Annotated in this window: 99 protein-coding genes (1 of these 99 running past the window's edge); 49 read left to right on the plus strand and 50 right to left on the minus strand. The window is 71.0% G+C overall.

The window, feature by feature from the left end:
• On the plus strand, nt 1–1,660 hold the 3' portion of the coding sequence (locus AC0IY0_RS14615) for an SDR family NAD(P)-dependent oxidoreductase (protein WP_147910759.1). Its footprint begins 341 nt before the window's first position; only the last 1,660 of its 2,001 coding nucleotides appear in the window; its start codon lies off the left edge, out of view; the stop codon is at nt 1,658–1,660.
• Nucleotides 1,661–1,711: 51 nt separating this feature from the next.
• Here the strand turns inward: AC0IY0_RS14615 and blaOXA are convergent, their stop codons facing one another.
• The 5 genes from blaOXA to AC0IY0_RS14640 all read right to left on the minus strand — a co-directional run bounded on the left by blaOXA (nt 1,712) and on the right by AC0IY0_RS14640 (nt 7,944).
• The gene (blaOXA, locus tag AC0IY0_RS14620) at nt 1,712–2,518 is read right to left on the minus strand and encodes a class D beta-lactamase (protein WP_471764326.1); all 807 of its coding nucleotides are present in this window, start codon (nt 2,516–2,518) and stop codon (nt 1,712–1,714) included.
• A 59-nt stretch (nt 2,519–2,577) separates the two neighbouring features.
• Complete coding sequence (locus AC0IY0_RS14625; protein WP_147939420.1) at nt 2,578–3,513, minus strand: NAD-dependent epimerase/dehydratase family protein; 936 nt, start codon at nt 3,511–3,513, stop codon at nt 2,578–2,580.
• A complete protein-coding gene (locus tag AC0IY0_RS14630; protein WP_471764259.1) occupies nt 3,510–4,547 on the minus strand; it encodes an MraY family glycosyltransferase in 1,038 nt (345 codons plus the stop codon). The genes AC0IY0_RS14625 and AC0IY0_RS14630 overlap by 4 nt, the downstream gene beginning before the upstream one ends.
• Before the next feature lie 70 nt (nt 4,548–4,617).
• On the minus strand, nt 4,618–6,660 hold the full coding sequence (locus AC0IY0_RS14635) for a protein meaA (RefSeq protein ID WP_147910612.1): 2,043 nt from the start codon (nt 6,658–6,660) through the stop codon (nt 4,618–4,620).
• A gap of 177 nt (nt 6,661–6,837) precedes the next feature.
• Nucleotides 6,838–7,944, minus strand: coding sequence for a DUF3616 domain-containing protein (locus AC0IY0_RS14640; protein ID WP_471764261.1), 1,107 nt, complete (start codon nt 7,942–7,944; stop codon nt 6,838–6,840).
• A 390-nt stretch (nt 7,945–8,334) separates the two neighbouring features.
• On the opposite strand from AC0IY0_RS14640, the gene ccrA reads away from it, so the two are divergent.
• Nucleotides 8,335–9,621, plus strand: a complete 1,287-nt coding sequence (gene ccrA, locus AC0IY0_RS14645; RefSeq protein WP_147857214.1) for a crotonyl-CoA carboxylase/reductase — start codon at nt 8,335–8,337, stop codon at nt 9,619–9,621.
• Nucleotides 9,622–9,841: 220 nt separating this feature from the next.
• The gene (locus tag AC0IY0_RS14650; RefSeq protein ID WP_471764262.1) at nt 9,842–10,141 is read left to right on the plus strand and encodes an alkylphosphonate utilization protein; all 300 of its coding nucleotides are present in this window, start codon (nt 9,842–9,844) and stop codon (nt 10,139–10,141) included.
• Nucleotides 10,142–10,173: 32 nt separating this feature from the next.
• On the opposite strand, the gene AC0IY0_RS14655 is transcribed toward AC0IY0_RS14650, so the two are convergent.
• The gene (locus AC0IY0_RS14655) at nt 10,174–10,350 is read right to left on the minus strand and encodes a hypothetical protein (protein ID WP_187193595.1); all 177 of its coding nucleotides are present in this window, start codon (nt 10,348–10,350) and stop codon (nt 10,174–10,176) included.
• 241 nt (nt 10,351–10,591) lie between these two features.
• Here AC0IY0_RS14655 and AC0IY0_RS14660 point away from each other — a divergent pair, with 241 nt between their 5' ends.
• On the plus strand, nt 10,592–12,034 hold the full coding sequence (locus AC0IY0_RS14660; protein ID WP_471764263.1) for a serine protease: 1,443 nt from the start codon (nt 10,592–10,594) through the stop codon (nt 12,032–12,034).
• 110 nt (nt 12,035–12,144) lie between these two features.
• On the opposite strand, the gene AC0IY0_RS14665 is transcribed toward AC0IY0_RS14660, so the two are convergent.
• The 7 genes from AC0IY0_RS14665 to AC0IY0_RS14695 form a co-directional block, all read right to left on the minus strand.
• On the minus strand, nt 12,145–12,300 hold the full coding sequence (locus tag AC0IY0_RS14665; RefSeq protein WP_007563230.1) for a hypothetical protein: 156 nt from the start codon (nt 12,298–12,300) through the stop codon (nt 12,145–12,147).
• A gap of 123 nt (nt 12,301–12,423) precedes the next feature.
• Nucleotides 12,424–13,473, minus strand: coding sequence for a cysteine synthase A (locus AC0IY0_RS14670; RefSeq protein WP_471764265.1), 1,050 nt, complete (start codon nt 13,471–13,473; stop codon nt 12,424–12,426).
• A 39-nt stretch (nt 13,474–13,512) separates the two neighbouring features.
• The gene (locus AC0IY0_RS14675; protein WP_246692708.1) at nt 13,513–14,577 is read right to left on the minus strand and encodes a sulfate/molybdate ABC transporter ATP-binding protein; all 1,065 of its coding nucleotides are present in this window, start codon (nt 14,575–14,577) and stop codon (nt 13,513–13,515) included.
• Nucleotides 14,555–15,436 carry a sulfate ABC transporter permease subunit CysW gene (gene cysW / locus AC0IY0_RS14680; RefSeq protein ID WP_419829724.1) on the minus strand — a complete coding sequence of 294 codons (882 nt, stop codon included), beginning with the start codon at nt 15,434–15,436 and terminating at the stop codon, nt 14,555–14,557. The genes AC0IY0_RS14675 and cysW overlap by 23 nt, the downstream gene beginning before the upstream one ends.
• Complete coding sequence (cysT, locus tag AC0IY0_RS14685; RefSeq protein WP_147939412.1) at nt 15,429–16,283, minus strand: sulfate ABC transporter permease subunit CysT; 855 nt, start codon at nt 16,281–16,283, stop codon at nt 15,429–15,431. The genes cysW and cysT overlap by 8 nt, the downstream gene beginning before the upstream one ends.
• A gap of 10 nt (nt 16,284–16,293) precedes the next feature.
• The gene (locus AC0IY0_RS14690; RefSeq protein ID WP_147908886.1) at nt 16,294–17,280 is read right to left on the minus strand and encodes a sulfate ABC transporter substrate-binding protein; all 987 of its coding nucleotides are present in this window, start codon (nt 17,278–17,280) and stop codon (nt 16,294–16,296) included.
• A 385-nt stretch (nt 17,281–17,665) separates the two neighbouring features.
• Nucleotides 17,666–17,851, minus strand: a complete 186-nt coding sequence (locus tag AC0IY0_RS14695) for a hypothetical protein (RefSeq protein ID WP_147939411.1) — start codon at nt 17,849–17,851, stop codon at nt 17,666–17,668.
• 146 nt (nt 17,852–17,997) lie between these two features.
• Here AC0IY0_RS14695 and AC0IY0_RS14700 point away from each other — a divergent pair, with 146 nt between their 5' ends.
• From AC0IY0_RS14700 to fdhE, 5 genes are all read left to right on the plus strand, one after another.
• Entirely contained in the window at nt 17,998–18,339 is a 342-nt protein-coding gene (locus AC0IY0_RS14700; protein ID WP_147908862.1) for a hypothetical protein, read from the plus strand.
• A 153-nt stretch (nt 18,340–18,492) separates the two neighbouring features.
• Nucleotides 18,493–21,573: a formate dehydrogenase-N subunit alpha gene (gene fdnG, locus AC0IY0_RS14705; protein ID WP_471764268.1), complete on the plus strand. Its 3,081-nt coding sequence runs from the start codon at nt 18,493–18,495 to the stop codon at nt 21,571–21,573.
• Nucleotides 21,574–21,587: 14 nt separating this feature from the next.
• Nucleotides 21,588–22,526, plus strand: a complete 939-nt coding sequence (gene fdxH / locus AC0IY0_RS14710; RefSeq protein WP_147856119.1) for a formate dehydrogenase subunit beta — start codon at nt 21,588–21,590, stop codon at nt 22,524–22,526.
• A gap of 300 nt (nt 22,527–22,826) precedes the next feature.
• Entirely contained in the window at nt 22,827–23,549 is a 723-nt protein-coding gene (locus tag AC0IY0_RS14715; protein ID WP_147939409.1) for a formate dehydrogenase subunit gamma, read from the plus strand.
• A gap of 3 nt (nt 23,550–23,552) precedes the next feature.
• On the plus strand, nt 23,553–24,542 hold the full coding sequence (fdhE, locus tag AC0IY0_RS14720; protein WP_471764270.1) for a formate dehydrogenase accessory protein FdhE: 990 nt from the start codon (nt 23,553–23,555) through the stop codon (nt 24,540–24,542).
• Nucleotides 24,543–24,609: 67 nt separating this feature from the next.
• Here fdhE and AC0IY0_RS14725 read toward each other — a convergent pair whose 3' ends face one another.
• From AC0IY0_RS14725 to AC0IY0_RS14735, 3 genes are all read right to left on the minus strand, one after another.
• Nucleotides 24,610–24,957 carry a hypothetical protein gene (locus tag AC0IY0_RS14725; protein WP_147908887.1) on the minus strand — a complete coding sequence of 116 codons (348 nt, stop codon included), beginning with the start codon at nt 24,955–24,957 and terminating at the stop codon, nt 24,610–24,612.
• A 272-nt stretch (nt 24,958–25,229) separates the two neighbouring features.
• Nucleotides 25,230–25,715, minus strand: a complete 486-nt coding sequence (locus tag AC0IY0_RS14730; protein ID WP_147908867.1) for an SRPBCC family protein — start codon at nt 25,713–25,715, stop codon at nt 25,230–25,232.
• Nucleotides 25,716–25,884: 169 nt separating this feature from the next.
• Complete coding sequence (locus tag AC0IY0_RS14735; protein WP_147908868.1) at nt 25,885–26,526, minus strand: L,D-transpeptidase; 642 nt, start codon at nt 26,524–26,526, stop codon at nt 25,885–25,887.
• Between the two features lie 333 nt (nt 26,527–26,859).
• Between AC0IY0_RS14735 and AC0IY0_RS14740 the strand changes: the two genes are divergently transcribed.
• On the plus strand, nt 26,860–28,149 hold the full coding sequence (locus tag AC0IY0_RS14740; protein WP_147908869.1) for an ArgE/DapE family deacylase: 1,290 nt from the start codon (nt 26,860–26,862) through the stop codon (nt 28,147–28,149).
• A gap of 70 nt (nt 28,150–28,219) precedes the next feature.
• On the opposite strand, the gene AC0IY0_RS14745 is transcribed toward AC0IY0_RS14740, so the two are convergent.
• On the minus strand, nt 28,220–29,281 hold the full coding sequence (locus AC0IY0_RS14745) for an SDR family oxidoreductase (RefSeq protein ID WP_147939405.1): 1,062 nt from the start codon (nt 29,279–29,281) through the stop codon (nt 28,220–28,222).
• Nucleotides 29,282–29,640: 359 nt separating this feature from the next.
• Nucleotides 29,641–30,975, minus strand: coding sequence for an omega-aminotransferase AptA (aptA, locus tag AC0IY0_RS14750; protein WP_147908871.1), 1,335 nt, complete (start codon nt 30,973–30,975; stop codon nt 29,641–29,643).
• A 152-nt stretch (nt 30,976–31,127) separates the two neighbouring features.
• Here aptA and AC0IY0_RS14755 point away from each other — a divergent pair, with 152 nt between their 5' ends.
• The 4 genes from AC0IY0_RS14755 to AC0IY0_RS14770 all read left to right on the plus strand — a co-directional run bounded on the left by AC0IY0_RS14755 (nt 31,128) and on the right by AC0IY0_RS14770 (nt 33,961).
• Nucleotides 31,128–31,688 carry a cupin domain-containing protein gene (locus tag AC0IY0_RS14755; protein WP_147908872.1) on the plus strand — a complete coding sequence of 187 codons (561 nt, stop codon included), beginning with the start codon at nt 31,128–31,130 and terminating at the stop codon, nt 31,686–31,688.
• A 6-nt stretch (nt 31,689–31,694) separates the two neighbouring features.
• On the plus strand, nt 31,695–32,336 hold the full coding sequence (locus AC0IY0_RS14760) for an alpha/beta hydrolase (RefSeq protein WP_471764271.1): 642 nt from the start codon (nt 31,695–31,697) through the stop codon (nt 32,334–32,336).
• A gap of 33 nt (nt 32,337–32,369) precedes the next feature.
• A complete protein-coding gene (locus tag AC0IY0_RS14765) occupies nt 32,370–33,689 on the plus strand; it encodes an MFS transporter (RefSeq protein WP_147939401.1) in 1,320 nt (439 codons plus the stop codon).
• A 74-nt stretch (nt 33,690–33,763) separates the two neighbouring features.
• A complete protein-coding gene (locus AC0IY0_RS14770) occupies nt 33,764–33,961 on the plus strand; it encodes a hypothetical protein (RefSeq protein ID WP_147908875.1) in 198 nt (65 codons plus the stop codon).
• Nucleotides 33,962–33,967: 6 nt separating this feature from the next.
• On the opposite strand, the gene AC0IY0_RS14775 is transcribed toward AC0IY0_RS14770, so the two are convergent.
• The 3 genes from AC0IY0_RS14775 to AC0IY0_RS14785 form a co-directional block, all read right to left on the minus strand.
• The gene (locus tag AC0IY0_RS14775; protein WP_147908876.1) at nt 33,968–34,837 is read right to left on the minus strand and encodes an amidohydrolase family protein; all 870 of its coding nucleotides are present in this window, start codon (nt 34,835–34,837) and stop codon (nt 33,968–33,970) included.
• A 2-nt stretch (nt 34,838–34,839) separates the two neighbouring features.
• A complete protein-coding gene (locus AC0IY0_RS14780; RefSeq protein ID WP_147908877.1) occupies nt 34,840–36,144 on the minus strand; it encodes an MFS transporter in 1,305 nt (434 codons plus the stop codon).
• 129 nt (nt 36,145–36,273) lie between these two features.
• A complete protein-coding gene (locus tag AC0IY0_RS14785) occupies nt 36,274–36,795 on the minus strand; it encodes a hypothetical protein (RefSeq protein WP_147908888.1) in 522 nt (173 codons plus the stop codon).
• A 222-nt stretch (nt 36,796–37,017) separates the two neighbouring features.
• Between AC0IY0_RS14785 and AC0IY0_RS14790 the strand changes: the two genes are divergently transcribed.
• A complete protein-coding gene (locus tag AC0IY0_RS14790) occupies nt 37,018–37,773 on the plus strand; it encodes a phosphodiester glycosidase family protein (RefSeq protein WP_471764273.1) in 756 nt (251 codons plus the stop codon).
• 202 nt (nt 37,774–37,975) lie between these two features.
• Nucleotides 37,976–40,075 carry a beta-galactosidase gene (locus tag AC0IY0_RS14795; RefSeq protein ID WP_147908879.1) on the plus strand — a complete coding sequence of 700 codons (2,100 nt, stop codon included), beginning with the start codon at nt 37,976–37,978 and terminating at the stop codon, nt 40,073–40,075.
• A 152-nt stretch (nt 40,076–40,227) separates the two neighbouring features.
• Here AC0IY0_RS14795 and AC0IY0_RS14800 read toward each other — a convergent pair whose 3' ends face one another.
• The gene (locus AC0IY0_RS14800; RefSeq protein WP_471764275.1) at nt 40,228–41,346 is read right to left on the minus strand and encodes an NADH:flavin oxidoreductase/NADH oxidase; all 1,119 of its coding nucleotides are present in this window, start codon (nt 41,344–41,346) and stop codon (nt 40,228–40,230) included.
• Nucleotides 41,347–41,548: 202 nt separating this feature from the next.
• Here AC0IY0_RS14800 and AC0IY0_RS14805 point away from each other — a divergent pair, with 202 nt between their 5' ends.
• A complete protein-coding gene (locus AC0IY0_RS14805; RefSeq protein ID WP_147908881.1) occupies nt 41,549–42,040 on the plus strand; it encodes a hypothetical protein in 492 nt (163 codons plus the stop codon).
• Between the two features lie 20 nt (nt 42,041–42,060).
• Here AC0IY0_RS14805 and AC0IY0_RS14810 read toward each other — a convergent pair whose 3' ends face one another.
• The 4 genes from AC0IY0_RS14810 to AC0IY0_RS14825 all read right to left on the minus strand — a co-directional run bounded on the left by AC0IY0_RS14810 (nt 42,061) and on the right by AC0IY0_RS14825 (nt 46,593).
• Nucleotides 42,061–43,377, minus strand: coding sequence for an extracellular catalytic domain type 1 short-chain-length polyhydroxyalkanoate depolymerase (locus tag AC0IY0_RS14810; protein WP_471764279.1), 1,317 nt, complete (start codon nt 43,375–43,377; stop codon nt 42,061–42,063).
• A 71-nt stretch (nt 43,378–43,448) separates the two neighbouring features.
• Complete coding sequence (locus tag AC0IY0_RS14815; RefSeq protein ID WP_147908882.1) at nt 43,449–43,868, minus strand: CopG family transcriptional regulator; 420 nt, start codon at nt 43,866–43,868, stop codon at nt 43,449–43,451.
• Between the two features lie 235 nt (nt 43,869–44,103).
• Complete coding sequence (locus tag AC0IY0_RS14820) at nt 44,104–46,029, minus strand: propionyl-CoA synthetase (protein ID WP_471764281.1); 1,926 nt, start codon at nt 46,027–46,029, stop codon at nt 44,104–44,106.
• A 381-nt stretch (nt 46,030–46,410) separates the two neighbouring features.
• Complete coding sequence (locus AC0IY0_RS14825) at nt 46,411–46,593, minus strand: YdcH family protein (RefSeq protein ID WP_058190671.1); 183 nt, start codon at nt 46,591–46,593, stop codon at nt 46,411–46,413.
• 170 nt (nt 46,594–46,763) lie between these two features.
• Here AC0IY0_RS14825 and AC0IY0_RS14830 point away from each other — a divergent pair, with 170 nt between their 5' ends.
• The 4 genes from AC0IY0_RS14830 to AC0IY0_RS14845 all read left to right on the plus strand — a co-directional run bounded on the left by AC0IY0_RS14830 (nt 46,764) and on the right by AC0IY0_RS14845 (nt 49,912).
• Nucleotides 46,764–46,985, plus strand: a complete 222-nt coding sequence (locus AC0IY0_RS14830) for a YdcH family protein (protein WP_147908890.1) — start codon at nt 46,764–46,766, stop codon at nt 46,983–46,985.
• A 170-nt stretch (nt 46,986–47,155) separates the two neighbouring features.
• Nucleotides 47,156–47,653, plus strand: a complete 498-nt coding sequence (gene purE, locus AC0IY0_RS14835) for a 5-(carboxyamino)imidazole ribonucleotide mutase (protein WP_147908884.1) — start codon at nt 47,156–47,158, stop codon at nt 47,651–47,653.
• Nucleotides 47,650–48,759 carry a 5-(carboxyamino)imidazole ribonucleotide synthase gene (locus AC0IY0_RS14840; RefSeq protein WP_147908885.1) on the plus strand — a complete coding sequence of 370 codons (1,110 nt, stop codon included), beginning with the start codon at nt 47,650–47,652 and terminating at the stop codon, nt 48,757–48,759. The genes purE and AC0IY0_RS14840 overlap by 4 nt, the downstream gene beginning before the upstream one ends.
• 280 nt (nt 48,760–49,039) lie before the next feature.
• Nucleotides 49,040–49,912: a tetratricopeptide repeat protein gene (locus AC0IY0_RS14845; RefSeq protein ID WP_147910976.1), complete on the plus strand. Its 873-nt coding sequence runs from the start codon at nt 49,040–49,042 to the stop codon at nt 49,910–49,912.
• Nucleotides 49,913–50,185: 273 nt separating this feature from the next.
• Here the strand turns inward: AC0IY0_RS14845 and AC0IY0_RS14850 are convergent, their stop codons facing one another.
• The 4 genes from AC0IY0_RS14850 to AC0IY0_RS14865 all read right to left on the minus strand — a co-directional run bounded on the left by AC0IY0_RS14850 (nt 50,186) and on the right by AC0IY0_RS14865 (nt 56,282).
• A complete protein-coding gene (locus AC0IY0_RS14850; RefSeq protein WP_147939394.1) occupies nt 50,186–51,340 on the minus strand; it encodes an acyl-CoA dehydrogenase family protein in 1,155 nt (384 codons plus the stop codon).
• Nucleotides 51,341–51,548: 208 nt separating this feature from the next.
• Nucleotides 51,549–52,745 (minus strand): acyl-CoA dehydrogenase family protein, encoded by a 1,197-nt coding sequence (locus AC0IY0_RS14855; RefSeq protein ID WP_471764282.1) that lies wholly within the window; start codon nt 52,743–52,745, stop codon nt 51,549–51,551.
• Nucleotides 52,746–52,747: 2 nt separating this feature from the next.
• Entirely contained in the window at nt 52,748–53,932 is a 1,185-nt protein-coding gene (locus tag AC0IY0_RS14860; protein WP_147938977.1) for an acetyl-CoA C-acyltransferase, read from the minus strand.
• A 250-nt stretch (nt 53,933–54,182) separates the two neighbouring features.
• A complete protein-coding gene (locus AC0IY0_RS14865; RefSeq protein WP_471764284.1) occupies nt 54,183–56,282 on the minus strand; it encodes a 3-hydroxyacyl-CoA dehydrogenase NAD-binding domain-containing protein in 2,100 nt (699 codons plus the stop codon).
• A gap of 278 nt (nt 56,283–56,560) precedes the next feature.
• Here AC0IY0_RS14865 and AC0IY0_RS14870 point away from each other — a divergent pair, with 278 nt between their 5' ends.
• From AC0IY0_RS14870 to AC0IY0_RS14885, 4 genes are read left to right on the plus strand one after another with little or no spacing between them, the layout of a single operon-like run.
• A complete protein-coding gene (locus AC0IY0_RS14870; RefSeq protein ID WP_471764286.1) occupies nt 56,561–57,577 on the plus strand; it encodes an NAD(P)H-dependent flavin oxidoreductase in 1,017 nt (338 codons plus the stop codon).
• Complete coding sequence (locus AC0IY0_RS14875; RefSeq protein WP_471764287.1) at nt 57,574–58,311, plus strand: enoyl-CoA hydratase-related protein; 738 nt, start codon at nt 57,574–57,576, stop codon at nt 58,309–58,311. Before AC0IY0_RS14870 ends, AC0IY0_RS14875 begins: the two co-directional genes overlap by 4 nt.
• Nucleotides 58,308–59,144, plus strand: a complete 837-nt coding sequence (locus AC0IY0_RS14880; RefSeq protein WP_471764288.1) for an IclR family transcriptional regulator — start codon at nt 58,308–58,310, stop codon at nt 59,142–59,144. Before AC0IY0_RS14875 ends, AC0IY0_RS14880 begins: the two co-directional genes overlap by 4 nt.
• Before the next feature lie 11 nt (nt 59,145–59,155).
• A complete protein-coding gene (locus tag AC0IY0_RS14885; protein ID WP_419829711.1) occupies nt 59,156–60,358 on the plus strand; it encodes a CaiB/BaiF CoA transferase family protein in 1,203 nt (400 codons plus the stop codon).
• 7 nt (nt 60,359–60,365) lie between these two features.
• On the opposite strand, the gene AC0IY0_RS14890 is transcribed toward AC0IY0_RS14885, so the two are convergent.
• The gene (locus AC0IY0_RS14890; protein WP_471764290.1) at nt 60,366–61,325 is read right to left on the minus strand and encodes an NAD-dependent epimerase/dehydratase family protein; all 960 of its coding nucleotides are present in this window, start codon (nt 61,323–61,325) and stop codon (nt 60,366–60,368) included.
• 209 nt (nt 61,326–61,534) lie between these two features.
• Nucleotides 61,535–62,722: a complex I NDUFA9 subunit family protein gene (locus AC0IY0_RS14895; protein WP_147908349.1), complete on the minus strand. Its 1,188-nt coding sequence runs from the start codon at nt 62,720–62,722 to the stop codon at nt 61,535–61,537.
• A gap of 244 nt (nt 62,723–62,966) precedes the next feature.
• On the opposite strand from AC0IY0_RS14895, the gene AC0IY0_RS14900 reads away from it, so the two are divergent.
• Nucleotides 62,967–63,161 carry a hypothetical protein gene (locus AC0IY0_RS14900; protein WP_147856793.1) on the plus strand — a complete coding sequence of 65 codons (195 nt, stop codon included), beginning with the start codon at nt 62,967–62,969 and terminating at the stop codon, nt 63,159–63,161.
• 9 nt (nt 63,162–63,170) lie between these two features.
• On the opposite strand, the gene AC0IY0_RS14905 is transcribed toward AC0IY0_RS14900, so the two are convergent.
• From AC0IY0_RS14905 to AC0IY0_RS14915, 3 genes are all read right to left on the minus strand, one after another.
• Nucleotides 63,171–64,112, minus strand: coding sequence for an MBL fold metallo-hydrolase (locus AC0IY0_RS14905; RefSeq protein ID WP_147908312.1), 942 nt, complete (start codon nt 64,110–64,112; stop codon nt 63,171–63,173).
• Nucleotides 64,113–64,317: 205 nt separating this feature from the next.
• Entirely contained in the window at nt 64,318–65,520 is a 1,203-nt protein-coding gene (locus tag AC0IY0_RS14910; RefSeq protein ID WP_147908313.1) for a L,D-transpeptidase family protein, read from the minus strand.
• A gap of 110 nt (nt 65,521–65,630) precedes the next feature.
• Nucleotides 65,631–68,228 carry an ABC transporter ATP-binding protein gene (locus tag AC0IY0_RS14915; protein WP_471764292.1) on the minus strand — a complete coding sequence of 866 codons (2,598 nt, stop codon included), beginning with the start codon at nt 68,226–68,228 and terminating at the stop codon, nt 65,631–65,633.
• Nucleotides 68,229–68,682: 454 nt separating this feature from the next.
• Here AC0IY0_RS14915 and AC0IY0_RS14920 point away from each other — a divergent pair, with 454 nt between their 5' ends.
• From AC0IY0_RS14920 to AC0IY0_RS14985, 14 genes are all read left to right on the plus strand, one after another.
• On the plus strand, nt 68,683–69,342 hold the full coding sequence (locus AC0IY0_RS14920) for a cytochrome c3 family protein (protein WP_147908315.1): 660 nt from the start codon (nt 68,683–68,685) through the stop codon (nt 69,340–69,342).
• Nucleotides 69,339–72,350 carry a TAT-variant-translocated molybdopterin oxidoreductase gene (locus AC0IY0_RS14925; RefSeq protein ID WP_471764294.1) on the plus strand — a complete coding sequence of 1,004 codons (3,012 nt, stop codon included), beginning with the start codon at nt 69,339–69,341 and terminating at the stop codon, nt 72,348–72,350. The genes AC0IY0_RS14920 and AC0IY0_RS14925 overlap by 4 nt, the downstream gene beginning before the upstream one ends.
• Nucleotides 72,351–72,352: 2 nt before the next feature.
• Nucleotides 72,353–74,368: a DUF3341 domain-containing protein gene (locus tag AC0IY0_RS14930; protein WP_147908317.1), complete on the plus strand. Its 2,016-nt coding sequence runs from the start codon at nt 72,353–72,355 to the stop codon at nt 74,366–74,368.
• Nucleotides 74,365–74,901, plus strand: a complete 537-nt coding sequence (locus AC0IY0_RS14935) for a c-type cytochrome (protein WP_147908318.1) — start codon at nt 74,365–74,367, stop codon at nt 74,899–74,901. Before AC0IY0_RS14930 ends, AC0IY0_RS14935 begins: the two co-directional genes overlap by 4 nt.
• Nucleotides 74,898–75,944 carry a hypothetical protein gene (locus tag AC0IY0_RS14940; protein ID WP_471764295.1) on the plus strand — a complete coding sequence of 349 codons (1,047 nt, stop codon included), beginning with the start codon at nt 74,898–74,900 and terminating at the stop codon, nt 75,942–75,944. The genes AC0IY0_RS14935 and AC0IY0_RS14940 overlap by 4 nt, the downstream gene beginning before the upstream one ends.
• Nucleotides 75,941–76,435 carry a hypothetical protein gene (locus AC0IY0_RS14945; protein WP_147908320.1) on the plus strand — a complete coding sequence of 165 codons (495 nt, stop codon included), beginning with the start codon at nt 75,941–75,943 and terminating at the stop codon, nt 76,433–76,435. The genes AC0IY0_RS14940 and AC0IY0_RS14945 overlap by 4 nt, the downstream gene beginning before the upstream one ends.
• A gap of 5 nt (nt 76,436–76,440) precedes the next feature.
• Nucleotides 76,441–77,415 (plus strand): cytochrome c oxidase subunit II, encoded by a 975-nt coding sequence (gene coxB / locus AC0IY0_RS14950; protein ID WP_147908321.1) that lies wholly within the window; start codon nt 76,441–76,443, stop codon nt 77,413–77,415.
• Between the two features lie 33 nt (nt 77,416–77,448).
• Nucleotides 77,449–79,125: a cytochrome c oxidase subunit I gene (locus tag AC0IY0_RS14955; RefSeq protein ID WP_471764296.1), complete on the plus strand. Its 1,677-nt coding sequence runs from the start codon at nt 77,449–77,451 to the stop codon at nt 79,123–79,125.
• A complete protein-coding gene (locus AC0IY0_RS14960) occupies nt 79,122–79,781 on the plus strand; it encodes a cytochrome c oxidase subunit 3 (RefSeq protein ID WP_419829709.1) in 660 nt (219 codons plus the stop codon). The genes AC0IY0_RS14955 and AC0IY0_RS14960 overlap by 4 nt, the downstream gene beginning before the upstream one ends.
• Nucleotide 79,782: 1 nt before the next feature.
• Nucleotides 79,783–80,094, plus strand: coding sequence for an oxidase (locus tag AC0IY0_RS14965; RefSeq protein ID WP_147908324.1), 312 nt, complete (start codon nt 79,783–79,785; stop codon nt 80,092–80,094).
• A 141-nt stretch (nt 80,095–80,235) separates the two neighbouring features.
• Nucleotides 80,236–81,021: a class II glutamine amidotransferase gene (locus AC0IY0_RS14970; protein ID WP_147908325.1), complete on the plus strand. Its 786-nt coding sequence runs from the start codon at nt 80,236–80,238 to the stop codon at nt 81,019–81,021.
• A 160-nt stretch (nt 81,022–81,181) separates the two neighbouring features.
• Complete coding sequence (locus AC0IY0_RS14975; RefSeq protein WP_147855899.1) at nt 81,182–81,934, plus strand: NepR family anti-sigma factor; 753 nt, start codon at nt 81,182–81,184, stop codon at nt 81,932–81,934.
• Nucleotides 81,935–82,074: 140 nt separating this feature from the next.
• Nucleotides 82,075–82,488, plus strand: coding sequence for a DUF1236 domain-containing protein (locus AC0IY0_RS14980; RefSeq protein WP_147897179.1), 414 nt, complete (start codon nt 82,075–82,077; stop codon nt 82,486–82,488).
• A gap of 139 nt (nt 82,489–82,627) precedes the next feature.
• Nucleotides 82,628–82,903, plus strand: a complete 276-nt coding sequence (locus tag AC0IY0_RS14985) for a hypothetical protein (protein WP_147908326.1) — start codon at nt 82,628–82,630, stop codon at nt 82,901–82,903.
• 34 nt (nt 82,904–82,937) lie between these two features.
• Here AC0IY0_RS14985 and mscL read toward each other — a convergent pair whose 3' ends face one another.
• The 3 genes from mscL to AC0IY0_RS15000 form a co-directional block, all read right to left on the minus strand.
• Nucleotides 82,938–83,366: a large conductance mechanosensitive channel protein MscL gene (gene mscL, locus AC0IY0_RS14990; protein ID WP_147938962.1), complete on the minus strand. Its 429-nt coding sequence runs from the start codon at nt 83,364–83,366 to the stop codon at nt 82,938–82,940.
• Between the two features lie 68 nt (nt 83,367–83,434).
• A complete protein-coding gene (locus AC0IY0_RS14995; RefSeq protein ID WP_147908328.1) occupies nt 83,435–84,274 on the minus strand; it encodes a CDP-alcohol phosphatidyltransferase family protein in 840 nt (279 codons plus the stop codon).
• Nucleotides 84,275–84,280: 6 nt separating this feature from the next.
• The gene (locus tag AC0IY0_RS15000; RefSeq protein WP_147857019.1) at nt 84,281–84,991 is read right to left on the minus strand and encodes a phosphatidylserine decarboxylase; all 711 of its coding nucleotides are present in this window, start codon (nt 84,989–84,991) and stop codon (nt 84,281–84,283) included.
• A 365-nt stretch (nt 84,992–85,356) separates the two neighbouring features.
• Between AC0IY0_RS15000 and AC0IY0_RS15005 the strand changes: the two genes are divergently transcribed.
• A complete protein-coding gene (locus tag AC0IY0_RS15005; RefSeq protein ID WP_471764299.1) occupies nt 85,357–86,259 on the plus strand; it encodes an NAD(P)-dependent oxidoreductase in 903 nt (300 codons plus the stop codon).
• Nucleotides 86,260–86,294: 35 nt separating this feature from the next.
• On the opposite strand, the gene AC0IY0_RS15010 is transcribed toward AC0IY0_RS15005, so the two are convergent.
• The 5 genes from AC0IY0_RS15010 to AC0IY0_RS15030 all read right to left on the minus strand — a co-directional run bounded on the left by AC0IY0_RS15010 (nt 86,295) and on the right by AC0IY0_RS15030 (nt 91,236).
• On the minus strand, nt 86,295–87,089 hold the full coding sequence (locus AC0IY0_RS15010) for an ABC transporter ATP-binding protein (protein ID WP_147908330.1): 795 nt from the start codon (nt 87,087–87,089) through the stop codon (nt 86,295–86,297).
• A gap of 8 nt (nt 87,090–87,097) precedes the next feature.
• On the minus strand, nt 87,098–87,907 hold the full coding sequence (locus AC0IY0_RS15015; protein ID WP_147908331.1) for an ABC transporter permease: 810 nt from the start codon (nt 87,905–87,907) through the stop codon (nt 87,098–87,100).
• Nucleotides 87,908–87,911: 4 nt separating this feature from the next.
• Entirely contained in the window at nt 87,912–88,886 is a 975-nt protein-coding gene (locus AC0IY0_RS15020; RefSeq protein ID WP_147897185.1) for an ABC transporter substrate-binding protein, read from the minus strand.
• Between the two features lie 113 nt (nt 88,887–88,999).
• Entirely contained in the window at nt 89,000–90,922 is a 1,923-nt protein-coding gene (locus AC0IY0_RS15025; RefSeq protein WP_147908333.1) for an ABCB family ABC transporter ATP-binding protein/permease, read from the minus strand.
• A 98-nt stretch (nt 90,923–91,020) separates the two neighbouring features.
• Nucleotides 91,021–91,236 (minus strand): DUF1127 domain-containing protein, encoded by a 216-nt coding sequence (locus AC0IY0_RS15030; RefSeq protein WP_147908334.1) that lies wholly within the window; start codon nt 91,234–91,236, stop codon nt 91,021–91,023.
• Between the two features lie 103 nt (nt 91,237–91,339).
• On the opposite strand from AC0IY0_RS15030, the gene AC0IY0_RS15035 reads away from it, so the two are divergent.
• Nucleotides 91,340–92,674 (plus strand): aminotransferase-like domain-containing protein, encoded by a 1,335-nt coding sequence (locus tag AC0IY0_RS15035; RefSeq protein ID WP_147908335.1) that lies wholly within the window; start codon nt 91,340–91,342, stop codon nt 92,672–92,674.
• A gap of 8 nt (nt 92,675–92,682) precedes the next feature.
• Here AC0IY0_RS15035 and AC0IY0_RS15040 read toward each other — a convergent pair whose 3' ends face one another.
• The gene (locus AC0IY0_RS15040; protein ID WP_147908350.1) at nt 92,683–94,122 is read right to left on the minus strand and encodes a LysM peptidoglycan-binding domain-containing protein; all 1,440 of its coding nucleotides are present in this window, start codon (nt 94,120–94,122) and stop codon (nt 92,683–92,685) included.
• 227 nt (nt 94,123–94,349) lie between these two features.
• Between AC0IY0_RS15040 and AC0IY0_RS15045 the strand changes: the two genes are divergently transcribed.
• Both AC0IY0_RS15045 and AC0IY0_RS15050 read left to right on the plus strand, forming a co-directional pair.
• Nucleotides 94,350–94,946, plus strand: a complete 597-nt coding sequence (locus tag AC0IY0_RS15045; RefSeq protein ID WP_147908336.1) for an LOG family protein — start codon at nt 94,350–94,352, stop codon at nt 94,944–94,946.
• Nucleotides 94,947–95,121: 175 nt separating this feature from the next.
• The gene (locus AC0IY0_RS15050; RefSeq protein ID WP_471764303.1) at nt 95,122–96,888 is read left to right on the plus strand and encodes a methanol/ethanol family PQQ-dependent dehydrogenase; all 1,767 of its coding nucleotides are present in this window, start codon (nt 95,122–95,124) and stop codon (nt 96,886–96,888) included.
• On the opposite strand, the gene AC0IY0_RS15055 is transcribed toward AC0IY0_RS15050, so the two are convergent.
• A complete protein-coding gene (locus tag AC0IY0_RS15055) occupies nt 96,863–97,792 on the minus strand; it encodes a LysR family transcriptional regulator (RefSeq protein WP_147908338.1) in 930 nt (309 codons plus the stop codon). The two genes, AC0IY0_RS15050 and AC0IY0_RS15055, sit on opposite strands and share 26 nt — an antisense overlap.
• 92 nt (nt 97,793–97,884) lie before the next feature.
• Here AC0IY0_RS15055 and AC0IY0_RS15060 point away from each other — a divergent pair, with 92 nt between their 5' ends.
• Nucleotides 97,885–98,754, plus strand: coding sequence for an aldo/keto reductase family oxidoreductase (locus tag AC0IY0_RS15060; RefSeq protein ID WP_471764304.1), 870 nt, complete (start codon nt 97,885–97,887; stop codon nt 98,752–98,754).
• A gap of 27 nt (nt 98,755–98,781) precedes the next feature.
• On the opposite strand, the gene AC0IY0_RS15065 is transcribed toward AC0IY0_RS15060, so the two are convergent.
• From AC0IY0_RS15065 to AC0IY0_RS15085, 5 genes are all read right to left on the minus strand, one after another.
• Nucleotides 98,782–100,011, minus strand: coding sequence for an ABC transporter substrate-binding protein (locus AC0IY0_RS15065; RefSeq protein WP_147938956.1), 1,230 nt, complete (start codon nt 100,009–100,011; stop codon nt 98,782–98,784).
• A 134-nt stretch (nt 100,012–100,145) separates the two neighbouring features.
• The gene (locus tag AC0IY0_RS15070; RefSeq protein ID WP_471764306.1) at nt 100,146–101,030 is read right to left on the minus strand and encodes a beta-keto acid cleavage family enzyme; all 885 of its coding nucleotides are present in this window, start codon (nt 101,028–101,030) and stop codon (nt 100,146–100,148) included.
• A 55-nt stretch (nt 101,031–101,085) separates the two neighbouring features.
• On the minus strand, nt 101,086–101,844 hold the full coding sequence (locus AC0IY0_RS15075) for an SDR family NAD(P)-dependent oxidoreductase (protein WP_471764308.1): 759 nt from the start codon (nt 101,842–101,844) through the stop codon (nt 101,086–101,088).
• On the minus strand, nt 101,841–102,788 hold the full coding sequence (locus AC0IY0_RS15080; RefSeq protein ID WP_471764310.1) for a 3-hydroxyacyl-CoA dehydrogenase family protein: 948 nt from the start codon (nt 102,786–102,788) through the stop codon (nt 101,841–101,843). Before AC0IY0_RS15080 ends, AC0IY0_RS15075 begins: the two co-directional genes overlap by 4 nt.
• 11 nt (nt 102,789–102,799) lie before the next feature.
• Nucleotides 102,800–103,825 (minus strand): cyclase family protein, encoded by a 1,026-nt coding sequence (locus tag AC0IY0_RS15085; RefSeq protein WP_471764313.1) that lies wholly within the window; start codon nt 103,823–103,825, stop codon nt 102,800–102,802.
• Nucleotides 103,826–104,144: 319 nt separating this feature from the next.
• Here AC0IY0_RS15085 and AC0IY0_RS15090 point away from each other — a divergent pair, with 319 nt between their 5' ends.
• The 4 genes from AC0IY0_RS15090 to AC0IY0_RS15105 all read left to right on the plus strand — a co-directional run bounded on the left by AC0IY0_RS15090 (nt 104,145) and on the right by AC0IY0_RS15105 (nt 108,864).
• On the plus strand, nt 104,145–105,404 hold the full coding sequence (locus AC0IY0_RS15090) for an ABC transporter substrate-binding protein (RefSeq protein ID WP_147908345.1): 1,260 nt from the start codon (nt 104,145–104,147) through the stop codon (nt 105,402–105,404).
• Between the two features lie 19 nt (nt 105,405–105,423).
• Entirely contained in the window at nt 105,424–106,299 is an 876-nt protein-coding gene (locus AC0IY0_RS15095) for a branched-chain amino acid ABC transporter permease (protein WP_147908346.1), read from the plus strand.
• Nucleotides 106,300–106,444: 145 nt separating this feature from the next.
• Complete coding sequence (locus AC0IY0_RS15100; RefSeq protein ID WP_147908347.1) at nt 106,445–107,365, plus strand: branched-chain amino acid ABC transporter permease; 921 nt, start codon at nt 106,445–106,447, stop codon at nt 107,363–107,365.
• A complete protein-coding gene (locus tag AC0IY0_RS15105; RefSeq protein WP_147908348.1) occupies nt 107,362–108,864 on the plus strand; it encodes an ATP-binding cassette domain-containing protein in 1,503 nt (500 codons plus the stop codon). Before AC0IY0_RS15100 ends, AC0IY0_RS15105 begins: the two co-directional genes overlap by 4 nt.
• Nucleotides 108,865–109,045: the final 181 nt, after the last annotated feature.

Here is a 109,045-nt window from a genome sequence, read left to right on the forward strand (position 1 = left end):
TTTGTACTGGGTGCTGCAGATCTTTCTGCTCGGGGGCGCGCGCCTGGCGTTCCGGTACCTGAAGGACAGCCGCTCCCGGCAATCGAGCGCCCGGGCCGCCACCGTGCCGACGCTGCTGCTCGGGCGTGGCGCCGACATCGACGTGCTGATCCGCGCCATCGAGGCGGGCTCGGTGAAGAAGCTGGCGCCCCGGGGGATCCTGTCGCCCCGGGCGGACGAGACCGGGCAGTTCATGCGCGGCGTTCCGGTGCTCGGCGGCTTCTCGGACCTCGAGCGCGTGGTCGCCGACCTCGCGGCGGGCGGCGAGCCGGTGCGGCGGCTGGTGGCGGCCCCGAGCGCCCTCGTGCCGGAGGCCGCCCCCGACGACCTCATCGCCCGCGCCCGACGGCTCGGCCTTCCGCTCGCCCGGGTGGTCGGGCTCGGCGAGGGCGCGCAGGGTCCCGAGCTGGCGCCGCTCGAGATCGAGGACCTGCTCCTGCGCCCCACCGTGGCGATCGACCGGCCGCGGCTGGAGACGTTCCTGGCCGGCCGCCGGGTGGTGGTGACGGGCGGCGGCGGTTCGATCGGCTCCGAGATCTGCCTGCGGGCCGTGGCCTTCGGGGCCGCCGCGGTGCTGGTGCTCGAATCCTCGGAGCCGGCCCTGCACGGCATCCTGAGCCACCCGGCGATCCTGTCCGCCCAGGCCACGGTGACCGGCGTCCTCGCCGACATCCGCGACCGGGAGCGGGTCCATCAGGTCATCGCGGCGTTCCGGCCGGAGTGCGTGGTCCACGCCGCCGCGCTCAAGCAGGTGCCCTACCTGGAGCGTGACTGGCAGGAGGGCATCAAGACCAACGTGTTCGGCTCGATCAACGTCGCAGACGCCGCGGTGGCGGCCGGCGCCCGGGCCCTCGTGATGGTCTCCACCGACAAGGCGATCGAGCCGGTGTCGCAGCTCGGCGTCACCAAGCGCTTCGCCGAGATGGTCGCCCAGGCGCTCGACGCCGAGCAGTCGGCCCGCCCAGGCCACCCCACGCGGCTGATCGCCGTGCGCTTCGGCAACGTGCTCGGCTCCGTCGGCTCGGTGGTGCCGGTGTTCAAGGCGCAGATCGCCCGCGGGGGGCCGGTCACGGTCACCGATCCCGACATGGTCCGCTACTTCATGACCGTGCGCGAGGCCTGCGACCTCGTGCTGACGGCCGCCTCGCACGCGGACGGCGAGGGCCGTGCCGCCCCGGAGGCGGATCGCGCCGCGGTCTACGTGCTCAAGATGGGCCAGCCGGTCCGGATCGCCGAACTCGCCGAGCGCATGATCCGGCTGGCCGGGTTCGAGCCGGGGGCTGAGATCGAGATTGCCTATACCGGCGCCCGGCCCGGCGAGCGCCTCAACGAGATCCTGTTCGCCCGGGAGGAGCCCCGGGTCACCCTGCCGGGTATCGACGGGGTGATGGCGGCCCGCCCGGTCTTCGCCGACCGGGCCCGGCTCGACGCCTGGGTGGCGCAGCTGCGGGCGGCCGTCGCGGCGGGCGACCGGGAAGCCGCGGAAGCCGTGTTCGAGGCGGCGGTGCCGCATTTCCGCGAACGCCATGCACAACGGCCGGCCGGGCGGAATCCTGCCCCGGCCGGGGCGGCGGTCGAGGCCGGGCCTATGGCGGGTGCGGCGAGCGCTGCGATCGGCTGATCGGGCCGGCGGCTCCGACACGACGGAAAGTCCTGGCAGGCCGCCGCGCGATCAGCGCCCCACCTCCGTAAAGAGCTGGGGCAGCTCGGCGATCATCGCCACGCGCGCACGGATCCCGGCCGGCCCGGCCTCGCGCCGGTCGTCCTGGATGAGGCGCGCGAAGGCCACGGTCTGGGGACCGCGGCGTGCCCAGCCGACGAACCATCCATAGCCATGCGCTTCGTCGAGGGAGCTGTCCGGGTTGCGCGGGAACCCGGTGCCGGTTTTGCCGTGGATCTCCCAGCCATCCGAGGGGGCCTCGATCCGGGTAAGGGTTTCGGTCATCGCCAGAGCCGCGTCTGAGACGGGCAGGTCATGCCGGACGAGCCGGCTCAGGAAAGCGACCTGCTCCAGCGGGCTGATCGCCAGGGATGAACTCAGCCACGCTCGCGTCAAACCGTCCGCTTGGCCGGCATCGCCCGACACGTCCGCATTGCCGTACCTGAACCGGGTCACATAGGCTCGGAACCGATCCGCGCCGAGGGCGCGTGTGATCCGCTGCGAGTACCAGACCACCGAATCGCGGATCCAGCTCTCGGGATCGACGGTCTTCCGCCAAGCCGGATTCCAGGCGGTGTCGCCCTCGCGGAACGGGAGGGCCGGGTCGTGCACGTCCGCGAGGAAGCCGCCATCGAAGCCCATCAGACTGATGGCGATCTTGAACGTCGAAGCCGGCGTGACCCGCCGGCTGCAATCGCCGCGCTGGAGCAGGATGCGACCGTCCGTGGCATCGGCAAGCGCGGTACAGACAACGTCACTCGCATGCGTCGGGCCGGCGAGCGCGACAATGCCCAGGGCGAGAATTGCCGAAATCCGCATGTCGATCGTGCGCCTCGTCAGGACGTAGGGCGTGGGCTCGGGCAGGCTGCCGGCGGCGCTCAGCCCCCGTCCCGCGCCAGCCGGGCCAGCCCGTCCCGGGTCGGCGCGGCCGGGCGCCATCCCAGCGCCGCGAGGCCGTCGGCGCGGGCTTCCAGGCCCTCCGCGACGCGGGCGAACAGAGCCTCCCGGCCGGTCAGCCGGCAGGCGAGGCCGAGGAGCCCGGCCGGCACCGGGACCAGACCGGGCTTGCGGCCGAGGCCGGTGCGCAGCGCCGCGATCATCTCGGCCAAGCTCAACGGGTCCGGGTCGGCGGCGATCAGCGCGGCGCGGAGTGTGTCGGGCGCCCGCAAAACCGCGTCCACGGCGCCCGACAGGCTCTCCAGGGAGATCAGCGAGCGCCGCGCCGCCAGCCCGCCGAGCGGCAGGGGGTAGGGGCTGCGGGCGAGCCGCAGCAGCGCGGCCATATTGCCCTTCACGCCGGTGCCGTAGACCAGGACCGGGCGGAGCGCGACCCAGTCGAGCCCGGTCTCGGCCAGCGCCCGCTCGGCCTCCAGCTTGGAGCGGCCGTAGGCGTCGGTGGGCCGGGGCTCATCGCCCTCCCCGACCACGCCGGGCGCGCTGGCGCCGACCTGCGCGCGGATCGAGGACAGGAACACGAACCGGCGCACCCGCGCGCGGGACGCCGCCTCCGCGAGCTTGCGCGTCGCCTCGGTGTTGAGCGTCCGGTAATCGTCCTCGGGGGCCCCCGACAGGGACGTGGTGAGGTTGGCGTGGGCGAGGCCCGCCGAGTGCACCACCGCGTCGACGCCTGCGAGCGCCGCCGCCATGTTGATCGGGCGGGTCAGGTCGCCGACCACCGCGCTCGCGGCGCCCTCCGGCAGCGCGGTCGGCCGGCGCAGCAGCACCCGGACCCGGTAGCCGCGGGCGGTGAGGTCGGCGAGCAGGTGGCGGCCGATGAAGCCGGTGGCCCCGGTGAGCGCGATCAATCCGGTCACGGGCGTGCGGCACCTTCGGCTGGAGCCGGCGCGGGGGCGCGGGCGAAGCGGCGGAGCAGGGCCGCGACCAGGGCGAGCCCAGCCGCGAGCGCTCCGAGCGTGACCGGCCAGGACGGCCAAAGCAAGGTCGCGGCGGCGAGCCCGGCCAGTACGAGGTTGACCCCGAACAGCCGCGCCACGACGCCGGGGACGGTCAGGCCGTGATCGGTGGCGCGCTGGTAATGATGGCCGCGATGCGCCTCCCAGACCCGCTCGCGACGGGCCACCCGGGCGGCGAGCGTCAGGCTGGCATCGGCGAGGTAGGCGAGCGGCAGCAGCAGCGCCGCGGCGAGCCCCCCCGCCAGGGCGAGCTGGCACAGCAGCCAGGCGGTGACGAGCCCGACCGGCAGCGAGCCGACATCCCCGAGGAAGAGACTTGCCACCGGCCGGTTGAACGGCGCGAAGCCCAGCATCGACCCGAGCAGGCAGGCCGCCACCAGCGCCGGCAGCGCCGGCAGGTATCCGGCGAGCCCGAGCAGCAGCAGCGCGCCCGAGACCGGGACGATCTCGGCCACCGTCATCCAGTCGAGCCCGTCCATGAAGTTCGTCAGGTTGACGAACCAGATCCCGCCCAGCAGCGCGAGGCCGCGCTCGAGCCACAGGGGCGCCCCGGGCAGCAGACGGCCGTCGAGGTGCCAGACCAGCACGCCGACCACGCCCGCCTGAACGGCGAGCCGCAGGCCGGCCGGCAATGGCCGCAGGTCGTCCACGGCGCCGAGCAGCGCCAGGACCAGGGTGCCGCTCGCGAGCCGGACCCAGTCCGGCCGGCCGCCGATCTCCGGCGCCGCGATCAGCAGCCCCGAGATCGTCACGAGCGCGGTCACCACGGCGATCCCGCCCCCCTGCGGCGTCGGCACGGTGTGGCTCGACCGCGCGTTCGGCCGCGCCAGGGCGTAGCGCTGCAGCACCGGCCGCAACCGCAGGATCAACCCGGCCGACAGGGCGGCCGCGAGCGGGACGGCGAGGAGGAGGATCGTGTCGAGCGCGGACGGCATCGCGCCGTCCTACGCGATCCGGGGCGTGCCCGGGAAGGCGCGCCAGCCCGCCTCCCGGTCGGGATGCGCCTCAATAAACCTGCGCGCCCTCCCGCGGCGGTTCCGCCGGGCCCGACGCACGGTCCAGGCTCTTGTTCACCACCTTGGCCAAGCCGATCATGATCGCGTCGATGGCGTAGTCCTTGGGCGTGTAGACCGCGCGCACGCCCATGTTCTTCAGGACCAGCTCGTCCTCGGGCGAGATGATGCCGCCGACCACCACCGGGATGTGGTCCAGCCCCGCCTCGCGCATCTGGGCGCGGACCTCGCGCACCAGCGGCACGTGGCTGCCCGACAGGATCGACAGCCCGACCACGTGGGCGCCGGTCTCCTTGGCCTTCGCGACGATCTCGGCCGGGGTCTGCCGGATGCCGTCGTAGGTGACGTCGAAGCCGACGTCCCGGGCGCGCAGCGCGATCTGCTCGGCGCCGTTCGAGTGGCCGTCGAGGCCGGGCTTGCCGACCACCAGCCGCGGGGTCTCGCCCAGGCGCTCCCCGAGATCGGCGATCAGGAGCTTGGCCTCGTCGGCCGCCCCGGAGGAGACGGTCTCGGGGCTGACCCCGGTGGGTGCCCGGTACTCGCCGAACACCTGGCGCAGGCGCTCGCCCCACTCGCCCGTGGTGACCCCCGCCTTCGCGGCCTCGATCGAGACCGGCATGATGTTGGCGCCGGAGCGCGCGGCCTGCTCCAGGGCGTCGAGCGCCCGGCCGACCGCCTGGGCGTCGCGCTTGCCCCGCCAGTCGCGGATGCGCCCCTGCGCCTCCATCTCCACCGTCTCGGACACGGAGAAGATCGCGCCCTCCCCGGCGGTGAGCGGCGAGGGCTCGCCCTGCTGCCACTTGTTCACGCCGACGACGATCTGCTCGCCGGCCTCGATCGCCGAGATCCGCTTGGCGTTCGACTCGACCAGGGCGCGCTTCAGGGCGCCGGTCTCCACCGCGGCGACCGCGCCGCCGATGCCGCCGATCCGCTCCAGCTCGGCCCGGGTCTGCACCTTCAGCGCCTCGACCTTGGCCTCGATCACGTGGCTGCCGTCGAAGATGTCTTCGTATTCGAGCAGGTCGGTCTCGAAGGCCAGGATCTGCTGCATGCGCATGGACCATTGCTGGTCCCAGGGCCGTGGCAGGCCGAGCGCCTCGTTCCAGGCCGGCAGCTGCACGGCCCGGGCGCGGGCGCGCTTCGAGAGCGTCACGGCCAGCATCTCGATCAGGATGCGGTGGACGTTGTTTTCCGGCTGCTGTTCCGTCAGCCCGAGGCTGTTGACCTGGACCCCGTAGCGAAAAATGCGCTTCTTCGGGTCGTCGATGCCGTAGCGCTCCTGGGCGATCTCGTCCCAGAGCTCGGCGAACGCCCGCATCTTGCAGATCTCGGTGACGAACCGCAGCCCGGCATTCACGAAGAACGAGATCCGGCCGAACACGTCGGAGAAGCTCTTTTCGTCGAATTCCGGGTCGTCTCGCACCGTGTCGAGCACCGCGATCGCGATGGCCAGCGCGTAGGACAGCTCCTGGACCGGCGTCGCCCCCGCCTCCTGCAGGTGGTAGGAGCAGACGTTCATCGGGTTCCACTTCGGCACGTTCTTGGTCGTGAACAGGATCACGTCCTTGGTGAGCCGGAGCGAGGGCGCGGGCGGGAACACGTAGGTCCCGCGCGACAGGTACTCCTTGATGATGTCGTTCTGGGTCGTGCCCTGGAGCGCGTCCAGCGGGGCGCCCTGCTCCTCGGCCACCGCCAGGTAGAGCGCCAGCAGCCACGGAGCCGTGGCGTTGATGGTCATCGAGGTGTTCATCTGGGCGAGCGGGATGTCCTGGAACAGGGCCCGCATGTCGCCGAGATGCGCGATCGAGACGCCGACCTTGCCGACCTCGCCGCGCGATAGCTCGTGGTCCGGGTCGTAGCCGGTCTGGGTCGGCAGGTCGAAGGCCACCGACAGGCCGGTCTGGCCCTTGGCGAGGTTGCCCCGGTAGAGCTTGTTCGACTCCGCCGCGGTCGAGTGCCCGGCATAGGTGCGGATGATCCAGGGCTTGTCGCGGCTCGACGTGTCGCCCTTGGTCTCCGCGACGCTCGCGCCCATCGTGGCCTCCCTGTGGTCTTGTTCACTATCCGCGCGCGGGGCGCAGTCTTGGCCGCACCGTAGCGAAGGCAGCCGAGCGCGTCATCCGTGACAGACGGGCAAGACGGCCCGGGAGGGCTCGGAAAGACTTTAAAAAACTTGTGCGGGCCGGCAGCCGGATTTGAAGGGCCCGGCCGATCAGCGTGGCAGCATGAGCGCGCGCGGGGCGCCCTCCTTCGGGCCGTCGAAGAACACCAGCACCCGCTGCCCGTCCGCGGTGGCGTCGAGGGGCAGCAGTGCCTCCGGCTTCTCCCGGTCCGGGTAGCCGGGCAGGTCGAGGCGCTTGCGCGGCGCGCCCGTGCCGTCCCACGCGAACACCGTGTAGTCGCCGGCCGCGACCGCCCCGCCCTCCGGGTCGTGCATCGGCCCCGCCAGGATCAGGAAGCCGTCCGGCACGGCCACGAGGTCGCGCACGCCCCGCTTCTGCCCGCGGCTGTCCGGGCCCAGCGCCACCGTGGCGAGGGTCCCGGCGGCCGGCTTGCCGTCGAACAGGCCGGCGAGGGGCACCGACACGACCGCAGCGCCGCCATCCGCCAGCACGGGGCCGCGCAGGCCGGCATGGAGCCGGCCGCCCCGCACCGCCACGCCCTCAATGGTGACGCCGCCCTCCTCCAGGGCCCGGTCGTGGAAGGGGGCCAGCGCCGGGATGTCGGCGATGATCCGCGCCAGCGCCGCCGTGCCGGCGATCTCGGGCTCGGCGCGAAGCTGGCCGGTCTCCGGGTCCACGGCGTTGGGATCGAGGCGGATGCGGAACAGGTGCCGGGTCGCCTCGGCCCGCGCGTCGCCCTCGGCGTCCTGGCCGTGCTCGCGCCGGGGGCGGCCATGCGAGCCGATGACGTAGAAGGCGCCGTCCGCATAGGCCACGCCCTCGGCGTCGAGTTCCAGCGGCTTGCCGTTTCGGGTGGCGTCGATCAGCCGGATGAAGCGTCCGGCCACGAGGCTGCCGTCCCGCAGGATCGCCACCTGGGCGCCCTGCGACTCGTCGTCGGCCACGAGGCAGATCCGCGGGAAGCCGGTATCGGTGGCGCAGGCGATGCCGCTCACATCCCGGGCCTTCTCGCTCCGCTCCGCCTCGGCGGGATGTTTTGGGTCGGGCTCGCCGAGGAGCTTGCCGCTGACCTTCCACGGCTTGGACTGATCCTTTGCCGAGACTGTCACCGGCAGCGCCGCGAGCCCGCAGGCGAGCGCGATCCGGAGCAGACCCGTCTCGGCCGGGCGGCCGAGGATGGCGCTGACGTTGAGCATGGCGCGGCACATCCCCGGAGCGGAGTCTCGATCCGCTCGCGATAGTCCAAAGCCGCTCCCGACGCACCCGACGCGGCGTCGGTCGAGCGGATGCCCTGTGACCGTAGCGCCGTGTCCGGGCTCATCGGTGGTATAAAGTCTACCGGACTGTCCGGTGTCCCGTTCCGGAAGGTCTCGGGTCCGGTCGGCGGTGAGCCCCCGCCGAATAATACTTGGTCGGTTCGCAAGCCGAATTTGAATACGTCGGCGCCGGCCTTGGGCAGGGCGCTTTTTCACGTTCGAAACCCTCCGATTTCGACTTTCGGCCCACTTGGACGCCTCCGACATCGCCGCTATAGCGCGGGAGAGAACCGCGGCCGTGAGAACAGCGCGGGATGAGAGGAGAGCGAGATGGCTGCGAGCGGTGCGGTCCGTCCGGCGGACGGTGAGGTCAAGGATCTCTACGAGATGGGCGAGATCCCGCCGCTGGGTCACGTGCCGGCCAAGATGTACGCCTGGGCGATCCGGCGCGAGCGTCATGGCCCCCCGGAGCAATCCCACCAGCTCGAAGTCCTGCCGGTGTGGGACATCGGCGACGACGAGGTGCTGGTCTACGTCATGGCCGCGGGCGTGAACTACAACGGCGTCTGGGCGGGCCTGGGCGAGCCGATCTCGCCCTTCGACGTGCACAAGGGCGAATACCACATCGCCGGCTCGGACGCCTCCGGGATCGTCTGGAAGGTCGGCGCCAAGGTGAAGCGCTGGAAGGTCGGCGACGAGGTCATCGTCCACTGCAACCAGGATGACGGCGACGACGAGGAGTGCAACGGCGGCGACCCGATGTTCTCGCCGAGCCAGCGCATCTGGGGCTACGAGACGGGCGACGGCTCGTTCGCGCAGTACTGCCGGGTGCAGTCGCGCCAGCTCATGCACCGGCCCAAGCACCTCACCTGGGAGGAGGCGGCCTGCTACACGCTGACCCTGGCTACCGCCTACCGCATGCTGTTCGGCCACGCGCCGCACACGGTCCGGCCCGGCCAGAACGTGCTGATCTGGGGCGCCTCCGGCGGCCTCGGCGTGTTCGGCGTGCAGCTCTGCGCGGCCTCGGGCGCCAACGCCATCGCGGTGATCTCGGACGATTCGAAGCGCGACTACGTGATGAGCCTCGGCGCCAAGGGCGTCATCAACCGCAAGGACTTCAACTGCTGGGGGCAGTTGCCCACGGTGAACTCGCCCGAGTTCCACGCCTGGACCAAGGAGGCGCGGAAGTTCGGCAAGGCGATCTGGGACATCACCGGCAAGCAGGATGTCGACATCGTCTTCGAGCATCCCGGCGAGGCGACCTTCCCGGTCTCGGCCCTGGTGGTGAAGCGCGGCGGCATGGTGGTGTTCTGCGCCGGCACCACCGGCTTCAACATCACCTTCGACGCCCGCTACGTCTGGATGCGCCAGAAGCGGATCCAGGGCTCGCACTTCGCCCACCTCAAGCAGGCCTCGGCGGCGAACCAGTTCGTGATGGACCGCCGGGTCGACCCGTGCATGAGCGAGGTGTTCCCCTGGGACAAGATCCCCCAGGCCCACACCAAGATGTGGAAGAACCAGCACCCGCCCGGCAACATGGCCTGCCTGGTCAACTCTCCGCGCGCCGGCCTGCGCACGGTCGAGGACGTGATCGAGGCCGGTCCGCTCAAGCGCTGACGCCCCCCCCCGGCCTCCGCCCGCATGCGGAGGCCGGATCGCCGGCCCCGGCCACTGCTCGCCTCTTCCTCCCCCCCTCTTGCCCCGGGCTCGGCCCGGCGCGAGAACGGCCGCGCTCGTTCCAGCACCCCCGCCGGGGCGATGACCGATTCGGCGTGAGGGGCGCGGACGCGCAGGGTGACGGGCGCAGCGCCCGGACCCGGCATCGGGGGTTATGGCATTGGCCGGCGACGACGAATCCTACGTGTACGACGAGGCCACGGGCGAGTGGCTCCCGCCTGGCCAGCCCGCCGCGGCGCCGGCCCGGGCCGAGGCCCGCGACGCGGCCGGCAACGTCCTGGCCGACGGCGACGCGGTCACGCTGATCAAGGACCTCAAGGTCAAGGGCGCGAACCAGACCCTGAAGCAGGGCACGGTCATCCGGTCGATCCGGCTCACGGACGATCCCGAAGAGATCGATTGCCGCCACGACACGATCAAGGGGCTCGTCCTGCGCACCGAGTTCGTGCGCAAGCGCTGAGCCCATCCGGAGGAGACGGCGGCGGAGAAATTCTACCGCTTGCGCGTCTCTTCCTGCGGCAGGTGCCGCCCGTAGGTTTCCTGCTTCTCGGCCCGTTCCTGGATCAGGTTGGCATAGGCCTGCCGCATCTCCGGGGAGACGCTGACGCTCTTGCCCTTGGTGGGCTTGCGCTTGGGCGCCTTCTTGAAGGTGTTGCTCGTCTCGCTCATGCCGGGCTCCGCGTCGGACCATGGCGGCGGCGCGCGGCCGGCAGGAGGTCCGAGACGATTCGGAATCCGGGCCGGCCCGCGAGGCCGGACCCCTGCCCTCTAGCGCATCGCGCGGCCGCGTGCACGGGCCTGCGGGGCGGTTCGAACAGATTCCGCGCACGCGCCCGGTCTGGCGCGCGCGCGGAGGCTCTGCCAAGGTTGCCGCGGTGCAAGGTTACCGCGGTGTGTGTCGAGGGCGGCGATGGCTTCGCGCGGGGCAGGATACGATCCGGGTCCGGAGACGCCCCCGTGGGGCCGGTGGACGAGGCTTCTGCTGGCGGCCCTGCTGCTCGCGGGCCTGACGGCGCCGGCGTTCGCCCAGGATCGCCCGGTGCCGACCCGGCCGGCCCAGCCCGTTCCGAAGGCTGCCCCCCCTGCCCGCCTGCCCGATCCCGCCTTCGAGGCGACCAGGGTCGCGTTCGAGGCGCTGCCCGAGGCGGAGCGCAAGGCGGTCCAGGACGCGCTGGTCTGGACCGGTGACTTCAACGCCGTGGTCTCGGGGGCGTTCGGGCGCCGGACCTTCGACGCGCTGACGGCCTACCGCGCCCGGGCCGGCGGGGCCGATCCCCTGGAGCCGCGCGGCCGGGCGGCGCTGCTGGCGGCGGGCGCGGCGGCCAAGGCGGCGGCGCGCTTCCGGGTCGCCGTCGATCCGGCGAGCGGTGCGATGATGGGCGTGCCCGAGCGCCTGTTCTCGAAGCGCACGGCCCTGCAGGCCGGCACCCGCTGGCAGAGCGCGGACGGGCGCGTGACCCTGGAATCCCGTGCCATCCCGCCCGGGGGCGAGACCCTGGACGGCCTGTTCGACCAGCTGACCACGCCGCTGCCCGCCCGCAAGGTCACCTACAAGCTGCGCCGGCCGGACTCCCTGGTGGTCACCGCCGAGACCGGAACCGGCCTGTCCTACGTTCGGTACGATGCCGGGCCGCAGGGCGTGCGCGGCTTCCTGATCGGGTACGACCGGGCGCTCGCCGCGGAGGTCGGCCGTCTGGTGATCGCAGTGGCCAACGCCTTCGAGCCGTTCCCGACGGCTGCCGCCCCCGAGCCCGCGAAGGTCGCCGCGGACCTGCCGCCGGCATCCGCCGCGGCGGTGCCGCCCGCGAGCGCCGCCGGCGCGGAGGCCGGGACCGGACTTGTGATCGCGCCGGGGCGCGTCCTCACCGCCGCTTCGGTGCTGGAGGGGTGCCCCGCGCCGCGCGTCGGGGCGGTACCTGCCCGGGTGATCGCGACCGGCCCGGCCGGGCTCGCCCTGCTCGAGGCGGCGGGCATCCCGGCCCCGATCCGGGTGCCGGTCCGGACCGATACGCTCGCCGCCGAAGAGGTTCTGATCGCGTTGGCCCCGGGCTCGGACGGGGTTCTGGCCGCGCCAGCCACGGCCGTAGCCGGCGGCGTGATCGCGCCGCTCCAGCCGGGCTCCGCGGGAGCGCCTGTGCTCGACCGGTCGGGGCGGCTCGTCGGGCTCGTCGCCCGCTATCCGGCGGCGGTGCGGCGTGTCGCCGGCATCGTGCCGCCCGCGCGCCTGGCCCTGGTGCCGGCCCAAGCGATCGCGGCGTTCCTGGCCGGCCAACGTGTCGCCGAGGCGAAGCCGGCCCCGAATTCCGGGCCCGGCGCGGTGGCCCCGGCCATCGTCGGGATCAGCTGTCGATAGGGCCCGCCTCGCGGACCGGGGAACGTTCCCCGATCCATGAAGCGGGCACGCTGCTTCGGACGCGCCCGCCGAACCGGAGACGCTTCGGCAGGGCTGCGTCCGAGGGGCGCTTACAGGCGGCCGGTCACCAGCAGCACGATCAGCACGATGAGCAGGATGCCGCCGAGGCCGAAGCCTGGGCCGCGATAGGCGCCGCCGCCCAGGAAGCCGCCGCCGCCGAAGGCCAGGATGATCAGGATGATGAGGAGAATGGTAACGAGGGACATAAACAGGCTCTCCGGACGGTCGCTGTTGTTGCGAGCGTGACCGTTGAAACGCTGCGACAATCCGTTCCGTTCAACGCCGGGCCGAACTTTTGCGGGGATATTCGCCGGTTGACGCGGTAGATCTCAGGCGTGCCAATCCGGCAACACATCCTGCGGTGCCGCGAGCCAGTCCGGGACCGGCAGGCCGCGCTCGGTCAGGAAGGCCGGATTGAACAATTTCGAGGCGTAGCGCGCCGCCCCGTCGCACAGGATCGTCGCCACCGTGTGGCCGGGACCGAGCTCCCGGGCCAGCCGGATCGCCCCGGCGACGTTGATGCCGGACGAGCCGCCGAGCGACAGCCCCTCCTCCCGCATCAGGCCGAAGACGATGTCCAGCGCCTCGCGGTCCGGGATCCGGAAGGCGTGGTCCGGGGTGAAGCCCTCGAGGTTGCGGGTGATGCGGCCCTGGCCGATCCCCTCGGTGATCGACGAGCCCTCCGCCTTCAGGGTGCCGGTGGTGTAGTGGGCGTAGAGGGCCGATCCCTCCGGGTCGGAGAGCGCGATGCGCACGCCCGGGCTCCGGGCCCGCAGGGCCGCCGCGGTGCCGGCCAGCGTCCCGCCGGTCCCGGCCGCGCAGACGAAGCCGTCGACCCGGCCGCCGGTCTGCTCCCAGATCTCGGGCCCGGTCCCGTCCACGTGGGCCTGCCGGTTGGCGACGTTGTCGAACTGGTCGGCGAAGAACGCCCCGTTCGGCTCCGTGGCGGCGAGTTGCTCCGCCAGCCGCCGGGCGACGTGAACGTAGTTGTTCGGGTTGGAAAACGGCACCGCCGGCACCTCGACCAGGCGGGCGCCGGCGAGCCGCAGGGTCTGCTTCTTCTCCTCGGACTGGGTGACCGGGATGACGATCAGCGTCCGGTAGCCGCGCACGGAGGCCACCAGGGCGAGGCCGATGCCGGTATTGCCGGCCGTGCCCTCCACAATGGTGCCGCCCGGCCGGATCAACCCCTTCGCCTCGGCATCCTGCACGATGGACAGCGCCGCCCGGTCCTTCACCGACAGGCCGGGATTCAGGAACTCGGCCTTACCAAGGATCTCGCAGCCGGTCTCCTCGGACGCCCGGCGCAGGCGGATCAACGGCGTGCCGCCGACCGCGGAGAGGACATCGGACTGGGCGGTGCGATTCAGGGTCGTCATGGGCGGGAGCCTAGGTGGATGTGCAGCGTCTGACGAGGTTCACCCGAACACGTGCCCCCCGTTGATCCGCAGGCCCACCGGGTGGCCGGCCGGATGGCGGATGCCGTCGAAATCCTCCACCGCCAGGACCCGTCCCTCGGTATCGACCACCTCGATGCGCTGGCGGCCCTGGCTGCGGTAGGAGCTGCGCACGGTGCCGGACAGGTGCGCCGCCTCGAACTCGGCGAGCTGCAACTGCCACGGCCGGACGTAGAGCTTGACCGGGCCGATGATCCCGGCCGGCGCGGCGACGGGCGTCTCGCGGCCACGCACCAGGACACGGCCGCCCTCCGCGAGGGCTTCCACCTCGACGTGATCGCCCAAAAACTTCATCACGGTCGCGGAGGCCGGGTGCTCCTGGACCTCGTCCGGGGTGCCGACCTGCTCAAGGCGGCCGCGGTCGAGCACGGCGACCCGGTCCGACAGCTCCAGGGCCTCGTCCTGGTCGTGAGTGACGAAGATCGTGGTCTGGCCGGTGCGGTCGTGGATCTCGCGCAGCCAGCGGCGCAGGTCCTTGCGGACCTGGGCATCCAGCGCGCCGAAGGGCTCGTCCAGCAGCAGGACCCGCGGCTCGACGGCGAGCGCGCGCGCGAGCGCCACCCGCTGGCGCTGGCCGCCGGAGAGTTGCGACGGGAAGCGGTCGCCGAAGCCCGAGAGCCGGATCAGGTCGAGCAGGTCGCCGACCCGGCGCTTGATCTCAGGCTTGGCCGGCCGCTCGGCCCGGCGCCGCGCGTTCAGCCCGTACGCGATGTTGTCGGCCACGCTCATGTGCTTGAACAGGGCGTAGTGCTGGAACACGAAGCCCACCGCCCGCTCCTGCACGGCAAGCCCCGTGGCGTCGTCGTCGCCGAACAGGATCCGGCCCCGGTCCGGCGCGTCGAGCCCGGCGATGATCCGCAGCAGGGTCGTCTTGCCCGAGCCCGAGGGGCCGAGCAGGCCGAGCAGCTCCCCCGCCCGCACGTCGATCGACAGGTCGTGCAGCACCGCGGCCGTGTCGAAGGTCTTCGAGACGTTCTCGACCCGGATCGCCGTCGAGGGACGGTCAGTGGGCGCGGCCGTGCGCAAGGTCGCCCGCGAAGCGCCATTCGAGGAAGGATTTGAGGACGAGGGTGATGAGGGCAAGGACGGCGAGGAGCGAAGCGACGGCGAAGGCGGCGACGAAGTTGTACTCATTGTAGAGGATCTCCACGTGGAGTGGGATGGTGTTGGTCAGGCCGCGGATGTGGCCGGACACCACCGACACCGCCCCGAATTCGCCCATCGCCCGGGCATTGCAGAGGAGCACGCTGTAGAGCAGGCCCCAGCGGATGTTGGGCAGCGTCACCGTGCGGAACGCGTGCAGTCCCGAGGCGCCGAGCGTCAGCGCGGCCTCCTCCTCCGCGGAACCCTGTTCCTGCATCAGCGGGATCAGCTCGCGGGCCACGAACGGGAAGGTGACGAACACCGTGGCGAGCACGATCCCCGGCAGGGCGAACAGCACCTGGAACCCGTGGTCCATGAGCCAGGTGCCGAACAGGCCCTGCGAGCCGAACAGCAGCACGTAGATCAGCCCAGAGACCACCGGCGAGACCGAGAACGGCAGGTCGATCAGGGTGATCAGCAGCGACTTGCCGGGGAACTCGAACTTGGCGATCGCCCAGGAGGCCGCCAGGCCGAACACCACGTTGAACGGCACCGCGATCGCCGCCACCGTCAGGGTCAGGCGGATCGCGCTCCAGGCATCCGGCTCCCGGAACGCCGCCAGGAAGGCATCGAGCCCCTTCGAGAGCGCCTGGGTGAACACCGCGAGCAGCGGCAGCACCAGGAACAGCGCCAGGAAGGTGATCGCGATCCCGATCAGGACGAGCCGGGTTCCGGCGCCCTCCGAGGCGACGGGCTCCGCCCGCGTGGCCGGCGCGACGGTCGGGGAGAAGATCTCAGACATAGCCGAAGCGCCTCCGGCTCCAGGCCTGGATCAGGTTGATGGCGAGCAGGGTCAGGAACGAGATGCCCAGCATGATCGTGGCGATGGCCGCCGCGCCGCCGTAGTCGAACTCGGACAGCTTGATCACGATCAGCAGCGGCGCGATCTCCGAGACGTAGGGCAGGTTGCCGGCGATGAAGATGATCGAGCCGTATTCGCCGACCCCCCGGGCGAAGGCCAGGGCGAACCCGGTGAGCACAGCCGGGATCAGCGGCGGCAGCACCACCCGGGTCAGGGTCCCGAGCCGGGTGGCGCCCAGGGTGGCGGAGGCCTCCTCGATCTCCTTGTCGATCTCGGCGATCAGCGGCTGCACGGTCCGCACCGCGAAGGGCAGCCCGATGAACACCATGGCGATGAAGATCCCCACCGGCGTGTAGGCCGCCTGGATGCCGAGACGGGCGAGCGGCGCGCCGAGCAGCCCGTCCGGCGCGTAGAGCGCGGCGAGCGCGATGCCGGCCACGGCGGTCGGCAGGGCGAAGGGCAGGTCGACCGCCGCGTCGACGATCTTCCGGCCCGGGAAGCGGTAGCGGGTCAGGACCCAGGCGACCAGGAAGCCGAACACCGAGGCGGTGAGCGCCGCGACCGCGGAGACGCCGAAGCTGAGCTTCAGGGCGCTGGCCACCCGCGGATCGGTGGCCACGTACCAGATCCCCGAGAGCCCGAGGCCGGACGCCTTGGCCACGAGCCCGGCGAGCGGCAGGAGCACGACGAGCCCGAGGCAGGTCAGCGTGTAGCCGAAGCTGAGCCCGAAGCCCGGGATCACGCTGGGACGGCGGAAGGTCCGTTTGCGACGCGGTGTCTCGACCATGGTTCCCGCCTCAGCGGCCGGCCCGGCTCAACCGGTCGAACAGGCCGCCGGCGTCGAAGTTCCGCTTCTGGATCTCGTCCCAGGACCCCTGCATGTCCTCGATCTTGAACAGCTTGATTTCGGGGAGCTGGGCGAGGTCGGCCGGCGCCGCCGCCTCGCGGCGGATCGGGCGGTAATGGTGCTTGGCGAAGATCGCCTGCGCGCGGTCGCTGTAGAGGAAATCGAGATAGGCCTGGGCGGCCTTGGTGGTGCCCTTGCGCTCGGCGTTCACCGCCACGAGGGCCACCGGCGGCTCGGCGTAGATCGAGGTCGGTGGCGAGACGATGTCGAACTTGTCGGCGCCGAACTCCTGCAGCACCAAGTAGGCCTCGTTCTCCCAGGTCGGCAGCACGTCGCCGAGCCCGCGCTGCGCGAAGGTTACGGTCGAGCCGCGCGCCCCGGTGTCGAGCACGGGCACGTTCTTGTAGATCTGGCCCACGAAGGCATCCGCCTTGGCGGTGTCCTTGTCCTGGCCGTAGGCGTAGCCCCAGGCGGCCAGGAAGTTCCAGCGTCCGCCGGCCGAGGTCTTCGGGTTGGGGGTGATCACCTTCACGTCGGGCTTGGTCAGGTCGGCCCAGTCCTTCACGCCCTTCGGGTTGCCCTTGCGGACCAGGAACACCACCGTCGAGGTGTAGGGCACGGCCTCGTTCGGGAGCTTGCTGCGCCAGTCGTCGGGGATCTTACGGGTGAGCTTGGCGATGGCGTCGATGTCCGACGGGATGCCCAGCGTGACCACGTCGGCGTCGACGCCGTCGATCACAGTCCGGGCCTGTGCACCCGAGCCGCCATGCGAGGCGCGCACGGTGATCGCCTCGCCGGTCTTGGCCTTCCACGCCTCGGCGAAGACCGCGTTGATCTCGCGATAGAGTTCCCGGGTCGGGTCGTAGGAGACGTTCAGCAGTGCGGTCTCGGCGTTTGCCGGCAGGAGCCCGCTCAGCAGGCCGGCGCCGACCAGCATCGAGAAGCCGAGCGCCCCCACAGCCCGGTTCCGTGCCGCACCGTTCTTCGTCACGTCGATTCTCCCCGCCGGCCACGGTTGCGCTGCAAAGAGGCGCACGCCAGGGCCCCTGGATCGTTCGTTTTACCGAACGAAGTCAAGCCAGGCGGCGGCTCTCGCATCGTCGTGCGCTTGAAGCAGGATCGGCGGAATTCCCGGAAACACAAGCGTGTCCGAGTTCGCCGCTCGGCGGAGCACATGGATCTTCTCCCGCAGAATGCGCAGGGAGAAGAATGTCGCCACAGGAGCGAGTTTCATAGAAAGAACGACTTGGTGTGCGCTGACGCACCTGCCGCGTGATGCCGTCTGGGCCCGCGCGCTTCCGCGATCTTCAGAGGGGCGCGGCTTACGGCTTCGCTTTACCGAGCTGCTTCACCAGGGCTTCGAGGCGCTGGTCGATCGGCGCAGCGAACGTGTCGGCGTAGACCGAGCGCAGGTTCTGCCCGAGATGCCGCCGCACGCTCGGGCTGAGCGGGGCCACGGTCGAGGAGGCGGTCTCTTCGGAGGGGCGCTCCGGATACGACTTCGTCATGATCCCGAGGCTCCCGTGTGTCCCGCCCTGAGAATGGCAAAGCTTGGTTAAGAGACCGTCACGGATGGCCGATGTCCGCGCTCGGAACTGGCCACGCCGGGGGCACGTTGCCGGCCATGACCCCTCGCGCAGATCGGATTCACCCTTTGTCCCGCTCGATGTCCCTGACCCTCTCGGCATTCCTGATGGTGGCCGCGACGGCTGCGCCTGCCCTGGCCCAGACCAAGCCCGGCGAGATCAAGGGCATCGACGCCATGGGCGACAAGTCGCGCAGCGCCCAGGATGGCTGGAGCCAGGCCCCCGTTCCCCGCGAGCAGTCGGCCGCCAAGGACGCGCCGAACCCGGGTGGCCACTCCATCGACGAGAACGCCAAGCGGCCCGTCCCCGGCGCCAACACCGGCGGGTCTTCGGCGACGGAGCCGCAGGCACCGCTGGACCACCGCACCGGCGGCCCCTCCGGCACGAACCCGGCCGCGCCCTCGAAGTGAGAAAGGCCAACGCGCTCAAGGCGATGGTGCCGAACCCAAGGGGCCGATCAACTTAAAACATCAGCGGGCTGTGTGTCACGCAACCACACTTGCCTCGTGCACGCTTTTTTGGGACACACTGGAATTATACCAGATCGCCTTTAAGGAGCGGAGATGACGGTCCAGGTCTCTAGGCGTGGCCTGCTCAAAGGGGCCGGCGCCGGCCTCGCGGGCGGCTCGCTCGGCGCACTCGGCTTCGGCGGCCTTCAGCCGGCCATGGCCGCCGCAGTGCGGCCGTTCAAGCTCGCGCAGATGCGCGAGACCCGCAACACGTGCCCGTACTGCTCGGTAGCGTGCGGCGTCATCCTGTACAGCCTCGGCGACCGCTCGAAGAACGCGCGCTCCTCGGTGATGCATGTCGAAGGCGACCCCGATCACCCGGTCAACCGCGGCACCCTCTGCCCGAAGGGCTCGGCGCTGCTCGACTTCGTGCATTCGGAGACCCGCACGAAGTACCCGCTCTACCGCGCCCCGGGCACGTCCGCGTTCAAGCGCGTCTCCTGGGACTTCGCCCTCGACCGGATCGCCACCCTCCTCAAGGAGGATCGGGACAAGAACTTCCTGGCCAAGAACGAAGAGCTCACGGTCAACCGCTGGACCACGACGGGCTTCCTCGGCGCCTCGGCCACCACCAACGAGACGGCCTGGCTGACCTACAAGACAGTCCGCAGCATGGGGGCCCTGGTCTTCGATAATCAGGCCAGGGTTTGACACGGTCCGTCGGTCGCCAGTTTGGCGCCCTCCTTCGGACGCGGTGCGATGACCAACCTCTGGATGGACATCAAGCACGCGGACGTGATTACCGTGATGGGCGGCAATGCCGCCGAAGCGCATCCGTGCGGATTTAAGTGGGTCGTCGAGGCGAAGGCCCATAACAACGCCAAGCTCATCGTCGTCGACCCGCGCTTCACCCGCACGGCGTCGGTGGCCGACCTGTACTGCCCGATCCGGCAGGGGACCGACATCGCGTTCCTGTCCGGCGTCGCGAAGTACCTGATCGACAACGACAAGCTGCAGCACCGCTACGTCGCGGCCTATTCCAACGCGGGCTACGTCGTCCGCGAGGGCTACGATTTCAGCGAGGGCCTGTTCGCCGGCTACGACGCCGACAAGCGCGACTACGACAAGACCACCTGGGACTACGAGATCGGTCCCGATGGCTACGCCGTGGTCGACGAGACGATGCAGCATCCGCGCTGCGTCATGCAGCTCCTGAAGAAGCACATCGCCATCTACACGCCCGAGATGGTGGAGCGGATCTGCGGCTCGCCGAAGGAGACCTTCCTGAAGGTCTGCGAGCTGATGGCGACCACGTCGTCCCCTGAGCGGACGATGGCCTCGCTCTACGCGCTCGGCTGGACGCACCACTCCAAGGGCTCGCAGAACATCCGCTCGATGTGCATCGTCCAGACGTTGCTCGGCAACATCGGCATGCTCGGTGGCGGGATGCAGGCGTTGCGCGGCCACTCCAACATCCAGGGGCTGACCGATCTCGGGCTGATGTCGAACCTCATCCCGGGCTATCTCAACCTGCCCGTGGAGAAGGAGCCGGACTACGCGAGCTACATCGCCAAGCGGCAGTTCAAGCCGCTGCGCCCGGGGCAGACCAGCTACTGGCAGAACTACAACAAGTTCTTCGTCTCGTTCCAGAAGATGATGTGGGGCGACAAGGCGACGAAGGAGAACGACTGGGCCTACGATTACCTGCCCAAGCTCGATGTGCCGACCTACGACGTGATCCGTGGGTTCGAGCTCGCCAAGCAGGGCAAGATGACGGGCTACATCATCCAGGGCTTCAACCCCCTGCTGTCGTTCCCCAATCGCGCCAAGATGACGGAAGCCTTCTCCAAGATGAAGTTCATCGTGGTGATGGATCCGCTCAAGACGGAGACCGCCCGGTTCTGGGAGAACCACGGCGAGTATAACGACGTCGACCCGACCAAGATCCAGACCGAGGTGTTCGAGCTGCCGACCACCCTGTTCGCGGAGGAGGAGGGCTCGCTGTCGAACTCCAGCCGCTGGCTGCAGTGGCACTGGCAGGCCCAGGAGGCTCCGGGCGAGTGCCGCTCGGACATCGAGATCATGTCGGAGATCTTCCTCCGCGTGAAGGCGGCCTACAAGAAGGACGGCGGCGCGTTCCCGGACCCGATCGTCAACCTGAAATGGGACTACGCCATCGCCGAGTCGCCGACGCCGACCGAGCTCGCCCGCGAGCTCAACGGCTACACGGTGGCGCCGACGCCCGACCTCAACGGGACCGTCATGCCGGCGGGCCGGCAACTCGACGGCTTCGCCCAGCTCAAGGACGACGGCACGACCGCCTGCGGGTGCTGGATCTACTCGGGCTGCTACACCGAGAAGGGCAACACCATGGCCCGCCGGGACAACACCGATCCCGGCGACCGCGGCATCGCGCCGAACTGGGCCTTCGCGTGGCCGGCCAACCGGCGCGTGCTCTACAACCGGGCGTCCTGCGACCCGGAGGGCAAGCCCTGGTCGGAGAAGAAGAAGCTCATCGAGTGGAACGGCAAGCAGTGGATCGGCTTCGACGTCCCGGACTACGGCGTCACCGTCGCCCCCGATAAGGGCGTCGGCCCGTTCATCCTGAACCAGGAGGGCGTCGCCCGCCTGTGGACCCGGGGGCTCATGCGCGACGGGCCGTTCCCGACGCACTACGAGCCGTTCGAGTCGCCGATGGCCAACATCCCGTTCCCGAAGATCAAGGGCGCCCCGGCGGCCCGGATCTTCAAGGACGACCTGGCCGATCTCGGCGACGCGACCGAGTTCCCCTACGCGGCGACCAGCTACCGCCTGACCGAGCACTTCCACGGCTGGACCAAGCACGCCCGGATCAACGCGATCCTCCAGCCGGAGGCCTTCGTGGAGATCTCGGAAGAGCTCGCGAAGGAGAAGGGCATCGCCAAGGGCGGCTGGGTCCGCGTCTGGTCGAAGCGCGGCTCGCTCAAGGCCAAGGCGGTGGTGACGAAGCGGATCAAGCCGCTGATCTGCGACGGCAAGCCCGTCCACGTCGTCGGCATCCCGCAGCACTGGGGCTTCATGGGCCTGACGAAGAAAGGATGGCACCCGAACTCGCTGACGCCCGTGGTGGGTGACGCGAACACCGAGACGCCGGAGTTCAAGGCCTGGCTCGTGAATATCGAGCCGACCACGCCGCCGTCCGACGCGGTCGCCTGAGGGGAGCTGACAGCATGGCCGATTACAGCTCCCTCGATATCCGCCAGCGCTCCGCCTCCACGGAGACGCCGCCGGAGATCCGCCGCCAGGTGGAGGTCGCCAAGCTCATCGACGTGTCGAAATGCATCGGCTGCAAGGCCTGCCAATCGGCTTGCGAGGAGTGGAACGACCTGCGCGACGACATCGGGATCAACCGCGGTGTCTATGACAACCCCCACGACCTCACCCCGAAGTCGTGGACCCTCATGCGGTTCACCGAGTACGAGAACCCGGAGACCCAGAACCTCGAATGGCTGATCCGCAAGGACGGCTGCATGCACTGCACCGAGCCGGGCTGCCTCAAGGCCTGCCCGTCCCCCGGGGCGATCGTGCAGTACTCCAACGGCATCGTCGACTTCATCGAGGAGAACTGCATCGGCTGCGGCTACTGCGTGAAGGGATGCCCGTTCAACATCCCGCGCATCAGCCAGACCGACCACAAGGCGTATAAGTGCACCTTGTGCTCGGACCGGGTCGCGGTGGGTCAGGCCCCGGCCTGCGCCAAGGCGTGCCCGACCGGCTCGATCATGTTCGGCACCAAGCAGGCGATGATCGAGCAGGCCGAGAGCCGCGTCGAGGACCTGAAGTCGCGCGGCTTCGAGCATGCCGGCCTCTACGACCCGGCCGGCGTTGGCGGCACGCACGTCATGTACGTGCTGCACCACGCCGACCAGCCGAGCCTCTATGCCGGCCTGCCGAACGACCCGAAGATCTCGCCGCTGGTGGCCTTTTGGAAGGGCGGCGCCAAGGTGTTCGGGCTCGCCGCGATGGGCTTTGCCGCAGTTGCGGGCTTCTTCCACTACGTGACGGCCGGCCCGAACGAGGTCGTGCCGGAAGAAGAGGAGGAGGCGGTCGAGTACGACGAGGCCAAGCGCCGCGGCGAGACCGGCGGCGGCGAGGCGCGGCCGCACTAGGCGCGACGGTCTCCCTCCCCCCTTTGCGGGGGAGGGTGGCCCCCGAAAGGGGGTCGGGAGAGGGGAGCGACGGTGCAGGATGGGGCGTTGCCCGTCATGCCGATCCCATCCTTTCCTGAGCCCGGGTTCCCCTCTCCCGACTCCTGCTGACGCAGGGGCCACCCTCCCCCGCAGAGGGGGAGGGAGAGCTGCGCGGATCCGGAATCGACAGGGTGGCACCGTCGAGGTCATGCCGCCCTACATCAAGTTTCCGGGTCGTTCCGTGCCGCGGAGCCGGCCCCGTCACGCGCGAGAAGGCCGATGACGAGCCAGAACGAGATTCGGGACGGCGATTCCCGCCCCCTCCACCACGCCAAGTCCGAGGCGCCGGAGGTGATGTACGTCCCCCGCTACACCGGGGTGCAACGCGTGAACCACTGGATCACCGCGATCCTGTTCACGCTGCTGACCCTGTCCGGGCTGGCGATGTTCACGCCCTACCTGTTCTCGCTGACCGGCCTGTTCGGCGGCGGGCAGGCGACGCGCGCGATCCATCCGTGGTTCGGCGTCGCCCTGGCGGTGAGCTTCTTCTTCCTGTTCGTGCGCTTCTGGAAGCTCAACATCCCCAACAAGGACGATGTCGCGTGGTCCATGAAGATCGGCGACGTCGTCACCAACCGGGAGGATCGCCTGCCCGAGCTCGGCAAGTACAATGCCGGCCAGAAGGGCGTGTTCTGGGGCCAGACCGCGCTGATCGGGGTGATGTTCGTCACCGGCCTGATGATCTGGAACACCTATTTCGGCGGGCTGACCACCATCGAGACCCAGCGCTGGGCGCTGCTCGCCCACTCGCTCGCGGCCGTGATCGCCATCGCGATCATCGTGGTCCACATCTACGCCGGCATCTGGGTGCGCGGCACCGGCCGGGCGATGGTGCGCGGCACGGTGACGGGTGGCTGGGCCTACCGGCATCACCGCAAGTGGTTCCGGCAGATCGCCGGATCCAAGGCGCGCCGGGGCTCGGTGGACAAGCGCGGATCCTGAGGCGTGGCCAACTTCTTCAGGCGCAAGCCAACGGTACCGGCCGGGACGACGCCCGCCGGGTCCGAGCCCAAACCCCAGCGGCGGGATTTCAGTGAGCTGAAGCCCGATCCCGACAAGATCGGGATCTCGGGCTCGGTCCCGTTCGTGCGGCTGCCCGATCCCGGGACGCTGTTCGCCGACCGGGCCGCGCGCCTGATTGCGGCGGCACCGGGACATCCGATGGAGGCCTATCTCCGGTTCGTCGCCGAGGTGGCCCGGGCGCAGGCGTCCGTGCAGGCGGCGTTTCCACCCGCCGAGGCCCCGGCTGCCTCCGACATGGCCCTGCGGACCGAGCACGGGATGCCGCCCCTGTCGCGCCAGCGGCTCGAGGCGGATGCCGGCTTCGACGGTTGCCTCACCGCGCTGCTGGACCAGCTCGACCTGTCGGTATCCCCGGAGGCGTCACAGGCCGCCCGCGCGAGCCTGCTCGCGGCCTCCCCGGCGGACCGGCTGGATCTCGCCGTACAGGTCGTGGAAGGCGCGCTTCCGGTGGAGCGGATCGCCGAATGCGTGTTCGTGGCGGCCGCCCTCCAGGTCCGGTTCGCCCAGGATGCGGCGCGTCTCGACGCCTCGGCGCTGAAACCCGTGGCCGACGGCGTTTGCCCGTGCTGCGGCGGCGCGCCGGTGGCGAGCGTGGTGGTGAGCTGGACCCCGGCCGACAAGGCCCGGTACCTGAGCTGCTCGGTTTGCAACACCCTGTGGAACCACGTCCGGATCCGCTGCACCGCCTGCGGCTCCGGCGAAGGCATCAGCTATTACGGGCTCGACGAGGTCTCGAAGGACGTCCAGGTCGAGACCTGCACGACCTGCCACAGCTACATCAAGCACCTGCACCAGCACCGGGCGCCGACCCTCGACCCGGTGGCGGACGATATCGCGTCCTACGGCCTCGACCTGAAGATCGCCGAGGACGGATTCCGCCGCGCGGGCTTGAACTTGCTGTTCATCGTTTAAGTCCCGGATCAACCCGGTCCGGGACCGCGTGAAGGGGCAGAGCCGAGCCCTGCCCGATCCCGCGCGCTCAGCGATACCCGTACCGGCTCTTGGCGGCGGCCAGCAGGTGGAGCGCCGGGCCGGACTTGCCGGCGGCGCATTCCGCGGCGGCCTGGCTCAGGTCGGCGTTGAACTGGTCGCCCACCGGCTTGTTGAGGTTGCCGGTGGCCACATCGCTGTCCACGATGGCCTTGGTGCGCGCGATCTCCGGGCCGCAGCCGCTGCCGGCGGGCAGGGACAACGGCGCCGGAACGATGGGCGAGGGCTCGGAGACCTTGGGCGCGGCGGCGCGCTGCTGGCAGGCACCGAGCGTCGCGGCGGCGAGAACCACGAGGCTGAGGCGCATCGGAAGACGTGACGCGGGCACGGCGATCATCCTGTTGCGGCGCACGGGCTGCGCCGCCAGGGTTTTGGGCCGAGCTTGGCAGTGGGTCAATCGCCCGGGCGGCATACCCGCACGCTGTGATGATCACACATGGGGTTCCGGGTGGTCTGAGGCTCGATCAGGTGCCCGATCCTGAACCGGGACGCGCCCATCCTCCCCGCAAACGGGGAGGATGGGCGCCCTCCCTGGACGGCACGTTCCGTTGACCGTGTGCATCGTCCCGGGCCCGTCCGCAGATCCGCCGGCCCGGGCGTCGGCGCGCCCTATTTGGCCTTGTCGGACAGCGCCTTCAGGCCGGATTCGTAGATCCCCTGGATGGCGTCGACCGCCACGGTGTCGGGGGCGCCCTTGGCGTTGAAGGTCCCGCTCCAGGTCACCTTGGAGCCCGTGCCCTCGGGGGCGACGGCCAGCGTCGACTTGTAGTCGGCGACCGGCAGCGGGCCATCCAGGATCGTGTAGGTGTAGCTCATCACCTTGTCGTCGCGGGAGACCTGCTCCTCCTTGAGGGTGCCGCCGCCCTTCAGGCTCAGCGTGCGGACCTTCAGGCCGTCCTTGTCGGACAGGACGCACTTCTCGATGGCCGGGTGCCAATCGCCGATGCCGCAGAACTCGCCGATCGTCTGCCAGACCTTGGCCGGCGGCGCGGCGATGTCGGCCGAGCGCGTCACCTCCAGGGCGTGGCCCGCGACGGTGGAAGCGGCCAGCGCCAAGGCGGCAAGCGGCAGGGGCCGGCTGAAAGCGAAGGGCATCGGGGGGTCTCCATCCATATCGATCGCGGCGGGCGCCGCGCAGGCTCTGGGGCCGCGCAGGAGCTAAGCCGCGAGACCCGCCGGGGCAATGGGCCGGCCTGACGGACGGCGGCTTCCGCGCCCAGACGACGCGGCGGGCGGACAGGGCGTCCCGGTCGAAGCCCCTACCCTACCACCCATCCCCGACGTCGCCCTCGACCGGGTCGCCATACCCCTGCACCGGCGCGTAGGCCGGGCGCACGGCGGTTCGGGCGTACGAGGCCGGGAGCGTGCGCCGGCCCATCTGGTCCAGGTCGGCCAGGGTGTCGTCCGGGGCATAGGGATCGCGGCTCCGGGCGAGCCGGCGGGTGCGCGTGCCGCGCTCGGCCACCAGGGCATCGGTGCCCTCGATCTGGACGCGAGTCCGGCTCGCCCCCTGGGCCTTCACGAGGTTGAACAAGGTCGCGGCGTTGCGCACCGACAGCCGCACGCAGCCGTGCGAGGCCGCGCGCCCGAGGCTGCGGACATGGTTGGTGCCGTGGATCGCGTGGCCCTGGTTCGTGAAGAACATCGCGAACGGCATGGGCGCATCGTCCCACTCCTTCGAGAAGTGGGTGCGCTCCATCCGGAACGGCCGATAGGAACCGGACGGCGTGTCGTAGGCCTCGACCCCGGTGGAGACCGGCCAGGTGTAGCGCGGCTGCCCATCGACCGTGACCTCCATGCGCTGGGAGGATTTGTCGACGGTGATGAGCACATCCGCCCGGGCCGCCGGGGACGCGGCGCCCCACAGGAGCAGTCCGGACAGGACCGAGACCAGACCGATACGCATGAATGACCTCGATGGAGGGGGAAACCGCTTCGAGATAGGCTAAGCCCTTGCTAACGCCAAGGTTCCTGGGCGGGATCCTGCCGCCGCGGGGTTCGACTGCGCAGGCGCTGCGACGGCCGAGGGGCCGCCCGGATCCGGCCGCCTGCATCGTCGTCGCGGGCGGTCGCGAACCCACCCGGTGCAGCGCTTGCACGCGGAACTTGGCTTGGTCCTTGGCCGCTTCCCCAGGCGGGCGGCCCGGCTTCGGCACGGAAGATGCCCCCCGGAAGTTGCGCCCGTTGACACCCGCCCGCCGCCGGGCGCCTCCTACCCCATCCCAGATCCGGAGATCTTATGGCCCTCGACCCCGCCCTCGCCGCCGAGATCGAAGCGTCCGTGGCCGAAGGCTTCGCCGACCAGGTCGCGCACACGCAGGCGCTGGTCCGGTTCGCCTCGCTGCGGGGCGCCGAGCATGCCTGCCAGGATTACGTGTTCGGGACGTTCCGGTCCCGGGGCTACGCCACCGAGCGCTTCGCCATGGACCGCGCCGCCATCGCGGCCCATCCGGGCGGCTCGAAGATCGACGAGCGCCACTCGGACGCCCCGATCGTCGTCTGCCACCACCGCCCGCAGACCGAGACCGGGCGCTCGCTGATCCTGCAGGCCCATGTCGACGTGGTGCCGGAAGGGCCCCGCGACCTGTGGACTCACCCGCCCTTCGATCCGGTGATCGAGGGCGACTGGCTCTACGGCCGCGGCGGCGGCGACATGAAGGCCGGGCACGCCGCCAACCTGTTCGCCCTCGATGCGCTGGCCCGCCTCGGCCTCCAGCCCGCCGCCGCGGTGACGATCCAGTCGGTGGTCGAGGAGGAATCCACCGGCAACGGCGCGCTCGCGACCCATCTGCGCGGCTACCGGGCCGACGCCGTGCTGATCCCGGAGCCCGAGGACGAGAAACTGGTGCGCGCCAACACCGGCGTGCTGTGGTTCACCGTCGAGGTCCGGGGCGTGCCCGTCCACGTGCGCGAGATGGGCGCCGGCGCCAACGCGATCGACGCGACCTATCGGGTCATCGCCGCTCTGCGGGAGCTCGAGGCGCGCTGGAACGCCGAGAAGGGCGCGCACCGCCACTTCGAGGCCGAGGACCACCCGATCAACCTCAATATCGGCCGGATCGAGGGCGGCGACTGGGCCTCCTCGGTGCCGGCCTGGTGCCGGATCGACTGCCGGGTGGCGCTTTATCCGGGCATGGAAGCGGCCCGGGCCGCCGCCGAGATCGAGGCCGCGGTCTCGGATTTCGCCCGCTCGGATTCCTTCTTGGCCAACAACCCGCCGCGCGTCGCCTTCAACGGGTTCTTCGCCGAAGGATACGTGCTGGCGGAGGGCTCAGAGGCGGAAGCCGTCCTCGGTCGCGCCCACGAGCGGGCGATGGGCGCCAAGCTGCAGAGCTTCATGTCGCCGAGCTACCTGGATACGCGGGTCTACGCCCTCTACGACCGGGTGCCGGCCCTGTGCTACGGGCCGATCGCCCAGAACGTCCACGGCTTCGACGAGCGCGTCAGCCTCGCCTCGGTCAAGCGCTGCACCACCGCGATGGCGCTGTTCGTGGCCGAGTGGTGCGGGACGGAGCGGCGGGCGGGCTGAAGCACGGGCTCCGCGCGAGCGGTTCACTACGACCTGCCTGCCCGATGTGAGCGCCCGCGATCCCCCTTTCTCAGGGGATCAGCCGGTCCGCCCGGAGCCGGGTGAACAGGTCGTAGAACGCGTCATCGGTGGGCTGATACGCCGTAAAGCCCAGCCGGCGGCTCTTGCTCATGTCGGTGACGACCTCGATCGGCCGGCCGAGATCGGCATCGGTGTGCCAGGGGGAGGCGAGCTTCGCGAGGTCCGTCTCGGCCAGGCCGTGGCGCTCGGCGAGCTCGGCCCAGGCCGGCCCGTCCTGCGCCATCCTGTCCTCCAGCGGCCGGACCGTACCATCGAACGGCACCGCCTCGATCCCGAACCAGTCGGCGATCCGGCCCCACATCCAGCTCCAGCGGAAGACGTCGCCGTCGACCACGTTGAACGCCTCGTTGGCGGCCTTCGGCTCGGTGGAGGCCCAGAGCAGCTGGCGGGCGAGCAGCCTCGCGTCGGTCATGTCGGTGAGCCCGTTCCACTGGGCGGCCGAGCCCGGGAATGTGAAGGGGCGCCCCAGCTCCCGGCACAGGGTGGCGTAGCAGGCCAGCGTCGTGCCCATGTTCATGGCATTGCCGACCGCCTTGCCGATGATCGTGTGCGGGCGGTGCACGCTCCAGGTGAAGCCGTCGCGGGCGCTGGCCGCGAACACCGCGTCCTCCTGGGCGTAGTAGAAGTTCTCGATGTCGAGCCGGCCCTGGTCCTCGCGGAACGGCGTCTGCGGCAGGGTGCCTTTGCCGTAGGCCTCGAACGGGCCGAGATAGTGCTTCAGCCCGGTCACCAGGGCGACGTGGCGGACGCTCTTCTGGGGCCGCAGGGCATCGAGCAGGTTCTCGATCATGGCCCGGTTGACCCGGATCATCTCCGCCTCGGTCGGGCGCCGCTGCCAAGTCGCCAGGAATACGTGGCTCGGCGCGAGGCCGGCGAGCGCCTTGTCGAGGGAGTCCGGGTCCTGAAGGTCGGCGACGACCGGCTCGACCCCCGCCATCGCCACAGGCTTGCGGGCGAGCCCCGCGACCCGCCAGCCCTCCTCGGCCAGCAGCGCCCCGGTGGCGCTCCCCACGATCCCGCTGGCGCCGACGATCAGGGCGGTGTTCGACATGCACATCCTCTCGACCCGGCTCACATCCCGGTTGAGCGGCAGATGCGGCCGCCCCCCATAGGCTTCAAGGCCGCCCGACGCCGCCCTCCCCCGCGTCGCGGGTATTGGCGGAGGCGCTTGGTAGACAGGCGTTCTCGTCGCTGGCCGCTTTCAGGAGGGGACCGATCGTGCTCGTGGAGGACTCGGGCGCAGAGAGCTATTTCTTCTTTGAAGGATGCGGGCGTTGCACCGCCGTCCGAACATCCTCCTTGTCATCCCGGGGCGCCGAAGGCGAACCCGGAATGACAAAGCGGTTTATTGTGCCGCCAGAGCATCATCATCGATCGGTGTCGTGATGCGCGGCCGCCGCTCCCCGCTCCTCACGCCACCCGGTCGATCGCCGCGCCCAGCACCTCGACGATCTCGCCGATCTGGCCGTGTTCGATGATCAGCGGCGGCGACAGGGCGATGATGTCGCCGGTGACGCGGGTGAGAAGGCCGCGCGCGAAGCAATCCACGAACAGGTCGTAGGCGCGCTTGCCGGGGGCGTCGGGCCGGGGCGCCAGCTCGATGCCGGCAATCAGCCCGATGGTGCGGATGTCGATGACGTTCTTGCGCCCGCGCAGGTCGTGCATCGCCGTGGCCCAGTCGTCCGCGAGGTCGGCGGCGCGGGTGAGCAGCCCCTCCTCCCGGTAGATGTCGAGCGTGGCGAGGCCGGCCGCGCACGCCACCGGGTGCCCGGAATAGGTGTAGCCGTGGAACAGCTCGATCCCGTCCGGGCCGTTCATCAGCGCGTCGTGCACCGCGCGGCTCGCGAACACTGCGCCCATCGGCACCGTGCCGTTGGTCAGGCCCTTGGCGCTGGTCACGAGATCGGGCACCACGCCGAAATAATCGGTGGCGAAGGGCGCGCCGAGGCGGCCGAAGCCGGAGATGACCTCGTCGAAGATCAGCAGGATGCCGTGCTTGGTGCAGAGCGCGCGCAGGCGTTCGAGATAGCCCTTCGGCGGGATCAGCACGCCGGTGGAGCCCGCCACCGGCTCCACGATGCAGGCCGCGATGGTCTCGGCCCCATGAAGCGCCACCAGCCGCTCCAGGTCGTCGGCCAGCTCCGCCCCGTGCTCGGGCTGGCCCTTCACGAAGGCGTTGCGGGCCGGATCGTGGGTATGGCGCAGGTGATCGGTACCGTTGAGCTGCGGGAAGACCCGGCGGTTCGACACGATGCCGCCCACCGACAGGCCGCCGAAGCCGACGCCGTGATACCCGCGCTCGCGGCCGATCAGCCGGGTGCGGGTGCCCTGCCCGATCGCCCGCTGGTAGGCGAGCGCGATCTTGAGGGCGGTGTCGACCGATTCGGAGCCGGAATTGGTGAAGAACACCCGGTCGAGGCGGTTGTCCGGGCCGCCCGGGGCGATCTCGGCCAGCCGCTCGGCGAACTCGAACGCGATCGGGTGGCCCATCTGGAAGGTCGGGGCGAAGTCCAGCGTCGCGAGCTGGCGCTCCACCGCGGCGGAGATCCCCCGGCGCCCGTGCCCGGCATTGACGCACCAGAGCCCGGCGGTGCCGTCCAGCACCGTGCGGCCGTCATCGGCCGTGTAGTGCATGCCCTCGGCGGCCACCAGCATCCGCGGCGCCGCCTTGAACTGGCGGTTGGCGGTGAACGGCATCCAGAAGGCGTCGAGCGACGGCGTGTTGCGCAGGGGATGGTCGGTCATGGGTCGGCTCTCCGGGGCGACGTCCAGTCCAGGGGACACCCTGGCGGATCGGGCAACAAGTCCTTTTCTGATCGCCGCCAAGCCCTTGCAGAATCGGGGCCGCGGACGGCACCGTTGCGGGATCCTCAACACCTGAAACGGGGCCGGGACGGATGAGCATCGATGTCGGCGCGCGCCTGCGCTTCGTGCGGGCCCGCCACGGCCTGTCGCAGCGGGCGCTGGCCAAGCGCGCCGGGGTGACGAACTCGGCGATTTCGCTGATCGAGGCGAACCGGGTGAACCCCTCGGTGGGCGCCCTCAAGCGCATCCTCGACGGGGTGCCGATCGGCATGGCCGAGTTCTTCGCGCTCGAACCGGAGCCGGAGCGCAAGGCGTTCTTCGCGGCAGACGAACTGACCGAGATCGGCCGCAAGGCGACCAAGGGGGCGATCTCGTTCCTGCAGGTCGGCGACAGCCTGTTCGGGCGCAAGCTCCAACTCCTGAAGGAGCGCTACGAGCCCGGGGCCGATACCGGCCGGGTGCCGCTCTCCCACGAGGGCGAGGAGGGCGGCATCGTGCTGTCCGGCCGCCTCGAGGTCACGGTCGGCGAGGAGCGGCGCATCCTCGGCCCCGGCGATGCCTACAGCTTCGACAGCCGCCGCCCGCACCGGTTCCGCTGCGTCGGCCCCAACCCGTGCGAGCTGGTCAGCGCCTGCACGCCGCCGAGTTTTTAGAGCCGGATGCCGGGCGACAGCGTCATCCTCCTCCACGGTCTCGGGCGGACGTCCGTCTCGCTCGCGCGGATGCGGGCGGCGCTGACCGCCTCGGGCTACCGAGCGGTGGCGCTCGACTATCCCTCGACCCGCCACGCCCTGCCGGACCTCACGGCCTCACCCGGCCCCCGCATCGCCGAGATCGCGCGCGGGACCCCGGGGGATCTGCACTTCGTCGGGCATTCGATGGGCGGGCTCCTCGCCCGGGCCCTGATCGCCCAGGCGCGGCCGGAGCGGCTCGGCCGGCTGGTCATGCTCGGGCCGCCCAATCGCGGCAGCGAGATCGCGGATCGGCTGGGTCATCTCGGGCTCTACCGCCGGGTCTTCGGGCCGGCGGGTCTCACGCTCGGGACCCGCAGCGTCCCGGTCTGGCCCGATCCGGATTACCCGGTCGGCGTTATCGCCGGCACCCGCACCGTCGATCCGATCGGCTGGCTGATGCTGCCCCGGCCCAATGACGGCCGGGTCAGCGTGGCCGCGACCCGGATCGCCGGTCTGCAGGGTCATCTGGTCCTGCCGGTGAGCCACGCGCTGATGATGCATCATCCCACCGTCATCGCGCAGACTTTGCGGTTCCTGGCGGGCGGCGGATTCGGTACTGGCAGGTGAATGCAGAATGCCACCGCGAGCGCGCGAGGATCGATGGCCGTCACGCAGGAAGCCCCGGGATCGGCACCCGGGAAGAGCCAGTCGACGCGGGCGGCGGTGGCGGCCTTCGTGGGCACCACCATCGAGTGGTACGATTTCTTCATCTACGGCACCGCGGCGGCCCTGGTGTTCGGGCCGCTCTTCTTCACGGCGGAATCGCCCTACATCGCGACGCTTGCGGCCTTCGGCACGTTCGCGGTCGGCTTCCTGGCCCGGCCCCTCGGCGGGGTAATCTTCGGGCATCTCGGCGACCGCTTCGGGCGCAAGCGCGCCCTGGTGGCGACCCTGGTGATGATGGGCATCGCCACGTCCGGGATCGGGCTGCTGCCGACCTACGCGTCGGTCGGCCTGTGGGCGCCGGTGCTGTTGGTCGTGCTGCGGCTGGTGCAGGGTATCGCGGTCGGCGGCGAGTGGGGCGGGGCCGTGCTTATGGCCGCCGAGCACGCGCCGGCCGGGCGCAACACCTTCTTCGCCTCGTTCGCGCAGCTCGGCAGCCCCGCCGGGCAGATCCTGTCGCTCCTGGCTTTCCGGCTCGCCAGCCTGCTGGACAAGGAGACCTTCCTGGCCTGGGGCTGGCGCCTGCCGTTCCTGGTGAGCGTTCTGCTGCTGGGCGTCGGCCTCGCGATCCGGCTCGGCGTCGCCGAATCGCCCGCCTTCGAGAAGACCCGGGCCGCGGGCGGGCCGCCGCAGGCCCCCGTGCGCGAGGTGCTGTCGTCCTTCCTCAAGCCGGTGCTGCTGGCGGCCGGCGCCAACACCTTCGCGATCGCCTCGGTCTACCTGTTCAACACCTTCATGATCGCGTTCACGACGCAGTATCTCGGGATCGCCCGCGCGACGATCCTGGACGCGCTGCTGATCGCGGCCGTGGTGCAGCTGGTGATGACCCCGGTGGGCGCCCGTATCGCGGAGCTCATCCGCAACGAGCGGCTGTTCCTGCAGGGCGCGCTGGTCTGGGCGATGCTGGCCCCCTACCCGCTGTTCTGGCTGGTCGAGACCCGGTCGGTGAGCTTGATCATCCTCGGGCTCGCCCTGAACGTCGTCGGCACCGCGACCTTCTACGCGGTGATCGCCGGCTACCTCGCGGGCGCCTTCCCGGCCCGGGTGCGCTATACGGCGATCTCGATCGCCTACCAGTTCTGCGGGGCGCTGGCCGGTGGCCTGACACCGATCGTCGGCACGGTGCTGGCCGAGCGCTTCCAGGGGCATTGGTGGCCGATCGCCGTGTTCGGGACGGTCCTTGCCGGGATCTCCTTCCTCTGCGTGACGCTGATCGGCGGCTACCGGGCGCGCCAGCGCGGCTTTCAGGACGACTGAGGGTCCCGGGTTTTCACTCAAAGGCGGCGGATCCGGCTAACGCCGGATTCAAGGGCTCGCGTTAGAACGGTCGCATGAGCACCCTCGCCGCCACGGCCAGCCAGATGCTGGCGACGTCCCAGAACCAGGCGATCGGCACCGCGGTGGCGCGCCAGCAGATCGCCGCCGAGAAGGCGGTGGCCGGCCTGGTGGCGGAGACCGCCCAGGGCGGCGCCGCATCCGGGCCGCCGGCGCCTCCCGGCCAGGGCCAGCGCCTCGACCTACGGGTCTGAAATCGCCTACCCGAAGCCGTAGAGCCGGCGCGGGTTGTCGACGAAGAGCCGGCGGCGCCTGTCCGCGTCCGGCACCCACTCGGCCATCAGGTCGAGGAGGTCGGACAGGCGCGGCGGGCCGTCCCAGGCGGCGACGTGCGGCCAGTCCGAGCCCCAGACGCAGCGCTCGGGGGCGGCCTCGTTGAGGGCGCGGGCGAAGGGAATTGTGTCGGCATAGGGCGGCCCGGCCACCGAGTCCCGGAAGGCGCCCGACAGCTTCACCCAATGGCCGTCGCGCACGAGGCCGAGCAGGGTCTGGAAGCCTGGATGCTCCACCCCGGCCGAGGCCGGCATGTGGCCCATATGGTCGAACACCAGGGGCACCGGCAGCCGCGACAGGCGGCTCGCAATCGGCGGCAGGTCGCGGGCGTCGAGCAGGAACTGGAGGTGCCAGCCCATCTCGCGGGCCAGCGCCCCGTAGGCCTCCACCGCATCGAGGCCGATGCCGCCGCCGAACAGCACGTTGAGGCGCAGGCCCACCACCCCGGCCTCCTTCAGGGCGGCGAGGTCCGCATCGGGGAGGCCCAGCGGGATCACCGCGATGCCGCGCAGGCGCTGCCGGTTGGCCCGGAGCGTCTCCACCATCAGGCGGTTGTCGGTGCCGTGGACGCTGACCTGGACCAGCACGCCGTTGGCCATGCCGGTGGCGTCGAGCATCGCGAGGTACCGGTCCGCGGGGGCGGCCGGGGGCGTGTAGCTGCGGTCGGCCACGAGCGGATAGGCCGGTGGCAGGCCGATCACGTGGGCATGGGTGTCGACCGCGCCCTCCGGCACCCGGTAGCGCGTCGGGCCGCCGGGGTGCGGATCGGGGGCCGGGCAGTCTCTGATCTCCGCCATGATCAGGTATCCGCGTGCAGGACCCGGCCGCGGGTCTCGGGCAGCGCGAAGGCCGCCAGGAAGAAGATCCCGTAGGCGATGGCCGCGAAGATCGCGATGGCCGAGGCGAGGCCGGCGCGCTCGGCGAGGTAGCCGACGAGCGCTGGGAACAGGGCGCCGATGCCCCGGCCGAAATTGTAGCAGAACCCCTGCCCCGAGCCGCGCAAACGGGTCGGGTAGAGTTCGGTCAGGAACGCGCCCATTCCGGAGAAATAACCGGAGGCGAAGAAGCCGAGCGGGAAGCCCAGCACCCAGAGCACGCCGTTGGAGAGCGGGATCTGCGTGTAGGCGACGATCACCGCGATGGCGCCGAGCGAGAAGATCAGGAACAGCGGCCGGCGCCCGAGCCGGTCGGCCAGCCACGCGCCCACGAGATAGCCGGCGAACGAGCCGACGATCAGGGCCGCGAGGTAGCCCGTGGAGGACACCACCGACAAGCCGCGCTCCGTGGTCAGGAAGCGCGGCACCCAGGTGGTGATCGCGTAGTAGCCGCCCTGGCATCCGGCCGCCGCCAGCGAGGCGAGCAGGGTGGTCTTGAGGATCGGCCCGGAGAAGATCTCCCAGATCTTCGGCCGGTCGCCGGTCGCGATGGCCCGGGCACGAGTCTCGGCGGCGACCTGCGGCTCCTGGACGTAGCGGCGCAGGTAGAAGATCAGCAGGGCCGGGAGCGCACCGATCGCGAACATCCAGCGCCAGGCGATCTCGGGGGGCAGCAGCGAGAAGGTCACGGCCTGTGCGAGCACCGCCATGCCCCAGCCGATCGCCCAGCCGGACTGGACCGAGCCGACCGCGCGGCCGCGATATTCGGCCCGGATGGTCTCGCCGATCAGCACGGCGCCGGCCGCCCACTCGCCACCGAAGCCGAGCCCCAGGATCGCCCGGGCGATGAGCAGCTGCTCGAAGTTCTGCACGAAGGCGCAGAGCAGCGAGAACACCGAGAACCACAGGATGGTGATCTGGAGGGTGAGCACCCGGCCGATCCGGTCGGCGACGAAGCCCGCGAGCCAGCCGCCCAGGGCCGAGGCCAGCAGCGTCACCGTGGCGGCGAGGCCGGCCGTGCCGGAATCGACATGCCAGAGGGCCATGATCGTCCCGATCACCAGCGGGTAGATCATGAAGTCCATGCCGTCGAGGCACCACCCGGCAGCGCAGGCCCAGAAGGTGTGCCGCTCCGTCGACGTCATGGAGCGGTAGAAGGCCATCAGGCTGGCATCGCGGATTTCCACCGCCTCCACGCCCGGATGTCCCGGCCCTGCTTCCGTCCGCATCACACTCTCCCGTCAGCGGATACCAATATCGGCGCCAATAGCCGAGCTGTGCAACCGTGGGGAGGTGCTACGCAAGGAAAAGGCCGCCCTGAGGCGGCCTTTTCCGAGACGTTCCGGTTCAGGCGTCGCTCAGTAGCAGCGCTCCACCAGAACCCGGCGGTAGCCGTAGGGGGTCCAGCGCACCCGCGGGACCGTGTAGCAGCCGCCGCCGTAGCCGTAATCGCCGGCGAAGCCGACCGGGGCGTAGCCGCCGCCATAGCCGTAGCCCGGATAGCCGTAGCCGCCGCCGTAACCGCCGTAGCCACCATAGAGGCCGCCGGCCGCCAGACCCAGGCCGACGCCGAGACCCAGGCCGCCGAGCCCGTAGCCGTAGCCGCCGCGATAGCCGTAGCCGCGGCCGTAGAAGCCCCGGCCGTAGCCACCGCGGAAGCCGGCGCCGCGGAACCCGCCGTAGCCGCCCCGGAACCCGCCGAAGCCACCGCCGCGGAACCCGCCGAATCCGCCGCCTCGAAACCCGCCGCCGAATCCACCACCGTGGAACCCGCCGCCGTGGAAGCCGCCTCCGCCGAAGCCACGCGCGTCGGCGCTGGCCGGCATCACGACCAGGGCACCCGCCGCCAGCATGGCCGAGCCAAGCACTGCACCCTTCATCATGTATCTCCGTGGATCTAGACCGCCCTCGTGGCTAAGAAACGCCGAGTACTGAAAACAGTTCAGCCGCCCCCCGCGGCGCGCCGCCGCTCCCGCAAGGCGCAAGCCCGGCGCCATCCTGACCGTGGACGGTGCGGTTCCGGACACCAAAATCGCCGTTTTCCCAGGTGAGAGCCCCTGCGTCGGCCCGCGTCTCCGCCTGTGGGCATCACGGAACCCTCGATGACGACGCGCCCGGTTCACGCCTTCTTGATCGCGCTCCTGGCGCTGGTCGCCCTCAGCCGCGGAGCCGCGGCGGCGCCGGCCGCCCCGGACCTCTGCCGCGCCGTCCAGGCGCAGGGCGAGAGCTTCACGGTCTGCACCGTCGACCTGCGGCGCCAGCGGCTGCGGCTGTTCTGGCTTCAGGAGGACGGCCGGCCCTACGGCGCCCTGGGGACCCTCGCCGAGAAGCAGGGCGGCCGCCTCGGCTTCGCGATGAATGCCGGCATGTACGACAAGGAGCAGGCGCCGGTGGGCCTCTACGTCGAGGACGGGCGCGAGATGAAGCGCCTCTCGACCGCGGACGGGCCGGGCAACTTCCACCTCAAGCCCAACGGCGTGTTCTGGCTGAAGGGCGACAAGGCCGGCGTGCTCGACACCGGACATTATCTCCGGGCGAAGATCCGGCCCGACTTCGCGACCCAATCCGGCCCGATGCTGGTGATCGACGGCCAGATCCACCCGAAAATCTCGGCGGACGGGCCGAGCCAGAAGATCCGCAACGGCGTCGGGGTACAGGAGGACGGCCGCGTGGCGGTGTTCGCCATCTCCGAGCGCCCGGTGACGTTCGGGGCCTTCGCCCGCTTGTTCCGGGACGACCTCGGCTGCCGCAACGCCCTGTTCCTCGACGGAACGGTGTCCAGCCTCTACGCGCCGAATCTCGGCCGCTCCGACATCAGCCGGCCGCTGGGGCCGCTGGTCGGGGCGATGGCGCGCTGACGGCGCGCGCTCGGCATCCTGCGTCACCGCGGATCCGATCCCGGACCACATCACGGTACGCCCACGAGGCCCCACGTGGCCGGACACCGGCAGGCATGCGAGCCGGGGCCGTGAGGTCGATTGCCCGGCGGTCGGGAACCCCCGTCAGCGCTTGAACGCGCGCCCAACCCCGATATACTCAGACAAAATAAAGGGGGGCAACATGAGTCGGTCGAGGCTTTTCGGCAGCGTCGCAGCTGTGCTGATCGCGACGAGTTCGGCGGGGGCGCAAGTCCCGCAAACGATCCTGTACGGCGCGGCCTATTACGATGAGTATACGCCGGTCGATCGGGTCGACGAAGACGCCAGGATGATGAAGGCGGCGGGCATCACCGTCGTCCGGATCGCCGAATCCACGTGGGGCACGTTGGAGCCTCAGCCAAACGTCTTCAATTTCACCCCGATCGACAGGACCCTCGCGGCGATGAACCGTGAAGGCATCAAGGTCATCATCGGCACGCCGACCTATGCCGTGCCGACGTGGTTGGCGCGTCAGCACCCCGACATCCTGCTGCAGCCGGGCGCCTACGGTCCGCGGCAGAATATGGACATCACCAATCCCCATTATCGCGCAGCCGCCGAGCGCGTCATTGCGGCCCTGATCGCCCACGTGAAGGACGATCCGGCGGTCATCGGCTACCAGGTCGACAACGAGACCAAGTCGTTCGGAACCAGCGGCCCCAACGTCCAGGCCGCCTTCGTTGCGGCCCTGAAAAGAAAGTGGTCGAGCCTCGACGAGCTCAACAAGGCTTGGGGGCTCGACTACTGGAGCAACCGGATCAACAGCTGGGACGATTTCCCGTCGGTCAACGCGTCGATCAACGCCAGTTTGACGAACGCCTTCCAGGCTTTCCAGCGGGGGCTCGTGACCGACTTCCTCGCGTGGCAGGCTGATCTGGTCCGTCGTCACGCCCGTCCCGGCCAGTTCGTCACCCAGAATTTCGACCTCGACTGGCGCGGCTATTCCTACGGCATCCAGCCGGACGTCAACCATTGGGAAGCCGCCAAGGCGCTCGATGTGGCCGGCATCGACATCTACCATCCCAGCCAGGAGAAGCTGACCGGGACCGAGATCGCCTTCGGCGGCGACGTGGCCCGCTCGCTGCGCGGCGGCGAGAATTACCTGGTGATCGAGACTCAGGCGCAGGGATTCCCGGAATGGACGCCCTTTCCTGGCCAGCTTCGCCTGCAGGCCTTCAGCCACCTCGCCTCGGGTGCGAAGATGGTCGAGTACTGGCACTGGGCCACGACCACGAACGCGTTCGAGACCTACTGGCGCGGGCTGCTGACGCAGGACTACAAGCCCAACCCGGTCTACGACGAGGCGAAGACGATCGGCGCCGATCTCAAGCGGCTCGGGCCGAAGCTCGCCGACATGAAGAAGAAGAACCGCGTCGCCCTCTACGTCAGCAACGCCGCGTTGAGCGCCTTCGATTCGTTCAAGATCAACACGCACGACTTCAAGGCCAATGCCGATCGGAAGCCCGTCACCTACAACGAGGTGGTGCGAGGATTCTACGATGCGCTTTACCGGCAGAACATCGAGGTGGATCTGATCTCTCCGTCCTCCACGGTACCGCTCGATCAATACAAGCTGATCGTGGTGCCGGCGCTCTACGCGGCGAGCGATGCTGAGATCGCCAAGCTCAATGAATGCGCCAAGGCGGGCGCCCACGTGCTCTACAGCTTCAAGAGCGGCTTCTCCGACGAGAACACGAAGGTGCGCTTCGCGGCGCAGCCGGGCGGGATCGCGCAGGCGGCAGGGGTGACCTATCAGCTGTTCACGGTTCCCGAGGGCGTATCCCTCGCCGGCGACCCGTTCGGCGTCGGCGCTGTCGACAACAAGGCCCGCTGGTGGATGGAGATGTTGACCCCGACCACGGCAACGGTGGTGGCGCGCTACCAGAGCCCGTCCTGGCCCGCCGCCGCCGCGGTGACGCGCAACAGCTGGGGCGCGGGCGAGGTCACCTATGTGGGCTTCATGCCGACAGATGCCCTGGCGGAGAAAATCCTGGCGGATGCGGCCACGCGCGCCGGGATCGACGTTCCCGCGGCGCACTGGCCGATCGTCGTTCGCGGGGGCACCCTGTCGAACGGGCATCCGGTTCGCTACGTCTTGAACTACTCCGCGGCGGCACGGGCCACGCCCGCGATGATGAACGGCACCGAACTCCTCGGCGGTCGGGCGGTCACGCGCGGCAAGCCGATCGACCTGCCGGCTTGGGGCGTCGCGATCCTCGAAGGCGAGTCCGCGGCGCCCTGATCGACCCGCGCTCGGCTTCGGAGCCGGGCGCGGTCTGATCGGGAGCGGCGCCAGAGCCGCTCCCGATCGCGCTGCAATCCGGGACGGCTCTCAGTCCTCGATGCAACGCGATCGCTTGCGCCGAACCGGTAACTACGCCGGCTGCGCGCGCTCTAGCGCTGCCCGAACGCCGTATCCTTGAACAGGTCCTTGTATTCCCGCGGCTGCGAGCGCCAGTACTGCTTCGGGGCGTGCACCTTGGCGCCGAGCTCGGCCGCCGCGTGCCAGGGCCAGCGGGGGTCGTACATTATGGCCCGGGCCAGCGAGATCGCATCGGCCTTGCCCTCGGCCAGGATCGTCTCGGCCTGCTGCGCCTCAGTGATGAGGCCGACCGCGATGGTGGTCAGCCCGGTCTCGGCCTTGATCCGCTCGGCATAGGGCACTTGGTAGCCCGGCCCGAGCTTGATCGCCTGCTTCGGCGAGACGCCACCCGTCGAGACGTGGAGCGCGGGTGAGCCAGCGCGCTTGAGCGCCTGTCCCAGGGCCACGGTCTCGTCGAGGTCCCAGCCGTCCTCGACCCAGTCGGTGGCCGAGACCCGCAGCCAGACCGGGCTGCCCGCCGGGACGACGTCGCGCACGGCATCGTAGACTTCGAGGGGGAAGCGCATCCGGTTCTCGAGGCTGCCGCCATAGGCATCGGTGCGCTTGTTGGCGATCGGCGACAGGAATTGGTGCAGCAGGTAGCCGTGGGCGCCGTGCAGCTCCACGGCCTCGATGCCCAGGCGCACGGCGCGCTTGGCGGTAGCCACGAACTGCTCGCGGACGCGCTTCAGGTCGGCGGCGTCGAGGGCGTGGGGCGGGACCTCGCCCTCGCCGTGCGCGACCGCCGAGGGCGCCTCCGTGCGCCAGCCATAGGCCTGCTCGGGCGGGATCTGCTGGCCGCCGGCCCAGGGCGCCTCGCTCGATGCCTTGCGGCCGGCATGGGCGATCTGGATGCAGATCGGGATCGGGGCGTATTCGCGCACCGCCTCGAGCACCCGGCCGAGCGCCCGCTCGCAGCCGTCATTGTAAAGGCCGAGGTCCCAGGCGGTGATCCGGGCCTCGGGCGAGACTGCGGTGGCCTCCAGGGTCAGCAGGCCGGCCCCCGACATCGCCAGCTGGCCGAGATGCATCATGTGCCAGTCTGTGGCCTCGCCGTCCCGGGCCGAATACTGGCACATCGGTGCGATCAGGATGCGGTTCTCGAGCGTGAGGGCGTCGAGGGTGAGCGGTTCGAACAGGCGGGCGGTCATGGGCGGCTCCGTTACGCGCCGGACCTATGTGGCGCAGGCGCGCGGCCGAGGCCAGCATCGGCATGTGCGCAAGCCCACCCGCCATGCGGCCACGGCACGGCCGCAAGGGAACCGACCACGCGTTCGGTAACTTCTGGCTGAATGACGGTCTGATACCGCCTGCGAACCGCCTGAGGGGGCGAGATCGCGCGAGGTCCACGCCATGTTGCTCCCGAACCGTTCCACCCGATTTGCCGCCCTGGCCGCGGCTCCGTTCGCCCTGGCGGCGTTCCTGGCCGTCCCCGCCGATGCCCAGCCGGCGGCGTTCGGTGGCCCGAAGATCTTGATTCACGGCAACTATTGCGGCCCCGGCAACAACGCGCCGCTGCCGCCGATCGATGCCCTCGACGCCGCCTGCGCCCGCCACGACGCCTGCACGCCGGCAGGCGGTCTGCCGTCGCAGGCCTGCAACCTGCGCCTGCAGCACGACGCGGCGCTCGTCTCACGCGACCCGCGCCAGCCCGAGGATCTGCGGGCGCTGGCGGGCTTCGTCGCGGCAAGCGCGACGCTGATCCCCGCCGAGCCGGGCCCACGGCGCCTACCCGCCTCGGTCACGACCGCCACGATGCCGGGGGCCTATGCGCCGGCCCTGTCGCGGCCGGTCCCCTCGGCCGACCTCTCGGACGAGGCACCCGAGGGGGGTGAGGCCGACTGAACCTCGTCCCGCCCGGACGGTCAGGCTCGGCCACCCGCCTTGCGCGCATGGCCGAGGAAGAACCGGACCATCTCGGCGCTCGCATCCGGCCCGCGAGGCTCGGTGAACGAGCCGTCCGGGCTGCCGCCCGACCAAGCATGCCCGGCCCCGTGCAAGATCCAGTATTCCAGCTGGGTCCCGCCGGCGGCGTCCTTGCGGACCGTTCGGGTGTAGGCGACGCCCCCCGGGCTCGTGCCCCGGTCGACCGTCTCGGCGAGGCCCGTGGGCGCCATGGCCTGGGCGACCACCTGATCGCCGTTGGCCGGGTGCACGGTGCGATCGATGTCGCCGTGGAACACGATGGTCGGGACCGCCTGCCGGTTGCGGCCCGGGGCGCTGCCCTGCCCCTTCATGGCGGCGAAGGCCGAGGGAACGTCCCGGGCCGCGCCGCAGGCCAGGCCCGAATGGACGCCCACCGCCGCGAACAGGTCCGGATAGGTCGCCGCCAGGATCGCCGCCGTAGCACCCCCGGCCGAGAGACCCGCAGCGTAGACCCGGTTCGGGTCGGCCGAGAACTCCTCCACCACCGCCCGGGCGATGCCGGCGAGCAGGGCCGGCTCTCCGGCGTCGCGGGTCTGGTCGCTGGTGGCGTACCAGTTCCAGCAGCGCTGCATGTTTGCCGACTGGGGTTGCTCCGGATAGGCGACCAGGAAGGTCTGCGCCTCGGCGAGGCGGTTCATCCGCGTCCCGGCGGCGAAGTCGTCCGGGTTCTGGGTGCAGCCGTGCAGCATCAGGAGGACGGGCAGCGCTTGGCCGGTGTAGCCGCTCGGCACGAACACCTTGTAGCGGCGGCTGCCCGCGGCGGCCGTGAAGGTTCTGTCCTCGAACCGGGCGCCGGCCGGCACGGTCGCGGTGGCGGGCCGTCCGGGCTGCACGGGGGCTCCCGCGAAGCCCTCCGCGAAACCGCCGGTGGAGAGTCCGCTCCGCGCGAGGCCGTCGCGCACGGTCCGCATCACCGCCGCGGCGATGTCGGCGGCGTGTGGGGGGACGTGTGGGGCGGCGTGGTCCGGCTCGGCACTCGGCTTGGGGGCCGTCCAGGCGTCGCCGGGGGCCTGCGGCGCCTCCATGTCGATGATCGGGGCGCCCCCGGTCGTCTCGGCCGGGCGCTCGCGCGCCTCGGCCCAGCGGGCGAAGGCGTCGGCCTGCTGGCTCTGGAACCGGCCCATGGCGGCCGTCATCCGGGCGGCTCGGGCCGCGCGCTTGCCCTCGGCCTCGGCCGAGCCGGGGGCTCCGAACCCGCCGAGCTTCATCTTGGACAGGTCGAAGTTCAAAAAGTCCAGCTTGGGGAAGTGCTTCATCGGGCCGTTCCTTGCGGGCGGGGTTCGGACACGGCCGGCGGCTGCGCCCGGCTGTGCGGTCGGGAAATTCTTCAGGCGATCCGGTCGGCCAGGGCGGCCTTGACCGCGGGGCTGGCCTGGAACGCCCCAAGCACCTCCACGGAGGCGATGGCGGCGCGCGCCAATTCGGGTGTGACGTCCGTCGCCACCGTGGCGAGGCCGAGGACCTGGATGTGCAGGGGCACGCCGGCATCCCGGGCGGCCTCCAGGGCGGCGCGGGAATAGTGTGAGACGCCCAGCCGCAGCTGGCGGCGGGCCACGGATTGGCGCACCGCCTCCTCCTGCCGGTCCAGCTGGTTGCGCACCGCGGTGCGGATGAAGTCGGCGCGGTTGGCGTAGAACCCATCGCGGACCATCAGGTCGACCCGGCCGAGATCGACGAAGCCCAGGTTGATCGTGATCTTCTCGCTATCCGGCACCTTGGGCCGGAGTTCCGGTACGGTGTCTGCCATCGCCTCGCCCTCTCCAGCCCATCCGGTTGGATGGTCTAGAGATGGTGAACGGATGCCGCAGCGCAAGATACGGTCGCGACGCGTCTCGAAACGGTCGCGGTTTCAAAGGGTCGGCGGCCCGTTGCGTGTCCGGGGCGGAGCCCTGGTGTCCGGCTTCGCCCGGATTCGGGGCTGCGCCCCCCGAACCCCGCCGAAGGGCCTCGGGCCCTTCGGGAGCCCGTATCGCGACGCATCATCAATCCGCGCCGATCCCCCGTCCCTTCAGGCTGGCGCCGATCTCGTCGAGGACGGAGGCGTCGTCGATGGTCGCCGGCATCGTCCAGGGCTCGTGGTCGGCGATGCGCTTCATGGTGGCGCGCAGGATCTTGCCGGACCGGGTTTTCGGCAGGCGCGGCACGGTGAGCGCCAGCTTGAACGCAGCCACGGGCCCGATCTCGTCGCGCACCTTGGCGACCAACTCGCGCTCGATGTCCTCGGGCGCGCGGTGGACCCGGGCCTTGAGCACCACGAAGCCGCAGGGCACCTCGCCCTTCAGCGCGTCGCGGATGCCGATCACCGCGCATTCGGCGACATCGGGGTGGCCGGCCAGCACCGCCTCCATGCCGCCGGTGGACAGGCGATGGCCCGCGACGTTGATGATGTCGTCGGTCCGCCCGAGCACGGTGATGTAGTCGTCGGCGTCGATCACCCCGGCATCCGAGGTGTCGTAGTAGCCCGGGAAGGTGGCGAGGTAGCTCGACCGCATCCGGGCGTCCGAGCCCCACAGGGTCGGCAGGCAGCCGGGCGGCAGGGGCAGCCGGATCGCGATGGTGCCCATCGTGCCGGGCGGGACCGGCTTGCCGCCCTCGTCCAGGACCGCGACCGCGTAGCCCGGCATCGGCACGCAGGTGCTGCCGTGCTTGACCGGCAGGAGGCCGAGGCCCAACGGGTTGCCGGCGATCGGCCAGCCGGTCTCGGTCTGCCACCAATGGTCGATGACCGGGCGATCCAGCGCCCGCTCGGCCCAGGCGACCGAATCCGGGTCGGCCCGCTCCCCGGCCAGGAACAGGCTGCGGAAGGCGGACAGGTCGTAGTCGCCCACCAGCGCCCCGGCCGGATCCTCCTTCTTGATCGCGCGCAGGGCCGTCGGCGCCGTGAACAGACAGACTACGCCGTGCTCGGCGACCACCCGCCAGAACGCCCCGGCATCGGGCGTGCCCACCGGCTTGCCCTCGTACAGGACCGTGGTGCAGCCGTGCAGCAGCGGCGCGTAGACGATGTAGGAATGGCCGACCACCCAGCCGATATCGGAGGCGCAGAAATAGGTCTCGCCGGGCCGGACGCCGTAGAGGTTCGGCATCGACCAAGCGAGCGCCACGAGGTAGCCGCCGGTATCCCGGACCACGCCCTTCGGCTTGCCGGTCGTCCCGGAGGTGTAGAGGACGTAGAGCGGGTCGGTGGCGGCCACCGGCACGCAGGCGGCGCGCTTGCCCGCCGCCTCGGCGGCCGCGACGGCCTCGGCCCAATCGTGGTCGCGGCCCGCGACGAGCGTCGCGGCGCATTGAGGACGCTGCAGGATCAGGCAGGCCTCGGGCTTGTGCCGGGAGGTGGCGATCGCGAGGTCCAGCAGCGGCTTGTAGGCGACCACCCGGTTCGGCTCCAGGCCGCAGGAGGCCGCCAGCACCACCTTCGGGGCCGCATCCTCGATCCGCACCGCCAATTCGTTCGCCGCGAAGCCGCCGAACACCACCGAGTGGACGGCGCCCAGCCGGGCGCAGGCCAGCATGCCGAACAGGGCCTCGGGCACCATCGGCATGTACAGGATCACCCGGTCGCCCTTGCCGACGCCGAGATCGGCCAAGACGGCCGCGAGCGTCGCCACCGAATCGCGCAGGGCCCGGTAGCTGATGCTGCGCTTCGTGCCGGTGACGGGGGAATCGTACAGGATCGCCGCCTGCTCGGCCCGCGCCCCGTCGGCGTGGCGGTCCACCGCGTTGTGGCAGGCGTTGAGCGTCCCGTCCGGGAACCAGCGGCCGTAGGGCCCGGCGTCCGGCGCGAAGATCTGCTCGGGCGCGCGCGACCAGTCGAGCGCCCGGGCCGCCTCGCGCCAGAACGCCTCCGGGTCGCGGCGCGCCGCGTCATAGATCTCGGGATAGCGGCCCGGCAGGCTGGCGGTGGTCATGGGCGCGGCGTGTCCTCGGAGCCGCTCTCCGGCGGCATCCCGGAGAGATTAGCCGATTCTGATTTTTTTGCGCGCGCGAGCGGTCGTCCAAGTGGATGATAACGCGCTTATGGATCGCTACCGGGCTCAGCCGAAGAGCCGGCTTCTCCTACCCAGTCCCATCATTCTGATGTTCTGGACCGAAGCGGAGGCCTCGAAGGAGGGTTCCAGGGATCGCGGCTGCATCTGGAGGGCGCCTTCGAGGCTCAGTGGCGCGGGCGCCTCGCGACGGGGTCTCGGTTGGAAGAGCGTAAAACACGCGTGCAGAGAACCGCCGCACCGGGCGGACCGATACGGCGGTTCTCATCTTGAAAGTATGTTCGTGGGACAGTCAGGCGTCGCTCAGTGCAACGTATCGTTGCCGGCTTGCAGCCTTTTGATCTCGTCTTTGAGAAGAAGTTTCCGTCGCTTCAGTTCGGCAATGTGGAGGTCGTTCGCAGAAGGCCTGTGGATCGCCTCGTGAATCTCGCGCTCGAGGGCTTCGTGCTTCCGGGCGAGTTGGCTCAAATGCGTCTGCAGCGACATGAGTCGAATCTCCTGTCATTGTTCCGACACATGGAGACTGGCACAGGATGCCGCACCTGTCGAAGCCTTTTCTCCGGCCAAGCCTCACGAATGCTTGCACGGCCGGCTTGTCCCGCGGCGGGGCGTAACGCATGCTCTTCGATCTGGAACGGTCTTCGATCCCGCGGGTGATGATGGCGGACGAGTCGGGTGAGAGCGCGCAGTCGGACCTCGAGGCCGAGCTGAGTCGGCTGCGCGAGGAGCACCGGGGCCTCGACGGCGCCATCGAGGCGCTGGAGCGCAGCGTCGCCGGGGATCAGCTTCAGATCCAGCGCTTGAAGAAGCGCAAGCTGACCCTGCGCGACCGGATCTACCATATCGAGGATGCCCTCACCCCCGATATCATCGCTTAGAGCGCGCCGCCGAAGTGGATGCCGGTTCGGGGTGAGCGAGCGCAGCGCGTCGCCCCGGAAGCCGGAAACCATCTTTCGGGACGGTCCACCGATGCCGGTGGACGCACTGGCCCGCCGCCTTGCCGCCGGGCCGCCTCGCCTGTAAGCGGCCTCTTTTGCCGGGACATACGATGGCGTCGCCTCCCGTCGCGATCATCATGGGCAGTCAGTCCGACTGGGCGACCATGCGGCACGCCGCCGAGACGCTCGATGCGCTCGCGGTGCCGTACGACGCCCGGATCGTGTCGGCCCACCGCACCCCGGACCGGCTCGTGGCCTTCGCCAAGGGCGCGGTGGCGGACGGGTTCAAGGTCGTGATCGCCGGTGCCGGCGGGGCCGCGCACCTGCCCGGCATGGCGGCCGCGATGACCCGCCTGCCGGTCTTCGGCGTTCCTGTGGAATCGAAGGCCCTGTCCGGCCAGGACAGCCTGCTGTCGATCGTCCAGATGCCGGCCGGCATTCCCGTCGGGACGCTGGCGATCGGCCGGGCGGGCGCGGTCAACGCGGCGCTGCTGGCGGCCGCGGTGCTGGCGCTCGGCGATCCGGGCCTGGCGGAGCGGCTCGAGGCGTGGCGCGCGGCCCAGACCGCGTCGGTGGCCGAGCGGCCGGTGACGGAAACGCATTCGTGACGGACACACCCCTGAAGCCCGGCTCCACCCTCGGCATCGTCGGCGGCGGGCAGCTCGGGCGCATGATCGCGCTCGCGGCGGCCGCTTACGGCCTGAAGGTGCACGTCTACGCGCCCGATCAGGACAGCCCCGCCTTCGACGTCTGCGCCCGGACGACCTGCGCGGCCTACGACGACCCGCAAGCGCTCGCCGCCTTCGCGCGCAGCGTCGACGCGGTGACCTACGAGTTCGAGAACATCCCGCGCGCCACCGCCGACATCCTGGCCCGGCACGCGCCCCTGCACCCGAACGCCGAAGCTTTGGCCACCACCCAGGATCGCCTCAGCGAAAAGGAATTCATCAACCGGCTCGGAATTCCGACCGCCCCGTTCCAGGCGGTCGACACGCCCGATGACCTCGACCGGGCGATCGCGGCGCTCGGCCTTCCGGCGGTGCTCAAGACCCGCCGGTTCGGCTACGACGGCAAGGGCCAGCGCATCCTGCGCGAGCGCGCCGAGGGCGACCGCAACGCGCTGTTCGCCGAGTTCGGCGGCGCGCCGCTGATCCTGGAGGGCTTCGTGCCGTTCGAGCGCGAGGTCTCGGTGGTCGCCGCCCGCGGCCGTGACGGCGGCTTCGCGGCCTTCGACCTGTGCGAGAACGAGCACCGCGACCACATCCTGGCGCTGACCCGGGTGCCGGCCCCCGGCCTGACGCCCGAGACCGCCCGCGCCGCCCTCGACATCGCCAAGCGGATCGCCGATGCGCTGGATTATGTCGGCGTGCTCGCCGTCGAGATGTTCCTGGTGCGCCAGGACGGAGCCGAGCGGCTGGTGGTCAACGAGATCGCGCCGCGGGTCCACAATTCCGGGCACTGGACCATCGAGGGGGCGACGACCTCGCAATTCGCCCAGCATGTCCGCGCGGTGTGCGGCTGGCCGCTCGGCGACTCGGCCCGGATCGGCGGGTTGCCGGTGGAGATGCGCAACCTGATCGGCGCCCAGGCCGACGATTGGTCGGGCCTGCTGGCCGAGCCCGGCGCCCACCTGCACCTCTACGGCAAGGGCGAGGCCCGGCCCGGCCGCAAGATGGGCCACGTCACCCGGCTGGGATCCGTTCCGATCCCCTGATCGAGCCCGGTTCTGCGGCTTCGGGAACACACCGGACCGGCCGCACGCGTGCCGGAGGCCGCCCCCGGACGCCTGCGCGCCGTCGAGCCATACCTTCGCCACATCCCGCCGCTTCCACCACATCGTGGGCGGTCACGGAACCGCGCGCCTTTAAGCCGGCATTCACCGCGATGCGCGACGGTGCCTCGGAGACGAGGGGCGCGGCGCGGGCCGGGCGACGGGACAATCGGGGGCGGGGTGCGCGCGCGAAGGCGGGCCGCGCCCCGGGGAGAGTGGGGCGATGATCGTACGCAACGGGCTGGCACACAAGATCGCGCTGATCGGCGCGGCCACGCTCTCGGCCGCGGCCCTTGCGGGCTGTGAAACCGTCGGCAGTGCCGCCAGCCCGCGGCAATACGCGGTGGTGGAGACCGACACCACCGGCGCCACCAACGTCAACATCGCGTCGCTGACCGAGGTGATCCAGCGCAACCCGAACGACGCCGCCGCCTACAACACCCGCGGCGCCGCCTATGCCCGGGCCGGCCAGTTCAACGACGCCATCGCCGACTTCACAAAGGCGATCCAGATCGACCCGAATTCGGGTTCGGCCTACAACAACCGCGCGCTGGCCGAGCGCCAGGTCGGCCGCGACGCCGCCGCGCTGCAGGATTTCAGCAAGGCGATCAGCATCGACCCGAATTACGGGCCGGCCTATATCGGCCGCGCCAACGTCGAGCGCGCCCAGGGCAACGTCGACCAGGCCCTGTCCGACCTCAACGTCGCGATCCGGCTGATGCCCGAATCGGCCGAGGCCTACCATGCCCGCGGCCTGGTCCGGCAGAAGCAGGGACAGGACACCCAGGCGATCGCCGACTTCGACGCCGCGATCGACCGCAACCCGTTCGTGTCCGCGCCGTACGCGGCCCGCGGCCAGAGCCTGATCGCCACCAACCAGTACCCGAAGGCGATCGAGGACTACAACGCGGCGCTCAACGTCAACAACAAGGACGCCACCTCCTGGGCCTATCGCGGCCTCGCCTACGAGAAGTCGGGCCAGCGCAAGGAGGCGCTCGAGAATTACCAGCGCGCCGCCGTGATCGAACCCAACAACGCCGTCGCCCGCGCCGGCCTCGGCCGCGTGCAGGGCGGCGTGGGCTCGCTGTTCAACTGATCTCGCAGACGACCGAGACGGTACAGGCCGGCGCCCTCCCCTCGGCATGAGCGGAGGGCGTACGTGTATGGCGTGGCGCGCGCCGGAACGTTCGAGCGCATGAGCCTCTCTGGCTCCACGGTCATTCCGGGGCTGCGAAGCGGAACCCGGAACCCGGAAACTCGACTCGAGCAGGACCCGGCACTGTCGGCGGCTCTCGATTGCCGCCGCGGGCGGTCCCTTCGGTTCCAGGCTCCCCTGCGGCGCCCCGGAATGACGGTGTACGTCCGTTTCTCACGCCGCCAGCAGGCCGTTCTCCCCTTGCGTGATCCGGCGCAGGTGGTGGGCGGTGTCGCCGAGCTGGTACTCGATCATGGCGAGCCGCTTGAAGTGGTGGGCGCCGATATACTCGAGCGTCATGCCGATGCCGCCGTGGAGCTGCACCGCCTCCTGGCCGACGAACCGGCAGGCCTTGTTGATCTGCACCTTCACGGCCGCCAGCGCCGCCGCGCGCGCGGCCGGATCCTCCGCCTCCACCATCATGGCGGCGTAGAGGGCCATCGAGCGCGCCTGTTCGAGCTGGATCAGCATGTCCACGGCCCGGTGCTGCAGGGCCTGGAACGAGCCGACGCTGACCCCGAACTGCGTGCGGGTCTTGAGATACGCCACCGTGAGCTTGTGGAGCGCGTCCATCGATCCGACCGCCTCGGCGGCGAGCGCCGCGATCCCGTGCTCGGCCACCCGCTCCAGCAGCGGCAGGCCGCCCTCGGGATCGCCGAGCGCAGCGTCGGCCGGCAGCGCGACGTCCGAGAACGACACCTCCGCGGCCCGGCCGCCATCCTGGGTCGGGTAGGCCTCGATCGCGACCCCCGGGGCGTCCGCCGGCACCAGGAACAGGCCGATCCCATGCGGGTCGCGCCGCTCCCCGGAGACCCGGGCCGACACCACCATCAGCCCGGCCGCGTCGGCGTTGGGCACCACGCTCTTGGCCCCGCTCAGGACGAAGTTTTCGCCCGAGCGACGGGCCGTGGTCGCCACGTCGTGGAGGTCGTAGCGTGACTGGCGCTCGGTGTGGGCCAGGGTAAGCCGCAGGCTGCCGTCGATCACGTCGGGCAGGATCCTCTCCTTCTGCGCCGCGCTGCCGCCGAGCCGGAGCGCCGTCGCGCCGAGCACGAGGCTCGCGAACAGCGGCTCGACCACGAGGTTGCGCCCCACCGCCTCCATGACCAGCATGGTTTCGACCGGGCCGCCGGCCAGCCCGCCCTCATCCTCGGAGAAGGGCAGGCCGGTGACGCCGAGTTCGGTAAACGCCGCCCAGCCCGCCTCGGGGAAGCCCAGGGGCGCCTTCAGCCGGGCCTGCCGGCTCTCCAGCGACGGATACAGGTCCGCCGCCATCCGCTCGACGCTGTCGCGCAGGAGCGACTGGTCCTCGTTCAGGTCGAAATCCATGGTGGTGTCCTCTTGCGGAAGGTCACGGGGGCCGCGTTCATCCCACCCACACCCTCATCCTGAAGTGCCAGAGCGCAGCGGAGGCCTCGAAGGAGCCCTCCAGCCAGCCCCGCGACCCCTGGAGTTCTCCTTCGAGGCGGCTTCGCCGCACCTTAGGATGAGGGGGTCGGGTGGGATCGGCGGGGGCGGCTTGCGGGCCCCCCTGCCCTCACAACCCCAAGATCCCCTTGGCGATGACGTTGTGCTGAATCTCGTTGGAGCCGCCGTAGATCGAGACCTTGCGGTTGTTGAAGTAGCTCGGCGCCGCCGCATCGACCCAGTCGAAGCCGCCGGGCAGGTTGTTGGCTCCCGCCCCGCGGGCCGGTGCCGCGAGCGCGAACGGCCCGGCGAGCTCGACCAGCAACTCCGTCGCCGCCTGCTGGAGCTGCGAGCCGCGGATCTTGAGGAGCGAGGAAGCCGGATCCGGCTCCACCGAATCCGCGCGACCCTGCTTGGCCGCCACCCGCATCTGGGTGATCTCCAGCGCCTTCAACTCGACCTCGACCTCCGCGACCCGGCCGCGGAAGTCGCGGTCGTCCCACATGGTCCCGGAGCCTGCCGGCATCTCCTTGGCGAGGCGCTTGATCCGCTGAATGCGTTCCTTGGTGAGGCCGATCCGGGCGATGCCGGTGCGCTCGTTGGCGAGCAGGAATTTTGCGTAATCCCAGCCTCGGTTCTCCTCGCCGACGAGGTTCTCGAGGGGAACGCGCACGGAATCGAAAAAAACCTCGTTGACCTCGTGCCGGCCCTCGAGGGTCAGGATCGGCCGCACGGTGATGCCGGGGGTCTTCATGTCGATCAGGAGGAAGGAGATGCCGCGCTGCTTCTTGGCCTCGAAGTCGGTGCGCACGAGACAAAAAATCCAGTCGGCGTGCTGGCCCAGCGTCGTCCAGGTCTTCTGGCCGTCCACGACGTAGTGGTCGCCGTCGCGCACGGCCTTGGTCTTCAGGGAGGCGAGGTCCGAGCCGGCGCCGGGCTCGGAGAAGCCCTGGCACCACCAATCGTCGAGATTGGCCGCGCGGGGCAGGAAGCGCGCCTTCTGGTCCTGCCGGCCGAAGGTCGCGAGCACGGGGCCGAACATGTAGCAGTTGAACTGCTGCGGCAGCGGCACCGCGGCCTGGAACAGCTCCTCGGTGTAGATGTAGCGCTGGATCGGGGTCCAATCCCGGCCGCCCCATTCCTGCGGCCAGTGCGGCACCGCCCAGCCCTTGGCGTTGAGGATCCGCTGGCTGGCGACGATGTCCTCCTTGGCGAGGCTGCGCCCCTCCGAGACCTTCTTTCGTATGTCAGCCGGGATCTTCTCCCGGCAGAAGCTACGGACCTCGTCGCGGAACGCGATTTCGTCCGGCGTAAAGCGCAGATCCATCGTCAGCCTCCGATCTCGAACAGGCCGGCGCAGCCCTGGCCGCCGGCCACGCACATGGTCACCACGGCGTAGCGCGCCCCGCGGCGGCGGCCTTCCAGGAGGGCGTGCCCCACGAGCCGCGCCCCCGACATGCCGAACGGATGGCCGACCGCGATGGCGCCGCCGTTGACGTTGACCTTGTCCGGATCGATCCCGAGCGTGTCCCGGCAATAGACCGACTGGGACGCGAAGGCCTCGTTCAGCTCCCACAGGTCGATGTCGGCGACCGTGAGCCCCTGCCGCTCCAGCAGGCGCGGCACCGCGAAGACCGGGCCGATGCCCATCTCGTCCGGCCCGCAGCCGGCCGAGGCGAAGCCCCGGAAGGTGCCGAGCGGCGTGAGGCCGCGCCTGGCGGCCTCCTCGGCCGACATCAGCACGCTGGCGGCGGCCCCGTCCGAGAGCTGGCTGGCGTTGCCGGCCGTGATGAAGGCGCCCTCCCCGCGCACGGGCTTGAGCTTGGCGAGGCCCTCCGGCGTCGTGTCGGGGCGGTTGCCCTCGTCCTTGGTGAGCCGCGTCTCGACCTCCCGGGTCTCGCCGGTGGCCTTGTCGGTCACCGCCATCACGGCGCTCATCGGGACGATCTCGTCGTCGAACAGACCCCGCTCCTGCGCGGCGGCGGTGCGGCGCTGGCTCTCCGCCGCGAAGGCGTCCTGCACCTCCCGGGAGATGCCGTAACGCGCGGCCACGATGTCGGCGGTCTCGATCATCGGCATGTAGATCGCCGGCAGGTGCGCCTCCAGCCAGGCGTTGCGGGTCAGCTCCCGCTGGACCTTTGGCTGGACCAGGCTGATCGACTCGACCCCGCCGGCCACGGCCACTGGAACGCCATCGAGGATGATCCGGCGGGCGGCGCTGGCGATCGCCTCCAGGCCCGAGGCGCAGAAGCGCGAGACCGTGACGCCGGCCGATTCCACCGGGATCCCCGCCACCAGGGCGGCGTGGCGGGCGACGTTGCCGCCGGTGGCGGTCTCCGGATAGCCGCAGCCCAGCACCACCTCCTCGACGGCTCCCGGCTCGAGCCGGGCCCGGTCCAGGGCGCCCCGGATCGCGTGGGCCGCGAGGTCGGCGCCGCGGGTGAGGTTCAGCGCGCCGCGATGGGCCTTGCCGATCGGCGTGCGGGCGGTCGAGACGATCACCGCGTCGGTCATGCCGGATTCCTCTTCGGTTCCGCACGGATGTGCAGGTCGGATGCTGGCACAGCATCGGCCGGATGCGGCGCGGGTCCCCTCTCCCGCACGGGAGAGGCGGCGCGGCGCGGGCTGCAGGAGCGACAGCGCCTGATGCCGGCGGGTTGGGGATCCCGAAGGGCGTCACGCCCTTCGGTGGGATGTCGGGGCAACGCCCCGAGGCGTCGGACCTCTCGAAACCGGGACGAAGCCCGTTCGAGCCGGCCGGCCATCAGGCCGTCGCCTTCCAGGCGGCGAAGGTGCCGCCTTCGTCCGCCAGCTTGCGCAGCAGCGGCGCCGGCTCCTGGCTGTCGTCGCCGGCCTCCCGGGCAAAGCGTGACAGCGCCTCGGCGACCGTCCTGAGCCCGACCGTGTCGGCCCAGTGCATCGGGCCGCCGCGCCAGGCCGGCCAGTTGTAGCCGTTGATCCAGATCGTATCGATGTCGCCGGGCCGGGCCGCGATCCCCTCCTCAAGGATCCGGGCGCCCTCATTGACCATCGGGTACATGAGCCGAGCGACAATCTCGTCGGGGCTGAACGTGCGACGTGCGACGCCGTGCTCGGCGGCGGTCTTCTCGATGAGCGCGTCCACCTCGGGATCGCGGGTCCCGGTCCTGGCGCCGTCCGCATACACAAAGAAGCCGCGGCCGGTCTTCTGGCCGAACCGGCCCATCTCGGCCAGTGCGTCGGCGACCGGGGCCCGGCCGCCGAAATCCTTGCGGGAGCGCCAGCCGATATCGAGGCCGGCGAGGTCGCTCATGGCGAAGGGGCCCATCCGGAAGCCGAAGGCGGTCACGGCGGCGTCGACCTCATGCGGCAGCGCGCCTTCGAGCAGCAGGCGCTCGGCGGCCCGGCTGCGGCGCTCCAGGATGCGGTTGCCGACGAAGCCGAAGCAGACGCCCACCGTCACCGGGAGCTTGTTGAGGCGCTTGGCCAGATCCAGCGCGGTGGCGAGCACGTCGGGCGCGGTCTTCCCGGCCCGGACCACCTCGACGAGGCGCATGACGTTGGCCGGGCTGAAGAAGTGCAGCCCCAGCACGTCCTGCGGCCGGCCGGTCACCGCCGCGATGGCGTCGACGTCGAGATAGGAGGTGTTGCTCGCCAGGATCGCCCCCGGCTTGGCGATGCCGTCGAGTTTGGAAAAGATCTCGCGCTTGACGCCCATGTCCTCGAAGGCCGCCTCGATCACGATATCGGCCTCTGCGGCGTTCTCCAGGCCGATCGCCCCGGTGATCCGGCCGACCCGCGCATCGCGCTGGGCCTCGGTGATCGAGCCGCGCTTGGCCGAGCCCGCATAGAGGGCCTTCACCCGGTCGAGGCCGCGCTCCAGGGCGCCGGCCTCGGTCTCGATCACGGTGACCGGGATGCCGGCATTGGCGAAGCACATACTGATCCCGCCGCCCATGGTGCCGGCGCCGATCACCGCGGCCGTCTCGATGGCGCGACGGGGCGTCTCCTTCGACAGGCCCGGGACCCGGCCCGCCTCGCGCTCGGCGAAGAAGGCGTAGCGCAGGGCCTTGGAGCGCGGATCCTCCACCAGCGTGCGGAACTCGTCCCGCTCGACGGCGACCGCCGCGTCGAACGCGGTCGGGTCAAGGCCGGCGCGCACGGCCCGGACCAGGGCGCGGACGTTGGTCGCCTGCGGATCGCGCTTCACGGCCTCCTCGGCCAGCGCCTCGAAACTCTGCCGGGCCTCCGGCGTCAGCCTGTCCGCCCGGTCGCGCACCCGCGGCAGGGCGCCGGAATCGGCCAGTTCCAGGGCCCGGGTGCGGGCCGCCGGGACGAGGTCACCCAGCACGACGGCATCGACGATGCCCCGCTCGGCGGCCGCATCGGCCGAGATTGGCGAGCCGGTGAGCATCATCGTGAAGGCGGCGTCCGGCCCGATCAGGCGCGGCAGGCGCTGGGTGCCGCCGGCTCCGGGGATGATCCCGAGCTTGATCTCCGGCAGGCCGAGCTTGGCCGCCGGCGCCGCGATCCGGCCGTGGCAGGCCATCGCCAGTTCCAGTCCGCCGCCGAGCGCCGCGCCGCCGATCGCCGCCACCACCGGCTTCCGGCCGGCATCGAGCCGCTCCAGCACGTCGGGCAGGCTCGGGGCCTGAGGCGGCTTGCCGAATTCCGAGATGTCGGCCCCGCCGACGAACACCTTGCCCTCGGCCGCCAGCACGATGGCGCGCACCGAATCGTCCGCCTCCGCCCGGGCCAGGGCGGCATCGAGGGCAGCCCGCAGCCCGGCGCCGAGCGCGTTGACCGGCGGGTTCGCCAGCGTGAGCACGGCCACGCCGCCATCGACCTCGTAACGAACCAAAGCGTGGCGCTCCCTGTTCTGCATTGCAGAATGATCGTTTGCAATTGGCCGGGATGTTGATCTGCGATCCCCGACTCGTCAAGGATGCGCGGGCATCGCCCGTGACCCGCGTCGTGGCGTTCCGCATTGCAGACGCCGCCCAGCTGAACGGTTTGACCGGTGCCGGACGCCATGCCATTCAGACCCGCCCCGGGCACGATTCCGACCCTGGCCCGCCCAGCCGGGTTCCATGGGAAGGGCCGCCCGGATCGATCAGGGAGGATCGCCGTGCGCGGTATCGGCCAACAGCCCGGCAGCCTTCGATGAGCAACGGATTCGAACAGGGGCCGGCTAGCCGCCTGCCCGAGATCCTGCGCGGTCGCCTCGCCCTCCCGGTGATCTGCGCCCCGATGTTCATCGTGTCGGGGCCGGAACTCGTGATCGCGCAATGCCTGGCCGGGGTGGTCGGCGCGTTCCCGGCGCTCAACGCCCGGCCCGCCGCACTCCTCGACGAATGGCTTTCGACGATCACCCGGACCCTGGCTGAAGCGCGCGCGAAGGATCCCGCCCGCAAGATCGCGCCCTTCGCGGTCAACCAGATCGTCCACGCGTCGAACGACCGGCTGGCGCACGACGTCGAGGCCTGCATCCGGCACCGGGTGCCGATCATCATCACGTCGCTGCGGGCGCCGGACGCGGTGATCCGCCCGGTCCACGGCTATGGCGGCGTGGTGTTCCACGACGTCACCACGGTCCGCCATGCCGAGAAGGCCCTGGAAGCCGGGGTCGACGGGCTGATCCTCGTCTGCGCCGGCGCGGGGGGCCATGCCGGCACGCTGAGCCCCTTCGCCCTCGTCGGCGAGATCCGGCGCTTCTACGACGGGCCGCTGATCCTGTCGGGGGCGATCACCACCGGCTCGGCGATCCTGGCCGCCCAGGCCATGGGCGCCGACCTCGCCTACATGGGCACCCGGTTCATCGCCACCCGGGAGGCGAACGCCGCGTCCGGCTACAAGGACATGATCGCCGGCAGTGCCGCCGCCGACGTCCTGTACACCCCCTACTTCACGGGCGTGCCGGGCAATTACCTGACGCCGAGCATCCGCGCCGCCGGGCTCGATCCCGAGGCCTTGCCGGTGCGCGACAAGACCGCGATGGATTTCGGCAGCGCCGGCGTGAAGGCCTGGCGGGACGTCTGGGGCGCCGGCCAGGGGGTCGGCACCATCGCGGACGCGCCGGCCACCGCCGACCTGGTGGCCCGGCTCGTTCGGGAATACGCCGCCGCCCGGGCCGGGCTCGGGGGCGTCGCCGCGGCCTATGCCGGTGAGGCCGTCCCGTGAGCCTCCGCGTCGCCGATTCCGAGCCCGGGATCCGGCTGGTCACCATCGACCGGCCGGAGCGCCGCAACGCCCTCGACCGGGCGACCTATGCGGGCCTCGCCGCCGCCTTCGCCGCGGCCGGCGCCGACGAAACTGTGCGCGCCGTGGTGCTCACCGGGGCGGGCGGCTGCTTCACGGCCGGCAACGACCTCAGGGACTTCCAGGATGTCGAGACCGACGGCGACAGCCCGGGCCTGACCTTCCTGAAGGCCCTGCGCGGCTGCCCGAAGCCCGTCGTCGCGGCGGTGGAGGGGCACGCGGTCGGCATCGGCACGACGCTGCTGCTGCATTGCGATCTCGCCTATGCCGGGGACGGCGCCCGCTTCCGCCTGCCGTTCACGGCGCTTGGGCTGAGCCCGGAAGGCGGTTCGAGCTACCTCCTCCCGCTCATCGCCGGCACCAAGCGGGCGGCCGAGCTGCTGATGCTCGGCGAGCCCTTCGGCGCCGCGGAGGCGGCGACGGCCGGCCTGATCAACGCCGCCGTCCCGCAGGGCGCCGCCCTGGACACCGCCCTCGCCCGAGTCCGTGCCCTGGCCGCCCTGCCCCCGGTCTCGATCGCCGCGACCAAGCGCGCCCTGCGCCGGGGCCACGATGACGTGGTCGCCCGCACGCTCGCCGAGGAGGCGCAGGTGTTTCACGGGCTCCGCCGCGGCCCGGACGCGCAGGCGGCCTTCGCGGCGTTCCTGCGCCGATGAACGCCGTGGGTGAGGCCCTGCTGGGTGATCCCGAGGCGACGCCGGGCGACGGCGCCAACGAGCGTGGCGCCAAGGAGGATCGCCACTTCGTCACGTCGCTCGGCCGTGGCCTCGCGGTGCTCGCCTGCTTCGGGCCGGGCCGGACCAGCTTGGCCAACCACGACCTCGCGGCGGCCTGCGGCCTGCCGCGCTCGACCGTGTCGCGCCTCACCTACACGCTGACCAAGCTCGGCTACCTGCACCACACCGCCGAGACCGGCCGCTACCGACTGGGCCATGCGACCATCGCGCTGAGTTCGGCGGCCCTCGGCGGGCTCGACGTGCGCGGCATCGCCCGACCGGTGCTGCGGGCGGTCGCCGAGGCCGCCAACGCCTCGGTGGGGCTCGGAGTGCGCGACCGGTTGAGCATGCGCTACGTCGATTGCCAGCGCGGTCCGGCCGCGATCTCGCTGAACCTCGACACCGGCTCGCGGATCTCGCTCGCGCGCAGCGCCATGGGTCGAGCCTACGTGGCGGTCTGCCCGGAGCGCGAGCGCGAGAGCATCTACGAGGACCTGAAGGCCCTGGACCCGGTGGCCTGGCCCTCCCTGCGGGCCGGCCTCGACCTGGCGGTGGCCGAGCATCGCGAGCTCGGCTGCTGCACCTCGTTCGGCGAGTGGCAGGAGACCGTCTGCGCCATCGCGGTTGGGTTTCATCCCGGCGGCGGCCTGCCGGCCATGTCGGTCAATTGCGGCGCCCCGACGATCATCACCGACGCCAGGTTCCTGATGGACGTGGTGCGGCCGAAGCTCGTCGCGGCGGTGCGCGGCCTCGACGGCGTGATGGGAGCATGAGGACCCGTTCCATGGAAACCGATCCATCCCACGATCTCCCGCTCGCCGGGATCCGCGTCCTCGACCTGTCCCGGGTCCTGGCGGGGCCGTGGTGCGCGCAGGTGCTCGGCGATCTCGGCGCCGACGTGATCAAGGTCGAGCACCCGGAGCGCGGCGACGACACGCGGGACTGGGGCGTGGCGACCAGCCCCGGCAACACCTCGTATTTCGACAGCGTGAACCGCAACAAGCGCTCGATCGGCGTCGATCTCGCGACGCCCGACGGGCTGGCGATCGTCAAGGCGCTGGCCCGCGAGAGCGACGTGCTGGTCCAGAACTTCAAGACCGGCGGGGCCGAGAAGCTCGGCCTCGGCTACGCGGCGCTGTCGGCCGAGAATTCCGGGCTGATCTACTGCTCGATCGCCGGCTACAGCTCCGACGGCTCGGAGGCCGGACGGCCCGGCTACGACCTCGTGGTGCAGGGCGAATCCGGCGTGATGGCGCTGAACGGCGAGGCGGGCGGGCCGCCCCTGAAGTTCGGGGTCGCGGCGGTGGACCTGTTCACCGGGCAATACGCGGCCCAGGCCGTGCTGGCGGCCCTGTTCCAGCGCGAGCGCACCGGGCGCGGCAAGGCGATCGACCTCGCCCTGTTCGATTGCGGCGTGGCGCTGACCTCCTATTACGGCCTGGAGGCGCTGGCCCGGGGCATCGATCCGCCGCGCTACGGCAACGCCCATCCGTCGATCGTGCCCTACGGGGTGTTCGAGGCGGGAGACGGGCCGGTGGTGATCACGGTCGGCAACAACGCCCAGTACCGCCGGTTCTGCGAGCAGGTGCTGGAGCGGCCGGACCTGTGCGCCGACCCGCGCTTTGCAACCAACCTCGACCGCTCGAAGAACCGCGCCGCCTTCATCCCGATCCTGGATGCCGAACTCGCCAAGTGGGAGCGCGCGCCGCTGATCGCGCGCCTGCGCGCGGCCGGCATCCCCTGCGGCGAGGTGATGGGCCTGCGCGAGGCGCTGACCTGTCCGCGCGCCCGGGAGGCCGGTCTGGTGGTCGAGGGCGCCGACAACGCCCACGTCATCGCCCCGCCCTACCGGCTCGACGGGCGCCGGCTGCCGGTGCGCCGCATGCCGCCGGGCCTCGGGGATTCGAGCGCCGAGATCCTGGCCGAGCGGCTGGATGTGTCGGCGCAGGCGCGGGACGCGCTGGTGGCGAAGGGCGTGGTCCGGTAGCGCGCCTTCAGCCCTCGACGTCGCCCAGCCGGGCGCGGGCATCGTCCAGCACCCGGGTCAGGGCGTCGTCCCAGGCGACCCGCGGCTGCCAGCCGGTGGCGTCGTGCAGGCGGGTGGAATCGCCCGCCGCCAGCGGGATCTCGTTCGGGCGCACCCGCTCGGGGGCGATCCGGATCTCGAACGGCACCCGGGCGCGGGCGCGCAGGCCGTCGAGGACGCTGGCGATCGTCCGGGGGACGCCGGAACTGATGTTGAACACGCTCCCGTCCGCCAGGGCTTCGGACCGGCCGATCAGGTCGGCATAGGCGCCCGCGACGTCGGCGACGTCGAGGAAATCGCGGTACGAGGACAGGTTGCCGACCTCGAGGAGCGGTGCCGCAAGGCCGGCCTCGATCCGGGCGATCTGCCCGGCGAAGGAGGCCACGACGAAGCGCTCGTCCTGGCCCGGGCCGATATGGTTGAACGGCCGCAGCACCACGAGCTTCACGCCGATCCGGGGCAGCAGGTCGCGCAGCAGCTGCTCGCCGACCCATTTCGACCGGGCGTAGGTGTTGCGCGGCAGGGGTTCGGCCGCCTCGGACAGCGCGTGGCCGGCCAGGAAGGCACCGCCATAGACCTCGCCCGAGCTGACGAAGAACAACGTGCAGCCCGGCACCGCCTCGACGGCCGCCACGAGGTTCATCAGGCCGTTGACGTTCACCCGCCAGGTCTGCCCCGGCCCGGTGGCGGACTGGCCCACCGAGGCGAGGCCGGCCAAGTGGAGGATCTCGGTCGGCCGGAAGCGCGCCACGAAGGCGCCGAGGGCCGCCTCGTCCAGGAGGTCGATGCGCGCGTAGGTGACGCCCTCCGGCAGGATCGGCGCTTCCCCGCGGCCGATGCCGACCACCCGGGCGCCCGATCCGGTCAGGAGCGGCAGCACATGGCCGCCGACGAAGCCCGCCGCGCCGGTGACGAGGATGCGTCTCACGCCAGGCCTGCCGATCCGTTCCACGGGGTCATCATCATCGTGCAGTCCCGGACGAGATCAGGCGTTGTCTCCCTCAACGAGAAGGCAGCGATATAAACCCGCGCACCGGCAAGGAAATGGGATCCCGAAAGGTACGAGACCCTTCGGCAGGGTGCAGGGCTCCGCCCCGCACCCATAAGGGGTCGAAGACCTTTCGAAACCCTGGCTCGTCAGTTCATCGTCCGGGTGCCCCAGCGGGTGCCCATGCGGCTCTGGGCGCTGCCGGGGGAACTGCCCGCGTCGGCGCCGATCGCCGGCCCGGACGCGGTCTGCGGCCTGTGCTGGGAGCCGGCCGCCATGGGCGTCGAGGCCACCATGTCGGGCACCTCGGCGAGGTGTTCCTCGTCGCGATCGGTGGCGAACTGGCCGGCCTTACGGAACGGCCAGAGATAACCCGGAACCACCGCCTCGGCCGCGGTCGGGCTGATGCCGAGCGCCTCGATGGTCCGGCCCTCGGCCTTGGCGGCCTCGGACACGACGTTGTCGTTCTGGAGCAGGATCACCTGGTCGCGGGTGAGCTTCAGGCTGTCGGGCAGCAGGCCGAAGGTCAGGGTGTCGGCGACCTCCAGGAACCGGGCCTGGAGCTTGGCCACCGGCAGCGGCAGGTCCACCACCGCGCGCTTCCGCTGGATCGTCTTCAGCATGTAGCGGACGAGGTGCTCGAGCGTCGCGACTTCGGGGCCGCCGAGCTCGTAGACCTTGCCGCCCGGCACCGCGCCATCGACGGCCCGGGCGATCGCCTCGGCGACGTCGCCCACGAAGACCGGCTGGAAGCGCGACTGGCCGCCCGCCAGCGGCAGGACCGGCAGCGCCCGAGCCAGCCCGGCGAAGCGGTTGAAGAAGCTGTCGCCCGGCCCGAAGACCAGCGAGGGCCGGAACACCACCGCGTCCGGACAGGTGGCGAAGATCCGGGCCTCGCCCTCCGCCTTGGTGCGGGCGTAGTGTGACGGCGAGGCCGGATCCGCCCCGATCGCCGAGACGTGGATCATCCGGGCGCCCTGCCGGGCTGCGGCGCGGGCGATCTCGGCCGCGCCTTCGACCTGCAGGCGTGCGAAGCTCTGCGAGCCGGTCTCCTGCAGGATGCCGACGAGGTTGATCACCACGTCTGAGCGCTCGGCCGCGCGGGCCACCGATTCGGGGTAGCGCAGGTTGGCCTGGACGGCCACGATCTGGTTGACCTTGCCCAGCGGCTGCAGGAACAGCGCCAGGTCCGGCCGGCGCACCGCGACGCGGATCCGGTAGCCGCGTTTGGCGAGCGCCCGCACCACGTGCCGGCCCAGGAAGCCGGAGCCGCCGAAGATCGTCACGAGCTGGGATTGCGGGCGCAGGGGGCCCGTTGCTGCGGTGGATGCGGGCATGCTGTCCTGAGGCGTGTTCTGTGGGCCGGTCATCGCCGTGGTCTCGGGCTCCTCGCGCGCCCCGGGGCGCCGTCATGCGGGCCTACTTAGCCTAAGTTCGGCGCCTTGGGAGCCGCCCATGCGCGTCGCGGCGCGATTACCGTGTCCTGGCGCCGGATGCGACCGGGAACGGGCACCGCGCCCGCGCATTTCCACGGACGACTTCGCCGGGCCGTGCGCCGGCCGGGACGCGCCGGGGACCACGATGATTCTAGGGATGCTCGTCTCGGCGGTGATCGCCGTCTTCGGACTGCTCGTCGCGCTGGGCCTGATCGGCCACCCGATCGATGCGCAGCTCGTCACCAATTACGGCTGGAGCATCCTGACCATCGGCGTCGCGCTGTTCGTCCTGTTCGCCTATCGCCGGTTCAGCCGGACGCGGGGCCGGCGCTCGGTCTGACCAACGGGATCAGGCGACCTTGATCCGGCGGCGGATCTCCCGCGCCACCGCCGGCCGGCCGTCGGCGCCCCGGCTCACCGAACGCGGTGCGCCGACCGTGATGCTCTGGCTCTCGCGGGCGATGAAGGCGGTGGGCATCTCCGCCTTGAGGTCCGCCTCCATGTCGCGCAGCGCCGTATCCGAATGGGCCGGATGCAGGTGGATGATCGCCAGCGCCTTGACCCCGGCCGTCCGGGCCAGCTCGACGCCCTTCTGCCAGGTGGAGTGGCCCCAGCCGCGGCAGGTCGGATACTCGCCGTCGGTGAACATGCCGTCGTAGACCATCAGGTCGGCGCCTTCGACGAACCGCGCCAGCTCGGGATCCGGCCAGGGGTCGCTGTGCTCGATGTCGCTGATCAGGCACAGGCGCTGGCCGCCATGCTCGAAGCGATAGCCCACCGAGCCCTGCGGGTGGTTCAGCAGGATCGTGTCGACCCGGGCGCCATCCGGGAACGTCAGGGACTGCCCGGCCTCGAAGCCGTGATGGTTGAACGTGCAGCACAGCCTGTCGAGCGTAACCGGGAACAGCGGCGGCGCGAACAGACGATCGAGCGTCGGGCCGGCCGATTCGCCGCCGAGATTGCCGCAATAGGTGTTGATCACCCGGTCGCAGTCGAGGACTGCCGGCTTGAAGAACGGGAGGCCCGCCGTGTGGTCGAGGTGCAGGTGGCTGAACAGGAGGTCGACTTCCCGGGGGAGATCGGTGCGGTGGCCCTGACCGAGGTTGTAGATGCCGGAGCCGGCATCGACCACGAACATCCGCTCCCCGCAGCGCACCTCGAGGCACGGCGTGTTGCCGCCGAATTCGGCGTATTGCGGACCGCTGACCGGAGTCGAGCCACGGACGCCCCAGAATCGGAGGACGAGGCCCTCGTCGGCCGCACGGATAGTCGGCTCGGAACACTTGGACATGGCGATCACGAATCTGCGGACAGTCGGTCCCGATCCGTTACGATCGAAACCCCGTCGCCGTTCCGGGAAGGTAGCGCTGATTACGGCAGGCCGACGGGACAGGAGTACCGCTCATCCCCTGCCTTACAATGAATTGGGGGGTCGCAGGCCGTCGTGATGTGCGTCCGCGCACACGGATGGGCCGCGCCCCGGCGCTGCGGCTCCCTTAGAATCGCGCGGCGGATGCGACAAGCCCGGCGTTGGCGCTGCCGGGAATCAGCGGCCCGCCGACCGCGCCCGGGGCCCAACCCAGGCCCGCCGCCAGCATCGCGGGCAGGCCGTCGCCGTAGCGCGCCGGGAGCCGGCCAGCCAGCGCCCCGAACGGGTCCGGGGCCCGGTCGTAGACCGGGACGAAGCCCGCCATTCGCCGCAACGCGAGGGCGGAATCGGGGGCGGCCCAGGCGGCCCAAACCGCCTCCGGCACCGGCCGCGGCGCCCGGTGACCCGGCACGACCACCACCTCCTGGCCGGCGAAGGCCAGCGCCTCGGGGCGGCTGACGTCGCCGACCGCGCCGCCCCGGGCGGTGTAGGCCGCCCAGAAGGCGTGCTGGCCACCGTCGGAATAGGTGGTGCGCACGGCCGGCTCGCCGGATTCGGCGAGCGCCGCCATCCGGGCCTCCTCGATGGCACGGTGGGTCGCGACGGCGGCTTCCCGCGCGGGGTCCCGGGACGGCGCGAAGGCGTAGCGGCCGGCGACGACCGAGACCTGCAGCTCCTCCTTGCTCGCCTCGAACCGGTCCGAGCCGGCCTTGAGCTCGCGCCAGAACCCGATGTTCGGGTCGGTGCGGTGGCGGGCCATGTTCTCGGCACTCATCCGGAACGGGTAGGACTGGAACTGGAACGCCGCCTGCCCGCCGTTCAGGGCCTCGCGGGCGATGGCGTAGATCTCCCCGACCGTGCCGTCGGTCATGGCGAAGCAGCCCATCGACGAGCAGATGCCGTGCACCATCACGGCCGAGCCGGTGCCGCCATGGGCGCGATCGTAGGCGTTGGGGTAGCCGACATCGAAGGACAGGTAATAGTGCGAGTTCGGGTTCATCTGGCGCCGGGGCACCGAATAGAACCCCTCCGGGGTCTGCCGGTCGCCGCTCTTGCGCTTGGGGCCGAGCTGGCCGGACCAGCGGCAGATCGGGAAGGTCTTGATGTGGACGTACCCGGCCGGGCCCTTCTTCCAGACCTCGATCTCGGATTCCTTCTTGTAGGCCCGGAACAGCACCGGGGCGGCGGCACTGGTGCCCTTCTGCGCCATCAGGGCGAGCGTCGCGGCCGGGATCGGCGCGTCGGCCTTCCCAGCCTGCGCCGCGACGGAACCGCAGACGGTCAGCAGCACGAGGCCGGCGGCGAGGGATCTCGGTATCGGGAGGGGCATGAACCGTCCGCGCCGCATCGGCCGGAGGGGAACACGGCCGTGCACGGTCCGCGGAGGCTGACCGGGCATTGCGGCCGTCGTGAGGCCGTCGCGCCCGTGACGACCGCCGGTCACGCCAGGGCTGGCTCCGCGCCGACGGCGCCCGCGGCCTCGATGGCCTGGGGGGCGACCACGGCGCTGTTCTCCACCGCGATCACCGCGTCGAACGGCGCGATCCCGTCGGGTACCCCCGATTCGGGCAGGCAGACGATGAAGCCGCGCCCGGCCCGGGCCTGCCGGAGCCGGGCGAGGCGCTCGCGCACGCCCTCGACCTTGCGCTCGTCGGGCGCCACCGCGACCACCAGGATGTCGGGCTCGCGGGCGAGGCAGCGCCCCAGCTCGATCGCGACGCGCTCCCGGGCGTTGATCGCCCCGTCGGCCAGCGCGCCGGTGCTCGGCTGGATCTCGACCTTGCTGTCCAGGCCGAGCCCGTAGACCGAGGCTTCGAGGCCCTCGTCGGCGAGCACGCGCTGCACCAGTGCCCGCACCCGGGGCTCCGCGTTGGCCTCGCCGAGGCTGATCCGGCCGAACAGCAGGTTCTCCTCCAGGCTGGCGGCCGGATTGACCCGGCCGGGATCGTGGAACTCGACGGCGCCGGCGAGGTGGGGCGGCAGCATCCGGGCGAAGGAGCGGCGCGCCTGAACCAGCCGCTGCTCGAACGCGGCGTCGATCAGCCCGAAGCGGTGGCGGGATTCGCTGTAGCGCAACGCTAGGCCGATCAGCCGGGTGCGGTCGCGCTGGCCGGCCGACCCGCGGCGCAGGCTCGCGGCATTGGGCAGGCGGACCACCAGATCTTCGAAGTAGCCACGCTCCGAGGCCTGGAACAGCGAATAGTTGTCGAAGAGCGAATGGTCGTTGGGCAGGTCCGCGAAGATTTCCACCGTGCTGCGCGCCACCGACAGGCCGATCTCGGTGAGCGGCCGCACCAGCTCCTCGGCCTCCAGCACCGCCCTCAGGTACGGGTGGCGGGCGAACCGCAGGGGCGCGAAGGCCCCGCCGACCGGCTCGCCGAACAGGATGTTCTCGCCGATGCTCGCCTGATGGTTGTAGCGGGCCGGGTCGAAAGGCTCGACCAGGCGCTCGGCCCCCTTGGCGGCGAGGGCCGCCCGCATGGTCCGGCGGGCCGTGACGATCGCCGCCGCGAGCCGGGGCTGGCTCGCCGGGTCGAGGCGGCCGGTCAGGCCGCGGGCGTAGACGAAGCCGTCGAGCCCGGCGAGCCGGCTGATCCCGATCAGCCCGATGTCGTCGGGGGCGTTCGCCGGCTCGGTGCCGTAGAGCAGGTTCTGCCGGAGCGAGCCCTCGATCAGGATCGCCTCCCCGGCCGCGAAGGCGATGCGGCGGGCGCGCTCCGCGGCATCGAAGCCGCGCAGGTCGGAGCCCGCGTAGGTGACCGCGCCCGCCGTCGGCTCGATCTGGCCGGCCAGCACGGCCGCCAGCACCCGGGCGCCGCTGCCCCGGCTGCCGGTGATCGCCACGTGGCCCGGCATGGTGACGGCGACGTCCACGCCGGTCAGGCGCTCGCCGGTCGCCGCGTCGAAGGCGCCGACGCCCTGGGTCGCCAGGATTCCGGACCGGGGCAGCGGCTGCGGTGCGAGCCCCGGCCTGGGCGCCCGGGCCTGCCGCCCCTCGAGCAGGGCTATGATGCGGGCGAGGTCGCGGAAGCGCGGCCGGACGGATTTGCGCACCGTCCAGAGCCGGGCGCAGATGCCGGCGAGCCAGCCGGCGAGGCCGAACGCCCCGGTGGCCGCGAGCAGGGCGGCCGGATCGACCGGCGGCGCCGGGGGGCCGCCGGTCTCTGCGGAGCGCCACAGGGCGGTGCCGATGGCGATGGCGGGGAGGATCACCGCCAGGGCCAGCGCCGGGGCCCGCGCGTAGGCCAGCCGTGCCTCGGCCCGGGCCACCTTGGCGCGCGTCGCCGCGACCCGGGCCGCGATGCGTGTCCGTTCGAGGGCGGCGGCTCCGTGGACGCGAACGGCCGGCAGCCGTCGGACCAGGTCGTTCAGGTTCGTCTCGGCCCGGGCGCTGGAACGCAGGCGCAGGTCCTGCCGGTCCCGGGCGCGTTCCAGGACCAGCCCGTAGGCGAGCCCGATCGCCGCCAGGCCGACCGCCGCGGCCGGGATCAGGCGTGGGGCCGCGAGCGCCGCGAAGCCGAGCGCCAGGAGCAGCGCGGCGAGCGTCATCGCCGGCAGGACGATGCCGGCGGCGAGCAGCCGGTCGCCCCGGCCCAGCACCTCGCCGACCAGGCGGGCCAGGCTGCGGGCCTCGTCGCGGGCTCCGGCCGGCGCGTCGAGGATCGCCTGCAGGACGCTCTCCCGGACCGCGTCCGCGGCCCGGTTCTGAGCCTTGAAGCACAGGCGCGCCACGATCCAGCCGATTCCGGCCAGGGCCAGCGCGCAGGCGGCGATGCACAGGAAGGCGGCGAGCTCCAGCTCCGCCGGGCGCATCGGGACACCGTGCGTCAGCACGACGTCGCGGCCGGGCAGCGACAGGGCGAGCCGCAGGAACGGCAGCGTCGGCGCCTCGTCGCGCGGCAGCACCGCGACGAGATCGCGCAGACACAGCAGGGCGAGCGCGCAGAGCGGGGCGCCGACCCCGACAGCGAGGCCGGCCGCAATGGTGTGCAGGCGCCGCGCCGCGCGCCAGGTCAGGACGATGGGGTCGGAATCCATAGGGGTCCGAGGCAGGTCCGGGGTGGGGCGGCGACGGGATCGGGCCGCCGCGCCCGACAGGTCAGGCAGCGCATAGGCCTTCGCGCCGCCGGCGGGAAGTGTCGCGGGCTCGGCACGAGAGGCGCCCGGCATGGTGATCCATGTTCTAGCCCCCGTCTGGAAAAGCTCTAGGTTCCTGGGTGAGGGCCGGCCGCTTTGGTCGCATTGCGCGGGCGGACCGGTGCACCGCACACTTCAACCTGGGATCAACGGTGGGGCGACGCTTGCGGCGAGGGGGTGAGCAGATCGAGCCCGGCGACCGAACCCGCCTGCCCGGCGGGTTTTGCGGCTCGTTGCGCGGGCGCATCTGCCTCCTGCGCGGGAGCGCCTGCCTCCTACGCGGGAGCGCCTGCCTCCTACGCGGGAGCGCCTGCCTCCTACGCGGGAGCGCCTGCCTCCTGCGCGGGGCCGCCTGATGGCGCAGCTTTTCACCCCCGGCGCGGACGCGACCTACCGGCTCGCCCTGATGACCGGTGTGGCCTGCCTGGTCGGCCTGCCCGTGTTGGCGGCCGGGATCGTGCGCTCGAACTACGTTACTGGCGTCGGCATCGCGCCGGCCCAGCCCCTGCCGTTCAGCCACAAGCACCATTCCGGCGAGCTCGGCATCCAATGCCGGTATTGCCACACCACCGTCGACAAGGAGGCCACCGCCGGCATCCCGCCGACCCATACCTGCATGACCTGCCACTCGCAGATCTGGACCGGGTCGACGATGCTCAAGCCGGTGCGCGACAGCTACGCGCAGGACAAGCCGCTGGAATGGGTGCGGCTGAACAAGCTGCCGCAATACGTTTACTACAACCACTCGGTGCATGTGACGAAGGGCATCGGCTGCTCGACCTGCCACGGCGACGTGACGTCGATGCAGATGACCTATCGGGCGAACGCCTTCGAGATGCAGTTCTGCCTCGATTGCCACCGGGCGCCGGAGAAGTACGTGCGCACGCCCGATCAGGTCTGGAACATGACCTGGAAGCCGCCGGCCGACCAGGCGACGCTGGGTCCGAAGCTGGTGGCCGAATACCATATCCGCGGCGGTGCGCGGCTCACCGAGTGCGGGATCTGCCACCGATGACGCACACTTCCGACATCGCGGCGTTGCGCGCCAAGCTCGCCGGCGGCGACGGCCCCCGCTTCTGGCGCAGCCTCGACGCCGTCGCCGACAGCCCGGAATTCCGCGACTACCTCGCGGCCGAGTTCCCCTCGGCGGCCCGCCTCGCCGCCGCCCCGGAGCGGCGCGGATTCCTCAAGCTGATGGCGGCGTCCTTCGCGCTCGGCGGCCTCACGGCCTGCGGCGCGGAGGGCGGGCGCGATTACGAGGTGCCCTACGTCAACCAGCCCGAGCGGATCGTGCCGGGCACGAACCTGTCCTACGCCTCCTCGGCCGTGTTCGACGGGTTCGGCAACGGGATCCTGGTCACCACCCGCAACGGTCGGCCGCTGAAGATCGAGGGCAATCCCGATCACCCCTGGAGCCGCGGCGGCACCGACGTGCTGGCCCAGGCCTCGGTGCTCGGCCTCTACGACCCGTTCCGCTCGCAGGCGGTTCAGCACCTCGGCAAGCCGAGTTCCTGGGCGGCGTTCCGGACGGCCCTGCAGACGCAGATTCCGGCCTGGCGCGAGGCCGGGGGTGCGGGGGTGGCGCTGCTGACCGGACCGGTGACGTCGCCCACCGTCGCGGCGCAGATCGCCCGGATGCGGGCCGCCTACCCGGCGCTGCGCTGGTATGTCGGCGCGGGCACCGGCCGCGACGCGATCTACGAGGGCGCCCGCCTGGCCTATGGCCGGCCGCTGGAGACGCAGCCCGATTTCGGCCGGGCGCGCACGATCGTGTCCCTGGACGGCGACTTCCTCGACCTCGGCCCCGGCCAAGTCGGCCTGTCGGGGCGCTGGAGCGCGGCCCGTCGCGCCGCTTACGCCGAGGGCCGCCTGTTGAGCCTCCACGCCGCGGCCCCGACCCCGACCCTCACCAGCGCCAAGGCGGATCACGGCGTCCCCGTCTCGGCCGGACGCCTCGAAGCCCTGGCGCGGGATTTTTTGGCGGTGACTTCAGGCGCCGCGGCGCCGGCCGGCGACGATCCGGTCTCCCGCTGGACGCGCCGCGCCGCCAAGGCCCTCACCGAGGCGCGCGGCGCCGGCATCGTCACGGCCGGGCTGACGGCGAGCCCGGACCTGCACGCACTGGTCCACCGCCTCAACGGCGCGCTCGGCAATACCGGGGCGACCCTGCGGCACACGATGCCCGTGGCCGAACAGGGCTCCGGGACGCTGGCGGACCTGGCGGAGGAGATGGAGCGCGGTGCCGTCAAGGTCCTGATCGTGCTCGGCGGCAACCCGGTCTACGACGCCCCGGGCGCCCTCGACTTCGCCGCCCGGATGGAGCGCGTGCCGCTCAAGATCCATGCCGGGCTCTACTACGAAGAGACCGGCGCGCATGCCGACTGGCACCTGCCCGCCGCCCATCCGCTGGAGAGCTGGGGCGACGTCCGGTCCCTCAACGGCACGGTCGGGCTGATCCAGCCCACGGTGGCGCCGCTCTACAACGGCCGCACCCTCCAGGACATGCTGGCCTTCCTCACCGACGGACGCGGCGGTGAGGAAGGCGCCGACGCGCTCGCCCTGCTCAAGGCGCGTTGGCGGACCGAGGGCGAGGACGCGGCGGCGTTCGAGGCGCGCTTCTCCGATGCCCTGCGCCGGGGGTTCTGGCCGGACAGCGCGGTTGCGACCGAGGAGGTCGCGCTCACGCAGGAGGCCGGCGGCGCCGAACCCTCTACCGGGCCCTCTGCACAGCCCTTTGCCCAGCCCCCCGCCCGATCCTCCGCCGAGGCCGGGATCGAGGTGGTGTTCCGCCCGGACCCCACGGTCTGGGACGGTACCCATGCCGACCTCGCCTGGCTGCAGGAACTGCCGAAGCCGCTCACCAAGGTGGTCTGGGAGAACGTGGTCGCGCTCAGCCCGCATCTGGCCGAGCGGGAGGGTGTCGCGACCGGCGACATCGTGCGGGTCGAGGCGGAGGGGCGCGCCGTCGAGGGCGCCGCCTGGATCCTGCCGGGCCAGGCCGCCGACACCGTGACGCTGAGCCTCGGCTACGGCCGCAGCGTGCCCGACCACCTGTCCAGCGGCCTCGGCTACGACGCCGCCACCCTGCGCCCGGCCGGGACGCCGTGGCGGCTCTCCGGCGCGCGGCTGACGAAGACCGGACGGCGCCGCATGCCGGCGACCACCCAGCATCTCGGCACGATGGAGGGGCAGGACATCGTCCGCGTCCAGGCCGTCGGTTCCGCGCCGGTGGGCGATCCCAAGGGCGCGCCGGCGCCGGCCTCGTTCTACCCGCCGCCGGAGAGCCAGGACCGCTGGGTCGCGGCGCAATGGGGCATGGCGATCGACCTCGACGCCTGCATCGGCTGCAACGCCTGCGTCACCGCCTGCCAGTCGGAGAACAACATACCGGTGGTCGGGCGCGCCGAGGTCGAGCTCGGCCGCTGGATGGGCTGGCTGCGGGTCGACCGCTACTACGCGGGCGGGCTGGACGCGCCGACGACGCATTTCCAGCCGGTGCCGTGCATGCATTGCGAGCAGGCGCCCTGCGAGGTCGGTTGCCCCGTGGAGGCGACCCTGCACGACAGCGAGGGCCTGAACCTGCAGGTCTACAACCGCTGCGTGGGCACCCGGACCTGCCAGAGCTACTGCCCGTACAAGGTCCGCCGCTTCAACTACCTGGACTACACCGGCGGCATGACCCCGGTGCAGCAGCAGCAGCGCAACCCCGAGGTCACGGTCCGGGCCCGCGGCGTCATGGAGAAGTGCACCTACTGCATCCAGCGCATCACGGCGGCCCGGATCACCTCGGCCAAGGACGCCCACGCGCCGATCCCGGACGGCGCCGTCGAGACCGCCTGCCAGGGGGCCTGCCCGACCCGGGCGATCACCTTCGGCAACGTCGCCGACCCGGGAAGCCAGGTCTCGGCCGCCCGCACGGACACGCGGGAATACGCGCTGCTCGGCCACCTCAACACGCGCCCGCGCACCACCTACCTGGCGGGGCTCGCCCCCGCCGCCGATCCGGCCGGACGGGAGGGCTGAGCATGTCCGGCGCGCTCGCAGGCGGTTCGCTGATCCGGCCGGAGGAAACCCTCCAGGGCATCGGCGGCGCGGTCACCGCGATCCCGCTGACGCATCCACGCAACCGGCGCTGGTGGATCGCCTTCGCGGGGGCTGCGGCGCTGCTCGGCGTGTTCGGCTTGACCCTCGGCTACCTGCTCTACGCGGGGCCTGGGATCTGGGCCAACAACAACGCCGTCGTCTGGGCGCTGGACATCGCCAGCTACGATTGGTGGATCGGCGTCGCCTCCGGCAGCCTGCTGGTCTCGGCGGTGCTGCTGCTGCTCGGGGCCGAGTGGCGCGGGGCGGTGAACCGCATCGCCGAGACCCTTGCGCTGCTCGCCACCGCGGCGGCCGGCCTCTATCCGATCATCCATCTCGGTCGGCCGTGGTTCTTCTTCTGGAACCTGCCCTACCCCAACACCTACAACCTGTGGCCGCAGTTCCGCTCGCCGCTGCTGTGGGACGCGATCGACATCGTGGCCTTCCTGGTGATCTGCGTCAGCCTCTGGTTCATCGGCCTGCTGCCCGACCTCGCCACCCTGCGCGACCGCGCCTTCGGGGAAGCGATGCGCCAGGCCGACGCGAAGGCGCCGACCCGCCGGCTCGCCCTGCTGCGCGCCCAGGTCTACGGCATCGTCGCCTCGGGCTGGCGCGGGTCCGCCGCCCATTGGCAGATCTGGGTTCAGGCCTACCGGACGGTGGCGCTGCTCGGCGTGCTGCTGGTGGTCTCGGTCCAGACCGGCGCCTCGGTGATGCTGGCCGGCTCGCTGATGCCGGGCTGGCACAGCACGCTGCTGCCGGTGAGCTTCCTGGTGAACGCGGTCTATTCCGGCGTCGGCATGACGGCGGCGATCGTGGTGCTGATCCGCGTCGTCTACGGCCTCGACGCCCTGGTGAGCGTGCGCCACCTCGACGTGCTCGGCCGCCTGCTGCTCGGCCTCGGCTGCGCCAGCGCCTATTGCTACGCGGCCGAGTATTTCGACACGTTCCTCAACGGCGACCCGGAGGCGCGGGCGGTGCTGGCGCGGCGCATGACCGGCGACCACGCGCTGGTCTCCTGGATGGCGATCCTCCTGTTGGTCCTGCCCGCTCAGGTGCTGTGGTCGGCCCGGGCCCGCACGGCGCCGCTCGCGCTCGCCGCGGTCGGGCTCCTGGTGGCGGCCGGCGCCTACGCCGACCACGTCATGGTGCTGGTCGTCACCCTGACCCAGGACTTCCTGCCGTCCTCGCGGCTGCCCTACGGGGTGGATCCCTGGGGCGTGGCCACCTTCGCGGGCTCGCTCGGCCTGTTCCTGACCCTGCTGCTGCTGTTCCTGCGCTACCTGCCGGCGGTCTCGATCATCGAGAGCCGCCGCCTCGCCCTGGCGCGCGCCCCGGGCACCCAGGCCGCCGCCCGGGAGGCCGTCTCGCACGCCGCCCCCCGCCCGGAGGAGGATCCGGGGCCGGCGCCGCTCTGGGGCGTGTCCGCCACCTTCGCCAGCCAGGCCGACCTCGCCGCCGCGCTCCAGGCCGTGTCCGGGATCAGCCCCCCGGACCAGGTCCATCTCGACGGGCACGGGCCGGTGCCGATGCCGCGGACCCTGCGGTCCCTCGGCCTGGAGGGGCGCTCGATCCTGCCCTACGCGCTCGCCGGTGCGCTGCTCGGCGGCGCGGGCTTCTACGCGATGTGCATCTACGCCACGGCCTACGACTACGTGTTCCTGATCGGCGGGCGTCCGCGCCTGTCCTGGCCGTCCTTCGTGGTGCCGAGCATCTCCTTCGCGATGATGACCGGCTGCATCGCGATCCACCTCGCGTTGCTGGTGCTCAACCGCTTGCCGCGGCTGAACCACCCGGCCTTCAACATCCCGGGCTTCCTGCGCGCCTCGGACGACCGCTTCTTCCTCTCCGCGGAGGCGCGCGACGACCGCTTCGACGCAGGCCGGTTCGAGCGCCGGCTCGCGGGCCTGGCGGCCGAGGCCGGGCGCCCCCTCGAGATCCGCAGGATCCCGCGATGAGGCGCGCTGCCAGCTTCCTCCTGGTCGCGGCTTTGCCGGGTCTCTCGGCTTGCGGCGAGGCCAACATGGACGACCAGGCCCGGGCCAAGACCTGGGACCGCAACCCGTTCTTCCCCCGCCAGATCACCATGCGCCAGCCGGTGCCCGGGACCGTGCCGCGGGTCGATCCGGCCCGCGAGGCGCCGCAGCCGCAGACGATCAGCCGGGACCTGATCGACCGGGGCCGGGAGCGCTACGGGGTGTTCTGCACGCCCTGCCACGGCCAGGATGGGCGCGGCGGGGGCATGATCGTGGCCCGCGGCTTCCCGCCCGCCGGCGACCTCACCGCCGAGCCGCTCCGCCGGGCCCCGGCCGCCGAGATCTACGGCGTCATCGGCAACGGCCGGCGCGCGATGTTCGGCATGGCCCAGATGATCCCCTCGGCCGACCGCTGGGCGATCGTCGCGTATGTCCGGGCGCTCCAGCTCAGCCAGGACGCCGTGGTGGCGGGCCTGCCCCCGGACGACCGGGCCCGCCTGGAGGCGACCCGATGAGCCGGCCCGTGCTGATCGGCCTCCTCGGGCTCGGCCTGCTCGCCGCCTGCTGGCTCGCGGGCGGCTGGCGCGGCGCGGCGTCCTCCTACCTGGCGGCCTGGCTCGTCCTGCTGGCGCTGCCGGTCGGCGCCCTGCCGGTGACGATCGTGGCCGAACGCTTCGGCAAGCGCGTGCGCGAGCGCGGCGGGATCGAGATGCTGGCGGGCCTGCGCCGGCTCATGGCGCTGATGCCGGTGGCCGCGCTGCTGGGGCTGCCCCTGCTCGCCGCGGTGCCGGTGCTCTACCCGTGGGTCGGGGCGGCGCCCCGCACACCGCTGGCGGCTTTCTGGTTCATCACGCCGTTCTTCGTGGCCCGGGTGATCGCGTATCTCGCCGCCTGGACCTGGCTGTCGATCCGGTTCGCGCGGCCCTTCGACGAGCCGGGCGAGGGCCGCACCGTGCCGGCGGTGGGCCTCCACGCGGTGGTCGGCACGCTGTTCACCACCGACGTGATCGCCTTCCTCGACCCGAGGCTCGACTCGACCCTGCTCGGCCTGTTGGTGATGACCGCCTGGAGCGGGCTGGCCTTCGCGGCCGCGATCCTGCTCGCCTGGGAGGAGCCGGAGCCGGTGGGCCGCGGGCGGACGGCGCCCGGGCGCGGCCGGCTGGTTCCCCTGGTGGTCCTGCTCGGGCTCTGGGCGTTCATGCACTTCGTGCAGTTCCTGATCGTCTGGTCCGCCAACCTGCCCCCGGAGGTGGCCTGGTACTTCGCCCGGGGCGGCAGCCTCGGGCGCGGGCTGTCGATCGGCGCCGGGGCCGTGGTGGTGCTGGCCGGGCTCGCGACCCTGCGGCCGGGCCGTCCGACCACGCGGGTCCTGGCCGGCGCGGCGCTCGCGGTGCATGCCCTCGAGATGTTCTGGCTGGTCACCCCGGCCCTGCGCGACCGGTTCGTGCTCCGCCCGGTCGACGGGTTCGCGGCCCTGGCGGTGGCCTGCCTTGCCGCCGCGCTCCATCCGCTGTTGCGCGCGGCGCCGGGCGCCCTGCGCGCCGGGAGGTCGGCATGAGCGCGCGTCCCGGTCCCGGCCTGATCCCGGCGATCCTGGCCGGCTTGACCCTGCGCGGCAGCGGCCTGCTCGGTGGTCGCTCGGGTCGCGCCGCCGCGCCGGGCACGCCGGCCAACGCCCCGCGCGACCCCGACGATCCCGGCTATGAGACCCGGGACGTCAAGGTCCGCAACACCACGCTGGTGATGGCGGGCCTGGCGCTCTCCGTCCTGACGGTGATCGGCACGATGGTCTGGATGAGCGCCGCGTTCAGCGCGAGCCAGCGCCGGGCCCTGCCGCCCCTGACGCCGCAGCAGACCGCGACGCTGACGCCGCCGCCCCCGAACCTCCAGGCGGATCCCTACGCCGACCTCGACCGCCAGCGGGCCGCGACCGGGGCGCGGCTCTCCGGCTACGGCTACAGCGATCCGGCCCGCACCCACGCCCGCATCCCGGTCGATCGGGCGATGGACCTCGTCGTCGGCCGCTCCCTCGACGCGCCGGAACGGTAGGCAGGATGACGCCGAACCACGCAGCCCTGGAGCTTTGGCCCGCCGCGGTCTCGGGCACCGCGACCGAGACGGACCTGCTCATCCTGGCCTTCACGGTCCTGACCCTGCTGCTGACCGTGCCGGTCTTCGTGGCGATCACCTATTTCGCCCTGCGCTACCGCGAGGGTTCGGAGGCGGATCGCAGCCCCTCCGGCATCCGCTCCAACCTCATCGAGATCAGCTGGATGCTGATCCCGTTCCTGCTGACGCTGATCTTCTTCGTCTGGGGCGCCCGGGTGTTCATCGCCTCCAAGAACGCCCCGCCGGACGCCATGGTGATCGAGGCGATCGGCCGGCAATGGATGTGGAAGTTCCAGCATCCCACCGGTCAGGCCGAGATCAACGACCTGCACGTGCCGATCGGCCAGCCGATCCGCCTGCGCATCATCAGCCAGGACGTGATTCACGCCCTCTACCTGCCGGCCCTGCGCCTGCAGGTGGCGGCGCTCCCCGACCGCTACACCGATCTGTGGTTCAAGGCCGACAAGATCGGCACCTACCACCTCTATTGCTCGGAATATTGCGGCACCGACCATTCGGTGATGGGCGGCGAGATCAGCTTCATGAATCCCGGCGACTACCAGGACTGGCTGACCCATTCCGGCGCGCAGCAGGGCAAGGTCGCGGCCGGCCGCACCCTCTACGAGGCCTATGGCTGCGCCGGCTGCCACGATCCCGGCTCCTCCGTGAAGGCCCCGAGCCTGGCCGGCCTCTACGGCAGCCCGGTGAAGCTCGCCGACGGCCGCACGGTGACGGCCGACGACGCCTGGCTGCGCGAGAAGATCCTGAACCCGAACGGCGACCGCCTCGCCGAGGGCTACAAGCAGGTGATGCCGAGCTTCGCCGGTCGGATCCCGGAGGGCGAACTCGGGACGATCATCGATTTCCTCAAATCCTACACGGCGCCGGCCTCCGGCAAGGCCGCGCAGGCCACTCCATGACGGCCAATCCATGACGGCGACGAGGGCGACACCATGAGCGCATCGGGCAGCGTCGGCGGCACGGCCCGCCGCGAGCCGCACGCGCCGGAGGCCACCCTCGGGCGCAAGGCCGACTACCTTCACGCAGATTCGACCCTGCGCTCGTGGTTCCTCACCACCGACCACAAGCGCATCGCGATCCTGTACCTGGCCTCGATCACCGGCTTCTTCGTGATCGGGGCGGTCGCGGCCGGCGTGGTCCGGCTGGCGCTGATCGTGCCCAACGGCGCGATCATGACCAACGACACCTACAACAAGGCTTTCACCATCCACGGCGTGGTGATGGTGTGGTTCTTCCTGATCCCGTCGATCCCGGCGACCTTCGGCAACTTCCTGATCCCCCTCATGATCGGGGCGAAGGACCTGGCGTTCCCAAAGCTCAACCTGACGAGCTGGTACGTGTTCATGGCCGGGGCGTTCTTCACCCTGGTCTCGCTGGTGCTCGGCGGGGTCGACACCGGCTGGACCTTCTACGCGCCGCTCTCCACCGCCTTCTCGAACACCTGGGTCCTGCCGGCCCTGATCGGCGTCACCATCGTGGGCTTCTCGTCGATCCTGACGGGGCTCAACTTCGTGGTCACCATCCACACCATGCGGGCACCCGGCATGACGTGGTTCAAGCTGCCGATCTTCGTCTGGGCGCACTACGCCACCAGCCTGATCTTTCTGCTCGCCACGCCGGTGATCACGACCGCGCTGATCCTGCTGATCATGGAGCGGGGCTTCCACATCGGCGTGTTCGACCCGGCCTATGGCGGCGACCCGGTGCTGTTCCAGCACCTGTTCTGGTTCTACTCGCACCCGGCCGTGTACATCATGGTCTTGCCCGGCATGGGGGTGATCTCGGAGATCGTCCCGGCCTTCGCGCAGAAGAAGCTGTTCGGCTACCGGTTCGTCGCCTACGCGTCGATCGGGCTGGCCTCGGTGACCTTCTTCGTCTGGGGCCACCACATGTTCGTCAACGGCCAGAGCGACTTGGCCTCGCTGGTGTTCTCGGCCCTGTCGTTCGCGGTGGCGGTGCCGTCGGCCGTCAAGGTCTACAACTGGACCGCGACGATCCATAAGGGGAGATTACGGCTCGATACGCCGATGCTCTACGCGATGGGCTATATCGGGCTGTTCGTGCTCGGCGGCCTCACCGGGCTCTACCTCGCGACGCTCGCCATCAACCAGCACATCCACGCGACCTACTTCGTGGTCGCCCACTTCCACTACATCATGGTCGGTGGCACGGTGCTGGCGTTCCTGGGTGGCCTGCACTTCTGGTGGCCGAAATTCACCGGGCGGATGTACAGCGAGCCCTGGGGCCGGGTCTCGGCGATGCTGATCTTCATCGGCTTCAACGTGACCTTCTTCCCGCAGTTCATCCTCGGCTATCTCGGGATGCCCCGGCGGTACGCGACCTATCCGGTCGAGTTCCAGCTCCTCAACGTGCTGTCCTCGGCCGGCGCCACGATCCTGGCCGCCGGCTACATCTTCCCGATGCTCTATCTGGTCTATTCCCTGTGGTTCGGCCGCAAGGCACCCGCCAACCCCTGGAACGCCAAGGGGCTCGAATGGGAGACCGGCTCGCCGCCGCCGAAGCACAACTTCCTCTCGCCGCCGGCGGTGCCGCGCATCCCCTACGATTACCCGATCCAGGCCCAGGAAGCCCAGGACCAGCACGGATGAGCAAAGGGCTGGCAGACGGCGTCGGGGTCGCCCGCGCCGGGCATTTCGAGACGGTGGCCCAGCAGCGCGCCGCCGCGACGCTGGGCATCTGGGCCTGGCTGATCACCGAACTGCTGCTGTTCTCGGCCCTGTTTCTGGTGGCGCTGATCGTCCGGATCCAGCACCCGGAGGCGACCGTCGCGGCGGCCAAGCACCTCAAGTTCTGGATCGGCGCCACCAACACCGTGGTGCTGATTTGCTCCAGCTTGACCATGTCGATGGCGATCGAGTTCTCGCGGATCGGCTGGCAGCGCGCCATGGTCCGGGCGATGCTGGCCACCGCGGCGCTGGGCGGCCTGTTCCTGGTGCTCAAGGGCTACGAGTATTACGCGGACTGGGACGAGCACATGATGCCGTTCCTGGGCAGCCGGCCCTTCGCGCTGGCCGAGACACCGCCCGCGCGGCTGTTCGTGAACCTGTATTACGTCGCCACGATCCTGCACGCGGTGCACCTGTTCACCGGCATCGCGCTCCTGCTCGGCATGACTTGGATGGCCGCGAAGGCCGGCTTCCTGTCCCGGCACCAGAACTGGATCGAGGTCTACGGCCTGTACTGGCACTTCATCGATCTGGTCTGGATCCTGGCCTTCCCGATCCTCTACGTGGTCAACCGGTAGGATGCGCAATCCCCTCGCTGCCTTGAGCGCCGACGACCGCGCCCTGCTCCGGCGCCGGCTGCGAACGCCGGTGCTGACCTTCCTGGCGCTGCTGGCGCTGCTGGCCGTCAACGTCACCCTGGGCGCCACCCTGCCCTTCGCCCAGGTCTGGATCGTCGAGCTCCTGGTCGTCGCCGTGATGGTGGCGCTGATCCTTCTGGTCTCCATGGAGGTGATCCACGAGCCGCCGCTGATCCGGCTGTTCTCGGGGATCGGCTTCTTCTGGGTCGCCATCATGTTCGGCATGACGCTGACGGATTACCTGGCGCGGTGACGCCCATGAATTCCGTCGTCCGGGCGTCAGGTGGCGCCAACACAGTGTCGTGATCCGGTCCGATGCACCGAGCCGGCTTCCACTTCGGCGCCACGCACTCTAAACGTCGCCCCGTCCCCGCTCGGCTCCGGCTTTATCCTGATGTGCGAATTGCTCGGCATGAGCGCCAACGTGCCGACCGACATCCGCTTCTCGTTCGCCGGGTTGGCCAGGCGTGGCGGCGAAACCGGCCCGCATGCCGACGGCTGGGGCATTAGCTTCTACGACGGGCGGACCTGCCGCAGCTTTCACGAGCCGGAGCCGAGCTCGCGCTCGCAGCTGGCCCGGCTGCTGCGCGACATGCCGATCAAGAGCCGCATCGTCGTCGCCCACGTGCGCAAGGCCAATCGCGGCCGGGTCAGCCTGGAGAACACCCATCCGTTCGCCCGGGAATTGTGGGGCCGCCGGTGGACCTTCGCGCATAACGGCCAGCTCAAGGGCGTGAAGCGTCTGCCGCTCGGCGGGTTCATGCCGATCGGCTCGACGGACAGCGAGCACGCCTTCTGCTGGATGCTCGGCCGCCTCCAGACCCGGTTCCAGGCCCTGCCCCGTCCCGCCACCCTGGACCGCGCCGTCGCAGACCTCGCGGGCGACCTGCACGCCATGGGCGTGTTCAACATGCTGCTGACCGACAGCCGCACCCTCTACGCCCATTGCGGCAAGCGCCTGTGCTACCTCACCCGCCGCGCCCCGTTCGGCACCGCCACCCTGATCGACGAGGATTGGCAGGTGAATTTCGCGCAGGAGACCTCGGAAAGCGACGTGGTCACGGTCGTCGCCACCCAGGCGCTCACCCGCGACGAGCGCTGGACCGACCTCGCCCGCGGCGACGTCCTGACCCTGCGGGACGGGGCGATCCGCCTGTTGAGGCCGGCCGGAGCGTCTTAAGTCCTACTTGAGCGAGGGTGCATGCCGCCCCCCGATGCGCTAGAACGACCGTAACAGGAGCGCATCGGCCGGGCTTCAGGGGAGTTCGGCCGGCAAGCGATCCGCCTCGACCGTCCCGGACCGCAGGTCGAGCCACGATAAGCTGACGAGCGCGATACGCATGACCCGCGACGACACCGACACCGCCCTGTCCCACGAGGACGGGCTTCGGGATGCGCTTCGGGATGGCCGCCCGAATCTCGCCCCGAACATCCGCACACATCTCGGCGAGCACCTGCGCACGGTCTACGAGCGGATCGGCGAGGAGGTGCTGCCCTCTCGCTTTGCCGACCTGATCGAGAAGCTGGAAGAGGCTCTGCGCGCCCGCGGCGAGGCGATCGAGCCGGAGTTCCGCAACGGCCTGCTCGCGGCCGTCCCGTCCTTGCGCGCCTTCGCGCTGTCGCTGACCTCGAACCCCGCCCGCTCCGACGACCTCGTCCAGGACACCCTGCTCAAGGGCTGGCAGCACCGCGCCCGGTTCCAGCCGGGGACCAACCTCAACGCGTGGTTGTTCACGATCCTGCGCAACATCTTCTACTCCGATCATCGCAAGCGGGTCCGCGAGGTCGAGGACCAGGACGGCTCCTACGCGGCGCGGTTGGCCACGGCCCCGCACCAGGGCGACCGGCTCGATGTCGAGGACCTGCAATCGGCCCTGGCCAAGCTGCCGCCGGACCAGCGCGAGGCGCTGGTGCTGGTGGGTGCCGAGGGCGTCTCCTACGAGGAGGCCGCCACGATCATGGGCTGCAAGGTCGGCACCGTGAAGAGCCGGGTCAGCCGCGCCCGCGGCCGCCTGGCGGAGCTGCTGGGCTACGACGAGGAGGATCTCGGCTCCGATCGGTTCATCCAGTCGGCGATGCCCAAGGACGCGTAGGGCAAGAACACGTAAGGATCGCGCCGGGCGGTCCGTCCCCGCCCCGAAAAAAGATGCATCCGAATCCGAGGATCGGACGTTACCGGCCCGAGCTTCGTCGCCTCGCTGCGGCGGAACGCCACGGAACGGAGATGTCCCGCATGACCTTCAAGACCCTTATCGCAGCCTCGGCTCTGGCTCTGTCGCTGCCCCTCGCCGCCCAGGCCCAGGGCACCATCCCGGGTGCCGAGCGTGGCGCTGCCGCCGGCAACGACGCGGCCGGCCCGATCGGCGGGATCGTCGGCGGTGCCGTCGGTGCGGCCACCGGCACGGTGGGCGGCATCCTCGGCGTCGACATGGCGCCGCGCTTCCGCAGCTACGTCCGCGAGCGCAACGTCCGCTCGTACGATTACGACGGCCGCGTCGCCGTCGGCTCGACCCTGCCGTCCTCCGGCGTCACCTACTACGACGTCCCGAACGAGTACCGCGTGCAGCCGGGCTACCGCTACACCGTCGTGAACGACCGTCCGGTGCTGGTCGATCGCGGCCACCGGATCGTCGAGGTCATCGACTGATCGCACGGGCCGGTCCCGCGCCGGCCCCTCGGGCCCCGGAGCGACCCGCTCCGGGGCCCGTCCTCGATCCGCAGGACGACGGAGGCGCAACGGTTCTCCGGCGAAGTCGTTGATCCGCCACGTGAACCATGAGGCGACCATGAGCCAGGATCCGAGCGACCCCGGCGCGACACTGCCGGAACCGGTGCGCGATCACCTCGGCCAGCAATTGCGCGGCGTCCTGCCGGTCGGGACCGACAAGCCCCGCTTCCTCGGGGACGATCCGGTGCCGGACGCGTTCGAGCCACAAATCCGCCGGCTCGAGACCCGGCTGAAGACCCATGAGGAGGGCACGGAGGCGGTTGGCCAGGCCCTCGATCAGATCCTCGATGCCCTCGGCGTGAAGCCGGACGGCGCCGACAAGCCTCAGGTTTAAACGCCAAGTCCCGGGTTTGAAACGCGATGCCGTGTCAGACCCGCGGCTTCTCGGCCAGCAGATCGCGGATCTCCGACAGGAGCTTCACGTCCGCCGGGACTTCGGCCACCGCCTCGGGCTTCTTGGCCTCGGCGTTCTGCAGCTTGTTCATGGCCCGGATCACCAGGAACAGCACAAAGGCCACGATCATGAAGTTGATGGTCAGCGTTAGGAACTGGCCGTAACCCAAGACGGCGCCTTGCTTCTTGGCGTCCACATAGGGCAGCCCGGCCTGCACCTTCGACGAGAGCGGGATGTAGTAGTTCGAGAAATCGAGCCCGCCCGTGATCGCCCCGATCGCCGGCATGAACAGGTCCTGCACGGCGGAATTGACGATCGCCCCGAAGGCCGCGCCGATGATCACGCCGACCGCGAGATCGACGACGTTCCCGCGCAGGGCGAACTTCTTGAATTCCTCGAGCATGCACAGTCCCCCGCCGATCCCGGGGGCAGACTACGGAAGATCGGTCGGAAAGCCAGCGCGGCGCCCGCCTATCCCCCGCTGATCGTCGGCGCTGCCGGCTCGTCGACCGCGGTGGCCGCCTCGGCCTTGGCGCGACGGCGGTATTGCGCGGCGACCACCGGGATGGTCAGCAGGTAGCCGCCGCTCACCGCCACCAGCGCCTCGAACGGATAGCTGATCAGGATGCCGAACGCGGCGACGCCGAGCAGGAAGATGGGCAGGACGAGGCTGCGCGGCACCCGCTTGCCCATGGTCTTCCCCGAGAAGGTCGGGACCGTGGACACGACCAGCAACGCGATGGCGAGCACGTAGATCAGGATCGCCGAGGCGATCCAGCCCTCGGCGCTGAAGCCGAGGAAGTGCAGGTAGAGCGGCAGCATCGCGGTCAGCGCGCCCGCAGGGGCCGGCATGCCGACGAAGAAGTCCTTCTTCCATTCCGGCCGGTTCGGATCGTCCAGCATGGCGTTGAAGCGCGCGAGCCGCAGGGCCATGGCGATGGCGAAGATCAGCGCTACGATCCAGCCGGCGGATTTGAGGTGGAACAGCGCGAACCCGTAGAGGATCAGCGCCGGTGCGCAGCCGAAATTCACGAAGTCGGCCAGCGAATCGAGCTCGGCCCCGAAGCGCGAGGTGCCCTTGAGCAGCCGCGCCACCCGCCCGTCGATGCCGTCGAGCACGCCGGCCGCCACCACGGCGATGACGGCGGGCTCGAACTTGCCCTCGAAGGCCAGCCGGATCGCGGTCAGCCCGAGGCAGAGCGCCATCAGGGTGATCATGTTGGGCGCGATCATCCGGAACGGCACCGGCTTGAACCGGCGCGGGCGCGGCTCGTTCGGATCCGGCGCGAAGGGCGGGAACAGGTCGTCCATGGCCGTCTAGATCCGCTTGAACTGCCGTCCGGGGCCGCCGCCGAGGTCGGCCAGCACCGTCTCGCCGGCCACGGCCTTCTGGCCGAGTCCGACCAGCACGGTGGCGCCCGCCGGCAGGTAGACATCCACCCGGGAGCCGAACCGGATCAGGCCGAACCGCTCGCCCACCGACAGCACGTCGCCGGCCGAGACGAACCCGACGATCCGCCGCGCCACCAGGCCGGCGATCTGGACCACGCCGACGCGCTTCGCCTGCCCGGCATGGCTGGTCTCGATGACCATCCCGTTGCGCTCGTTGTCGTCGCTGGCCTTGTCGAGCTCGGCGTTGAGGAACAGGCCGGGCGTATAGTGGATCTGGCCGATTCGCCCTGAGACGGGCACCCGGTTCACGTGGCAGTCGAACACGTTCATGAACACCGAGACCCGCAAGGTGGGCACCTGCGGCAGGTCGAGCTCGGGCGGCGGCAGCACGGTGGCGATCAGGTTGACGCGCCCGTCCGCAGGCGAGACCACGAGCCCGTCTTCCACCGGGGTGATCCGCTCCGGATCACGGAAGAAGTAGCAGACCCAGAGGGTGAGGATCAGGAAGATCCAGCCGAAGAACTGCGAGAAATAGCCGGCCAGCACCGTGAGCACGATGCCGATCAGGATGAAGGGATAGCCCTCCTTGTGGATCGGCACGAGCGTCCGACGGATCGTCTCGATCAGGTCTGTCATCGTGTTCCGGACTCAACGGCGCCGCGGGCGGGCGGACATGTCGGACGCGCGGATGGCAGCCCGCCGGGCCGGCGTCAACGTGTCGGGGCGTTCCGTCTCTCTATCAGACATGCGTCATCGTCCCCACCCGCCCGCGGCGGCCAGGCATGGTCCAGCAAACCCGACCCAGGGGATGCGGGACGCCGCGAAGACCCTGGCGTCGACCATAGCTGCACGGCATCCACGATTGCGCCCTCTGCCGACACCTCTGATACAGTTCTCCCCTGATGGGCAGGCTGCGCACGCGACGACGGCGTGAGCCGAGCGCGGCCGCCCAGGATAGTGCCGCCGGTCCGGTCCGCGGCCGCAATGGAGGAAGCCGCCCGGTGCAGAAGCTCGCCATCCTCGGCCTCGGCGCCATGGGCCACCCGATCGCCCGCAACCTCGCGGCCAAGCGCCTGTCCGATTCCGAGACCGTCGTGGCGGTGGATTCCGACCCGGCGCGCCTGGCCGGGCTCGACGCGCCGGGCCTCGTCGCGACGGCGGATCGTGCGGCGGTCGACGGCGCCGCGGTGCTGTTCCTGTGCCTGCCGAACGGCGACGTGGTCGAGGCGGCCCTGTTCGGCGCGGATCGCCTGGTCGAGCGGCTGGCGCCGGGGGCGATCGTGGTGGATCTCAGCACCATCGCGCACGCCAAGGCGCTCGCGATCGGGCGCGCCGTGGCCGCGACCGGGCGGTGTTTCGTCGATGCCCCGGTCTCGGGCGCGCCGGCGGGCGCCGAGGCCGGGACGCTCACGGTGATGTGCGGCGGCGACCCGGAGCGCGTGGCAGCGGTCCGGCCGCTGCTGGAGCGGATCGGCACCAGCGTCCTGCATATGGGGCCGGCGGGATCCGGCCAGCTCACCAAGACGATCAACAACGTGCTCTACGACATCAACATCGCGGCGCTGGCCGAGGTGTTGCCGATGGCGGTGGCCATGGGGCTCGACCCGGAGCAGATCGCCCAGGTGGTCACCACCGGCACGAGCCGGAGCTACGCGGCGCACTATTTCGTGCCGCGCATCCTCCAGGGCCGCTTCGACGAGGGCTACCCGATGGGCGCGGCCTACAAGGACCTCGTCGCGGCCGCAGCGATCTCGGCCGAGGGCGGCTATCCCATGCCGGTCACGGCCGCCGCCACGGCGACCTACCAGACTGCGCTACGCCAGGGCCACGGCGACCGCGACAAGGGCGCGATGGTGCTGCCGTTCGAAGCCTTGCTGGGGGTGAAGGTCCGCTCCGGCGGTTGAGCCCCTGCCCTCGCGGCTGCGCTCCGTGAAAGGCTTCAATCCACCGCCGGCGCGTGCAGCTCCGCGTCGGTGAACCGAGCCTGCTCCTCCATCACCAGCTGGCCCAGCTCGCGCTTGATCGCGTTGAAGTCGGCGCTCGCCGGGTCACGGGGCCGGGGGATCGGCACGGTGACGTCGCGCTTGATGCGCCCGGGCCGGTAGGTCATCACGAGGATCCGGTCGGCCAGGTAGATGGCCTCCTCAATCGAGTGGGTCACGAACACGATCGTCTTGCGGGAATCGGCCCAGATCCGGAGCAGTTCGTCCTGCAGCGTGCGGCGCGTCAGGGCGTCGAGCGCCCCGAACGGCTCGTCCATGAGCATCACCGGCGGGTCGAGGGCGAGGATGCGGGCGATGGCCACGCGCTGGCGCATCCCGCCCGACAGGTCCTTCGGGTAGCGGGTGCGGAAGTCCGACAGGCCGAGCGTCGCGGTGATGCGGTCGACCGTCTCGGCGGCCTGGGCGCGCGGCACGCCCTTGATATCGAGGCCGAAGCGGACGTTGTCCTCGACGCTCATCCACGGGAACAGGGCGTATTCTTGGAACACCATGCCCCGGTCCGGGCCGGGATCGACCACCGGCTTGCCGCCTACCGTGATCGTGCCCGAGGTGAGCGGGCTGAAGCCGGCCATCGCGTTGAGCAGGGTGGACTTGCCGCAGCCCGAGGGCCCGAGCAAACACAGGAACTGGCCCTCCGGCACCGTCGCCGAGATGTCCTGAAGGGCGGCGACGCCCGAAGCGCCGCTGCCGAACACCTTGACGGCGTTCGCGACCACGATCTCTGCCGACATCGTCCGGGTTACCGCTCCAGGCCGCGATGCCAGCGCAGCAGGTGATCGTTGAGGCGGCTCATCGCCCCGTCGATGATCAGGCCGAGGATGCCGATCGTCAGCATGCCGCCGATGATCTTGTCCGACCACATGTATTCCCGGGCCTCGAGGATCCGGTAGCCGAGCCCGTCCGAGACCGCGATCATCTCGGCGACGATCACCACGATGAAGGCGGTGCCGATGCCGATGCGCATGCCGGCGAGCACGAACGGGCTCGCGGCCGGCAGGATCACCCGGCGGAACATCGTCCAGGAGCCGGCGCCGAGGTTGCGGGCGGCGCGGATGTAGATCGAATCGACCTGGCGCACCCCCGCGATGGTGTTCACCAGGACCGGGAAGAAGGTCCCGAGCGCGATTAGGAACAGGGCCGGCGGGTTGCCGAGCCCGAACCACACGATGGCGAGCGGGATGTAGGCGATCGGCGGGATCGGGCGCAGCACCTGGAGCAGCGGGTTGAACAGGGCGTAGAGCCCGTCGTTGGTGCCGAGCACCAGGCCGACCGGGACGGCGAGCCCGGCCCCGATCAGGAAGCCGGAGACCACCCGGGACAGGCTCGACGCCGCGTCGTGCGGCATCTCGCCGGAGAACAGCCAGGACAGATAACTCTCCTGGCCCGGATCGTACGGCAGGGCCGGCAGCAGGCCGGACCACCATTTCACCGCCACCGCGCTCGGCGGCGGCAGCACCACGGCCGAGACGAGCCCGGTGCGGCTCGCCAGCTCCCACAGGATCAGCAGCGCGACCGGAACCAGGACGCCGCGAAGGTCGCGCAGGGCCATCGGATCACTCGACCTTCAGGTCGGCCTTGGCCTTGTCGAGCAGATCGAGCTTGACCCACTCGGCATCGCTCTTGGGCGGGTTCTGCATCTTACCCAGCCCGTACTTGACCATGTAGTCGGTGGTGACCTGCATGTGCCCCGCCGGCATGGCGTAGGTGTAGCTCGCGTTGGCCATGCCATCGCGAAAATCCTGGCTCGTGAGCTGACCCTTGAACACCTGCTCGCGGACGTATTTCTCGGCGAGCGCCGGGTCGTCGATGAAGGCCTTGGTGGCGGCCACGAACAGGCGCAGCACCTTGGCGGCCACCTCCGGCCGCTCGGTGTACATCTTCTCGGTCATCACCAGGGGCCGCACCGGCTTGCCGATCGGCGTGTCGTAGGGCTTGACCAGCTCGACGCCCCAGCCGGCGCTGATCGCCTGGGTCGATTGCGGCTCCGACTGGCAGATCACGTCGACGTATTTCTGCCCCAGGGCCTGGTTCAGGTCGGCGTAGTTGTTGAAGTAGGTCAGCTGGACGTCCTTGCCCGGGCGCTCGGACCAGGTCAGCCCGTGCTTGTCGAGCTCGGCCAGGAGCATCAAGTCCTGCGTGCCGCCGCGCACCGTCGCGACCTTGAGGCCCTTCAGGTCGGCCGCGCTCTTGGCCGGCAGGTCCGGCCGCTTGAGGATGCGCACGCCGCCGTCGGCGAAGCCCGCGACCACCACCAGCTTCACGCCGTTGCCGCGGGCGGCCACCGCGCCGTCGCCCCCGGAGGCCGCGATGTCGATCTGGTCCACGGCCATCGCCGGGTAGATGTCGGCGCCCTTGGCGAACTGGCGCTCGTCGATCTTCAGGCCGTATTTCGGCGCGATCTCCTTCATATAGGAGATGGCGCCGTAATGGGCGAATTTCAGGTTGCCGAGTCGGACGACATCCTCCGCCCGGACAGTGCCGCCGAGGGCGACCAGCATGGCGCCGGCCGCGATCAGGCCCTTCAACATCGATGTCTCCCCCGACCGGACGGCATGAGCCGATTCGCAGCGCGGCCTTCATGATGGGCCGTTCAGCGCAGTATAACGAATACAGCCGGAGAAGTAATCCGCCTTCCGATGTCCTATTCCGCCGGTTCAGTCGCCGGCACGGCTCCGCGCCCGGCCCGGATCGGCAGGACCGGGGCGTCGGCGCGCTGGAGCACTTCGAGCGCCGCGTCGGCCTCGCGCTGGCGGTCCCAGAGCGCCGCATAGATGCCGCCGGCCTCCAGCAACTCGCCATGGGTGCCGCGCTCCGCGATGCGGCCGTGGTCGAGCACCAGGATCGCGTCGGCATTGACCACCGTGGACAGCCGGTGGGCGATCACCAGGGTGGTGCGCCCGCGGCTGACCCGGTCGAGCGCCGACTGGATCTCGGCCTCGGTGAAGGAATCCAGCGCCGAGGTCGCCTCGTCGAGCACCAGGATCGGCGGCGCCTTGAGGATGGTCCGCGCGATGGCGACCCGCTGCTTCTCGCCGCCCGACAGCTTCAGGCCGCGCTCGCCGACCGGGGTGTCGTAGCCCTCCGGAAGGCCGGAGACGAAGCGGTCGATCTGGGCGAGCTGGGCCGCCTCGCGCAACTCCGCGTCGGTGGCGTCGGCCCGGCCGTAGCGGATGTTGTAGCCGATCGTGTCGTTGAACAGCACGGTGTCCTGCGGGACCATGCCGATCGCCGCGCGCAGCGATTCCTGCGTCACCGCCGCGATGTCCTGGCCGTCGATGCTGATCCGGCCGGCCGACGGCTCGTAGAACCGGAACAGCAACCGCGACAGAGTCGATTTGCCGGCTCCCGAGGGCCCGACCACCGCCACCGTCTGCCCGGCCAGGATCTCGAAGCTGACGCCGCGCAGGATCGGCCGCTCCGGGGTGTAGGAGAAGCGCACGTCCTCGAACCGCACCGTGCCGCCCGCGACCGTCAGCGGCGCCGCGCCGGGCCGGTCGGCGATCTCCGGGTTCTGTCCGAGGATGCGGAACATGTCGTCGATGTCGATCAGCGCCTGTTTGATCTCGCGGTAGATCATGCCCATGAAGTTCAGCGGCATCGACAGCTGCACCAGCAGGGTGTTGGCGAGCACGAAGCCGCCGATCGTCGTGCGCCCGGCCAGGATGTCCCGGGCCGCGAGCCACATCACGATCGTCATGCCGATGGTGAAGATCACCGCCTGGCCGGCATTGAGCACCGCCAGCGAGACGTAGGTCTGGGTCGAGGCTTTTTCGTACTTGGCCATCGACACGTCGTAGCGGGCGGCCTCGCGGGCCTCCGCGCCGAAATACTTCACGGTCTCGTAGTTGAGCAGGGAGTCGACCGCCTTGGTGTTGGCGTCGGTATCCGAGGCGTTCATCCGGCGGCGGATGGCGATCCGCCACTCGGTCGCCTTGTAGGTGAAGGCCAGGTACGCCCCGACCGTGAGGAACGCCACCAGCGCGTAGCGCCAGTCGAACTCGTAGGCCAGCACGCCGAGCACCAGCGCGAACTCGACGATGGTCGGAACCAGGGTCAGCACCATCAAGCGCGACAATTCCTCGATGCCGGCGCGGCCGCGCTCCAGCACCCGGGTCAGGCCGCCGGTCTTGCGCTCCAGGTGGAAGCGCAGGGACAGGCGGTGCATGTGCTCGAAGGTCCGGAGCGCCAGGCGGCGCACCGCGTGCATCGCCACCTTGGCGAACAGCCCGTCGCGCACCTGGGTCAGCGCCGACATGGCGATCCGCGATACGCCGTAGAGGGCGATGAGCAGCATCGGGGCCGCGAACAGGCCCGTGGGCAGCGGCGCGTCCTTCCCACCGATCGCGGCGACCAGGGCGTCGGTGATCCACTTGAAGGTGAACGGGGTCACCATGGTCACGAGCTTGGCCGCGAGCAGCAGCCCGAACGCCAGGAAGACCCTGCGCTGCAGGTCGGGCCGTCCGTGCGGCCAGAGATGCGGCCAAAGGCGCCGATAGGTGGCGAGCAGCCCGGGGCGCTCGGCCGGGTGTGCGGACCCGGCCGGGGGCGCGGTGTCGTCGGTCATGCGGGATTCGATGCAGGAGGAACGGCGGGAGGAAGGATCTTCCTCCTGCATATAGGCCCGTGGAACGGAGCGGGCACCCGCAGCCGCCGCAGGGCCGGTCATCCTCTCCAGAACGGCTTCCGGATCTCGCGGCGCAGGTGCCAGGGTTCGATGCCGGCATCCCGGAGCTGGTCCGGATGCAGGGCGGCGAGCAACCTCCGGGTCCGGATGCGCTGGAGCCAGAGACCCAGCAGGGACGGGACGGCGGACCGGTTCGCGGAGCGCGCGGGCCTGGCCGTGGACGGAGCCGCGGACGACAGTGTGACGATCGACATGGCGTAGGTTCCGGTGACGGGACGCAGTCCGGCCGGGATTGCGGGGGCAGGATTGAACCGATAGATATCTCGGATCAATCGAAACATTGCACTCGGAGCAATGATGCGGGCTTCGGATTATCGTACCGTCGCGGACGCGGTCGCCGGCGAGATCGCCTCGGGGCGTCTGCGCCCGGGCGACCGGCTGCCGCCGCAGCGGGACTTCGCCTATGCCCGGGGCATCGCGGTCTCGACGGCGAGCCGGGTCTACGCAGAGCTGGGCCGGCGCGGGCTCGTGACCGGCGAAGTCGGACGCGGCACCTTCGTCCGCTCCGAGCCCGGCCAGGCCGTGCGGCTCCAGCCGGAGCCGCCCCCGGCGGCGATCGACCTGCAGCGGACCCATTCGCGTTTGCCGGAGCAGGAAGTCGTGCTGGCCGAGACCCTGGCGGCCCTGGCGGGCGCGGGCGCCGAGATCGGGTTCAGCCAGTACGGTCCCGCGGGCACGCCCCGGGCCCGCACAGTCGCGGCCGACTTCCTCGCCCGCGACGGCTACGCGCCCCGGGCCGCCGACATCCTGTTCACCGGCAACGGCCGGCAGGCGCTTGCCGCCGCGCTCGCAGCCCTGGCGGCGCCGGGGGAGCGGATCGGTTGCGAGCCGCTGACCTATCCGGCGGTGCGGGGCATCGCGGCCCGGCTTGGGATCACCCTGGTGCCGCTGGCCATGGATACCGAGGGCGTGTGCCCGGATGCGCTCCTCCAGGCCCATCGGGCGACCCCGCTGAGCGGCGTCTATCTCCAGCCGACCCTGCAGAACCCGCTCGGCGCGACCATGGGCGCCGCGCGGCGGGCCGACCTCGCCGGCATCCTCGACACGGTCGGTCTCACCGCCATCGAGGATGCGGTCTACGGCTTCCTCGCCGACGCGCAGCCGCTCGCCAGCCTGGCGCCGGACCGGACGATTCTGGTGGACAGCCTGTCGAAGCGGGTGATGCCGGCCCTCACGGTCGGGCTGATCGCCGGGCCCCCGCACCTGACCGACCGGCTCGCGGCCTCCGTGCGCCAGGGCGCATGGACCGCGCTCGGGCTGTCGCTCGCGGCCGGCATGCACTGGATGTCGGGCGGATCGGCCGCGACCCTGGCGGAGGCTAAGCGCCGGGACGCGGCGTCACGCCAGACGCTCGCCCGGGAGATCCTGGCGGGACTCACGGTGGTCGGCGACCCCCGCGCCTATCACCTCTGGCTCGAATTGCCCGAGACGTGGCGGGCCGAGGCGTTTGCGGCGGCGGCGTTGCGCCGGGGCATCGCGCTGCTGCCGGCCGCGGCCTTCGCGGTGAATCCCGGCCACGCGCCGAACGCGGTCCGCCTCGCCCTGGCGACGCCGTCGCCGGAGGACCTGTCCGAGGCGCTCACGACCCTGCGCCGCCTGGCCCTCTCGGAGGACGACCAGATCGTGGACTGACGGGGGCGTCAGCCCCGCTTGTCGGTTGGCAGGATGAAGATCTGGCCCGGATAAATCCGGTCCGGGTCGCGGATCTGCCCCTGGTTGGCGTCGTAGATCACGGTGTAGCGCTCGCCCCGGCCGTAGGTGCGCTGGCTGATCCGCCAGAGGTTGTCGCCCCGGGTGATTTTTGCCGTTGTGATCTCCGGCACGAACACCGCGCCGGCCCCGGTGGGGCTGCGCGCGCCCGCGGCATCCTGGCTGAGGGCGGAGGGAGTGTCGGCCGCGCCGGCGCTGTCGCCTTGGGGGCGGCCCCCACCCTGCATGGCCGAGGAGGCTGCCGACCGGACGGACGGGCCCTGCGGCCGATCCTGCCCGGCGCCTTCGCCGGCTGCAACGCGGGTCGGCTCGGGCACCGCGAGCGGCACCTCGGCGCGGGTGGAGACCTTGCCGGTGCGGGGATCGATCTGGTCGATCCGCACCTGATACTGGCCGGGCTTGACCCCGCGGCCGATCGTGAAGCTCGCCCGTCCGTCCGGCCCGACGCTGCCCGGGGCGATCAGCGTGTCGTTCAGGTAGAGCCGGAGCTTAGCGCCCGGGATCCCGGTGGCGGTCACGAACAGCCGGCCGCTCTCCTGCACGTCCACGCTGACGATCTTGGCGGCCGGCGCCTTGCCGTCGGCGGGGGCTGCGGGCGCCGCCTTCGCCTGGGTCCCCGTCGCCGCCGGCCCGGGGGCGCCGGGCTGCGACAGCACGATCGTGGCGGCATCCGGGGCGGTCAGCGCCACCAGGGGCTGGCGGTCGCGGCCCGGGGCGACGTCCACCGCCACGCTCTGGCGTGAGTCTGCGACGCGGCCGTCCTTGGTGGTCATGCGCAGCCGCAGGGCGCTGGAGCCCGCCGGCAGCGCCGGCGGCACCAGGGCGAACTGGCCGTTGGCGTCGGCGGTCGCCCGGGCCACGGGCTTGCCGTCGACCAGCATCTCGATCACGGCATCCGGCGCGCCGCGCCCGGCCACCACGGCGTCGCCGTTCGGCTCGACCCGGACGATGTCGAAGCGCGGCACCTCGGCGACGTCGGGCTCGGCCGGCTTGCCGTCGGGCGCCCGGTCGGCCGTGCGCGCCGCACCCGATGCCGGATCGACGGCATTGCGCGCGTCCGAACGGGTGTCGCCGGGCTTGATCTCGCCGGGCTTAATTTCGCCGGGCTTGGCGCCATCCGGCCTGCTCGCCCCCGACGTGTCGTCGCGGAAATCGATGGGCGGCGCGCCGGCTTCGGCCGTCGCTCCGGGGGCGGCCAGGCCCCGCACGCCGCTCTGCGGCGCGGGCGCCGCGGCGGCGGGCGGCTCCGGATCGTGCCGGCCGATCATCCGCCGCAGGGACTCGCCGCCGAACAGGACCAGCACGAGGCCGAGACCGCCGAGGAGGCCGGCGAGCGCCAGGGCGAGACTGCGCCGCACCTGTCTCGACATCGCCACGAAGGCCTCCCTGCTCGTCCGGCCGCCCGGCGAATGGGCAACCTGCCCGCTCAAAAACCGTCGACTGCGGCGCCCATAATACCGTACATGATCCCGACACCAAGCCGTCCCGCCGCTCCGGCGGGTGAATCCCACGCGAATTCAGCAGTTTGGCGCGTGGAGCGCCGGGCGCGGGGGTCTTTCTCGACGGCTCGCAACGGTTGCGTGATGGAGGGCGCCGGATGGCCCCGGTGAGGACTGTCTGTGTCTATTGCGGCTCCGGCTTCGGCGGAGACCCGGCCTTCCGGGCGGCTGCCGAGACCCTCGGCACGGCGATCGCGCAGGCCGGGATGGGCCTGGTCTATGGCGGCGGCGACGTTGGGCTGATGGGCGCCGTGGCGCGCGCCGCGCTGGCGGCCGGCGGCCACGTGACCGGCATCATCCCGGATTTCCTGCAGGCGCGCGAGCACATGCTCGACGACGTGCAGGAGACCATCGTGGTCTCCGACATGCACACCCGCAAGCGCCTGATGTTCGAGCGCTCGGACGCGTTCGTGACCCTGCCGGGCGGCATCGGCACCCTGGAGGAACTGGTCGAGCAGCTCACCTGGGCGCAGCTCGGGCAGCACCGGAAGCCGGTGGTTCTGGTCTCGGTGGCCGATTTCTGGGCGCCGCTGCTCGACCTGTTCGAGCACATGCGCCGCCACGGCTTCATCCGGGCTGGGCTGGACCTGAGCTACACCATCGCCCGGGACGCGGCCGCGGTGGTGCCGCTGCTGCGCGAGGCCGGCCACGAGCCGGACCCCCAGGCCGAGGAGACCGTCAAAGAACGGATGTGAGGCCGGGCCCGGCCTCTTGGCTCCTCGGACGCTTGGCTCCTCGGACGCTTGGCTCCTCGGACGCTTGGCTCCTCGGACGCTTGGCTCCTCGGACGCTTGGCCGCGCCGGCGATCCGGAAGGTCGGTGTATGAGGCCGGCGCCGCCGCACGGGGCGGCGGCTGGCGGAGTCCGAGCATGCGCGTCCCGATCCTGGCGGCCCTGGCGCTCGCCTGCCTCGCCGCCGCGGCGTCCGCGGAGGCGCCGCCGGTCCTCCAGACCCTCGATTACGCCAACACCCGCTATTCCGACCTCGCCCAGATCGACGCCGGCAACGTCTCGCGCCTGAAGGTCGCCTGGACCTTCTCCACCGGCGTGCTGCGCGGGCACGAGGGCGCCCCGATCGTGGTCGGGAACCGGATGTTCGTGCACACCCCGTTCCCGAACGTGGTCTACGCCCTCGATCTGGATCACGACGGCAGGATCCTCTGGCGCTACGCCCCGCGCCAGGATGCGAGCGTGATCGCGGTGATGTGCTGCGACACGGTCTCGCGCGGTCTCGCCTACGCGGATGGGCGGCTGTTCCTGCAGCTGGCCGACACCACGGTCGTGGCCCTGGACCCGGAGAGCGGCGGGGTCCTGTGGTCGGTGAAGAACGGCGACCCGGCCCGGGGCGAGACCAACACCGCCACGGTCCTGCCGGTGCACGGCAAGCTCATCGTCGGCATCGCCGGGGGCGAGTACGGCGCCCGCTGCCACGTCACCGCGTACGACCAGGCGACGGGCCAGCGCCTCTGGCGCGCCTACGCCACCGGTCCTGATGCCGACATGCTGGTCGATCCGGACACGACCACCGAACTCGGCCGCCCGATCGGCCGGGATTCCTCGCTCACGAGCTGGGAGGGCGACCAATGGAAGATCGGCGGCGGCTGCAGCTGGGGGTGGTTCTCGTTCGATCCGGCGCTGAACCTCGTCTATTACGGCACCGGCAACCCGGCGACCTGGAACCCGGCCCAGCGCCCGGGCGACAACCGGTGGACCATGGCGATCTTCGCCCGCGACCCCGACACCGGGCTCGCCCGCTGGGTCTACCAGATGACGCCCCACGACCAGTGGGACTACGACGGCGTCAACGAGATGATCCTGACCGAGCAGGTGATCGACGGACGCCCGCGCCGGGTGCTGACCCATTTCGACCGCAACGGCTTCGGCTACACCCTCGACCGCGCGACCGGCGAGGTGCTGGTGGCGGACAAGTTCGACCCGAGCGTCAACTGGGCGAGCCGGATCGACCTGGACCGCGCCTCCCCGGGCTACGGGCGGCCGGTGCTCGACAAGCGCTACGCGCCCGGCGAGGCCGACGAGGAGGAGGTCACCAAGAACATCTGCCCGGGGGCGCTCGGCGCAAAGAACCAGCAGCCGGCGGCCTACTCGCCGGTCACCCGGCTGTTCTACGTGCCGACCAACCACATGTGCATGGATTACGAGGCGTTCCGGGTGAGCTACACGCCGGGCCAGCCCTATGTCGGCGCGACGCTGACCCTGCACCCGCCCGAGGGCTCCGACCGAACCGGCGCGTTCATCGCCTGGGACGGGGCCAAGGGAAAAATCGCCTGGACGATCCCGGAGCCGTTCTCGGTCTGGTCCGGGGCGCTCGCCACCGCCGGCAACGTCGTCTTCTACGGCACGCTCGAAGGCTACCTCAAGGCGGTCGACGCCCGGGACGGGCACGAACTCTACCGGTTCAAGACGCCGTCGGGCATCGTCGGCAACGTCACCACGTACGCACACAACGGTCGGCAATACGTGGCGGTGCTGTCCGGGATCGGCGGCTGGGCGGGCATCGGGCTGGCCGCCGGACTGACCGACCCGGCGGACGGTTCGGGCGCGGTCGGCGGCTACGCGGCCCTGTCGCAGTACACGGCGCCCGGCGGCCAGCTCACGGTGTTCGCGCTGCCGGAGTGAGCCCGCGCGGACCCGTGCCGACGAAGTCCACGAACGCCCGCAGCGGCGCCGGCAGGTGCCGGCGGCCGGGATAGTAGAGAAACGGGCCGGAGAAGACTTGCCACCAGGGTTCCAGCACCGGCTCCAGGGCGCCGCTGTCGAGCTGCGGGCGCAGCCAGTCCTCGAACAGGTGGATGATCCCGGTTCCAGCCACCGCCGCCGCGACCGCGAGGTCGCTGGCGCCGACGCGTACGATCAGCGGGCCGGACGGATCCACGCGGACGATCTCCCCGTCGCGCTCGAACTCCCACGGCGCCGTCAGGCTGCCGCTCGGGAACCGGCCCAGCAGGCAATCATGGGCCAGGAGGTCGCGCGGATGCTCCGGGCGCCCGCGCCGGTCGAGATAAGCCGGCGCCGCCGCCGTGGCGAAACGCTGCCGCCGTGGGCCGATCGGCACCGCGATCATGTCCTGCTCCAGCCGCTCGTCGTAGCGGATGCCGGCGTCGCAGCCGGACGCCAGCACGTCCACGAATCCATCCTCGACCACCAGTTCGAGCCGGATCTCGGGATAGGCCGCCAGGAACGGCGGCACGATCGCGGGCAGGACGAGGCGTGCCGCGCTCAGAGGCACGTTGAGCCGGAGCGGTCCGGCCGGCCGGTCGCGGAACCCGTTCACCACATCGAGGGCGGCCTCGACTTCTCCGAGTGCCGGGCCGAGCCGCTCCAGCAGGCGGATGCCGGCCTCGGTGGGCGCGACGCTGCGGGTGGTCCGGTTCAGGAGGCGCACGCCGAGGCGCGCCTCGAGCCGGCGCACCGCCTCGCTGAGGCTCGACGCGCTGCCGTTTCCGGCGCGGGCGCCCTCGCGGAAGCCGCCGGCCCGCGCCACGGTCACGAAGGCGGTCAGGTCCGACAGGTCCATCGTCATTGTTCGAGATCTCGCACAGCCCGTGCCGAACATCAGCGCTTATCCGATCAGGTCGCGCCGTCTACATCCGGGGCGCACACAGGAGATTCGCCATGACCGACATCGCGCAGGCCGGCACGTTCGCGCTCGGCGACCGCACCGTGAAACGCCTCGGCTACGGGGCCATGCAACTCGCCGGGCCGGGCGTGTTCGGACCGCCGAAAGACCGCGTGACGGCCGTCGCGGTGTTGCGCGCGGCGGTGGCCGAGGGGGTCGACCACATCGACACCAGCGACTTCTACGGGCCGCACGTCACCAACCAGATCATCCGCGAGGCGCTCCACCCCTATCCCGACGATCTGGTGATCGTGACCAAAGTCGGCGCCAAGCGCGGGCCGGACGCCTCGTGGAACCCGGCCTTCTCCCCGGAGGAACTCACGCGGGCCGTCCACGACAACCTGCGCAATCTGGGCGTTGACGCCCTCGACGTGGTCAACCTGCGCCTGATGTTCGACGCCCACGGTCCCGCGGAGGGCCCGATCGAGGCGCCGCTCACCGTGCTGGCGGAGCTGCAGCGCCAGGGGCTGATCCGGCGGATCGGGCTGAGCAACGCGACGCAGGCGCAGGTCGCCGAGGGCCGGCGGATCACCGAGATCGTCTGCGTGCAGAACCAGTACAATCTCGCGCATCGGGCCGACGACGCCCTGATCGACGCGCTGGCCGAGGCCGGCACCGCCTACGTGCCGTTCTTCCCGCTCGGCGGCTTCAGCCCGCTGCAATCCACCGCCCTGTCGGAGGTCGCCGCCCAGCTCGGGGCGACGCCCATGCAGGTGGCGCTGGCTTGGCTGCTGCGCCGGGCGCCCAACATCCTGCTGATCCCGGGCACCGGCTCGCTCGGCCACCTGCGCGAGAATCTCGCGGCGGCCGCGCTGAGCCTGCCTGACGACGCGATGGCCACGCTGGGCGCGATCGGGGCCGCGTGACCGGCGAGGCGGCTGCCTACTTGGCCCCTACTTGGCCCGCAGGCCGGCCACCATCGGGCAGCCGCCCTCGCTCATCGGCCGGAACGCCTGCTCGGCCGGGATCGTCTCCAGCACCTTGTAGAGATCCCACTCGCCCTTCGACTCGGCGGGCGTTTTGGCCTCGAACAGGTACATCGGGTGGATCTTGCGCCCGTCCGGCCGGATCGTGCCCTTGCCGAACAGGGGATCGTCGGTGGGCAGCTCCTTCATCTTGGCCACCACGGCGGCGCCGTCCTTGGCCGAGTGCAGGGCCGCCACGGCCTTCAGGTAGTGCAGCGTGCTGGCGTAGACGCCGGCCTGGTACGAGGTCGGCTTCCGGCCGGACATGCGCGCGCCGAACCTGTCCGCGAAGGCCCGGGTGCCGTCGTTGAGGTCCCAGTAGAACGAGGCGGTGAACGCCAGGCCCTGGGCGACTTCGAGCCCCAGGGAATGGATGTCGGTGATGGCGATCAGCAGGGCGGCGAGCGTCTGGCCGCCCTGGCGGATGCCGAATTCATGCGCCTGCTTGATCGCGTTGGCCGCGTCGAGGCCGGCATCGGCCAGGCCGATCACCTGCGCGCCGGAGGCCTGCGCCTGCAGGAGGAACGAGGAGAAATCGGGGTTCGGGAAGGGCGTGCGCACGCCGCCCACGACCGTGCCGCCGCTCTTCTCCACCACCGCCTTGGTGTCGCGTTCCAGGGCGAGGCCGAAGGCGTAGTCGGCGGTGATGAAGTACCAGGACTTGCCGCCGCGCTTGAGCATCGCCTTGCCGGTGCCGTTGGCGAGCGCGGCGGTGTCGTAGGTCCAGTGGACGGTGTTGGGGGTGCAGGCCGGGCCGGTCAGGTCGGCGGTGCCGCCACCCGAGTTGATGAAGGCCTTGTTCTTCTCCTTGGTGATCTGCGCCACCGCGAGCGCCACCGAGGAGGTCGGCACGTCGAACACCGCGTCGACCCCGTCGCGGTCGTACCATTGCCGGGTGATCGAGGCGCCGACATCGGGCTTGTTCTGGTGGTCGGCGGCCACGACCTCGACCTTCAGCCCCTGGGTCTCCGGCTTGAAATCCTCCACCGCCATGCGGGCCGCCACCACGGCGCCCTCGCCGGTGGAATCGAAGTAGACGCCCGAGCGGTCGTTCAGCACGCCGATCTTCACCGGCACGAGGTCGGCCGCGAGCGCCGCCCCGGCTCCGAGCGCGCACAGAAGCCCCGTCAGTGCCGCGACGCGGTGGCGGACCGTCATGTCTCACTCCCTGTTTCTTTGATCGCGGCGGCGTTGTTCGCCGCTCGGATGTCGTCCGAATGCAGTCTAGGCGGACCGGATCGGAGCCGATACCGGCCGGTGAGAGGATGCGGGCGATCCGTCAGGGTCTCCCTTCACCCGCGGGGCGCCAGCCCAAACAGCGCCCGCGCCTCGTCGGGCGTGGCCGGCTCGCGGTCGAGATGGGCCAGCAGGCTCACCGCTTTCTCCACCAGGGCGGCGTTGCTGGGCGCGAGCACGCCCCGGGACAGATAGAGGTTGTCCTCCAGCCCGACCCGGACGTTGCCGCCCATCCCGGCGGCCACCGCCAGGATCGGAAACTCCTCCCGGCCGATGCCGAAGGCCGACCAGACCGCGTCCTCGGGCAGCCGGGCGCGCATCGCCACCAGGGCCTCCGGGGTCGCGGGCGCGCCCCAGGGGATGCCGAGGCAGATCTGGAACAGGGGCGGCCGCGCCAGGTGCCCCTCGGCGATCAGGTGCCGGGCCAGCTCGATCTGGCCGAGGTCGAACACCTCGATCTCGGGCTTCACCCCGGCCTCGCGGATCTGCGCCGCCATCGCCCGCAGGTGCGCGGGGGTATTGAGGAACAAGTGCTCGCCGAAGTTCATCGTGGCGACGTCGAGGGTGCAGATCTCGGGGCGTAGCGCCGCGACGTGCCGGGTCCGGGTCTCGGGTGACGCGAAGGTGGTGCCGGGGCCGGCCACCGACGGGTCGGGATCGCCGGGCACGAACCGGCCCCCGGCCCCGGTGGTAAGGTTGAGGATCACGGCCTCGTTCTTCTCGCGCACCCGCTCGACCACCTCGCGGTAATGGGCGAGTTCCATGCTGGGCGCGGCGGTCTCGGGATCGCGGACATGGATGTGGACCACCGCGGCCCCGGCGGAGGCGGCCTCCAGGGCGGATTGGGCGATGGCCTTCGGGCTCACCGGCACCGCCGGGTTCTTCTTCGGCGTGTCGAACGAGCCCGTGAGGGCGCAGGTGATGATGGTCGTCCGGGACATACTTTCCTCCCTGGCCTGATCCTGACGGTGCCGTCCCGCGTGTGGACGAGGGCCGCTATAGCGCCCCGCCATCCACCGTGATCGTCTCGCCGGTGATGTAGGCGGCGCCCGCGGCCAGGAAGAAGATCGTCTCGGCGATGTCCTCGGGCCGGGCCATGCGGCGCAGCATCGTGTGCTGCACCGTCGCGGCCTTGCGCGCCTCCGGCCACGGCTCGGTCCACGGGGTGGCGACGAGGCCGGGGGCGACCGCGTTGACGCGCACGTCCGGGGCGAGGGCCCTGGCCAGGCTGCGGGTGAGGTTGATCAGCCCGGCCTTGCTGGCCGAATAGGCGATCGAGGAGCCCCGCCGCCCGAGCCCGGCCACGGAGGCCGTGTTGACGATCGCCCCGCGGTTGTCTTTCAGACTCGCCGCCGCGGCCCGCGAACAGCGGTACGGGCCGAGGAGGTTCGTGGCCAGGATCGTGGCCCAAAACTCTTCCGTCATCGCGTCGAGGTCCTCGAAGGCGATCGGCGCAGTGGTGCCGGAGGTCCCGGCATTGTTGACCAGCACGTCGAGGCCGCCGAGCGCCGCGATCCCGGCCGCCACCATCGCCTCGGCCTCGCCGGGACGTGACACGTCCCCGGGCAGCGCCATCACGGCCAGGCCCTCGGCGGCGAGACGCTGGGCCTCCGCGGGGCCGCGGGGATCGTCGGGGAGGTGGTTCAGCGCCACGCTGGCGCCGTTGCGGGCGAACAGCGTCACCGTGGCCAGCCCGATGCCCGAGGAGGCGCCGGTGACGAGGATGCGCCGTCCGGACAGGTCCGCGCCGATCATGTGCCCTCCATCCGGCCGATCCCGGCCATCGCCTTCTTCAAGGCCAGCAGCTTGCGGTCGCGCTCGCGGAACAGGTCCGCAGGCTCGCGTCCGCCCCAGTCGAAATAGCCGCGCCCCGCCATCACTCCGGTCCGGCCCCCGGCGCAGAGTGCGTCCAGGGTCTCCGACCGGGTCCGGGCCGGGGGCGGCGCGTAGCTGCCGTTCGCCAGGGCGCGCCGGGTCAGGTCCAGCCCGGTGAAATCGGCCTTGGCGAGGTGGCCGAGGATCGGGATGCGTAAGCTGAGCCCGTGGATGATCGCGTCGTCGATCTCGCGCGGCTCGGCGATGCCTTCGTCCAGCAGCCGGAACACCTCGGCGCTGATCGCCGACTGGATGCGGTTGGCGACGTAGCCGGGGATGAAGCGCTTGAGCACGATGGGCACCTGACCGAGGCCGAGCACGAGGTCGTGCATCGCCGCGATCACGGCCGGATCCGTGCCGGGCCCCGGGACCACGTCGACGAGGTCGACGATGTAGGGCGGCGTGTACCAGTGCATCACGAGCGCCCGCGCCTGCCGGGCCTGCGGGATCAGCGGGAAGACGTCGAGGTAGCTGGTGTTGCTCGCCAGGATCGCGTCGGCCGGGCAGAGCCGGTCGAGCGCCCCGAACAGCGCCCGCTTGGATTCCGGGTTCTCGGTGATCGCCTCGATGACCAGGCCGGCGCCCGCGACCGCCGGTTCGAGCTCCGCCTCGACCCGGACGGACCGGGCGAGCCGCGCGGCGTCCCACCCGTCCGGCGCAGCGCCGCCCTCCTGCAGGGTCGCCAGCGCGGATTCCATGAGCGCCGACACCCGGGCACGGGTCTGCGCATCCGTGTCGGTGATCCGGACGCCGTGCCCCCGGAGCGCCAGCAACAGGGCGATGCCGTGGCCCATCAGGCCGCCGCCGACGATCGCGATCTCCATCGTGCCCTCCCTCAAACCGTCGCGATCGGCGTCGTCGGCGAGCCGACCGCCCCTGGCAGGCGCAGCGGCGGCGCCGTCAGCAGGAACCGGCTGCGGCCATGGGCGCGCAGCCACTCCGCGAGCGGCGTCAGGTGCCACAGCTCGCCGAGGTTGATTCCGAGCTTGAACAGGCAGTGCTCGTGGAGCGGCAGCGTCGCGCAGCAGGCCGGTCCCACCCCGGCCGGATAGGCCTCCACGGCGTAGTTGTCGGCGATCAGCGCGCACAGCCCCGAGCGGGTGATCCAGTCGAGGAGCCGCGGGTCCCGGCCGTCGAGGCCGGCGCAGAGGTTGTGGACCTGCTTCGGATCGGGCGTGCCGCCCATGGCGATCAGCCGCTCGGCGAAGCCGGTGTGCAGGCAGACCATGTCGCCGGGCTCGATCACGACGCCGTCGGCCTCGAGGATCCGGGCGAGCCGGTCGTAGCCGACCTTGACCTTGGCGTCGCCGAGATGCGCGCGCAGGTCGATCATCACGGCCCGGCCCTGCATGCCGACTTCGGCCAGGCGCTCGATCCCGAGTCTGTTCGCCCGGGACGGCTGGTCGGCCGCCTCGTTCGTGCTCGGGCCGACGATGTCCCGGCCGCCGCGGAAGCCGTTGTAGAAGGTCGGGCCGGCGCCGGTGCCGTCCGCATCGAACAGCGAGCCGACATGGGCGAGCGAATCCCACTGCGTCGAGTATTGCAGGTGGATCAGCGCGCGGTCGTCGCAGATCACGTCGGTGGCGCCCGCGACCTCCTCGCAGACCGGGAAGTTCATGTTCGGCCGGCCGTCGGCCCGCCGGGTCGGGGTGATCTGCGGCGGGTGGCGGCGCGGATTGAGGACGGTGCCGCCGGGCAGGTCCAGCGGCAGGCTGAGGCAGAAGGTCAGGCCCTCGCGGACCTCGGCGACACCCTGGCGGACCTTCTCGGGGGTCAGCAGGTTCAGCCGCCCGAGTTCGTCGTCGGGACCGAAATCCCCCCAGGTCGAGCCCTCCGGGCGCCGGGTCCAGCGCAGGCTCATGAGCGCCGCCCCGTCGCCCGAGGCCGCAGGACGCGTCGCAGGAATCCGGGGCCGCGGTCCGGGGCGAACCCCGGCCGCGGCCGAGCGTGCGTTCCTCACCTGTCCGTCGCCCTTCTTCGAGGCCGTCGAGCCCGCTTTTCGCGGAGCCGGTGCGAGCCTAGGCTGGCGCGGCGCGAGTCGATACCCCGGGCGGAAAACGACTGGGCCGAAACGTCACCGGCCGGTCCCGGTGCGGGCCTTGTGCTCTGGTTTTGCGCGGATACAGTTCATCCCAAGCCCGCGAATAAAAAATTCGGGCACTTGGGATGAGGAATCGCCGATGTCCGAGACCGTGCGCGTCGTCGCTCGGCGTGCCCCGATTCGGCGCGCGCTGCCCACGCTGCTCGCTGCGGGGCTGATCGTGTCGGGACAGGCCCACGCGGCCGACCCGATCAAGGTCGGCGTGATCGCCGAGGCGCAGTCGGTGGCCGGCGCCGCGATCCCGAAGGCCGTCCAGCTCGCCGCCGACGAGATCAACGCCCAGGGCGGGGTCGACGGGCGGCAGATCCAGGTCGTGACCTACGACGACAAGAGTTCCGCCTCCGACGCGGTCCGGGCGTTCCAGCGGGCGGTCAGCGAGGACAAGGTCAACCTCGTCATCGCCAGCTACATCTCCGAGGTCGTGCTGGCGCTGATGCCTTGGTCGGCGCGGCTCAAGACCCCGATGATTACCCCGGGGGCCGCCTCCAACGAGATCAGCGTCGCCGTCCACAAGGACTACGCGCGCAACCGCTACACCTTCCACGGCTACCTGACCTCGCACGCCCTGGCGCAGTCGGTCTGCGACTCGGCCAAGGAGGCGCTGGTCGGGCTGCTCAAGGCGAAATCCGCCGCGATCATGAGCGAGGACGCGGCCTGGACCCGTCCGCTGGATGCGGCCTACGAGGACTGCCTGCCCAAGGCCGGGCTCAAGGTGGTGGAGCATGTCCGGTTCTCGCCGGATACGGGCGACTTCACCCCGATCTACAACAAGATCGAGGCGGCCAAGCCCGACCTGATCGTCACCGGCATCGCCCATGTCGGCGTGCAGCCCACCGTGCAGTGGCAGAACCAGCAGGTGCCGATCGCCATGACCGGCATCAGCGGCCAGGCGACTTCGTCCACCTTCTGGGCCAACACCAACGGCGGCACGCAGGGCGTGCTGTTCGACGCGATCGCCGTCCCCGGCGTGGCAATGACCGAGAAGACGAACGCCTTCACGGACGCCTACGTCAAGCGCTTCGGCGGCGCCCCGTCCTACGCGGGCTACATGGCCTACGACGCGATGCACTACGCGGCGGACGCGGTGAAGCGCGCCGGCTCCACCGAGGCCGACAAGCTGGTCGAGGCCCTGGAGAAGACCGACTGGCTCGGCACGGTCGGGCGCATCCAGTTCTACGGCAAGGACGAGACCTTCACCCACTCGATCAAGTACGGGCGGGGCTTCGTCACCGGGCTGCTGGCCCAGTGGCAGAGCGGCAAGCAGGTCGCGATCTGGCCGACGGAGGTGGCCAACGGCAAGCTGGTCCTGCCGCCCGCGGTCAAGCCGGCGGTGCAGTGAAGCGGGCGGGGAGAGCGCGATGATCGGCCTCCAGATCCTCGTCGACGGCTTCGCGATCTCGGCGCTCTACGCGCTCGGCGCGATGGGCTTCACCCTGATCTTCGGCGTCTCCGGCGTGCTCAACCTCTCGCACGGCGCGCTGATGGTGATGGCTGCGGTCGCCGCCTGGGCGGCCTCCGCCCAGTTCGGCCTCGGCTCCTACGCGGGCGCCGGGATCGGCATCCTGTGCGGGCTGGCCGCTTCCCTGGTGACCTACTTCGCCATCGTCGCGCCGATCGAGCGCAGCAGGGCGATCCCCCGGGAGGAGAAGGAGATCTTCGTCCTCACCGGCACCCTGCTCTGGGGCATCATGATCCAGGAGCTGGTCGCCTACTTCTTCACCGACAACCCGAAGACGGTCCTGCCGATCGTCGAGGGCGTGATCGAGATCGCCGGGGTGCGCACGCCCCGCAACGAGATCTTCACCGCGGTGATCTGCTGGATCGTGATCGGCCTGCTCTGGCTGTTCGTGAACAAGGCGCGGGCCGGCAAGGTCCTGCTCGCCGCCTCCATGAACCCCCGCGGGGTCACGCTGCTCGGCCACGACATGGGCCGGATCTACGTCGCGGTCTGGGCGATCTACGGGCTGCTCGCCGGGATCGCCGGGGTGCTGCTCGGGATGTTCCTGGGGGTGTCGTCCTACTCGGTGGGGCCGCTCACCGCGAGCGCCTTCTCGATCGTGGTGCTGGGCGGGCTCGGCAGCGTCACCGGCTCGCTGATCGCCGCCTACGTGGTCGGCTATCTCGAGACGGCCACCGCCTACCTGATCTCCCCGGCCTACCGGGTGATCCCGGCCCTGCTGCTGCTCGTGGCCGTCATGTACCTGCGCCCGCAGGGCCTGCTGGGGCGGCGGTGATGGTTCTTTCGGGACTCTCCCGCCGGCCCGAATGCCACATGCGCGACCTCCGCGGAACGCTCTCCCCTCTCCCGACCCGGCCTGACGGCCGGCCTACCTTCCCCCGCAGAGGGCGGAGGGCAACGCGCGGAGGATGGAACCGCTCATGAAGCTCCTCACCACCCCGGGCTTCTGGGTCGCGCTGCTGGCGCTCGCCCTGGCCGCGTTCCTGCCCTGGTGGGTCTCGGGCTACATCCTCGGGCTCCTCACCATCGCGTATTATTTCGGCGTCTTCGCCATGGCCTGGGACCTGCTCTTCGGCTTCGCCGGCGAGGTGAATTTCGGCCCGACCTTCCTGATCGGGCTCGGAGCCTACGGGGCCGGCATCCTCAACAACCGCTACGAGCTGCCGATCCCCTACTGCCTGGCGGCCGGGACCGTGCTGGCGGTGGTCGGCGGGCTGGCCCTGGCGCTGCCGGCCCTGAAGGTGCGGGGTCCGTATTTCGGGCTGATCACCCTGGTCGCGGTGCTGCTCCTGCAGAACATGATCGTGGTGTTCTCCGGGATCACCGGCGGCGAGATCGGGCTCACGGTGCCGGACGTGATCTCCATCGACGCCGACACCAATTACTGGATCGCGCTCGGCTTCATGGCCTTTGCCGGGCTGGTCCTCACGGCCATCGCCCGCTCCCCGGTGGGGCTGATCCTGCAGGCTGCCGGCCAGGACCCGATCGTGACCGGCGCGCTCGGCTTCAACGTCGCCAAGCACAAGCTCGCGGCCTTTGCGGTCAGCGCCGCCTTCTCGGGCCTCGCGGGTGGGCTGGTGGTCTTCTACATGGGCACCGCCTCGGTCGGCACGCTGATCGACACCGCGGTGGGCGTGCAGGTGATCATCGCGGCGGTGCTCGGCGGGCGGCGGACCATCGTGGGCGCCGCGCTCGGGGCGGTGTTCCTGATCGCCGCCGGCGAATTGCTGCGCCCGCTCGGCCCGCTCTCGACCTTCGTGGTCTCGGCCGTGGCCCTGCTGGTCATCCTGTTCGTGCCCTCGGGGCTGCTGGGCCTCGCATCCATCCGGAGAGCGCGATGACCGTCGCCGTCAGGCCTGCGCTGAACGCCGCCCCCCTCGCCGAGCCCTGCCTCACGGTGCGGGGCCTGACCAAGCGGTTCGGCGGCCTCGTCGCCGTCAAGGACATCGACCTCGATCTGCGCCCCGGGGAGATCCTGGGACTGATCGGGCCGAACGGCTCGGGCAAGTCCACCGTGATGAAGCTGATCATGGGGCTGGAGCGGCCGAGCGCCGGCTCGATCCGCCTCGACGGCGCCGAGATCGGCGGAATGCCGGCCCACCGGGTCGCCCGCCAGGGGATCGGCCTCGTGTTCCAGCACGCGCGACCGCTCCAGCGGCAGACCGTACTGGAGAACATCAGCCTCGCGCTGCTGCCCGACAGCCTGATCCGCCTGGCTGCGGATCCCCACGTCGCGCGCCGCGCAAGGGACATCGCCGAGCGCGTCGGCCTCGGCGCGGTGGCCGACCGGCGGCCCGGTACCCTCCCCTTCGCGGACCTGCGCCGCCTGGAACTCGCCAAGGCGATCGCCCGCGACCCGCGGGTGGTGCTGGTGGACGAGCCGTTCGCGGGCCTGACCGGGGGCGAGGTCGCGGCCTTCTCCGAGCTGATCCGGGGCTTCCGGGACGAGGGCAAGGCCGTGCTCCTCGTCGACCACAACGTGAAGAGCGTCGCGGCCCTCGTGGACCGGGTGTTCGCCATGTATCTCGGCGAACGCATCGCGGAGGGCTCGGCCGAGGCGGTGATGGCCGACCCGACGGTGCGCCGGGTCTATCTCGGCGGCAGCATCGAGACCGCCGCCAGGCCCGAGGCCGCGTTCAAGGCGGATTCGCTGCTCACCGTCGAGGGCGTCGACGTGCTCTACGGCAAGGCGCAGGCCCTGCGCGCCGCCTCGATCCACGTCCACGAGGGCGAGTTCGTCTCGGTGGTGGGCCTCAACGGTGCCGGCAAGACCACGCTGTTCAACGCCATCTCGGGCCTCGTCCCGCATTCCGGCACGATCCGGTTCGACGGCCAGGATCTCGGCCGCATGAAGCCGGCCGCGATCGCCCGGGCCGGGATCGTCCAGGTGCCCGAGACCCGCGAGCTGTTCGGCGACCTCAACGTGCGCGAGAACCTCGATCTCGGCGGCCAGCACGTCACCAAGGCCGAGAGCGTGCAGCGGCGCGAGTGGCTCTACGAGCTGTTCCCGATCCTCAAGGCCCGCGAAGGCCAAACCGCCCGCACGCTGTCGGGCGGCGAGCAGCAGATGCTGACCATTGCCCGCGCCTTGATGATGCGCCCACGCCTCCTGATCCTCGACGAGCCGACGCTCGGCCTCGCCCCGGTGATCCTGGAACTGCTGTCGAAGGCCCTGGAGCGCCTGCGCCAGACCACGCCGATCACCGTCCTGCTCGGCGAGCAGAACGTCACCTTCGCGCTGCCCCATGCCGACCGGGTCTACGTGCTGGAACAGGCCCGCATCGTCTGGGAGGGCCCGCCGGACCGGTTCGCCGGCGAGATGGGATCGAAGTATCTGTGAGGGGGGAATCGGACCCGCTGCTCCCCCTCCCCCCTTTGCGGGGGAGGGTGGCCCTCGCGTCAGCGGGGGTCGGGAGAGGGGAACCCGGCATCAGAAAGGGGCGGAGCGGTGATGAAGGCCGCCAGCCTTCTTCGGCACCGTCGCTCCCCTCTCCCGACCCGGCCTGACGGCCGGCCCACCC

It is taken from the genome of Methylobacterium sp. AC315 (genome assembly GCF_979253755.1).

Excerpts from the sequence above, each read along its gene's own strand:
- blaOXA (WP_471764326.1), bottom strand. The coding sequence starts at position 2,518 with ATGCGGATTTCGGCAATTCTCGCCCTGGGCATTGTCGCGCTCGCCGGC.
- AC0IY0_RS14630 (WP_471764259.1), bottom strand. The coding sequence starts at position 4,547 with ATGCCGTCCGCGCTCGACACGATCCTCCTCCTCGCCGTCCCGCTCGCG.
- AC0IY0_RS14635 (WP_147910612.1), bottom strand. The coding sequence starts at position 6,660 with ATGGGCGCGAGCGTCGCGGAGACCAAGGGCGACACGTCGAGCCGCGAC.
- AC0IY0_RS14640 (WP_471764261.1), bottom strand. The coding sequence starts at position 7,944 with ATGCTCAACGTCAGCGCCATCCTCGGCCGCCCGGCCGAGACGGGTCTG.
- ccrA (WP_147857214.1), top strand. The coding sequence starts at position 8,335 with ATGGCTGCGAGCGGTGCGGTCCGTCCGGCGGACGGTGAGGTCAAGGAT.
- AC0IY0_RS14655 (WP_187193595.1), bottom strand. The coding sequence starts at position 10,350 with ATGAGCGAGACGAGCAACACCTTCAAGAAGGCGCCCAAGCGCAAGCCC.
- AC0IY0_RS14660 (WP_471764263.1), top strand. The coding sequence starts at position 10,592 with ATGGCTTCGCGCGGGGCAGGATACGATCCGGGTCCGGAGACGCCCCCG.
- AC0IY0_RS14665 (WP_007563230.1), bottom strand. The coding sequence starts at position 12,300 with ATGTCCCTCGTTACCATTCTCCTCATCATCCTGATCATCCTGGCCTTC.
- AC0IY0_RS14670 (WP_471764265.1), bottom strand. The coding sequence starts at position 13,473 with ATGACGACCCTGAATCGCACCGCCCAGTCCGATGTCCTCTCCGCGGTC.
- cysW (WP_419829724.1), bottom strand. The coding sequence starts at position 15,436 with ATGTCTGAGATCTTCTCCCCGACCGTCGCGCCGGCCACGCGGGCGGAG.
- cysT (WP_147939412.1), bottom strand. The coding sequence starts at position 16,283 with ATGGTCGAGACACCGCGTCGCAAACGGACCTTCCGCCGTCCCAGCGTG.
- AC0IY0_RS14690 (WP_147908886.1), bottom strand. The coding sequence starts at position 17,280 with ATGCTGGTCGGCGCCGGCCTGCTGAGCGGGCTCCTGCCGGCAAACGCC.
- AC0IY0_RS14695 (WP_147939411.1), bottom strand. The coding sequence starts at position 17,851 with ATGACGAAGTCGTATCCGGAGCGCCCCTCCGAAGAGACCGCCTCCTCG.
- fdxH (WP_147856119.1), top strand. The coding sequence starts at position 21,588 with ATGGCCGATTACAGCTCCCTCGATATCCGCCAGCGCTCCGCCTCCACG.
- AC0IY0_RS14715 (WP_147939409.1), top strand. The coding sequence starts at position 22,827 with ATGACGAGCCAGAACGAGATTCGGGACGGCGATTCCCGCCCCCTCCAC.
- AC0IY0_RS14725 (WP_147908887.1), bottom strand. The coding sequence starts at position 24,957 with ATGATCGCCGTGCCCGCGTCACGTCTTCCGATGCGCCTCAGCCTCGTG.
- AC0IY0_RS14730 (WP_147908867.1), bottom strand. The coding sequence starts at position 25,715 with ATGCCCTTCGCTTTCAGCCGGCCCCTGCCGCTTGCCGCCTTGGCGCTG.
- AC0IY0_RS14735 (WP_147908868.1), bottom strand. The coding sequence starts at position 26,526 with ATGCGTATCGGTCTGGTCTCGGTCCTGTCCGGACTGCTCCTGTGGGGC.
- AC0IY0_RS14740 (WP_147908869.1), top strand. The coding sequence starts at position 26,860 with ATGGCCCTCGACCCCGCCCTCGCCGCCGAGATCGAAGCGTCCGTGGCC.
- AC0IY0_RS14745 (WP_147939405.1), bottom strand. The coding sequence starts at position 29,281 with ATGTCGAACACCGCCCTGATCGTCGGCGCCAGCGGGATCGTGGGGAGC.
- aptA (WP_147908871.1), bottom strand. The coding sequence starts at position 30,975 with ATGACCGACCATCCCCTGCGCAACACGCCGTCGCTCGACGCCTTCTGG.
- AC0IY0_RS14755 (WP_147908872.1), top strand. The coding sequence starts at position 31,128 with ATGAGCATCGATGTCGGCGCGCGCCTGCGCTTCGTGCGGGCCCGCCAC.
- AC0IY0_RS14760 (WP_471764271.1), top strand. The coding sequence starts at position 31,695 with ATGCCGGGCGACAGCGTCATCCTCCTCCACGGTCTCGGGCGGACGTCC.
- AC0IY0_RS14765 (WP_147939401.1), top strand. The coding sequence starts at position 32,370 with ATGGCCGTCACGCAGGAAGCCCCGGGATCGGCACCCGGGAAGAGCCAG.
- AC0IY0_RS14770 (WP_147908875.1), top strand. The coding sequence starts at position 33,764 with ATGAGCACCCTCGCCGCCACGGCCAGCCAGATGCTGGCGACGTCCCAG.
- AC0IY0_RS14775 (WP_147908876.1), bottom strand. The coding sequence starts at position 34,837 with ATGGCGGAGATCAGAGACTGCCCGGCCCCCGATCCGCACCCCGGCGGC.
- AC0IY0_RS14780 (WP_147908877.1), bottom strand. The coding sequence starts at position 36,144 with ATGCGGACGGAAGCAGGGCCGGGACATCCGGGCGTGGAGGCGGTGGAA.
- AC0IY0_RS14785 (WP_147908888.1), bottom strand. The coding sequence starts at position 36,795 with ATGAAGGGTGCAGTGCTTGGCTCGGCCATGCTGGCGGCGGGTGCCCTG.
- AC0IY0_RS14790 (WP_471764273.1), top strand. The coding sequence starts at position 37,018 with ATGACGACGCGCCCGGTTCACGCCTTCTTGATCGCGCTCCTGGCGCTG.
- AC0IY0_RS14795 (WP_147908879.1), top strand. The coding sequence starts at position 37,976 with ATGAGTCGGTCGAGGCTTTTCGGCAGCGTCGCAGCTGTGCTGATCGCG.
- AC0IY0_RS14800 (WP_471764275.1), bottom strand. The coding sequence starts at position 41,346 with ATGACCGCCCGCCTGTTCGAACCGCTCACCCTCGACGCCCTCACGCTC.
- AC0IY0_RS14805 (WP_147908881.1), top strand. The coding sequence starts at position 41,549 with ATGTTGCTCCCGAACCGTTCCACCCGATTTGCCGCCCTGGCCGCGGCT.
- AC0IY0_RS14810 (WP_471764279.1), bottom strand. The coding sequence starts at position 43,377 with ATGAAGCACTTCCCCAAGCTGGACTTTTTGAACTTCGACCTGTCCAAG.
- AC0IY0_RS14815 (WP_147908882.1), bottom strand. The coding sequence starts at position 43,868 with ATGGCAGACACCGTACCGGAACTCCGGCCCAAGGTGCCGGATAGCGAG.
- AC0IY0_RS14820 (WP_471764281.1), bottom strand. The coding sequence starts at position 46,029 with ATGACCACCGCCAGCCTGCCGGGCCGCTATCCCGAGATCTATGACGCG.
- AC0IY0_RS14825 (WP_058190671.1), bottom strand. The coding sequence starts at position 46,593 with ATGTCGCTGCAGACGCATTTGAGCCAACTCGCCCGGAAGCACGAAGCC.
- AC0IY0_RS14830 (WP_147908890.1), top strand. The coding sequence starts at position 46,764 with ATGATGGCGGACGAGTCGGGTGAGAGCGCGCAGTCGGACCTCGAGGCC.
- purE (WP_147908884.1), top strand. The coding sequence starts at position 47,156 with ATGGCGTCGCCTCCCGTCGCGATCATCATGGGCAGTCAGTCCGACTGG.
- AC0IY0_RS14845 (WP_147910976.1), top strand. The coding sequence starts at position 49,040 with ATGATCGTACGCAACGGGCTGGCACACAAGATCGCGCTGATCGGCGCG.
- AC0IY0_RS14850 (WP_147939394.1), bottom strand. The coding sequence starts at position 51,340 with ATGGATTTCGACCTGAACGAGGACCAGTCGCTCCTGCGCGACAGCGTC.
- AC0IY0_RS14855 (WP_471764282.1), bottom strand. The coding sequence starts at position 52,745 with ATGGATCTGCGCTTTACGCCGGACGAAATCGCGTTCCGCGACGAGGTC.
- AC0IY0_RS14860 (WP_147938977.1), bottom strand. The coding sequence starts at position 53,932 with ATGACCGACGCGGTGATCGTCTCGACCGCCCGCACGCCGATCGGCAAG.
- AC0IY0_RS14865 (WP_471764284.1), bottom strand. The coding sequence starts at position 56,282 with ATGCAGAACAGGGAGCGCCACGCTTTGGTTCGTTACGAGGTCGATGGC.
- AC0IY0_RS14870 (WP_471764286.1), top strand. The coding sequence starts at position 56,561 with ATGAGCAACGGATTCGAACAGGGGCCGGCTAGCCGCCTGCCCGAGATC.
- AC0IY0_RS14880 (WP_471764288.1), top strand. The coding sequence starts at position 58,308 with ATGAACGCCGTGGGTGAGGCCCTGCTGGGTGATCCCGAGGCGACGCCG.
- AC0IY0_RS14885 (WP_419829711.1), top strand. The coding sequence starts at position 59,156 with ATGGAAACCGATCCATCCCACGATCTCCCGCTCGCCGGGATCCGCGTC.
- AC0IY0_RS14895 (WP_147908349.1), bottom strand. The coding sequence starts at position 62,722 with ATGCCCGCATCCACCGCAGCAACGGGCCCCCTGCGCCCGCAATCCCAG.
- AC0IY0_RS14900 (WP_147856793.1), top strand. The coding sequence starts at position 62,967 with ATGATTCTAGGGATGCTCGTCTCGGCGGTGATCGCCGTCTTCGGACTG.
- AC0IY0_RS14905 (WP_147908312.1), bottom strand. The coding sequence starts at position 64,112 with ATGTCCAAGTGTTCCGAGCCGACTATCCGTGCGGCCGACGAGGGCCTC.
- AC0IY0_RS14910 (WP_147908313.1), bottom strand. The coding sequence starts at position 65,520 with ATGCCCCTCCCGATACCGAGATCCCTCGCCGCCGGCCTCGTGCTGCTG.
- AC0IY0_RS14915 (WP_471764292.1), bottom strand. The coding sequence starts at position 68,228 with ATGGATTCCGACCCCATCGTCCTGACCTGGCGCGCGGCGCGGCGCCTG.
- AC0IY0_RS14920 (WP_147908315.1), top strand. The coding sequence starts at position 68,683 with ATGGCGCAGCTTTTCACCCCCGGCGCGGACGCGACCTACCGGCTCGCC.
- AC0IY0_RS14925 (WP_471764294.1), top strand. The coding sequence starts at position 69,339 with ATGACGCACACTTCCGACATCGCGGCGTTGCGCGCCAAGCTCGCCGGC.
- AC0IY0_RS14930 (WP_147908317.1), top strand. The coding sequence starts at position 72,353 with ATGTCCGGCGCGCTCGCAGGCGGTTCGCTGATCCGGCCGGAGGAAACC.
- AC0IY0_RS14935 (WP_147908318.1), top strand. The coding sequence starts at position 74,365 with ATGAGGCGCGCTGCCAGCTTCCTCCTGGTCGCGGCTTTGCCGGGTCTC.
- AC0IY0_RS14940 (WP_471764295.1), top strand. The coding sequence starts at position 74,898 with ATGAGCCGGCCCGTGCTGATCGGCCTCCTCGGGCTCGGCCTGCTCGCC.
- AC0IY0_RS14945 (WP_147908320.1), top strand. The coding sequence starts at position 75,941 with ATGAGCGCGCGTCCCGGTCCCGGCCTGATCCCGGCGATCCTGGCCGGC.
- coxB (WP_147908321.1), top strand. The coding sequence starts at position 76,441 with ATGACGCCGAACCACGCAGCCCTGGAGCTTTGGCCCGCCGCGGTCTCG.
- AC0IY0_RS14955 (WP_471764296.1), top strand. The coding sequence starts at position 77,449 with ATGAGCGCATCGGGCAGCGTCGGCGGCACGGCCCGCCGCGAGCCGCAC.
- AC0IY0_RS14960 (WP_419829709.1), top strand. The coding sequence starts at position 79,122 with ATGAGCAAAGGGCTGGCAGACGGCGTCGGGGTCGCCCGCGCCGGGCAT.
- AC0IY0_RS14965 (WP_147908324.1), top strand. The coding sequence starts at position 79,783 with ATGCGCAATCCCCTCGCTGCCTTGAGCGCCGACGACCGCGCCCTGCTC.
- AC0IY0_RS14970 (WP_147908325.1), top strand. The coding sequence starts at position 80,236 with ATGTGCGAATTGCTCGGCATGAGCGCCAACGTGCCGACCGACATCCGC.
- AC0IY0_RS14975 (WP_147855899.1), top strand. The coding sequence starts at position 81,182 with ATGACCCGCGACGACACCGACACCGCCCTGTCCCACGAGGACGGGCTT.
- AC0IY0_RS14980 (WP_147897179.1), top strand. The coding sequence starts at position 82,075 with ATGACCTTCAAGACCCTTATCGCAGCCTCGGCTCTGGCTCTGTCGCTG.
- AC0IY0_RS14985 (WP_147908326.1), top strand. The coding sequence starts at position 82,628 with ATGAGCCAGGATCCGAGCGACCCCGGCGCGACACTGCCGGAACCGGTG.
- mscL (WP_147938962.1), bottom strand. The coding sequence starts at position 83,366 with ATGCTCGAGGAATTCAAGAAGTTCGCCCTGCGCGGGAACGTCGTCGAT.
- AC0IY0_RS14995 (WP_147908328.1), bottom strand. The coding sequence starts at position 84,274 with ATGGACGACCTGTTCCCGCCCTTCGCGCCGGATCCGAACGAGCCGCGC.
- AC0IY0_RS15000 (WP_147857019.1), bottom strand. The coding sequence starts at position 84,991 with ATGACAGACCTGATCGAGACGATCCGTCGGACGCTCGTGCCGATCCAC.
- AC0IY0_RS15010 (WP_147908330.1), bottom strand. The coding sequence starts at position 87,089 with ATGTCGGCAGAGATCGTGGTCGCGAACGCCGTCAAGGTGTTCGGCAGC.
- AC0IY0_RS15015 (WP_147908331.1), bottom strand. The coding sequence starts at position 87,907 with ATGGCCCTGCGCGACCTTCGCGGCGTCCTGGTTCCGGTCGCGCTGCTG.
- AC0IY0_RS15020 (WP_147897185.1), bottom strand. The coding sequence starts at position 88,886 with ATGTTGAAGGGCCTGATCGCGGCCGGCGCCATGCTGGTCGCCCTCGGC.
- AC0IY0_RS15025 (WP_147908333.1), bottom strand. The coding sequence starts at position 90,922 with ATGACCGACGACACCGCGCCCCCGGCCGGGTCCGCACACCCGGCCGAG.
- AC0IY0_RS15030 (WP_147908334.1), bottom strand. The coding sequence starts at position 91,236 with ATGTCGATCGTCACACTGTCGTCCGCGGCTCCGTCCACGGCCAGGCCC.
- AC0IY0_RS15035 (WP_147908335.1), top strand. The coding sequence starts at position 91,340 with ATGCGGGCTTCGGATTATCGTACCGTCGCGGACGCGGTCGCCGGCGAG.
- AC0IY0_RS15040 (WP_147908350.1), bottom strand. The coding sequence starts at position 94,122 with ATGTCGAGACAGGTGCGGCGCAGTCTCGCCCTGGCGCTCGCCGGCCTC.
- AC0IY0_RS15045 (WP_147908336.1), top strand. The coding sequence starts at position 94,350 with ATGGCCCCGGTGAGGACTGTCTGTGTCTATTGCGGCTCCGGCTTCGGC.
- AC0IY0_RS15050 (WP_471764303.1), top strand. The coding sequence starts at position 95,122 with ATGCGCGTCCCGATCCTGGCGGCCCTGGCGCTCGCCTGCCTCGCCGCC.
- AC0IY0_RS15055 (WP_147908338.1), bottom strand. The coding sequence starts at position 97,792 with ATGACGATGGACCTGTCGGACCTGACCGCCTTCGTGACCGTGGCGCGG.
- AC0IY0_RS15060 (WP_471764304.1), top strand. The coding sequence starts at position 97,885 with ATGACCGACATCGCGCAGGCCGGCACGTTCGCGCTCGGCGACCGCACC.
- AC0IY0_RS15065 (WP_147938956.1), bottom strand. The coding sequence starts at position 100,011 with ATGACGGTCCGCCACCGCGTCGCGGCACTGACGGGGCTTCTGTGCGCG.
- AC0IY0_RS15070 (WP_471764306.1), bottom strand. The coding sequence starts at position 101,030 with ATGTCCCGGACGACCATCATCACCTGCGCCCTCACGGGCTCGTTCGAC.
- AC0IY0_RS15075 (WP_471764308.1), bottom strand. The coding sequence starts at position 101,844 with ATGATCGGCGCGGACCTGTCCGGACGGCGCATCCTCGTCACCGGCGCC.
- AC0IY0_RS15080 (WP_471764310.1), bottom strand. The coding sequence starts at position 102,788 with ATGGAGATCGCGATCGTCGGCGGCGGCCTGATGGGCCACGGCATCGCC.
- AC0IY0_RS15085 (WP_471764313.1), bottom strand. The coding sequence starts at position 103,825 with ATGAGCCTGCGCTGGACCCGGCGCCCGGAGGGCTCGACCTGGGGGGAT.
- AC0IY0_RS15090 (WP_147908345.1), top strand. The coding sequence starts at position 104,145 with ATGTCCGAGACCGTGCGCGTCGTCGCTCGGCGTGCCCCGATTCGGCGC.
- AC0IY0_RS15095 (WP_147908346.1), top strand. The coding sequence starts at position 105,424 with ATGATCGGCCTCCAGATCCTCGTCGACGGCTTCGCGATCTCGGCGCTC.
- AC0IY0_RS15100 (WP_147908347.1), top strand. The coding sequence starts at position 106,445 with ATGAAGCTCCTCACCACCCCGGGCTTCTGGGTCGCGCTGCTGGCGCTC.
- AC0IY0_RS15105 (WP_147908348.1), top strand. The coding sequence starts at position 107,362 with ATGACCGTCGCCGTCAGGCCTGCGCTGAACGCCGCCCCCCTCGCCGAG.